Source organism: Ruegeria sp. CDSA020, from assembly GCF_059612345.1.
Window position 1 is genome coordinate 398,876 of record NZ_JBXWQK010000002.1, and the last position, 96,950, is coordinate 495,825.

Consider the following 96,950-nt stretch of genomic DNA (forward strand, 5'->3'; position numbering starts at 1 on the left):
ACAAATCAGGGTACAGACATCTACGTTGTGAGTAGCAGTTCGTTTTGACCATGCGACGTGCTGATGTCACGCAGCGAACGTAGCCCCACCGCGATCTTGGAGATCGTTAGGCTTCTTGGTCGCTTTGCCTGCAAATTCAGGCGATGTTCAATGTCCCGAATTGGTTTTCGCTACACTGCAAAGCAGATCAACATGTTGATCCAACCAATCTTCGTCCAGTGCCTCGTGACGTATGAGTTTGCGGAAATAAGGTGCAGCGACTGCTAGTTCTATGAGTTGGTCAACCGGGATGTCGGCGGTGATCTCACCGCGGCCTATTGCGGCTGCAAATACTGCTTCAACACTTGCGAACCTGTCTTTCATAAATTCAGTGATCACCAACCTCGCTTCTGCATCGTTGGACGCAGCAGCGACCACCTGAGGCGCGATTTGGCCCCATGGTGTGTCATTCAAGGCTCCCATCAGTACACCGAGTAGCCAGCGCAGGTCAGATCGTAGCGGGCCATCGGTTTTGGGCGGTATGTTCTGCGGTGTTGCGATGCGCCTGAACGCTGCATCACGCAGACTACGCGCATCTGGCCAGTGTCTGTAAAGTGTGCTGCGCGAAATGCCCGTTGCCTTCGATACTGAGCCATGAGTTACGTGCAGCACGCCCTCATCCATTAGTATCTTTTGCGCAGCATCAAGCGCGGTCTGTCGTGTGGCGATCAGCCTAGGATCTTCTTTCAATCACCCCTCCTATAGAACATTTTGTTGCATAGTAGAACATTTTGTCCTAAAAGTATGGCAAGCTAAAACTAAATCCCAAAATTCAATTTCGCAAACACGTCTTGTCAAAATGGGAGCGTATCAATGTTCAAAGTGGCAGCAACCCCGCTGGCGGTAATCTTATCGATGGGCGCGACAACCGCATTGTCCGAGAGTGGCACTTACGAGCTGGATCCTGGACACAGCCAGGTATTGTTTAGCTACGCCCACATCGGGTTCTCAGAAACATTTGGAATGTTCTCAGGTTTTAGCGGTGAGATAGAGTTCAACGAAGATGATCCGTCGGCCTCATCTGTCACAGTGTCTATGCCTGTAAAATCCATGATCACGGGCTGGGATGCCCGTTTGCAACACTTCATGTCCGATGACTTTTTTAGCGCGAGTGACAGTGACGTGGTCACATTCGCCTCAACCAGCATTGAAGTGACCGGGGACAACACCGCGAATATTTCTGGCGACCTTACCATGAATGGCGTCACCAAACCTGTTGTTCTGGAAACAACGCTTAACAAGTCAGCGCCATACCCGTTTGGCCCAAAAGAGGGCACGCCAACCTTGGGGCTGGCAGCCACGGCGACTATCGTGCGGTCAGAATTCGGACTTGGGGCGTTTGCACCTGCGGTGAGCGACGAAATAGAGCTCTTGATCAATATCGAAGCGTTAAAGGCTGAATGATGTGTGCAAGTGCGCTGAAACTGCTCGGAGCGCTCTTTCTTAACTTTTGACGGGGTCGCCAACAATATGGATATTTTCCCGAAAATATTTGCTGTTGTCGCAGTAGCGGCGGTCACGAGCCCTTTGGCATATGCGCAAGAGTACGCGTTCCCGGAGCGCACCTCGCCCCGTCCGGAAACAACAAGCGGCGTACCGCATACTCAGATTGGTGTCGAAATTGATGCCGATTTGTCCCAGATATTGCTGGAGCGAGTTGCGCAATTCCCAGGGGTCACACTTGGCCCCACACGCATATCACTACCTGGCGCGATTGGCTTTCAGCTTGATCCCGGCATGTTGTTGTCTCGACCGAGCTCTATCGTCGGTGGGTTTGAGTTTGCGCATATGCATCCTGATGGCAGCTTGCACGCTTCGCTCGACCCAGCATTGGCGCGAAAAGCAATTGAGGCTGGCTGGGCCGTAGCTCACCCTTGGGCTGATCAACGCCCCGGATGGAGCGGCTTTGTCATGATCTATACTCCAACCACACCAGAAGAGTTGGAATTCGTCATCGATCTGGTCGAAAGTTCGTACACCTTCATCACCGGCAACACCTTGGGTTAAACCTGTTTTGCCCGAAAGTGTGCGGTGGCGCCTGCTTCCTTAAAGAGTGCTGTTTCAGCTTGCTTGCTTTTCACGGTCAATTTCTTTCTTACATTCTTGCCGTGGCGAAGCGCTCGGAGCGTGCGTTCAAACCTTCAGCACCAATAGTAACTCCCGTCCCGCGCAGTTGAATTTGCAAAGCTCAGTGGCAAATGCCCGCTTTGGGCTGCGACCAACTAATTGAACTGATCGCAGAGAATGGCGTATCTGCGCCCAAAGCGACCATTCCGGTATCTAATTACAAAGTGGGTGTTCATGTCTTTGGGCTCACTTCACGGGTTTTTCGGTGAACCGGCGAACTGCGAGGACCGAAGCAGCATAATCCCCCAATGAAATCCCTCTGAAAGCAAAAGCCGCCGGTTTATTGCGTGCTCGGACGTCGACTTTGCCAGCGACCAATTCCGTCAAGTCGCCAGCAATTTGCTCGTATGGCAACATCGGCTTGTCGCTTTCCAGCTCCTGCAAACGGTCGTCGACAATTACCGTTTTGAAACCAATCATGTGCGCCGGCACCCACGGGATGCACGCATCAGTTATGGTGGCGAAGGCAGTCGGCTTCAGCCATCGGGCATCCAAGAAGGGTTCAATGGAGTAGTCCAACGTTATCGATGTCACTATCAGATCGGCATCACTCAAAGCGTCCTTGGCATCGGCGCATGTTTCAGCTTCGAGACCCATGCCCCTAGCATAACGACAAAGCTTGTCGGCATTCTCTTTACCTCGCCCGAACACGCGGATTCGTTTCAAGGGAAACAGTTCTGAAAACGCAGCTAGATGGGAGTGAGCCTGCACGCCCGCGCCCACAAAAGCCACTGTCTCGGCATGAGGGTCAGCAAGCCGACGCGCTGCCACCACTGACAGAGCCGCAGTTCTGTTTGCCGTAATCCAATTCGCTCCCAAGACCGCGCGAAGCAGTCCGGTTTGCGCATCCATAACCATGATGGCACCGTTTATCGCGGGATAACCCCTCGCCGGATTTTCCGGACACACTGTAACCTGCTTGGTCACGATGAATCCATCATCTCCCATTGCCAATGTAGACATTGCGTAGCGCCCATCGCCGGGCAAAATGACTGTCTTGGGAGAAGTGTGAAGCTTTCCGTCTGCCTTGGCTATTAAAGCAGCCTCGATGGCATCGGCAACTTCCGAAGGTTGGATGCCTAAACCCCCGAGGTCGTCGTCAGACAGATAAATTAAGGCGTTCTCAGAAGTCACAGAGTCCCTCACTTAAGCAATTTGGCTTTTTGACTGAATACATTGTCTTCGGCAGTTCTTCCTATCGGTTTACCTTCACAGAAGTATTTTGGCTGTAACTTTTGATCGCCCGATCCAATGCGCAAAAAAAATGCGCCTTCATTTTTCTGAAAATGTGAACCTAGCCGAACGCCTGATTTGTCCATTAGGCCGACTTTGTGCGGTCTGAACCAACCCGATGACCTACTGAGATCGTCAGACGACAGGTTCGGGCCCATTGGTAGTTAAAGTTGCGAATTGTTCAAACAACACTTTGCAGATCAGATTCCGGGCGACTTCAGGTCGGGATCACAATCCGACACACCAACCCACCCAGCGATTCAGAGCGGTCCAGATCTAGTCTGGCATCGTAGGCTTTCAGTAAGTCGACCGCGATCGCCAGCCCAAGCCCGCTTCCAACGACCGAGGTGTCCAGTCGTCCGCCGGATCGCAAGGCTTCGCGGTGGGCGTCTTCTGGAATTCCGGGACCGTCATCCTCGATACTGATTTCGATGCATTTCTGCTTACGTTTCGCGGTCAGCCGTACCGCGCTTCGACACCATTTGACCGCATTGTCCAGAAGGTTGCCCAAAATCTCTTCGATGTCCTGCGTATCCATGCGCACCCAAAGACCCGGATCGCCATCGATCTGCAGCGATTTGCCTTCGCGGTCCGCCATGGCCGAGAACAGCCGCGCCAGGCGCTCGATGGAGTTAGACAGATCGGTCCGCGAATGGGTCAGGTCCGCAGCGTTCAAAGCCCGCAGCCTGGCCAGAGATCGACCAAGTTGAGCATCGATCCTGTCCAGCGCCTCTTGTGCGGTATCTGTCACCGCTCCGGCGTCGGACAATGTCACAAGTTCATTGCGCAATATGGCTGTAGGAGTTTTCAATGCGTGTGCCAGATCTGCGGCCTGGCGGCGCGAACCCGAGACGATCTCGCGGTTCCGACGCAGCAGCTGGTTCAGGTCCTCGACCAATGGCGAGACCTCTTCGGGGTAATCTGTTGGCCTAAGGTCTTCGTCCTGATCCCAGCGATGGGCCACATCCGTACGCAGCTTTCGCAATGGTCCCAGAACAACTGAAATCAGAAACAACGAGCCGGCTAAACCGATCAGGCCAACTAGGCCAAACACCGGCAGCAGGCTTTTCTGCGCCGCGCGCCGCTCGGCCACGAGCTGAGCCTGACTTTCGGCGACGCTGACGCCCCATACCGTGCCATCTTCATAAGTGATCTTCTGAAAAGCGCTGCGCAGCACTTCATTCTCCGGACCGCTTGTGTCCCAGAGTGTGGGGATGTCAGGAATACCGGGGGGTTCCGCGATGACCTCATCAAACAGCGAGCGAGAGGTGAAGACCACACCGTCGGCGCTTCTGACCTGCCAGTATCGTCCGGAATATGGGGTGCCATAAGCCGGGTCAAATATCAGATCTCGCAGTGCCTCCGGGTTTTCGGTTGTGACATTCAGCCCGACAACCAGCTGTGTGTGACGATCCAGCAGCGCAGAGTCGAACCGGTTGGACACCCGTGCATCAATGTATGAGAAAACCGCCAGTGTGCCTACGCCCACAGACACTGCCCCAGATGCAATTCCCCCCAGCAATGCCCGTTGTCGCAGCGATAACATCAGGCCGAATCGATCATATATCCACGACCCCGAACCGTTGTGATCAGGTCAGTGCCAAGCTTCTTGCGCAGACGGGTAACAAATACGGCGATAGTGTTCGAATCCCGGTCTCCATCGTATTCATAGATATGCTCTGAAAGTTCTGATCGTGAAATCATCCGACCAGAATTATGCGCCAGATAAGTCAGCACCGCGATTTCTTGAGCAGTCAGGTCAACCGGCACGCCATCGGCTGTCACCCGGCCGTTACGGGTATCCAGAATGACGTTTCCCATTTCAATCACGGGATTCAGCTGTCCACTTTGCCGTCGCAGGATGGCGCGAACACGCGCGGCCAGTTCGGGCATGTGGAACGGTTTGGTCATATAGTCATCTGCGCCCGCATCCAGGCCGTCGACCCTTTCGCTCCAGCCATCGCGGGCAGTCAGGATCAGCACCGGTGTTTTGACACCCTCGTTGCGCCATTCGCGCAGAATCGAAATGCCATCGCGCTCTGGAAGGCCGAGGTCAAGGATGATCATGTCATATGGTTCGGTCGCACCCAGATGCAGGGCGTCGAGCCCACTATTGGCGACATCCACAACGCGGCCTTCTGCGTTCAGGAGTTTTTTGATCTGTTCGCAGAGGTGCGGTTCGTCTTCTGCCAGCAATACTCTCATACTAAGGGACTATAGGCGAGCAAATCGAAGTATAACCATTACTTTTTGCCCCCGCCGTTACCTCCGCCATTACCTCCGCCATTACCACCGGAGTTACCGCCGCCGTTACCACCGGAGTTACTGCCGCCGTTACCACCGGAATTACCGCCACCGTTACCACCGGAATTACCACCACCATTGCCACCGGAGTTACCGCCGCTGTTGCCTTTGTTTGCAGATTTTCCCTGCGAAGCGCCCTTGCTGGATTTACCCGGCGCAGCGCGGGCAGCTTCAGAAATCTGGCGGCCAACAACGGATCGGTTGGAGACAACAACACCCGTCTGAGCGTTGACGATGACACTGACGATTATACCATCCGGTTTCTTGACGAGAATACGGTAATATAGCCTGTCAGCCTGAAAGGCGCGCGCGTCAACTGGCGTTCCACCAAAAGCCTTTTCAACGCCTTTGATTACTTTTTTCAAACGAATGGCACTGCCTGAGGTTGTCGCCTTGCGCAACTCGGATTGCGTCAACTCACGTGCAGCAGCCTGTCCCTCTCCGGGGTGGAGAAAGGCAAGTAGACAGGCAATGGCAATAAGCTTTTTCATCCTTGTCACTCATTACTGCGAAAACGCCGGCTCAATCTACCGATTTCTATGTGAACCTACGGTGAACAGCCAGTTACGCGTGGGTTCAACGATGATGGGTTTAGATCAGGGGTGTCGGATTCTGTTTTCGGCACCCAGTTTTTGCGTCTGCTCGCCGCTGATTACCGTGACAGACGAGAATCGCACCTGATGAACGAGGACCATTATGAACACCAAACCGATCAACTTGCTAAAAGCCTCTGCTATTGCCATCGCCCTGCTGGGCTCGACCGCGATTGTCGGAGCTGTCGCGTTTCCTGATGCTGCTTATGCCAAAGGAGGCAACGGCGGCGGTAACGGAAACGGCGGCGGCAATGGCAATGGCAATGGCGGTGGAAACGGCAATGGTGGTGGAAACGGTAATGGCGGATCTGGTGCGTCCATTAGCGATAGTGATAAAGCGGCCGGAAAATCTAACCGGAAATCTTCCAACGCTGGTAAGTCAAAGTCATCGGGAAAAAACAAGTTTTCCTTGAAAGACCTGTTTGGGGGCAAAAAGGCCAAAGCCAAAACCGCAGCCGTAAAGACCGTACGCAAAAGTCAACCAGTGGATCAGGTGACCAAAGCAATTCGCCCCGCCCCGAAACCGAAAGGGTACAAGATGGCGGATCTGCTGGGCGTGCACCCATCTGAACTAGGCGCTCTGAACGCCGCCAACGCTAATGAGAATGCTCTCAAGAACGCCTCTCCTAATTCCCGTGTGGGCCGCATCGCCGCATTTCGTGACGCAGTTCTGGCCGGAGATGAATTGCGCGAGGAGCTTGCGGAAACACAGGCACAGCTGGATGGCATGACCCCGCCGGACCGCCCGGTCTCTGAGATCGAAGAGGACCTTGATGCGGCTCTGACAGATGTTCAGGAGAAGCAGGATCGCGTGAACGAGCTTGAGGACGCTCTTGCCGATGCCGGGGGCACAGATCCGGATATAGAAGCAGAGCTTAAGGACGCCAATGACGAACTTCAGGTAGCCCTCGATACGGCCGAAGACCTAGGCGCCGAACGGCAGGCTGCGGTCGACTACAACGATACGGTGGCAGAAGTCGATGCGCTGACTGAGGCTGTAGAAAATCAACCGCAGACCGAGCGTGAAGCGTTGGAGGCTGCCGCCAACAAGCCTGTGACGGATGAGGTCGAAGCTGCCGTAAAAACTCTGCTTGGTCTTGATAGCTGATTGCTGATTGTCCAATCAATCACCAGGTCAAATAGACCCGAGCCAGCAGGCATAACAACATCACAAATAAAAAAACCCGCTCCGATCCGGAGCGGGTTTCACTACATCCCAGACAACACCACGTGACTTGGGATATACGCAGACGTTCTGTTGAGAGATCAGACGCCTCGTTTCGCCTCTTTTAGCCGCTCTTTGTTGAATAGTTCAGACAGTGCATTTTCGATAGGAGGGAAGCGACCGTTGCTCGAATTCGTGATGCTTGACAATTCACCGCCTGAGACGGTGCGCGAGGATTGCATTGCTGTAGGAATGCTAGGCGCACCCTCATTGGCAGTATTGATCATGCTGTTCCCCTTCAGTGCATCCGGGCACGCATTGATCGGCCCTGAGTGAGGAAGTATGAACGATAACGGTTGAACACTCTGAGAATACATTGTTCACGTTCGGTTAATGTTGTTGCGTATGAGTGGACAAACTGGGGGGGGGGCATTGACCGCCATATAAGAAAATGCTGCCATTTTGGTTTTATTTCCCGATGGCAGCTTTGTCCGTATAGCCACTGTCCAAAGCTCCATAACACTGCATCTTGGATTAAGGGTCTGCTTCAAGTGCATTGCCGCCGTTTGTAGGGCTTGTTGATGCAAGCGCGGCGAAGGTCTGCCGTGTGGCCTTACTGCCAAGCAGCCTGTGGCACGGCGATTAGAGGCCATCGGTCTGGATGCACGTTGTCAACAAGATTGGGCGGCAACTTTATTGGGATTCGCGCGGCAATTCACTGGGAATACGCAGAGCAGGCAGAAAAAGGCCTGAAAAGGGCGTTGGATCGTGAAGAACACCACAAACGGAAGCAAAATAGCGAGTATCAATCTCATCTTAAATTACCTTCTGATAGTTAGACCGCTATGTTCTCACGAACACGGGCGTTGTTGCATATCTCTCGCAGCGAGGGATTCACAACGCGAATCCATAAGGTTAAACGGTGTGGATGAGTAAGCCATCTTCCGCCCGTAACGCGTCACGAATTGGTCCGACTACAATGCTGCGCTTAAGGAGCGCGGCTCACTTCTTGTCTGGCTGGACAAGGACATGACCTGGCTCGCGGCGCACGAAGGTCGGCCTGGTCACAGCCGGTCTTTTCGAATGCGGCGATCCAATTCTGCCTGTCGATCAAGGTGCTATTCAAGCTGCCACTGAGACAGACAGCGGGGGTGACCGTCGGCGTTGATCAGCTTCGTTTCGTAGCCGACTTCTCTGGCTACATCGTTGATAAATGTGCAATCTTAGTCGTTTGGCTTTCTACGGTACCGTAGGCAATCAGCACAGTCATTCCGATCCTCCTGCAAATCGGTTCGAAAAACGCACCAACTATGTCGAAACTGCTCGTTTCGGCCCTTGATCCCAATCAAAAGTGCCTGTCTTGCCAAGTTATTTGGGCGCGGGTGAGGCACCCATTGGCTGGCTTATGCGGTTTTGGAAAGCGCGAAAGCTACAGTTAACCAGAATGCACTGCGTATGGTCATTGCACCGACCGTTCGCCATTCAAACGGCGTTCCACTAAGTGCCACTAGTATCAGAACAACGAACACCAATAGTGTAGATAAGCCAAGCAACCAGGCAATTCGTTGTGCCCAGATTGTGGATTTATAGAGCGCGAAAGCGCCTAGCAAATAGATAAATCCAGCCAGAAAATTGTACCATAGCACGAATGTCACTGCATCTCCGACTGCAGCTCTGGCAGCAGCACCCCCAAACAGGGCTGTTCCTCCTGAGAAAATGGTCAGGAGACCAAAGAGTACTGCGGCTATCGTAACTGGGCGAACCCAAGGCGGAGAGGAAGGCATCGTTGTATTCCCCAGAAATAAGATTGAATCTCATGTCGTGGGCAATCTGCCAACCTTGCCAAACGAACTGAAACGCACGTCCCTAATAGCAATTCTTTTCGCCATTTCCCTTGATCTTTATCATTGGGCTTAACTTGATACCCTTTGAAAAAATGTAGCGTCTGCGCGAGGTTTTTCGCAATAATTATGCGCTGTTACCCTTTTGAGATGACCCGTTTGCAACTCCTAACATTTTTCAAAATTGGTTCAGTTACCGTATATCTTCTGGAAATAGACGGACGACTACGCTCGAACCTGCAGTGAAATGTGTTGATTTGAGTCAAAGTTAACTACTGCAAGCTCGCCCATACTAACCCCTCACTAAGGAGGGAGTGCAACATGTTCAAAAAGATCGTAGTTGGCTTGGATGGATCTGAGGCGTCAGAAGCAGCTCTGCGCGTTGCCTGTGATATTTCAAGCAAATATGGCTCCCAAATTCACCTTGTTCATACACCTCAACCCCAAACCGTGGCGTTCGCAATGGGCGCATTGGCTGGCTATCACGCCGTCACGACAATGCCTTCAGACGAAGAGGTGCAGCAGGCAGCAAACAAGATTATTTCCTCTGGTAGAGAGATCGCCGAAGAGTACAATCAGACGGTTTCGCAAACGTATACCCAACGCGGTGATCCCGTAGACCAGATCATCGCATGTGCCGAGCAATGCAAAGCTGACCTGATTGTGACGGGCCGCCGTGGATTGGGAAGCATTAGTAGCCTAATTCAAGGGAGCACCTCTCTAGGCATCAGTCGGAATGCCACTTGTGCTGTTTTAACCGTTGCCTGAATTTCAAACTTGGCCCCAATCGGCGCTAAACGATGAGGATCGAAAAGTTCTGCGTTGAGATCTCGCGAAAGCGGAAGCTGAAGTAGACCTCATGGGTACCTATGGCCATGACCGCGCGCCAAACTGTGTTAGGTGGAACTATCCGAACTCAGAGGGAACAGATAGGCTTCCGGTTTTATTTGCGCGTTAGTTCAAGGTCAGAAGACAGGCTTAAACTACCTGCTACGTAAACTCGTGCCAACTCTGGAGCGCCACATGAACCCCCCGGCCCTGTTCGATGCTCATAAACCCGCTGAAATTGCAACGTTAGTTGAGACTGCCGGGGTCGCAAAGGCAAAGCTGCCACTAGCACCCATGTTCGTTCTTGCGATGCTGGCTGGAGCATTCATAGGGTTTAGCGCAGCGGCCTATACGATGGCGGTCACGGGGGCAGACAGCGCTTCGGGGCCGATCCGCGTTCTGGGAGGAGCAGTGTTTTCTCTGGGCCTTATCCTGGTGATCGCAGGTGGTGCAGAACTGTTCACCGGCAATGTTCTGATGGTGATAGCAGCGGTCGATCGCAAGATACCGCTGCGGCTGCTGTTCCGAAGCTGGGGCATCGTCTACGTTGGTAACTTCGTGGGTGCCGTTGGGCTTGCATTGGCCTTCGCCCTGACCGGCTTGCTCGAGGGGCCGATGGGTAGCACTGCTATATGGGTAGCCAATGCCAAAGCGGGGTTGGAACCGATGGAGGCTTTCGCCCGCGGCGCATTGTGCAACGGGCTGGTCTGCCTTGCCGTATGGCTGTCCTTCGCCGCCCGGAGCGTCGCCGGAAAAATTTTAGCGGTCTTGTGGCCCGTCTCTGCATTTGTGCTGCTGGGGCTCGAGCATTCGATTGCGAACATGTATTTCTTCCCGCAGGGCTGGGCAGCGGGAGCAACAGTGCCGGTTTTCGCAGCGGCGGCCAATCTGCTATGGGTCACTCTGGGTAACATTGTCGGCGGGGCGGGAGGAGTTGCCTTGGCCTATTGGTTTGCTTATCTTGGCGGATCCAAACGGTAAGATCTGCTTCTTCGATTTAAGCACCCACCGGAGCGGAATGAACGGAAACAGATGGTTCTGAAGGCGTTGTCTAATAGCGCACTGGCTGAAGACGGCGCCGGGAATTGGACCGCTCATTTCCACTGTGCAAGTCGTCCTCTCGATCCTGATCTGAATCCTTCGCGAACATCTAATTTTATTGATCCCTGTCAAGATTGGCAAAGGTAAGATGTGATACAGTTGAGGCTGAAATTGGGGGGCTATTATGGAAGAATTAGTCGAGATTGGACGAACATTCGTTCAGGCAATGCGTGATCGCAGAGGTCTTGCAAACGTTGGTGAAATGTATGCAGAAAACGCTCAATCTATTGAGGCGGTTGTGCCTCCGGTTCGACAGTTTCGCATCACCAAGGGCCGGGATGCTATCAAAGGAAAAAGAGAGGATTGGCTGGCAGCTCATGAAATCGTCGAATTCGACGTGGATGGCCCCTATGTTCATCCCCCAAACCGCTTCGGTGTACGATATAAGGTCAACGTAACGCAGAAGGCTACAGGGCAACACATGACCTTGAGCGAGATCGCAGTTTATTCGGTAGCAGACGGGAAAATTGTACTTGAAGAGTTCTTCATGTTGCCGAAGTAGGAACGACAGCCAGCAACGCTGACGCAGTGTTGGTTTTATCTGCACGTTGGAAGCGTGACTCGTAAGAGCTTTGACACGACAGATGGACAACTGGGCATTTATTTCGACTACGGGATGCTTGCCCTTGCGCATCATTGCGACCAATTCGGCGCAGCCGTCATAGAGAGTTACACTCCGAAAGCCTCATTGGGCTGTGGATGTGGGCCAACAACCAGACCTGTGCCTCAATTTCGTACCCGATGAGCACTTGGACAATCATCAGATAGAACCTGTTTGATCCAACTCAAGGCATCAATTCGAGAGCGAGCTAAATTAAAATAGAAAATTAACTAATGTGCGCGGGGCCATGAAAAAGAACGTACGCGCAATTCTGATCGCCATAGCGCTCCTACTTGCAGGTGCAGCTGTCTACTTTTTCGTCGCAGAAGACAGTGATGAATTGCCAGCTGGGTTTGTACAGGGCAATGGGCGGATCGAGGCTGAACAAGTAGAAATCGCTCCAACCTTTGCCGGGCGCGTTGCTCGGGTCATGGCAGCAGAGGGCAGCCTGGTTGCTTCGGGTGAACTGCTGGTTGAAATGGATACAGATGAATTATCTGCAGCCCTTGACCGTGCCAGTGCCCAGGTTGCGCTGGCGCGCCAAACCAAGGCCGAAGCCGAAGCCGTGGTCATCCAGCGAGAAAGCCAGCAGCGTCGCGCTTCGCAGGAGCTTGACCGGGCCAAGGCGTTGCTGGCCGGTCAGAATATCTCGATGACTGTCTTTGAGGATCGTGAAACCGCGTTTCAGGTTGCGGATGCCGTGCTGGGCGCGGCCAAGGCCCGGGTTGCAACGGCGGATAGCCAGATTGCCGCCGCAGAGGCCGAGGTGCGCCGGATTGCGGCACAAATAGAGGATGGTTCCCTCATCGCTCCCATGCCGGGGCGTATTCTGTATCGACTGGCCGAGCCCGGCGAGGTCGTTGGAGCGGGCGAACCGATCTTGACGTTACTCAGTTTGGAAAACGTCTATATGGAGGTCTTCCTGCCTGCACGCGAAGCGGGGCTTTTGCCCATCGGTGCCGAGGCGCGCATCGTGCTTGATGCGTTGCCGGAATTTGCCATCCCGGCAACCGTAACCTTCGTCTCTCCCGAAGCTCAATTCACTCCCAAGCAGGTAGAAACTTTGAGCGAACGGGAGCAGCTGGTGTTTCGCGTTCGGGTTCGTATTCCCAGGGATTTGGTTACGGCGCGGATTGAGCATGTGAAGACCGGCCTTCGCGGTATTGCAGTGATCCGACTTACTTCCGATGGCGCGTGGCCAGACGATCTGGATAGACGAATTCCACCCGAGCTGTTCGAATGAGCGCCGAGGGGGGCTCATCGGGTTTCTGCATCAACGGTGTCACACACACGTACCGACAGAATGTTGCGTTGGATAACCTTTCGCTGGTTCTGCCAACTGGTCAGCTTATCGGATTGATCGGGCCGGACGGGGTTGGCAAGTCTACGCTGCTGGGATTGATTACCGGCGCAAAGCAACTTCAGTCCGGGGAAATTGATGTTCTCGGGGGATCGATAGGTGACCGCGCGCACCGTCACCGCGTGTGCCCGGCGATCGCATTTATGCCGCAGGGATTGGGCCGCAACTTATACGCGGAACTGTCTGTGCGTGAGAATCTCGAGTTCTTTTCACGTCTTTTCGGACAAGGGCAACAGGAACGTGAAATCAGGATCGCGGCCTTGCTGTCAGCGACCGGACTTGCGCCCTTTTCGGACCGGCTTATGGGCAAACTTTCGGGCGGAATGAAGCAGAAACTTGGACTGTGTTGTGCGCTGATCCACGACCCTAAGTTTCTGGTACTGGACGAACCGACGACCGGAATTGATCCCCTGTCGCGGCGCCAATTCTGGGCGCTGATAGACGCGGTCCGAGAAGAAACGCCCGGTCTCTCCATACTGGTTTCAACAGCCTATATGGAGGAAGCCGAACAATTCGATTTTATCGTAGCGATGGATGCCGGTCGGGCGATATTTCACGGCCCCCCTGCCAAGCTGAAGGGTAAAGCCCGGGATCTTGAAACATCTTACAGGCAGCTACAGGCGCGAGGAGAACCCCGGTTTGTGCCGAACAAGGTACCCATGCATCATCAAGGTGCAGACCCGGTGATCACGGCGCGTGGGTTGACCCGGCGCTTTGGCGATTTTACTGCCGTCGACAACGTCGAATTCTCGATCCACCGAGGCGAAATCTTTGGCTTCCTCGGATCAAACGGCTGCGGCAAGTCAACCACCATGAAAATGCTGACAGGTCTTCTGCCAGCAAGTGAGGGAGAGGCGCTGCTGTTCGGCAGACCGGTGGATGCGCGCGATCTAAGGATGCGCCGCGAGATCGGGTATATGAGCCAGGCATTCTCGCTTTATGGCGAGCTGACCGTTCAACAAAACCTCCAGTTGCACGCCCGCATCTTTGCGATCAAGGATCGTGTGGAACGCATTGATGAATTGGCCGAACGTTTCGGCCTGAAGGCACATATGGGCACGCTGGCGTCGGCGCTTCCGCTGGGTATCAAGCAGCGTCTTTCCCTTGCCGTCGCCGTGATCCACGGGCCTCGGGTGTTGATCCTGGATGAGCCAACCTCGGGCGTGGACCCCGAGGCGCGCGACTCCTTTTGGGCGCTGTTAATCGAGCTGTCGCGAGACGATGATGTAACGATTTTCGTCTCGACACATTTCATGACCGAAGCGGAGCGCTGTGATCGCGTTTCTTTCATGCATGCAGGCCGGGTATTAGCTGAAGGTACACCAGATGAGTTGATCGCAACGGCGCAGTCGGACAGTCTGGAAGGTGCGTTCATCGCTGTCCTGGAGGCCGTCGAGCCGCCCGCGCCGGTAGCAGCACCCAATGTTTCGGTTGATGCTGTCAACCCGGGCGCTGTCGGAAGTATCGGGCGCATACTGGCCTATGCACGGCGCGAAACAACCGAGGTTCTGCGCGATCGCGTCCGTTTGGCTTTTGCTTTCCTTGGCTCGGTGATCCTGATGTTGGTCTTTTGCTATGGGATCACTCTGGACATAGAAGACCTGGATTTCGCGGTGCTCGACCTGTCTCAATCGCCTGAGAGCCGTACCTATATCGCCGAGATTTCTGGTTCGCGCTATTTCAACCCCACGGTGCCACTGGCCAGTTTTGAAGACGGCCGCGAGCGGTTGGCCAAAGGAGACATCTCGCTGGTTGTCGAACTCCCACCCGATTTTGGTCGCAAGCTGCGCGCCGGCGAGCCAACTGAAGTCTTGGCAATTGTGGACGGTGCGATACCGTTCAAGGGTGAGACAATAGAGGGCTATGTGGCCGGGCTTCACAGTACGTTTCTGGAAGTACTGGCCCGCCAAAGTGGTGAGCAGTCGGTCGAAATCGCCCGCATCGAACCGCGCTTCCGATACAATCAAAGCTTTGAAAGTATCGCTGCAATGGCCCCTGCCATGCCTGCGATCCTGTTGATAATGCTGCCGGCCGTTTTGATGGCTGTTAGTGTCGCGCGGGAGAAAGAGTTGGGCACGATCACCAATTTCTACGCAACGCCAACGACGCGGCTCGAATTTCTGGTTGGCAAACAGATCCCCTACATTGTGATAGCGTTCGTCAATTTCCTACTTTTGGCGGCGATGACGATCTTCATTTTTGGCGTGCCCCTAAAAGGAAACCCGGTGCCCCTTGCAATTGGTGCTTTCCTATATGTTTGGGCAACCACATCTTATGGATTGCTTATTGCGACCATAACGTCGAGCCAGGTGGCCGCAACTTTTGCCACCGCTATCGCGTCGGTGGTGCCGACCATTCAATTCTCCGGGCTGCTACAACCGATCTCGACGTTGGAAGGCGGCGCCCAGACGATTGGATCGCTTTGGCCTTCATCCTATTTCCTGCATCTAAACGTCGGCGCGTTCACCAAAGGTCTTAGCTGGGATGCACTTGCCCCCGACCTTTTAGCCCTTGCCTGTTTCGGGCCCGCGCTAACCTTGATCGCTGCACTGTTACTCCGAGCGCAGGAGAAGTGAATGCAACGATTGTCCCGCATATTCTGGCTTGGTTTGAAAGAAATGATGAGCCTTCGGCGCGACTGGGTGATGATGGCGCTGCTTGTCTGGTCATTCACGCTGGCGCCCGTAATGGAGGCAACGGGCGTTTCAAACTCGGTCAACAATGCATCCATTGCATTTGCCGGCGAGGATGGCTCGCCTCTTTCACGCTCGCTTGCCTCAGCGTTTTTTCCGCCTGAATTCCAACCCGTTGTCCAGATCGCACCGGGTACCGGGGCCGAAAAGATGGATGCAGGGCATTTCCTGTTTGTAGTCGCAGTACCCCCAGGGTTCGAGAAAGATGTTCGAGCCGGGCGCGCGCCTGAAATTCAGGTTTTGATCGATGCGACAGCGATGGAGCAGGCCGGAATTGGAGCGAACTACATCATCAATATCTTGAGCGCCGAGATCCGGCGCTTTGCCATCGGAGCAGAATTGTTAGACCCGCCGCCCATCGATATCATTGTGCGCAGCGCATTTAATCCAAATCGCGACACTGTTCGTTTCGCAGGTATCGTCGCGTTGATCGGCCAGATTATGTGGCTGACCACAATCCTTACCGGTGCTGCCATGATCCGTGAGCGCGAGCATGGAACAATCGAACACCTGCTCGCGATGCCGCTTACCCCATTTGACATTGCGGTCGCCAAGATCTGGGCAAACGCTGCGGTGGTTCTGGTAGCGACCGCCCTATCGCTGACCTTTGTTATGCAAGACTTCCTGGGGATCAGCATCGCGGGATCGAAGGTGTTGTTTTTAATTGGCACAGCTCTCTTTCTCTTCACGGCGACGGCGCTTGGGGTGTTTCTTGCGACGATTGCGCGCTCAATGGCTCAATTCGCACTTTTGGTTATGCTGACTGTGCTTCCAATGTTGATGCTGTCAGGAGGAGAGACGCCAATCGAAGGGCAGCCCGGCTGGCTTCAGATCGGAACATCTATCCTCCCATCCCGCCACTACATGTCAGCCAGTCAGTCCATCATTTTCAAAGGTGCCGGGATCGAGACGGTCTGGGCAGAGTTCGTATGGATGGCGTGCTTGGGCGCGATCCTTCTGGCAACAAGTCTGCTGCTTTTTAGACGCTCGGTTGCGCAAGAGACCTAAATAAGTTTTTGCACCTGAGCAAAACTAGGCGGCTGACAGAACACCCGCTTGCGTAAGATCAATGGCCGCGCCCGTATTTTGGCATAATACTGCCTCGCCGGTATAGCACTAAAGGAGGAGGTTCAGATGCTTGAAGGCAAACAGACCCAGCAAAACATCCAAATCAAGGACCATCAATTGACACTACGTGGCCAGAAGAAGATCACGCACGTTCACCATGATCGGGTCAACATGTATAGAAGGCCGGTCGGTCATTGGACCTCTCCTGATAGCATCACCTATTTGCAATTAACTCGACGGTAACAATTAACCGCCGGAGAACCGCGCCCGGGCATACTCTGATTGTGTGCTTTATTGCCAAACGTGGAAGTTTCGAGGTTGCCCATGATAGAGTGGGTATAGCGCTATTAAACAGAGATGGGCCATGCGGACACCGGACCAAGGCGACACAGGAGTTGATACAGGTAATGTCCGTGCATTCCTGGAGAGCTTGACCGGCCCGTCTCGTGGGACTGTAGTCTGGCTTGCCGACAACGCTGTGTCAGCCTCGGTTAGTCCGGACCGTACCTTGAGGCTGAGACCGAAAGAAGATGTGCCAGCTTATGACGAAGACATTGCGACTCTTCAGTGGTCAAATGACGGTTACACGTTAAACGCGTTGTCTGATCGGAATATCTGGGTCAATGGTCACAAGGTCGCTTCGGTTGACCTCAGGCACGGCGACATGATCGAATTCGGCGAAAAAGGCCCGATGTCCCGCTACAGGGTGTGCGACCACTCATTCCCTGCACATCACACGGTCGAGGATATCCTAAGCGACGCGTACGCATATGCGAGAACAAGCCGTCGACCCTTTCCAAGAAAAATTTCCGGTGCACTGCGCGACAGTGGGCGTCGGCTAGCATCACAAACCACAATTCTCTTCAGGATCACCGTTATTGGCGCAATCCTTCTGATCGCCGTATTTGGGTATTTACTGTTTCAGAACGACAGGAAGCTGGCGGACAGCCTGGAACGAGAATCCCGTAAGATCGAAGCGGTTGCCGTTATGCTGGCACAGACCCGGGAAGACTCGTTGACGCCAAAGGATTTGGGTGCACTCAAAGATGCTTTCGAAAGTCAGGTGCTGTCCACTGAGCAGCGTCTTGGCACGCTGGAGGAACGCGCAGGCGCATCAACGCGGATTATCACAGCCTCTACGCGTTCCGTCGCGTTCGTCCAGGGCGCCTATGGATTGCGGCAGATCAAAAGCGGGAAATTGCTGAGGCATGTGGTTGGCCCCGATGGAGAGAATCTGCAAACGCCATTTGGACAACCGTGGCTCGAACCAGATGCGATGGGCGAGCCTGCTGAGTTTCAGTTTACCGGAACCGGGTTTCTTCTACAGGACCCGCCTCTGTTGGTGACCAACCGTCATGTTGCCTTGCCCTGGACCACTGGCGACCGTGCACAAGCCCTTCAGGCCGCAGCGCTGGAGGCCGAGATGCTGAGTTTGCTGGTCTATTTGCCTGATCAAACTGTGCCAATTAAGGCTGTCTTGCATAAAGCAAGCGAAACCGCAGATCTGGCGCTTCTCTCTATCGACGCCACACGCGTTCGGGGTCTTGGGCTGTTACTTGCAGATGAGCCACCGCGAGCGGGAGAGGAAGTTTTCCTGCTTGGATATCCAACCGGCCTGAAGGCTCTTATCGCGCAGGCCGGTCCGGGCTTTCTGAAAACGCTAGAGAATAAAGGCGCCGTGGGTTTCTGGACAATTGCGACCCATCTTTCGGAACAAAATAAAATCCGGCCCCTGGCCAGCCGGGGAATCGTAGCCCAGACCAGTCCCGGCGCCATTGTTTATGATGCAGAGACCACAACTGGAGGAAGCGGGGGACCTGCGTTGAACCGAAACGGTAAGGTGGTTGCGATCAACGCCGCGATCTTACCCGAGTTTGGTGGTTCAAATATTGGCGTTCCGGTGTCGCACCTCAAGACACTTCTCAATGAAAGCGATTGATCCGCGTATTCATTCGCCTGTCCGATATGGTGAATTTTGCACAAGAAAAACCATAATCAGTGGGACTATGACAGAGATCAGGCCCACGGTAATCAGCAAATTCCCCAAGTGGCTATAGTCAGCGATGGATGCAACTGAACCCGTTCTGGGTTCGGTCACGACACGAGTCACGACAAATACCTGGTTTAGGTATTTCGTGCCCAAGCTACTTGCCGACAATGCCATGTTGGTGAAAGACGCCATGACAGCAAAAAAGGTCGCCTTGAGATGTGTCGGGGCGTTGCGTGCGATCCAGGCCAGCATCGGGACCATCGCGATCTGACCCAGCGGTGACTCGACGGCTGTGTCGAGTATGGCGATGAACCTTGCATCCACAACCCCGCCTGTGTGCGCGGCCGTCCATTCATGCACTCCGTAGTACAAAGCAAGGTTAGGCAGGGCCAGCACTCCGGCGGCAATGGTGAGCAGTACCACCACCTGCGCGATGGAACGACTGGCCATAAACGGCCTGAGGATGATCAGGCCAAGCAGCGCTAGTAGTGAGGTCAGGAGCGCCAGAATTGCCAGAAACTGTTCGTCGAACCCAAGCTCGTCGATTTCGAACCAGGTCAATCCCGGACCAGGCAACGGGACCGCGCGAAAAACGAAAATGATTGTCGCCGTCCCGATCAGAACCTTGGCCTGTTTCGACTCCAGTTCCCTTAGCAGCCGTGACATGAGATAGAGAATGACCGTGAGCGAAACCGCAAAAACAGTTTCTTGCGCAAAGGCGAAATTTGCGGTTCCCAACACAACGCTGAGTACAACAAACGCGAGACCTCCCAGCAGTATTGGCCACCTTACTTCGGTGGCTTGATCCGGTTTGTGTGGAAGGTGCCCAAGACTAACGAGGCGACGCTGTATCAGAGCATGAAGCACCACTCCGCTGATCGACAGAAAGGGGACAACCAGAGCGACGAGATAGACCTGACCATAAAGAACCAAACGATCGCTTTTATCCAGATCCTCCGCGCCCGAAAAAATCCAGATGTTAACCGCTGCGACTCCCGCAAACCCGGATATGATCGCAATCCTGCCCAGGGTCTGCATGGTAGTGTGGCGGGCACGAACTTCTTCATGCGTAAACGCGTACCCGTCTTGGTTGGTTTGTGGTACCGCTTCGACCGTCATGGCATCTGCCACGACGTCCTGAATGGCATAACCAGAAGGTGCCAGGATCAAGGCAACGACATACCAATGCTCAGGCAGCATGGCCCCGGCCATCTGGGCAGGCGCGGTCACAAGTCCATACATGATAAGCAACGAGGCCGTGATAAGAGACGCGCCAACCAATATCAGCAGCGATTTCCAACGCCAGAACAGATCCACCAGATGCCCAAGCGGCATTTTCAAAATCCAGGGCAGCCCGGCCCAAAATGCCAACCCCGCCACGAAAGCAGCAGATAGATTCAGATAGTCCTTGAGGAAAAACGCGCCAACGACGGATGTCAGTCCCGAAACTCCGGCCGCGAAGTACACCATCAACGGTGGCATGTAGGACCACTGTAGTTGCGCGACCAGATCAACGAATGTCCGGTGCCACCATTCAGATAGCCGCCTTCCAAGTGTAGGTCGATCAGTGTTCATACGTCATTCGGATCCCGTTCTGGCGACCTAACGCCGTCGGATTTCCTCTCAAAGAAACCCGGCGCCGAAAAGCAGGGTGCTGGTCAGCACACCAAGGATTGGCACGACAAGAGGTACGTGGAAATGTTGTCGGGTTGAATCCGGTTTCAACTTCAAAAAGATCAGCGAGAAATTGACTAGCACAAACACCCCCAAGACGATCTGAGATGTGCGTTCTGCTAGGGTGCCGATCGGCAGTGTTTGGGTCAGTAGAAGGATTAGCGCCACAACCAGCAGGGTTGCGACGACTGGTGTCTGGGTTACCTGCGGGACACTCGCCAGTATTTTTGGCAGATGATCCCGGTCGGCAAGGCCGTAGATTACCCGCGACGCCATGATCATCTGGATCAGGACGCCATTGACTGTTGCAACGACTGCGACTGCGGCAAACCCCTGTTTGATTACTTCGGGTGCATTTGAAAAAACCAAAGCAAGCGGGGCAGTCGAAGTCGACAAGGTATCGATAGGAACAACAAGCAGGACCGTAATTGAGGTCGCCAGATACAGACCCGTCGCCAGAACGAGCGTCAGCAGAATTGCCTTAGGAATTGTGCGAACTGGGTCTTTTACTTCTTCGGCGACGTTTGCCATGTCCTCGAATCCAACAAAGGCAAAGAAAGCCAGAAGCGACGCCGCGAAAATGCCCCGCCAAGCGTTGATCTCAAAGCCTGGAATCGTCTCGCTGAACGCATAGCCTTGCGGATCCTGCACGGACATGCCCCAGCCAATCACAAACAGAAGCCCCGAAATCTCGATGATCGTGATCACTGCCGCCACAAATACTGATTGCGCAATGCCCCAGAGTGCAATCAGTCCCATAACCGACACGATGCCGATCGTAAGCAACGTGGTGCCAAGGTTGGTCAGGGTGTGAAGATAAGAGGCCGCTCCGATCGCAACAGCCGAAGCCGATATCACTCCCGAAGCAGCGACGGCGAGACCCACCAACACGGCAATCCAGTTTCTTTGAAACCCCGCTTCGACGTATGCCGCTTCTCCCGCGCTTACGGGATAACGTGTCGCGAGTTCGGCGTACGACAAAGCCGTCAACGAAACGACGAGCGCTGCAATGAGAAACGAAACAGCGGCGTAAGGACCAGCGACCTCGGCGGTAGCACCGACAAGCACATAGATTCCCGCACCAACGGTGACACCGAGCCCGTAAAGCGTAAGCAACGGGGCAGTAAGCGCGCGTCGGAGTTTAGGTGTCGGTGGATCAGCCGTATGCATTGGCTTCACTCCTCAATGAACAAACGCCTGTGTACCGAAGCTACAGCGCGGTTAAGTACACCAGTCACTAACGAGGGGCTCGCCACCATTCATTCCGAGCCCTTGCGGTGGAATTTCCACGCTTTTGCAATTCCGCTTATCACCATGTTTGATTTGGATGCAGGCGATGAACGGCAATCCCGCTGAAACATTCATGCTTTACTATGTAATGTACCTTTTTGAATTGATCTATGTCATTGGTCGCCAAGAACCGACCAGCCAAGCGGAACCGACTGCAGTGTACTTACTTTCGTCGCAGTTTTTCCCAGCTGGTACTCAAAGGCTGAATATGAGCGAGATCAATGAAGCGTTCGCTCAATACCGCGTAGTCTAAACGCGAAATGCTGACGTTCGAGGAGGAACAGATGCCAGTTTATTGCGGACTTCTTTTGTCAATATTTGCTGCAAGTGCTGCACTGGCGCAGGATATTGATCTTCAAAACGGGCACAATCTCTACAGAACCTATTGCTGGCAGTGCCATGGATTTGAGGCCACTGGCGATGGTCCAATGGCGGAGATGCTGGCAATAAGGACACCTGATCTGACCAGGCTTGCGGCCCAAAACGACGGCGTTTTTCCGATTGAGGCGGTGGCGCGTCAAATTGATGGTCGCGCACCATTGCTCGCGCATGGCGGAGAAATGCCCATTTTTGGACCAGCTTTGGATTCGGACCAAAAAGTTGCGCTGACCATGCCTGACGGCCAGCCGATGTTCGCAGGTGTGCCGTTGGCAAATGTGATCTATTATCTGGAGTCTATTCAAATCGAGTAGGTTGGTACAAATGCTGCCATTAGATTGTAGAGCACCACCGCCCACGTTTGTTGACGCCGGTTGATCTACATTAAGGTTATTTTCTACGGGAATTGGTAACATTCAGCATTGGGAAGATGAGGAGGAATCTCCGATGCCTGAAGAGAAGCCAAAATCAAGTTACTCCAACCCACTTGTTGATGTTTTCAAGCAGATGCAACCGACTACTACGGCCAATCCGTTTTTAGGCGCTCAGCTTGAGCAATTCTGGGACACGCAGGAGAAATCACTGAAAGAGGCAGAGGCCTTTGCTCAACATTGGTTTGAGAGGCGTCACGAGGCTGTTCGAACCGCGCTAGAAGCTGCGCGCTCGGCGTCTGCTGCAGACCCGACTGATCCGGCGAAAGCACTGCAATCGATAGCAGAGTGGCAAAAGCATTCAGCCGAACGCCTCGTGGCTGACGCTCAGGAATGGTTCGAAACAGTTGCCCGATGTGCAGCATTTGCAGCGGAAACCGAAGCCGAAGCTGTGGAAAAACAATAGATGATGTTGCAAGCACAGCAAAGAAAGCGGGTAAGTCTTCGAAATCCGAACCGGTTTAGAGTGCCGTATCACCGCGGAGGCCGGAATGATCGTAGCTGGAGCAATCGAAGGTCACTAACATGTATAAGAACATTCTGATTCCAGTCGCGCTGGACAAAGATCACGATACACAGGCCTCTTTTGAAGCTGCTCGTTTGCTAGCGAATGCCGATGCGGAATTCACAGTGCTCCATGTGCAGGAGCCGATCCCTGCATATGTGGCATCCCAGATACCCGAGGAAGTTCTGGCAAACACGCGAAAAGAGCTTCAGGAGGGCTTACATCGGAACGCTGCAGAGCTACCGGGTGCGAAACCGCGGCTTATCTCGGGGAGCGCTGGCCGAGCGATCGTTGATTTCGCAAATGAAAATGGCATCGATTGCATCGTGCTGGCCTCACACAAGCCGGGGATCGAGAACATTTTTATTGGGTCGACTGCGAACCGGGTCGTTCACCACGCCAATTGTTCTGTCCACGTGATCCGCTGAGTCGTTTTGTGGCAGGTGCTCCAAGTCGAATGCTGGATGCCCAGCATGGGACACAAAGACGACGGAATGAAATTGGCGTTGCGAGCACGCGCAGCATGAAAATCGTATTCACGCTATGGGCTCTTTCAAGACCTTGGGTGCAGCGCAGCATATCGGCTCAAGAACCACTCGCCATCGATTTGAACGGCCCTTAGCCGACATCCCTCAGCCCTTTGAAATATTGCGTTAGCAACCCGCATTTCAGACATTCGCTGCGATTGCGAAAGCTAGCCTAGGTGAATTCTCACTCCGCGGTCGAAAGTGGCATCGCTACCTCAGACTTGTCTCATTCATTGCTAGGTTTCGAAGGCTACAACAAACTCCAGCCAGCTATCGATGCCGGAGGTCAAGATCTGGGGCCAGGCACGAAAGCAAATCTGAGGGCACATGCGAATTTGATTCTCTAAACCTTTTTTCAATTGAATCGCGCCAATCAAACGACGTTCGTAACATCACAACCTTGTCTCGGGTTCGCCAACAAAGAATTTTAGAACCGATAAGTCGCGCCTAGCACAGGCCCCGACTGATCAAATGTAAAATCGTTGCCGTCGATTTCATGATCGAATGAGATATAGCGATAACCACCGCGGATCAGCCACCTGTCGTTGATTGCGTAATCTGCCGTCAGCAGAATCTGCCAGGTTTCACTGTCGCTGCGGAAGCCTCCGTAGTCGACAAAACCGGAGCCCGACCACTTATCCGAGAACTGTACCCGTGCTCTGGCGCCGATGACAGGGTCGGTCCAGCTATCGTCTGCCGTTGTTGTGCGCCCCGGTGCCGCGCCGGGTAGAAGGGTAAATTCCGTTTCGGTGCTGAACCACCGGAAACCCCCGGCGACGTCAACGGTGATAGTTGGCGCTTCATACACTCTGTAGCCAACATAGCCACTCAGGTATTGTGTGGTAAATGATGTCTCCAGACCCGAGCCGACAGGTCCAGGAGCGCTGTTACTGAAAGATAAGTCTGTGTAGTTGTAATCTGCAAGTATCAGCCAACGTCCGTTGGTGGCCGAGAACGCACTCATAAAGGCAAAATCGAGGTTTTCCAACGCATCCGAAAAGCTGAGCGTACCGTCCAGAGTGCCCAAAGGTGTGTCCAATGTAGTCTCTGTTTCCGGCATGAACAGGTAGATTGTGGCCTCATATGACCAATCTGATTGTTGTGCCGAAGCCGCTGTGGCCACAGACGCAAAAAAAGCTACTCCGCAAGCGTAGCTTTTCACCCAAATTGACGAAATCATTCTGTCCCTCCCGTCAAACAATCAAGTTTGAATAAATGGTCTTTGGTTTGTGGTTGTTTGGCTATGGGCCTCATTCTACAGCTCCTTCGGTTGCCATCGAACCGCTGCCGACACGATTAATATCTGTGTTCGGGAAGAACTCGGACCAGACATGCCAGAATGTGCCTGCGCGCAGGGTTTCGACACGTTTTAGCTGACCCTGATCTGAATGGCCCCAAAAATCGCATTGGCTCACAGGTTGACCAAAGTCGTTGTACCAAACGCCTAGGCTTTCATACTTTGGATCCAAGCTGACCACGACATCTCGTCCGCCGACATTGGCATTCACGATCCACTCGTTCTCGACGATGAAATCATCAGTCCAGCAAACCGCATCCTTACCGATCGTAATTCCCCAAACGTAGGTTTTATTTGGTAACCGATCGTCTGAACGATCCATGTTGTCCATCACGGGCGCGTCTTCCTGATGCTGGCGTCCGATGCCCCAGCCAAACGTGATCTCGGTCATCATATCCAGCAGGCGCAAAAATGGGTTCGGGGATGGCTTGTTCAGAAATACCTCACCGTCAGGATAGGCCTTCTGAAACCCGCGGAACGTCATTCGAAAGGTTGGCCAGGGCTCCATTTGCGCTTCGGGTCGAAGAGGGCAGGCAGGACCGTCGGAGTTAGGGTCGCGGTCCGCCTCGCGGAAACCATAGATGTGCTGGATCGGCTCGCCCGTGTCGTTATCGCGCAGGATTAGGTTATTGCCATGCTGGGCCAAAACCTCGAGATTCAACCGTCGTCCTTCTATTCGCGGAATGTAACCCTGACCCAGATTGGCCATAGCGCAATAGGTCATGACCACGTCTTCACCACCCAAGCCATCTACATTCCCGGCCAGATGAGGGCGCATAATCTGCGCATCCGGGTGCGCGCGGGCTTGGCCGTTGTTTTCGATGACTATGACGGGCGCAGTTGGTCCGACATATTTGCGGGCTTCTTCAATTGGAAAGTACTGTGCGTCATTGAGCTGGTTCCTTAGACCCAAATGCACCCAAACGTAGGGAAACCCATAAAGAAGAAGAGTAAGCACAGCCGCTATGAGCCAAAGCCAGAAAGGGCCACCGCCCAAAAGGAAATGCGCAAGTGTTGCCGCTGCAAACCCGCCAAGTCCGATACCGATCAGGCGATATTCATTGCGGATAAAGCGCACCATATTCTCGCGCTTTACCTTCAGCAGCATTTGAGAGACGTCGCCAAGGTCTCTGAAATAGACAAAGCCGATCCCAAGGGATGTGATCAAACCCAGTGCAAAGAAAAGTAGTCCAATCATGTGATGATCCTAAAGGCTTTGGTGCGTCGCTGCCGTTATCGGTGTTATTGCTGCGGGGCTTGGCGTTTGATCAGGAACGCCTCAACCGCTTGTCGCGATTCTGGGCGCGTGTTTTCAATCCCTTCATAGGGCACGCCATAGGCCGGCGGACTATCTGGATATTTCTCTTTACGGGCCATGTGTCGGCCCAGAATTCGCACAAACTCCTGTCCACCCCAAGCGCCAACCTCGGTTGAGACTGAAAATTCTTCACGAGTGTCGCGATATAGGTCAAAGAATTTGGCGGCGATGGGATTCTTGCCAGGTGGCGGCAAGATGAGTTTGAGTTGATCTTTGACGACGGCTTCGGGTTTCTTGTCTGAATAGATGATCACGTGGTCGCGGCGCGATTTTGCTTCGTCGTCGAAAAGCAATGCAGCAGATTGATCCACGCCGTCAATTAAGCGATCGCGTGGGACAAACTGATCTGCACCGGCGAAGCGAGCCATTGTTGTATAGAGATCGGAGATGTGGATGATGCTGTTGAGAAGGCCATCTGCTGTGATCATGCCGGGCCACCGGATAAATGCATCAACCCGCACACCGCCCTCGGTGGTGTCGGCTTTGCCGCCACGAAAGATCATCGGAGTGAACCCTGATTGCGGTGAGTATTTGGTGAAATGACCGTTGTCGCCCATTACTATAACGATTGTATTCTCAGCTAAGCCGAGTTCGTCAATTCTGGTGAACAGATCACCAAGCCATTGATCCAGCAACTGCATCTTGTCGACATAAAGTCCGCCGTTAGCGCTTTTGGGGCCCGTTCTGCCGGTTCGTGTGTTGTCCAGCGGGATCATGGGCCAGTATTGCAGGAAGAATGGTTCTTCATCGCCAGCCAAACGCTCCAATTCGTCCATGGTCTTGTCCTGGAAGGCTTGGTTCATCTCGTCATACTTTGCGGCGTTCCAGCGCTCGCCAGGTTCCATTCGGATTTCGCGGATCGGGCCGCCAGCTTCGCCTTCAATAACGGTCATCATGGCCGAGGCATCAGGACGGAACCACTGGTCGATGGTGTACTTATCATCGTAGTCCCGAATAGCCACCGAAACCTGTTCCTTGATCGCGTCATCATGGAAGATCGTTAGTTGCCCCTGTTGGTGGATTGCATGCTGGGCATAATCGAACCCCTGTTTCATCGCCCAGCTTTCTGAAATATCCCCCATGTGCCATTTGCCAACGTGGCTGGTAGAGTATCCAGCCTGTTTTAGTACTTCCGCCAGTGTAACCTCTTCCCCTGGAAGACCTTCCCCGGCGATATCAACCTGTGTGTTGCCCATTCCCATACGGACGGGTAGCCGCCCGGTCATTTGGGCAACGCGGGTCGGGGTGCAGGACGGTTCGGTATACATCCGAACCATACGCATCGCTTCATCAGAGAAATCATTGATGTTGGGCGTCTCATAGCCCCGGACGGCATTCAACTCGGGTATTCCCATATCTCCGAAGCCAAGATCATCGATCAAGACACTGACTATGTTTGGGGGTTGCCCCTTGTTCCTATCTCGAAAAGCCGCCAGAGCCTCATCAACAGCGATGTCATCTTGCACCCATTTATCCGCGTGTTGTGCCTGCAAAACATAAAACTCAGCATCGTGTTGGATTGGGCCTTCCTGCGCTTGCAAGGGTGGTGCCGTAACGCCTGCACAAAAAACCAGAAGCCATTGTAGTTTCATTCCGTCTCCCCCAGGTTTGAAGCCGAGCTTCGGTGTTTGATCTTAGATGCGTTAACCATTTGTAACATCGTTATATTCAAATATTTACTTAAATTTGCGACGTCACTGCCAGCTCATGAATACATCACGGGTCAGTTCAGTTTCCGGACGCAGGTTTTCGATGCCCTCATAAGGGGTACCTTTGCCGATCTCTGAATGTGGATATTTGGCGATCATTTTCTGGTGGCGCTTTATCATATCCTGAAAAGATGCACCGGCCCAAAGCGAGTAGCCAACCAACGGGTGTTCCTCACGAGGGTCCCGATAGATGTTATAGGTTGGAGCAGCCGCGCCGGGTTGACCAGGGGCAGGAAGGTGCATCTTGAATTCTTGTTTAACGACCGAGCGCAAGACAGGACCTTCGTAGACATAGACATAGTCGCGCCGACCGTTCCCCTCGCCGTTCAACAGTAACGCCGTCTGGTCAATGCCGTCTATCACACGGTCCCTTGGGATAAAGGCGGTGGCTCCGGCAATTCGCGCCATTGTGGTGAAGATATCTGAAACATGAACGATGTCGCCAGCTGCAGTGTTGGGTTCGATCACACCGGGCCAGCGAATGAACGCATCGGTTCTTACTCCGCCTTCAAGATGCTGAGTTTTGCCTCCGCGATAGATTAGTTGGTTCAGGCCGGATGAGCCTTCATAGTGATACATCAGACCATTATCTGCCATCAGAACAACAATTGTGTTGTCCGCCGTGCCGGTTTCTTCAAGCTTGGCCAAGAGATCTCCGATCCATCCATCAAGCAGTTGCAGCTTGTCCGCATGAAACCCGCCATTTCGTGAAATTGCCTGATCCGGATAGACGAAGTTCAACGGGTACAGCGGCCAGTATTGCAAGAAGAACGGCGCATCCTCGGAGGCTACACGTTCGAGTTGCTCCAGCGCCTGCCGTTGATATCGTTCGTTCATCTCTTCATATTTGGCCTGCGTCCAAACCTCACCGGCTGACATGTCTACTTCCAGGGCGGGCCCACCGGCTTCGGCCTCGACACCGGTGACAAGACCATATGGCTTGAAGCGCTCATCCAGCAGGAACTGATTGTTCTGCCCCTCGGGCACGTAGCCGAGCATGGCGTTGGACCTCATTGCCTCGGGGATCATGAGGCTCAGCTGCACTTGCTGGTGTAGTGGAAATGCGGCCCAGTCGAATCCCTGATTGTGTGGGTACGATTGCTCAATGTCACCTTGGTGCCATTTGCCGATATGCGCCGTATTGTAGCCGACTTGTTTCAGTATCTCCGGCAATGTCACTTCGCTGGTCGGAAGACCTTCTCCGACCAAAGCCACTTTGACCTCTTCGACACCGGCGCGTATTGGGTGGCGCCCTGTCAGCATGGCGGTACGTGTGGGAGTACAAGAGGGTTCGGTATACATGCGCATCAGCGACATGCCTTCGGTAGCCAACTGATTGATGCTGGGTGTCTCGATCCCCATGACGTAATTCATCTTGCGGTCACCCATCTGACCAAAGCTTACATCATCGATCAAGATGTAGAGGAAATTAGGAGGCTTGCCGCCATTGGCCGCACGAATTTCGGTCAGCTTGGCGTCGACTTCAACGTCTTGCGCATCCCATGCCTCACCAAACTGCGCGCGAAGGAATTCGAACTCGCCGTCATGAACAATCGGAGTTTCCTGAGCAAGCGCGGAGCCGGCACCAATCAACAACGCAGGCAAAATGTATCTAAGTCTCATGTCAAACCTCCAAATCTTTGTTCCGTACCGATTCCGAATCAAGGCCATGCGCCTGCAGCCGTCCGTCAATACTGCTGCGCAGGTCCGAAAGGCTTTCTGCCAGATCGGCGAGATAGCGCATCTGAAGAACAGACTGCGACCTTGGCGGCACCGCCAGTTCGGCGAAGACCTCTTTGTAGTCGCGGCAAATTCGATCAAACTCTTGGTCTTTTGCCCGCAGGTCCTGCAGCAGGCGACCCGCTTCGGGAAATTGGGATTCAAAGAACTCATCTTCCGTCATTGGCAGCGCCCTTCAGGCATTCGTTTGCCAAGCATGCATCCAACAGAATATGTATTGAACGTATAAAGCCGCATGCTACCGTAGCACCATGGCGACAAACCCTTATTGCGAAAGGATAGTTCTTTGACCGTCAGCATGGACGATCAGGAACAGAATGACACTCAACAGTTCTCGGCCGAGCAGGTGCGCGATGCGTTGGATAGGGTTCAGAAGTCAGATGAATTCAAAGGGTCCGCCCGCATGCGGTCTTTTCTGTCTTATGTTGTGATGGAATCGCTCGAGGGTCGTTCCAACGAGATACGCGCCAAAACCATTGCGATGGATGTTTATGGATACGACGCGGATGAGCTATTGAAACGCGAAGGCGTCGTACGCGTGGATGCGGGACGTGTTCGGCGAAAACTCCAAGCTTATTATGAAAGTAATGGGATCGCTGACGAATTGGTAATCTCATTGCCTGTCGGAAGTTACGCACCCGAGTTTTTGCCGGGCTCCAATCGAAGCAGACAACCATTACGCGGAAGGCGACAGGCTTACGCAGTCGTTATCTCGCTTTCACTTCTAGTAGCCGGTATTCTAGTCGGTGTTCTGATCGGCCGCGGTTCGAAATCTGTTGCTCCAATAACTGGCAAAACTGCGATCTACGACGTGTCGCCAGCCCGCGTCGAAGCAATGAACCTAAGCAACGCTGGCCGGGATCTGATTTTTCCGGTTACAGATTTGGCACGCCTTCAACCTGCGTTGTTGATATTCCAAACAGCAATTGAACGAGATCCGTTTTATTACGGGGGGTATGCTGGCGCATCTCAGGTCGAAACCATGTTCGCCATCATGAAATCTGGCGATCCCGGTTCTGATGAGTTTTTGCACGCGGCCGACAAGAATAGTGCTTATGCTTTGGAATTGGCTCCGGATGCAGCATGGCCGCTTTCAGCGCGAGCCTGGTTTGAATTTGGGGTGGGCAATTACGATAGCGCAGTTCGATTATCCCAACGGGCCGTAGGATTGGCACCCGATGATTCACATGTTGCTGAATTCGACGCCTTGATTTCCCTTTATACATCTGATTTTGAACGAGTTTTGTCTCAATCAGCGCGATATAGAGTCCTGGCCCCACAAGGAGGGGGACTTGTATTTGACAATGCATTGGGTGCGGCTCAGTTCCATACGGGAGACTATGCTGCCGCAATCAGGACGTTTGATGAAACAATATCGCGTGGTGGGCCGTTCGGACCAATTTCCGCAGCTTACCTTATGGCAGCCCACTGGAGGAACGGAGAACAAGCAGAGGCACAGCGGCTTGCAAAAGTATTTTCGGACACTTGGCCAAGCTTCCCTCTCGAAGCACTGAAGGCTCGAGTGTTTGTAGACCCACAGCCAGTTCAAGAGCTGATCAGTGCAATGAAGGCTGCGGGTTGGTCAGGAACCGTCAGGCCCTGATTCTCAAGCAGTAGGATGTGTCACAATCAATTTGCTCAGATTGGAATGACATAAAGACCAGCGTAAAAATGCCAGCGCCATGCCGCGAAGTGGAGTTTGTTTGCGCCGCCCTCGGACAGCGCAGGTGTATCGGTAATAGTCATTTAGTGGCCTCCAAGCACAATCGCGCCGCATCCAGCGGGATACGGGCATCTTTGATTTCAATAAAAGGTAATGAAATCAAGCGTGAGGCAGGGCGCGGGTCAAACGCGCGGGATCGAGATCATTGCGCTCGGCAACGCGTTTGGCGATAAATTCGAAAGTTCGCGTTGCTGTGGTCTGCACGAAGCGTGGACAACTGTCTTGAAGCAGAACGGACGTGTTGCTGATGCGGCAAGCTTCGCAATCAACGGTCACTGGTGCGCTATCGCCATCTATATTTCCGCAAATGCCGCTCAACTGCCCGCCTGCTGCGAGATAGGCGGTGAGTTCCGGCGTCGTAGACGTATGCGCAAAGCTCAGCATTCGTGACTTTGGGCTCAGAGCCGACCTCAGATGCGGAGCGGCATCTGCCAGTTTCGCAGAACTAGCCTCGTGGCAGAACGGCCCATAAGAGACATTCTACACCCGAGCGGATTACTGGAATACAGCGTTGCAAACGGGCCTTTTTTGCCCGTGCATACTCACTCTCAGAAAAATCTAGACTATCCGGGAAAGACCGGTATTGGTCACGACAGCGGTCGTTCTAACATTTTGGCTGCAGACAAGCTGTCAGGCGGTACAAAAATCTCGCAGTATCGAATTAAAGAGCCCCGGCTTCTCTAAATGCGTCGCGTGAGCACATCCAGGTATCACGGCGAGGTTGGCGTCGGGAATTGATTGCCACAATTGTTCGGTTTGGCTCCATGGATAGGTCCGATCCCGGTCACCCCAAATCACCAACGTACGGGTCATGATATCCGCCAAATGTTTGGCGCCGCTCCAACTTTCCATTGCGTCGAGCCCAATTAGCATGGTTTGCAGGCTGCATTGTTCTGCAATCATAGCACAGTCCTCATAGGCCACAGCTTTTCCCCGATCAAGAAACCAGGTTGCCGCAATACGTCTGGCCGTGGCTCTTGGTCCTTCTGTATTGGCCCGGCGCTTTGAAGTGTCGATCGTCTCAAACCGGCCGGGTAAAATGCCAATCGTTCCGGTGCCGTAAAGCACCAACCGGTCGATACGTTCGGGTGCACGGGTAACCATTTCCTGAACGATCATCCCACCCATTGAATGGCCGATCAGGATAAATCGCTCAATTCCCCGCCCGGTTAATTCGCACAGCGCCCACTCGGCAAAGCCAGCAATACTGGTGGGGGCCTCGAGATGCGCATTCTCACCAAATCCCGGTAAGTCCAGGGCTACGACGTTGAAACCGGCCAGGGCTTCGACTTGCCCTAACCATTGTCGACTGCCGCCCAAAAATCCATGGACGAATACGACAGGTGTCATTTGCGTCCACCCTGTACAATGCGATCAAGGATCATGGCGCAGAAAAGGATCGCAAACCCGGCGAGGATGCCTTGGCCCACATTGGCATATTGCAACGCTTCCAGCACGTCCTCACCCAGCCCCTTGGCGCCAATCAGCGAGGCCACGACGACCATCGCCAGCGACAACATAATCGTCTGGTTGATCCCCGCGCGGATCGATGGGCTTGCTAATGGAAGATCTACCTTAGTGAGCAAGTACCACTTATTGGCACCGAAACTAATAGCTGCTTCGCGCACGCTTTCTGGTACACCACGCAGACCAAGAACGGTCAATCGTACCACCGGTGTGCCGCCAAAAATCATCGTGACCACAACCGCCGCTGGCTTTCCAACGCCGAAGAACGCAATCACAGGCACCATGAACACGAAGGCTGGCATGGTTTGCATGAAATCCATGATCGGCTGGATAAACGCATAGAACCGTGGGCGACGGGCAGCAAACATGCCGAGCGGAATTCCGATAACAATCGACAGGCACGCCGCTGTCCCCAACAAGGCCAGCGTCGTCATGGCACCTTCCCAGAAACCCAGCAGGCCCATATAGGCCAGAAATGCGCCCGAATAGATCGCCGTGCTGATGCCCGCTGTCAGCCAGGTCAGCAAAATAATCAAGCTCGCAATCACGATCCATGGCGTCTGAACCAGTATGACCTCTAGCGCATCCAACAGAGTGCGGATGCCGAATGTCAGCCCATCAAAGAAGGTCTCGCTGTTGCGTACGCACCAGGCGATGAAATCTTCTACCCAAGTGATACTGGTCAGGCGGATGTTTGGGTCTGTCGGAAAATGGCTAAGCAGTGAAAAGCGCCCTGGGAAGCTGTAATGCAACATTGCCGCGGCGACGATCAACGCCATGAAGATTGCGCTGAACACGATCTGCGACACCGGCATGGCCGATCGGATCGAACGATCCGATAGCCACTCCGAGAAACGCGCCTCAAGCGCCCAGTTCGCCACCTGTGACTGTATGAATTTGACGATGATCAGTATGATCAGTCCGGTTAGAATGATGTAAGGACCTTCAGCTGCCATCGCCTCGGCCTCGGCACGGATACCTCCTATGTTTTCTTCAAGCGAGTCCACCGTTCGCTGATAGACATCGATCTTGTCCGAGTTGTTTTCGATAGCCGCCGCCAATTGCTGACGGCGCAGTTCAAGCGTCCCTTCAATCGATGCAATACGCTCCATTGCCTCGGCTGCCAGATCGCCGAACAACCCTCGCGCAATCTGCACAAAGGCTATTGTTTCGAGGATCAGAAATGGTAACGCCCATGACCACAGACCTCGCGCACCGAACCAGACCGGACCAAACAATCCGGCCATCAGATTGAAAGTTGGTGTAAAGCGGGACGATGCACCAATCTTGTCGAAATTACGAATGTAGTAGTCCGGGCTGGTGCGCACAAATGTGCGAATGTTTTCACGCCGCTCTTCGGCATAGGCAAGGGCCGCTTCGCTTTCGGTATCTTCCAGCGGGTTCACATCAGAAATGCTCATGACACTTCGGTCCCTTCGATCACGGTGCGCAACAGATCGGCACGGGTTATGACGCCAACATCCACGCCGCCGTCCTCCACAAGGATTGCGCTGCTGTTGTCGATCGCCAGATTGATCAGCGTGCTCAGATTTTCGTCTTCATTCACGCGCGGGGCATCCGCCGATAGCCGCCCATGGGCCGCAATATGTTCTGGAATTGGCCGCATGACCGCATGGGCGCGCACAACTTTGAGGCGTGAAATACCCGCAACGAAATCAGCCACATAGTCATCAGCGGGGTTCATCACGATGTCTTCGGCTGTCCCGATCTGCACCACCTTGCCGTCCCGCATGATGGCGATCCGATTGCCTATGCGGACGGCTTCATCAAGGTCATGGGTAATGAAGATTGTAGTCTTCTTGAGAATCTTGCTCAGCCGGATGAATTCATCCTGCAATTGTCGCCGGATCAGCGGATCAAGGGCCGAAAACGGTTCATCCATCAAAAGCACGTCGGGGTTGGCGGCCAAAGCGCGGGCCAGGCCCACACGTTGTTGCATGCCACCGGACAGCTCGTGTGCGAACTTTGACCCCCAAGCACCCAGTTCGACAATATCGAGAATAGCAGCAGCCTGACGCATGCGTTCATTCTTGCTGACCTGTCGGATTTCCAGTGGCATTGCCACGTTATCCAACACCGACCGATGCGGCATCAGCGCAAAGTTCTGAAACACCATACCGATTTTGTTGTTGCGAAACTGCTGAAGCTCTTTTGGCCCCAAAGCCATGACATCAGTGCCTTCGATTTCGATCTTACCAGCTGTCGGCTCCAGCAATCGGTTGAAATGGCGAACCAGGGTGGATTTACCGCTGCCTGACAGACCCATGATGCAAAAAATCTCACCCCGGTTTACCGACAGGCTGACATCAGCGACGCCGACAACACAGTTGTATTCGGCCAGCACTTGGGACTTGTTCAACCCACGGTCGCGGATCGCCTGCAGCGCCACTTCGGGCCTGCCTCCGAAAATTTTCCAGACATTCGAAATTTCGATAACGGTGTCGTCGCTCATAGGTCCTCCAGAGATCTGCTTTTGGGTGGCGCCAGCAGATGCCGCCACCCTGTTTCTGGAAGTGGGATCAGAGACCCAGCCAAGCGTCGACGCGATCCGGGTTCGCTTCGACCCATTCGCGGGCAACCTCTGCCGGATCGCGACCTTTGCCGCTGATCTCATAGGCGAATCCGCTGACATCATCCGCAGTCAATGCGAAATTCGCGAAGAAATCAGCAATCGCAGGTGAGCGGTCTGGCAACGTATTGGACCATGCGATCTGGACGTTCTTCAGGGCGTCTTTGGTGGCAACACTGGATTTGTTATACCAATCCGGATCGTCCGATGGCTGCACCATCACGTATTTTGCCGGGTCGAAAGTCGGCTCGCTCAGCATTTGAACGTCAAACATGTACCAGACCGCGTGTGGCTTGTAGCAATAGAAGGCATAGCCCTCGCCTTTGGCGATGCTGTCTTTGATACGCGCGGTCTTCACGCTTTCTTCCGCACGCACGGGCTCGATGAAATCAAGCAGACCGTAGTCGCGCGTTTTAACCTCATTCACATTGGCCGAAGCCCAACCCGGCGCTCCGATCCACATTTCACCCTTGCCATTGCCGTCGCTATCCATCAGGGCAGCGACGTCAGGGCGGCCCAGATCAGCTATGTCGGTGATATTGTTGGCCTCACCAAAGTCCTTGCTAACGCAAAAGCCCTGATTGCCTTCATAGGGGTTCGACGACAGGGTTACTGTGCCTGCTTCGTCTACATATTTCTTGGTAAAGCTTTCCTGATTGGGCAGCCACACATCAGGATGCACGTCTATGTCGCCTTTGCCCTGATCCATAGCCTGAAAGATGGTGGCATTATTTCCGGGCACATATTCAACCGTCCCTCCGATGCGTGTTTCGACAACTGCACCCAGAAGATGAGCGATTGCCTGCGCCCCGGTCCAAGACGGCACACCGATTTTAACCTCTTCCGCCGCGAATGCGGGCATCGCATAGATACCTACCGCCGCTGCCATACCAAATGCCTTTAGCTTTTTTCTCATGATAGTCTCCTCTGTTGAATTGCGCCGTATTTTGGCGTCGTTTTTTTAGTCAATCTCATTCCCATCGCTCGGCGGTGTCGTACAAAGTCGTCTCGGGCTGCGACTTCGGACGGAAGGGGAAAAGGGGGACAAACCGCCAGGCCCTAGCTTAAAGTCTAGAGCATGAGGTTTTCTGAGGGCCAATTCGAACATTTCATCAAACTATTCCCGCAATGCATAGTTTTGAGTATGCTCGACCAATGCTTCCTTGGAAATGCAGGTACACACATTGGATTTGAACTGGCTGCGCGACTTTGAATGCCTCGCCCGGACACTGAACTTCACCCGAGCCTCCGATGAACGCAACATCACACAATCCGCATTCAGTCGTAGAATCAAAGCGTTGGAGAGCTGGGTCGGGCTGCCTCTGGTCAATCGCGCCACCTATCCTGTTCAATTGACAGAAGCAGGTCAACAATTCTTGCCGGTCGCTTTAGCGGCGATCTCACAACTGTCAGAATCCCGTCAATCGCTGCGGGATGCCGATCGTGGGGATAGCCGTTTCATCCGGTTTTCGGTCCTCCACACGATCGCGGTTAATTTTTTGGCAAGTCGCATCGAAGAGTTGCAGATGCAAATTCCCGATCTGCGCACTCGAGTATTGTCCGATTCCCTAAGCACCTGCTGTGACCTGTTGGTCGAGGGCGCAGTGGACATTCTCTTGTGTTACAATCACCACTCGGTTTCACCGATGATTGATGAAACCGCATTTGAGCGAAAAGACCTGTTAAAGGATCGTCTGGTGCCAGTGGCTACAGCTAATTCAGCGCGTGCCATGGGTTGGAGTCTCGCAGAGCAGGATGGCCCACCCATCCCCTATCTGGCATATGATCGTTCTTCGTTTTTAGGCATGGTTGTAGAAAATACCATAGACCGCAAACCCCTGAACGCCGAGACGATTTATGTTGATAGTCTGGTTGAGACAATCAAGAGACGCCTGATTACCGGAAGCGGCTTTGCCTGGATGCCCGAAACTGCGATTTCGCCAGAGCTGGACGCAGGATTGCTGGTGCCAATCGGCGATGACGCGTGGTGTGCCACCTTGACGATTTCCGCATTTGCCAATCCGGCGACCTTTGATCACACAGCGCAACAGCTTTGGGACCAATTATGAACAAAGGTATCTGTTGACTTACAGATTGCCTCCGAACGCTGTGGCGCACTTATTCAATCGCCTAAACTTGCCCTGCGTGGGAAAATTCGACAATCGCCTGGACAAGCAGGTCAATCGTATCAATGGCATTGACCTCGGCCGCAACACTATCAGCGATAAGCGAGAATTCTGAGCAAGCCACAAGCTGCAGGTCTGCTCCTGCGGCAACAAGTTCTTTCGAGGCAACTCTTAGTGTTTCGCGCGCCTCTTCGCACGGACCGTCCGTCTTAATTTTCCGGATCGCTGCAAGCATCTTTTCATCACCTGCGGACCAAACCACCGACAGCCCGCGCCTGTGCAACGCTGTCTCGAATAGCTGCGTATGTCGTACGGCGGGCGAGGCAAGCATCCCGACACATCCCCCTGATCCGAGCGTCCCAGCCGCATGATCAGCCGTCAGTTCGACCACGTTCAGCAAGGGTATTTCCACGGAGTCCGTAATCGCCTTGGCATAGTGATGGGCGGTGTTGCACGGCATCGCCAGCGCTAAGGCTCCAGCATCTTCTAGCCGACGCGCCATAGCGGCAAGCGTCGGCCCCGGATCCTCGCCGACGCCCTCGAGCAGATGACGAACCCGCGACGGCACCTGCGGGTTCATGTCGATCAACAAAGGTATGTGGTCTTGGTCATCAGTTGCGGGTACGGCCGCCACCAGCTTGCGCTGGAGGAGGATCGTCGCTTCGGGGCCCATACCGCCAAGAATTCCAACCGGGCGCAATGTCATGGTTCAGACAGTCACCCAGCGGTTTTGATGATCAAAGGCAAAATCATACCCCCCAAGGGCTGCGGCACCCCCGGTGTGCAGGAACACAATCCGTTCGCCGTTGAACTCACCCTTGCGGGCAAGATCAATCAGACCGGCCGCGCCCTTGGCGGAATAGCACGGATCGAGAAGGATGCCTTCGAGCTCTGCAAACATCTGGATCGCCTCTATGCCGCTTTTCGTTGGCAGGCCATAGCCCTCGCCGACATAGTCAGTATTGGCCTTCACGTCTTCGCGCTTGACCACGCCTGCGCAGCCCAGTTTTTCAGCGGTTTTGCAGGCGAGGTCAAAAACCATCTGTTCTTGCTTGGGCTGAGGCGCCCTTGTGCCGATGCCCAGCACGGGCACCTGCGCATTCATGGCACACATGCCAGTCACCAACCCGGCCTGCGTTCCTGAAGAACCGGTTGCATGCACCAATCTGTCAATTTGCAAACCACTGTTATTTGCTTGTGCCAACAGTTCAAAGGCCGCGTTAACATAGCCAAGTGCGCCGGTCGGGTTCGATCCGCCGCCAGGGATGACATAGACATTGTGCCCTTCCGCGCGCTTCTTTTCGGCTGCTTTTTCCATCTCACCCGGCATGTCATGGCCGCCGGGAAACTTCTCGGTGGTTGCGCCATGCAAATGGTCTAGCAGGACGTTACCGTTCGTATTGTAGTTTCCATTTTGGTAACCGGTGCGATCCTCCAAAAGGATGTGACAGGCAAGCCCCAGCTTGGCGGCAAATGCAGCCGTCTGCCGACCGTGGTTGGTTTGCGTGGCCCCTTGGGTCATCACCATGTCGGCACCCTGCGCCTCGGCCTCAGCCATTAGAAATTCAAGCTTGCGGGTCTTGTTGCCACCGGTCGACATACCGGTGCAATCATCGCGTTTGATCCATATTTCGACCCCCAGCTCCTTTGACAATCGAGTCATGGGTTCAAGCGGTGTTGGAAGATGGGCAAGATGCAGGCGGGGAAAACGGGCAAGGTGCATGTCGTGGTTCCTAATATTTGCTTTTGTCAACTTACTGCGCGCTGAAGCACATTCCTAATTCGAACTTCGGTACATAAATTGCAGGAATTGCATGTTGTCACGAACTGCACTATCGATCCGCCATGCGTCTTGAGTGGATCGATGATATATTGGCCGTGCTTGATAGCGGCTCTCTCGCCCGCGCCGCTGAAAAGCGATTGCTGACGCAATCCGCCTTTACTCGGCGGGTGCGGCTTATCGAAGACAACATCGGCACAACCCTGTTTGATCGCCGCCGCAAGCCAGTCTCTTTGATGCCTGGTGTGCGGGATCTGGAATTTGAATTACGTGAGCTCAGCACCCGGCTGCATAGGCTTCGACACACCTTAAAGACAGCGAGTGATCAGACAGGCAAATCGCTGTCTTTTGTTTGCCAACACGCGCTCACCACGACAATTTCGCCCGAAATTGTTCGTGTTTTAACTGAAGGTGGCGAAATCTCGGTTCGCGTGCGTTCAGGAAATCAAGACGAGTGCCTGATGCATCTGATTTCAAAAGAAGTTGATTTTTCCATCATGTATGCGGTGCCCGATGACAGTATTCAAGAACCCGCTAACGCGTTTGAAACCAAAACGCTCGGGATGGATACTTTGATTCCGGTCTGTGCGCCCACTGTGCGCACGCAAGTGACGGAAGACGTAATTCCTACAATCAGCTACCCGCCCGAAGTCTTTCTCGGGCAGGTCTATTCCAGGATGATTGCGCCGCGATTACCTGAAGGTAAAACCGCAGTACCCAGGGCTGAAACCGCACTTACGTTGGCCATACTACAATACGCCTTGAATGAAATCGGCATCGCGTGGTTGCCCCGCTCTCTAGTGGCGACCCACCTTTCTGAGGGCGCGCTTGTGTGCATTGACGATGTGCTGCCCACACAGCTTCTGGCAATCAGGGTAGTCCGCTTGGCAGAATCTCAGCCAGATCATGCAGAGCAAATATGGAAACAACTTGAAGACATTTTCAGTTTCTAGTTTTCCCGCAGCACCCTCTATCCCAAATGGTATGCCGCCCCTGATCAGAAGGGCTTGGTTTCCCTTACACACCCTTCGCCAGACCGAAAAAAACGAAGCCCACACGCAAAACGCTTCGTTATCGCAAATACTGCTACATCCTAAGCACCTGATCCTGGCAGCAGTCGTCTCTCGAACATGCCCAGCTGCCAAAGAAGCGATACAAGCGAGTGGCCACTTTGACTGTTGTGGGTTTTGAAATTCGAATACGCGGCGAACGTCTGTTTCCCGCCCTGGCAGCTAGGTTTGCTGACTCTCCGTCGCTTGTGGCTGGATGAACAAAGTACGATTGCTTGCACTCAATTTCATGTGCGGCTCAGAGGAATTTGCCTCAATAACAGCACGCCTTAGTAGATCCGACACCTTTTAGAACCAATATCCATCCAAAGATCATCGAAACGGAATCCTTGCTTCTCCGATTGTCTCGATAAGCGGTGCTAAGTGAGATTCGTAGTTTCGCCATTTCTCCTTTGACGAGCTGTATAATGGCTGGCGCACTTGCTGAACACTTGCAGTGCGGACACGTCGTGCCCCTTTGTAAAACTCGAGACAACGATTATCCCACTCGAGGCCACAATATGCTATCAAGCGTCGCGCTTCGAACTCGATATCATCGATAAGGCTCTCATAGTGAATGGTGTGAAAGCTGCCGGCGGGGAGAACTTCCTTCCAATGCTGCATAACGCGCACATAGGCATTAAAGTATCGACCCAATTCGATCTGGTCGTAGCTGTGGAGCTGACTGCGCTGAAACACTCGGGTGAAGCAGGACAGACACGTATCTAGCGGATTGCGCGCGACATGCACGATCCGCGCATTGGGCATGATCGCATGAATTAGGCCAACCATCAGAAAGTTCGCAGGCATCTTATCAACGATATAAGGTTTACCAGGAGCGTGCGCATCGAGCCGCTGGACATATCGTTGGGCGCGTTTTGAAAGCTCCTGATCCGAGAGAGCCGCAATCAGACTTCCAGTTTTCTTGTTTCCACCGCGCAGTTGATCGGTGAAAAGTTTGTGCAAATAGTTAAGCTCTCCGGCTCCGAATACGTCTGGATGGCTGGCGAGGATCGACTCCGTCAACGTCGTTCCAGACCGCGGCATGCCAACAACAAAAATTGGCTGGCTGCTGTCCACCGAGCTCTGGTGAAGTTTTTCGAGCAGTTCCGGTGTAAAGGCCGTGATCAGGTCGTCTGCCGTTTCCTCGATTTGGTCGGCATCAAAATCGATAATGCTGCGCTTTATTGCAGCCCCTTTTGCAAAATGCTCAAAAGCGCTGTCGTAGCGCTTGAGGTCCTCATAACATTTTCCCAATGCGTAGTGATACGATACCGATTGTTCAGGAAGCATCTTGTCGGCTTCAGGCAACGCAGCCACAAGACCCTGAAAATCAAGGTTGTCTTCGGTAACTTTATCCAACTTAACCAACGCGATCTGCGCATTCAAACGCGCCTTGTCACTTTCTGCGGCCTTGTTGAACCAGCTGCGGGCAGCGTCAAAATTGCCCTGCTCCATCTCCAGATGGCCCAAGGCGATCATTGTGGCCGAGAAATCCGGTTTTAGCTCAAGGGTCTTCTCGTAGTTGGCAAAACCGGCCTCGAGGTCGCCAAGGTGCGATTTGCAAACGGCTATATAGTGATATGCAGGCGCGTGGCCGGGGTCTAGGTGCTGCGCTTTTTCTGCCTCGACAAGGGCAAGTTCATGCAGATTTTTCTCGATCAGGACCTGCGCAAGCCCGACATAAGCTTCGGGCTTTTTTTCATCTAGCGAAATCGCATTTCGAAAACAGCGTTCGGCTTCGTCCCATTCGCTCTGCAAAACGTGTAACCGTCCCCGATTGCGGTGCAACTCTGCGGAAATATGCCCCTTGCCAAGACAGTCATCTGCAAAATCTCTGGCTTCTTCTAGCTCCTCAGCTTCTATCATTACAGAAATGAGATTGTTGACACTCTCGAGATAGTCCGGGCGCAAATCTAGCACCCTACGATAGAACGAGATTGCCCCTTCCCTGTCCTCGTTGTCGCGCGCGATTGATCCAAGATTATTCAGCGCAGCAATCAGATCTGGATTAAGGGCCAGCGCTCTCTTCTGAGATGCCTCGGCTTCGGATAAATCACCTATATCGTAATAGGCAAGCCCAAGGTTTGAGTGCGCATTTGCAACCCCCGGGGCAAGCTGGACTGCACGTTTGCCAACCCTGATCGCTTCTTCAGGTTTTCCGTTCGTGCGTAACACCTCGGTGAAATTCGACAGGAACCCAGCATTGTCCGGCTGTAATCGGATCGCTTCGCGCATAGCATTTTCAGCTGGCCCGCTTTGACCGGTTTTAAACGCAATTACGCCAAGCAGTTGATGCGCTGGCGCGTATTCGGGCGCAGCCTTGAGCACTTGGTTCAGAACATTGACAGCTTTATTCAAATGCCCTGTATCGTAGGCCTGAACTCCTTGGTTGTAGGCCTCACCGATGGATAATGTCAGGTTTTTAGGCATTCAAGTAGCTCCGGGCTGGCGCATGACGACAGCCTGATCTCAAGCGCCGTCAAGTCGCCACATTGTGTTGCAGTTTTCCTACGAATTTCCAACAGCAATAGGTCATCCTGTGCAATGGAAAATTGGTAGATTGCATACATGTTAACGATTTATTAACGGTTCGTAAGCGGAGCCGATTGCAAAAACGCGACGAGTTTCGAGAAAAAACAAGATAATCTAACGGGATAGTAAATGACTAATAATGAGTCGAGGGCGAACGCCCCCAAGCTCCGTGGGGGGCGTATTTTCAAGTGGAAAGGCCAAATTGTCAGCGCGGCTCCAGCGGCGTTGCTGGCGCAAGTATCAATGGTTGCCCTGATGGCCGGGGACGTACATGCGGATACGATCTCGAATGTGGTGACGACACCTCAGGTTTTCTCGACCGATGCGGATCACAAAGTAACGGCAAGCGGCGCGATCGAGATAACTTCTTCCACCGCTGCAGCTTTGACGATCACGACCGATTACTCAAGCACGTTCACGAATAACGGGACAATCTCGGTCACGGCAACGGATACCGATATTGCGACGGCACTTTTGCTGGACGGAAATTTGCAGCAATCCGGTGCTTTGGTGAACAATGGCACCATTTCTGTAGATGTCACCGGGTCTGATCCTCAGGATATCTATGGCTTGCTGGTGAACGGTGACGCCGACGGGGTAATCCAAAACACCGGAACGATTGATGTCGACGTGTTGTCCACGGATGGCGATATCGAGGCCTGGGGTATCTACGTTGACGGTGACGTTTCTGAAACAGGTAAGATCGTCAACACCGGGACGATCAAGGTTGATGGGCTGATCACCGACGGAAGCACCGCATCAATCTACGGTATTGCGGTCGACCGCGACGTAGCGGGTGTGATCAGAAACAGCGGCACGATTGATGTCCGCGCCAGATCATTCGCCGATGATTATGCCTATGCCTGGGGCATTTACGTGCAAAGTGACCTGGAAGAAACCGGTCAGATCGTGAACTCGGGAACAATCAAATCGGTTGCCATATCGACCAGTGACAGTACCGCGTCTGCCTTTGGGATCGAAGTCAATGGCAATGCGGACGGTGTGATCCGCAATACCGGCACATTGGAGGTTCTGGCCTCTGCCCCGTCGACCTATGAGGCGATTGCCTATGGAATTTTGGTCGATCGTGACCTGTCCGGTCAGATCGATAACAGCGGTACCATCGAGGTAACCGCAATCGGTGTTGAATCCGACGCTTCTGCTTTCGGCATTTACGTCGATGATGACGTATTGTCCGGCGCGTCCGTACATAACAGCGGTACAATTGAGGCCTTTGCCAGCGCGGATACCGATGACGTAGCATATGCGGGCGGGCTTTACCTTGAGGACTTTGTTGACGGGATCGTGGTAAACTCGGGCACGATTACGGCCACTGCTTTGTCTCTCAACACCGCGGACGAGGCGACCGCGACGGGCATTTATGCCGGGGATGACGTTTCCGGTGCAATTCGTAACTCGGGCACTATGACGCTTTTCGCAGAAGCTGCCGAAGATTCTGCAGAAGCCTCGGGGTTTTATCTTACCGATGACCTAAGCGGCTCTCTGGCAAACTCGGGTGAGATTACAGCGACTGCGATTTCGCATGACACCTCTGCCGAGGCCTATGGGATTTATGTTGATGAAATCGTAACCGGTGACATCAAGAACACCGGAAGCATCACCGTCACCGCCAATGGTGCGCAACAGAATGGTGGGCCACCGCCAAACGCATCCGAGGCATTCGGCGTGTACGCCGGCGACATGCAGGGAACGTTCTCGAACACGGGCCCGATTACCGTGCACGCCACCGGCAGTTCCGGCACCCGTGCAGCCGGTATTCAGTTCGACAATTTCGACGGAACGATTCATGATCTGGGGACCATCAGGGTTTCGGGGAATGATGAGGTCTACGCCGTCTACCTTGGAACCGGCACGGGGACGCTGAATGTCGATACAATGGACGACGTTGAGGGTCTGATCCGCGTTCAGGACCATGACGTGAACCTAGAAGCCAAAGGCGGCAGTGGCGTGTTTGCGTTCGAAGATGCCGCGCCGGGTACGGGTACCTTCAAGACCACCGTGTCTGACGGGCAATCCGCTTGGTTCGTGCAGGACAAGGGCGGCGCGGCCCCGATCTATTCTGTGGTCGACGGCAATGACATTGCACCATCGGGCGATGTCGCGGCCTTCTACGGCAGCATTGTCGGCGGCAGTGGCAATGCGCTCAGCTATGGTCAGGGGCCGCAGGTCGCGCAGGGCGCAACTTTCGCTGGTTTCCGGCCCTTCGCAATGGTCGACGCCCAGTATCGAGAGTTCGAGAGCGGCTCGAACGATGACACGGACGTGACGATGTTCAGCGGAAGCGCCGGGTATACGGGGCAGATGGACAACGGAGTGTCTCTGGCTGTTGCCATGGGCGTGTTCACTTCGGATGGTGACAACAGCACCACTGATTTTGACACGAATGGCTTCTATCTTGATGCCGCAGTAGGCCGTCAGTTTGGTGCCTACACGCTGGATGCCGGATTCGGCATTGGTTGGCTCACGACTGATCGTAGCCGGTCGATCTCGGGCAGCTCTGACGCCAAGGCCGACTATAACAGCAGGCTGTTGACCGCGAACATCGGGGTCGAGCGTGCATTCGACGTCAGTGACGATTTCGGTTTGCTTGGTTTTGCCAGCGCCCGTTACACCAACCAAAAGGATGACGGCTATACCGAGACGGGGTCATCTGCGAATGCCACCGTCGGCGATATCACCACCGAAGTTGTCGAGGCCCGTTTGGGGGTTGAGGCATCAAAGGACCTTGAAAACGGCGGTGTTCTCAGCGGTCAGCTTGGCGGCGTGTTGCGGCGCGACCTAGGCAGTTCCGAGGGCGACGTAACCGTCTTCTCTCAGACTGAGTCTCTGGCCTTTGCGTCCACCGACTTTACCGGCGCCAGCGTCGTGGTCGGCTATGAGAAAGATCTCGTTCAGGACATGCGCCTTGAACTGACGGCTGAACAGGAAATCGGCAGCGACGCTCAGGGGCCATTCCTGCGCGCCGGACTTCGCTGGTCGTTCTAGATCTAAAGAGCACTGCGGCACCCAGAGCGGTGCCGCAGAAATCAGCTCCACGCTGAACTATGTCGGGCTATTTGGTGTATAGTGTTGACCCTTTCAAAAGCCTATTTGAGCTTTTCAAGTGGTCGACAATTATCCGAACATTTTTGCGGTTGCCTGAAACCTATTGTGTAACTGTTTCTTGAGCTTGTGTACCCGCCAATGCCTCAAGGAGGGCTGCGCCACAGCGAAGGGCCGGAATCCGCCCGATTCATTAGAGTAACAACGCGTTCCGGCGCAAAAAGTAACGGCGCAGCCAGCTCCGCCGCACTTGTTTTAGGGCCAGCGGGATTTGGGCAAGCCAAACGCCTCTGGCCATTAGGGGTAAGACGCTGCATTCCCCCTCGGGCAACCCTATTAGACAAAACCGTGTCCTCGGCTGCGCCTGCGGGCCGCACCACCCCTGTCGAATAGCATTGCCTCGCCCCCATCCGCGTTCGCCACGTGGCAGATCAGCAGGAACAGGCGGCTTCGGCGTCTGATCCGCAAATCAGCCCTGATTTTCCCAAAAGGAAGTCAGATCAAACCAAACTGTCTGCGGGAGTCTGAGATGGAGGCGGCGTGTTAGTTGATGACGCAAAGATCAAATTCAACTGATGTCCAACTTTGGGGGCGCCTTCTGATGTCGAACATTCACTGCTTTTCTGGTCCAACTGTGACGGTTGGGTCAGGTTCGTGTGACGTTCAACAGGAAACCAGTGGCGGACCGAGGAGGATTCGAACCCCCGACCCCTTGATTCGTAGTCAAGTACTCTATCCAGCTGAGCTATCGGTCCGCGTTGGTGAGGCGCTATGTAGACCCGGCATTCGGGACGTGCAAGTCGATTCTGTAAAAATAATTCAAAAAGCCCCATCGCCCCGCGGGAGGCGAATTTCAAAGGTGGTACCTGTTGACCCTGTCTCGGTCAGAACAAGGTCACCCCCATGGCCCCGCAACAGTTCCTGTGAGATCGCCAAGCCCAGACCCGACCCGCCTTTGCGGACGCCACCCTGAAAGGGTGTGAACAGATTTTCACGCGCTTTGGCCGGCAGGCCCGGCCCTGTGTCGCTGACCTGAATACACCAGTTGGCGTCCTGCTCTTGCCCGGACAGGGTGATCCGACCGGGCTTTCCTGATGCAACCAGCGCCTGACGGGCATTTCGAACGAGGTTCATCATGACACGGAAAATCTGTTCAGGATCAGCTCGTACGACCAACTCTTCCGACACATCATTGATGATCTCGACACAGGCATCGGCAACGGCAAGTTTCTCGCTAGCAACCACATCCTCGGCCACAGTGCGGAGCGGAACCAGTGTAAGCGACGGTGCAGGTTCTTCAGCGCGGCCAAATGCCAATGTGCTTTCGCACAGGGTTACCGCTCGGGTGATCGAGTTCACCAGCTTAGGGGCCATGCGACGCACCAACGGGTCTTCGCTGGATTCGATCCGGTCGGTAAACAGCTGGGCCGAGGTCAGGATGTTGCGCAGATCGTGGCTCACCTTGGCCACAGCCCCGCCCAGCTGCGCCAGACGCTCGCGCTGTTTCAGGGCCTGGGTCAGTTCGGTTTGCAACTGTTTCAGCGCCTCTTCGGCCTCGCGCAGCTCGGTCACTTTGGAATCCGGTGAGATGATTCCACGGGCATCTTCGGGGGCGCTGGCATAGCGCTGCATATATCCGACAACGCTTTTGATGGGCTTTACCAGAACCACCCGAACCGCAAGAAACAGGAAAAAAGCCGTGATGATCGAAATCACAAATGAAAGGCCCAGAATGCGTAACCCATAATCCGTCATCGCCATACGCAAAGGCATGCTGTCAGTCGTCACCTCAATCAGCAGACCTGCGCCTTTCACAGGCTCGCCAATAACACGGATGACTTCATTTTCCGGCGTGAACAACCGCACGACAGCATCCCGGATCAAAACCCATGGTCGCGCGTCACGCAGGTCATAGGTCTTGCTGATCTGCCCTGGAATAGGAGAGGACAGCATCAACTGGCGCATCTCGTCTCGCCGCAGAACCACGTTATAGACGCCCGCATTGGCCAGCAGTTCAGCCTCAAGGTCCTCGGCCAGCATATCATCGGCCAACAAAGCGAGCGAGGCGATCTGAGCGCGCTCCAGCCGGTTCAGCAGGAAATCTTCGCGGAATCGCGCAATCGAAGGGACAAAAATCAGAACCTCGGCCAACATCACGAAGACCGTCGTCAGGATCAGAAATCGGCCTGACAGCGAGTTCACATTGCTCTCCCTTCCAGGTCAGGGCATCCAGCGCTGGACGAACCTGACCACACGTTTAACCGTTTGATTCTCAAACAGCCTTGGTGAGAAATAAGCGCCCGCCACCCGTTTGTTAAGCTCTCCAATCGTCGGATAGGGCGAAACCATGGCGGCAACCTGCCCCATCTTCAGATTATTGGCCAGCGCCAGCGACCACAAGCTGATCAGCTCACCCGCCTGATGGCCAACAATTGTGGCACCTACAGGTCGGCCTTTGACGACCATGACCTTGATGAAACCATTCGTTTTACGCTCGGAAATGGCGCGGTCGTTGTGGTGATAGTCAAACCGCGCAATTTCCATCTTATCGCCATGCTCGGCGCGCGCCTGCACCTCGGTCAGGCCAACCTGCGCCAGCTCGGGGTCGGTGTAGGTCGCCCAGGGGATATGTGCGGTTTTCGCCTTGGAGGGCAGCCCAAACAGCGCCGAACGAATGATAATCCCCGCGTGATAGCCCGCCACATGAGTGAATTGCAGCCCACCCGCGACATCTCCGATCGCATAGACCCTGCGGTTTGTAGTGCGCAGAGAGGCATCCACCTTGATGCCGGATCGCGTTGGCTCAATTCCGGCGGCGGCAAGATCAAGACGTTCGATATTGGCTTTCCGCCCCGCACCCAGCAGCAGGTGCGTGCCCGAGAAGATTTCCCCATTCTCTGTCACGACCTCAACCGCGCCATTTGTACTGCGAATCTGTGCCGCCATCGCCCGTTCATGGATCTCGACGCCTTCAGCGCGCAGGCTGTCCAGCACGACCTCTGCCGCCTCGGGATCATCCTTGCCCAACGCCTTCTGCCCTTCGATGACTGTGACCTTGCAACCGAGCCGAATATGCGCCTGCGCCATCTCCATACCGATGGGGCCGCCGCCGATGATCAGCAGATGATCGGGCTTGTCGCGCAAGTCGAAGACGGTCTCGTTGGTATAATACGGCACTTTGTCCAAACCGGGTATCGGCGGGACCAAGGGGGATGAACCTGTTGCAATCACAACCCGCCGCGCGGTGATCAGGTGATCCCCCGCCTGAACCTGTGTCGGAGAGACGAAGCTGCCAAATTCCCGGATTACCTTGACACCAAAGCTTTCGAACCGCTCTTGGCTGTCCATCGGCTCGATCTGCGCAATCACATCATGCACGTGGTCCTTGGCGGCGGCGTAATCCACCTGTGGCACCACATCCGCCACACCCAGCGCCGAGGCATGCGCCTGCCCATAGGCGGCCTTGCCGCTGGCAATCAGGGCCTTGGACGGGACGCAGCCGAAATTCAGACAATCCCCGCCCATCTTGTGACCTTCCAGCAGGATCACATCCGCACCCATCTGGCTCGCCCCCGCGGCGACCGACAGCCCACCTGACCCGGCCCCGATCACCAGGATATCGGATTTCAGTTCTTGCATGATCAGCTGTCCTTTTGGCCGCGCAGCGTTTTGATCAGAATGGGCAGAGCCGCCAGCACGCACAAGCCAACAATCGGGCCGATAACGAAGGGCTCCCACAGCAGTGAGACGTCCGGCGTCTCACCCCGGTCGAACACTCCGCCCAGCCCGACGCCAATCCAAGTATAGACAATACCGCCGGGAATGATGCCCAGCGCCGTGGTGAACAGAAAGTTGCGGAACTTCACCCCCACCAGCGCCGGCACCAGATTGGCCACAAAGAACGGAACCACCGGGACAAGGCGCAGCAGGAACAGGACCGAGATCTCATTCTCGCGCAGGCCGTCCTTCAGCTTTTTGATCGTGCCTTCCGAGGCCTCAAGACGCGCCGTCAAGGACGCCCCCAACCCCCAGCGCGCCGCCAGAAAGATCACCGAGGCGCCGATAGTTGCTGCAAAAATGTTGAAGACCGTGCCTGCGAAAAGGCCAAACAGGAACCCTCCGGTCATCGAGGCCACCGCAGCACCGGGCAGCGAGAACGCAACGATGGCAATGTAAATCGCTATGAACGCACCTGCCATTGCCCAGTAATTGGCATCACGCCAACCCAAAAGGGCCTCTCGATTGTCGCGCAGGGTCTCAAAAGTCAGGTAATCACCCAGAGTAAAGAACCCCACAGCGGCGACGGAAAGAATCACCAGCAAAGGAATATGTTGCGCAAGCCCGCTGCGCGGGGCCTGAGTTGTATCGCTCATGGGGTTGTCCGGTTTTATACGTTTCATTCTGGCCCCAACATGCGACGTCGCGCCTCTGTGCAACAGGGGGTCTCACGTTGCCTTGATCTTCTCGACAGTGAATGTGAGGGTTTCGTGCCGCAAATCCGCGTTTTTGAAATCTTTCGCCCCGCCGGATTACAGAATTGTTGCAAAAGGCGGCAAAACCCCCACCAAGGGGTTTGACTTACCCCCCGCTTGGCAGTAGAGGACGGGCTTCGAACACCACGGGCAGGCGAATCCGCGCTGCACCCGACCGAATAGATTGGAGACGGAGCGATGAAACGCACCTATCAGCCTTCGAACCTGGTTCGCAAACGCCGCCACGGTTTCCGCGCGCGCATGGCCACCAAGGCCGGCCGCAAGATCCTGAACTCGCGCCGCGCACGTGGCCGCAAGTCGCTGAGCGCATAAACCGCTCACCGATCAGGTTATGAACATGACGCCGCCGGAGGCCCCTGAGGATGGTAAGAACCAACCTGGGGATACGCCCCCGGCGGCGTCCGTTTGCGCATCCGAAACTTTGACCATTCTCAGGAAACGATCCGAATTCCTGAACGCTGCGCGTGCGCGTCGGCAGGGCACATCATCAATGATGGTGCAGGCGCGCAAACGCGCCGAGGGCGAGGCGGACGGGATTCGCGTCGGCTTCACCTGTTCCAAAAAGGTCGGCAATGCCGTGGCTCGCAACCGGGCCAAGCGACGCCTGCGCGAAGCTGCGCGCGCGGTACTGCCTGAGAAGGGGCAGGACGGCTGGGATTACGTGCTGATCGGTCGCGCCGATGTCACAGCCGGACGCCCCTATGCGGCGCTGCTGGATGATTTGCGCTATGCTCTGCGTAAAGTCCATGCTGCGCGGAAATGACATTGCTCTCGCATATCCTTGCCTTACCCATTCGGGCGTACCGGTTGCTGTTCAGCCCTTGGGTCGGGTTCAACTGCCGCTATCAGCCTACATGCTCGGCCTATGCGTTGGAGGCGCTGGAAAAACACGGTGCCATCAAAGGCACATGGCTGGCCGCGCGACGGATTGGGCGCTGCCACCCTTTGGGTGGTGACGGGTATGATCCGGTTCCGGACCGTGAAGATCCCTCCTGACCCGTCGTCGGACTTGACCGGAGCGCACCTTCGCTGAACAGTTGTGCTGTTCAATTCGAGGGCCAGATGACATCTGACGCGCGCCATTCCCTACCCACGCATGACGTTCTGAACCAGCCGCCTGTGCGCGGAGATTTAGACCTTTGGGCCTCTGACCCAGTACTGCAAAATGTGGCAGGCGCGCGAAGCTCTATTCTTCCCAACTATGGTGCAGACCTTGGGCGTGCTGCAGTGAGAGACATGGCGCGCGAGGCCAATTTCCACTCCCCAGAACTTGTTCTGTTTGACCAAGGTGGACGCCGCCTGGATGAAGTGCGTTTCACTCATTCATACCATCACCTGATGCAACTCAGTCAATCATCCGGATACGCAGCCGTTGCCTGGTCTGACCTACCGAATGGTCACGCCACCCACGCCGCCATGGTCTACCTTGCCAGTCAGGTCGAACCCGGTCATTGCTGCCCGCTGACCATGACTTACGCAGCCGTTCCAGCACTTGCGGCGAATGAAGAGATTGCCTCGATCTGGGTTCCCCGATTGACGGAATGGAACCACGATTCCTCTATCGCTCCTATCGCCTCCAAAAAAAGCGCCACGCTGGGCATGGCGATGACTGAGAAACAGGGCGGCTCGGACATTCGCGCCACTACAACGACGGCCACACGCGACGGAGATCACTGGCGGTTGCGTGGGCATAAATGGTTCTGCTCGGCCCCGATGTCCGACGGTTTCCTGACACTTGCCCAGACCCCCGGCGGTCTGACCTGTTTCCTTGTGCCCCGCTGGCTGGGCGGCGAACGCAACGCAATCCACCTGATTCGGCTGAAGAACAAGCTGGGCAATCGGTCCAACGCTTCGGCCGAGATTGAATACCATGATGCGCTGGCCTATCAGCTTGGCGATGAGGGCGCGGGTGTGCGCACGATCCTGGAGATGGTGCATCACACACGGCTCGACACTGCGATGGCCCCGGCAGGTCTGATGCGGGCGGCCCTCAGCGAAGCGCATCACTGGGTCAGCCATCGCAGCGCCTTTCAGCGCCGGTTGATTGACCAACCCCTGATGCGCATCGTTCTGGCCGATCTCGTGCTGGACTGGGAGGGGGCGCTGACACTGGGAATGCGTGTGGCGCAGGCTTTTGACGGTCATACACCCGAGGATAAAGCCTTTTCCCGCATCGCTGTTGCACTCGCCAAATTCCTCAACAACAAACGCTGTCCAGCCGTCGTGGTCGAAGCCATGGAGGTGTTGGGCGGCATGGGCTATGTCGAGGACACCCCCCTGCCCCTGCTCTACCGTGAAGCCCCTTTGAACGGCATCTGGGAAGGTTCGGGCAATGTGATCTGTCTGGATATCCTGCGCACCCTGACCCGCGACCCCTTGGCCGCCCAGGTCCTGCAGGCCGAGCTTGAGGCGGCAACCGGAGTGAACCGCCACTATGATGCGGCGCTGAGGGACCACCGCGCCCGCTGGACCAATATCCCACCCGAAGCCGAGGCGCGCTGGTTTGCGGAGCGCACTGCTTTGCTGCTGACGGCCTCTCAACTGATACGCCAAGCGCCCGGGCCGGTCGCTGATGGATTTGTGGCGTCTCGGTTGACAGGTAACAATGGCCGCATCCCCGGTTCGGTGTCCGGGCTGGACACTGGTGCCCTGCTTGCGCGGTTGGGCTGACCCGCACACTTGCCCGGATACGCCATCTGCTGTAGGGGCAGCGCATGTTTGACGAAGCTGACGATATCCATCCGCTGTTTGCCGGCGCGCCTTCGACCACCGAGTTCAAGAAGCTGCGCAAACGCATCGTTCGCCACACCCGCGAAGCCATCGAACACTATGGCATGGTGGACCCGTCCGCGCATGAGAAAGACGGCAAGCCACCCCGCTGGTTGGTCTGCCTGTCAGGCGGTAAGGACAGCTATACCTTGCTAGCGGTTCTGTACGAGCTGAAATGGCGCGGCCTACTACCGGTCGATCTGCTGGCTTGCAATCTGGATCAGGGCCAACCGGGTTTTCCCGCTACCGTCCTACCCGAGTTTCTGGAACGCATGGGTGTACCGCACCGCATCGAATATCAGGACACTTACTCGGTCGTCATGGACAAGGTTCCCCAAGGCCGCACCTTTTGCGCGCTATGTTCGCGCCTGCGCCGGGGCAACCTGTACCGCATCGCGCGGGAAGAGGGCTGCTCGGCCGTGGTGCTGGGTCATCACCGTGACGACATCCTTGAGACGTTTTTCATGAACCTGTTCCACGGCGGCCGTCTAGCAACGATGCCGCCAAAGCTGGTGAACGAAGAAGGCGACCTGTTCGTCTTTCGCCCCCTTGCCCATGTCGCCGAGGCGGATTGCGAGAAATTCGCCAATGCGATGAACTACCCGATCATCCCTTGTGACCTGTGCGGCAGCCAGGACGGGTTACAACGCCAGCAGGTCAAACAGATTCTCGATCAGTGGGAAAAAAACAGTCCCGGACGGCGGCAAGTGATGTTCCGCGCCTTAACCAATGCGCGCCCTTCGCACCTTTTGGACCCGAAATTGTTTGATTTTGTTAATCTTTCCATCAATTCGAGCGAAAAAACTGAAAAAACGGATGATATTCCACAGCTGCGTTAACGAGTGACTCAGACTGATTTTCTACGGTTTGACCTGAGCGCAAGATGCTCAGGGTAAAGGCGAAGACGAACCGATGAGGAAATCTGTTTCCGTTGATCAATTTCTCGATACTCTCACCACGTATCTGAGTGGCCCGCCGGTGCTGGCCTTTGCTCCCGCCATTTCGCTTGCGGCTTTCTGGATCGGTGGCGAACGTGCGCTTGTCGTTGTGGCACTAAGCCTACCGTTGCTGATCGTCGCCTTCGCCTCAGTCAGACGCACGCAAACTGCACGCAACTCTCCACTGCACCAACACGGAAGACTCGCGCCAACGGATAAGTTTGCCGCCGAACTTGAAAACTTCTTTGACCGTACCGATCACAATAACATGGGATCGGCTTGTATGATTATAGCCTTAGACGGGTTCACTGAATTTGTTGACCTGCACGGAAATGCGGCCGCGACCCATCTGTCCAGCCAATTTTGTGACCGCATCTTCTCGGTCATTCGAACCGGCGATATTGCAACACGATTAGACGAGTGCAAAATAGCCATCGGCCTGCGCCCGTCACAGCATCTCGATCTCGAAGCCTGTATTCAAATGTCGGGCCGCATCCAATCCGCCGTTGAAGAGCCGATCACCCTAAACGGCACCACTGCCTATGTCTCGTGTTCAATCGGTTTTTGCCTGCAATCCGCAGTTCGCGGATCCGGGTTTGAAAATTGGATTGACGCCGCATCTGCTGCGCTATGCGAAGCTCAGCGTAATGGGCCCTCAACGATCCGCGCCTTTTCAAACGAAACCCGCCGTAGATCCAATATCAGGGCCAACCTTCGCAAAGAGTTCGAGGCTGCGCTGGACAACGGACAAATCCGCCCCTGGTTTCAGCCTCAGGTTTCCACAGATACAGGGCGGGTTACGGGGTTTGAAGCCCTGGCCCGCTGGGAGCACCCGGAAAAAGGCATCTTGAACCCACAGATATTTCTGCCTTTTGCCGAACAGGCCGAGCTGATGGAGAGGCTTGGCCAAACGATGCGGCATCATGCATTTTCCGCGATGTGCTGCTGGGACCGGAACGGGATTCACGTCCCACGAATCGGAATCAATTTTTCCTCGGACGAGCTACGAGACCCCGCTCTGCTGGACCGATTGAAATGGGAACTGGACCAAAACGACCTGACGCCCGACCGACTGGCTGTCGAAATTCTGGAAACCGTGTTTTCGCGACGTCCGAACGATGTGATTACCCGCAACGTGACCAGCCTTGCAGCACTTGGCTGTTGTATTGATCTGGATGATTTCGGCACTGGACATGCCTCGATCGCCTCGATCAAACGGTTTGATGTGACGCGGATCAAGATAGACCGAACTTTTGTGGCCAAGGCGGACAGTGATGCATCGCAACAACAATTGGTCAGCGCAATTCTGACTATGGCCGAAAGGTTGAATGTAGAAACACTCGCCGAGGGTGTTGAAACCACCGGTGAGCACGCGTTGATGGCACAGCTTGGTTGTGACCACGTTCAAGGCTTTGGCATTGGCAAGCCCATGCCGTTCGAAAAGACCATGGATTGGATCTCGGCCCATCAGAACAAAGTCAAAGGCATTCCCAAGATTGGACGGCAAGCGGGTTCCTGATCGCAGGTTTTCACCACAAAAGCCCAATCTGGAACCATAAGGCGGGCGAATCCGCTTGACCTTTGGGGCTGCACTCTGTTGAACCCACCGGGTGTGTTTCACTGCTTAAGGTGGCTGTCCCAGATGGACGATCAGAACAAGAATCTCATCCTCGCAACCGCGCTCAGCTTTGTCGTGATCCTGGTTTGGTTCGTGCTGTTTCCACCGCCCGAGCAAACCACCATTACTGATCAGGCTGAAATCAGCGCCATCGAAAGCGATGAGGTTCAGACCCCCAGCGCCTCTAGCGCGGGTACCGTAGGCGAAGCCACGGCGAGCGCAGAAGAAACGCTGCCCGGGTCCGAGGCCGCGCGGATCAAGATCGACACGCCCCGCCTTGAGGGCAGCCTGTCGTTGTCCGGTGGCCGCATCGATGAATTGTACCTAAAGGATTATAAAGTCTCGATCCAGGACGACGCACCGATTGTCGAACTGTTCTCTCCGGTTGGATCTGAGTCTGCATATTATGCGCTCTACGGATGGGCGCCTGGCGCTGGTGTCACCGGTACGGACGTACCCGGGCCGAACACGGTCTGGATCGTCGAAAATGGTGAAACACTTGGGGTGAACGCTCCAGTTACGTTGAAGTGGGAGAATGGCAACGGCTTGACCTTCCGCCGTACCATCTCGGTGGACGAGAACTATATGTTCGAAGTCACACAAGCGGTGGAGAACAACACACAAGCCGAGGTAGGCATGGCGCCATATGGCATCCTCGCCCGCCATGGTATCGGCGAAGATGGCGACCTGCCCGGACTGAAGAATTTCTTCATACTGCATGAAGGCGTGATGGTCATGGCCGACGGTGTTCTGGATGAAATCGACTACGGCGATGTGCGCGACTTTGACATTGATCCGAACGAACGGGCGCAAGCCGAGGTCTTTCAGGTCAAAGATGGTGGCTGGGTCGGCTTTACTGATCACTATTGGATGACCACCCTGATCCCGGCTGAGGGCACGACCTTCAAGGCAGCAGCCAAGTACGATGCCCGTCGCAAGATCTATCAGACGGAAACTGTACTGCCGACATTGCTTGTCGCACCTGGGGCTACTGAAGAGGTAACAACCCAGCTGTTTGCCGGTGCCAAGGAATGGGAAACCATTCGTGAATATCAGGCCGAAGGCGTTCAAAAGTTCATCGACAGCATCGACTGGGGCTGGTTCTATTTCCTGACCAAGCCGATCTTCTGGCTGCTGCACAACATTAACGCCCAGATCGGCAACATGGGCTGGTCGATCATCGGCCTGACCCTGATCATCAAGGCGATCTTGTTCCCGCTCGCGTTCAAGTCCTATGTCTCGATGGCGAAGATGAAGGAACTGCAGCCGCAGATGGAGGCCCTGAAAGAGGCCGCAGGCGACGATCGTCAGAAAATGCAGCAAGGTATGATGGAACTGTACAAGAAGGAAAAGGTTAACCCCGCCGCGGGCTGTTTGCCGATCCTGATGCAGATCCCTATCTTCTTCTCGCTGTATAAGGTGATCTTTGTCACCATCGAACTGCGTCAAGCACCGTGGTTTGGCCCGTTTCAGGATCTCAGCGCACCGGATCCCACGTCAATCATGAACTTCTTCGGCTGGCTGCCTTGGGCCGGGCCGCAACCTGACACCCTTATGGCGCTGATCTTCATCGGCATCCTGCCACTGTTGCTGGGGATTTCGATGTGGCTGCAGCAAAAGCTGAACCCGGCACCAACAGACGCGACACAGGCAATGATCTTTGCCTGGATGCCTTGGGTCTTCATGTTCATGCTCGGTGGGTTTGCCAGCGGCCTTGTGGTGTACTGGATCGCGAACAACACGATCACCTTTACCCAACAGTATCTGATCATGCGCAGCCAGGGTTATAAACCGGATGTATTTGGCAACATCAAATCCGGTTTCAAGCGCGCCGCTAAGACGGATGACAAATGACGGCTGAAGTCACCCATATTTGGCGGCATCCTATGAAAAGCCACGGCCACGAAGCCGTGCAGACCGTGTCAGTGACCCCCGGGCAGACAATGCCCGGGGATCGCGTTTGGGCAGTTGCGCACGAAGCGTCAAAAGCCGATGGCACGAAATGGGTACCCTGCGTCAATTTCAGCCGAGGGTCAAAAGCCCCAAACCTGATGGCCATTTCCGCCAATCTGGACGCGAATCTGCTGACCCTGACCCATCCCGATCGCCCCGATCTAACCTTTGACCCGGATCGGGAACAGGACGTTTTTCTGGATTGGGTGCGCCCGCTGATGCCCTCGGACAGGGCGGCATCTGCCCGGATCGTTCGGATACCAGGGCGTGGGATGACAGACAGCGATTTCCCGTCAATCAGTCTGTGCAACATGGCCTCTCACCGGGCGGTTGAACAAAAACTGGGGCAAGACCTGTCAATCAAACGCTGGCGTGGTAACATCTGGTTCGATGGCCTGCCCCTGTGGGAAGAATTCGACTGGCTCGACCGCGAATTGCAAATCGGTGAGGCCGTATTCCGCGTCCGCGAGCGGATTGTGCGCTGTTTGGCGACCACTGCGAACCCCGATACCGGCGACCGCGATGCCGACACTTTGGGCGCGCTGAACAGCTGGGGCCATCAGGATTTCGGCATCTATACCGAAGTGGTTCGCGGCGGGGTAATCTCGGTCGGTGACAAGGTGATACCGTTATGAGCACCCTACCCTTCCCTCTGGCCCAAGATCCCGATGAATTCTCGTTGGAGCGCGGACGCAAGCTGTTTGCGGGCCCGTCCGAGTTTGTCAAAGGTGTCGTCGCCATGACTGGGCTGCCCGACCCCGACCGTCTTGAGGTCTGTTTCGCAGGCCGTTCAAATGTTGGCAAGTCCAGTTTGATCAATGCGCTGACCGGAACCAAGGGGCTGGCGCGCGCGTCGAACACGCCGGGTCGGACGCAGGAAATCAACTTTTTCACCCAGGGCCCAGAGCTATATCTGGTCGACCTTCCCGGCTATGGCTATGCCAATGCGCCGGTTAAGGTGGTGGAAAAGTGGCAGCGGTTGCTGAAACAATATCTCAGTGGCCGACAGACCCTGCGCCGGGCCTTTGTCCTGGTTGACGCGCGCCATGGGGTAAAGCCTGTTGATGCCGAGATTATGAAGCTGCTGGACACCAGTGCCGTAACCTTTCAATGCGTGCTGACCAAGGCAGACAAGGTCAAGGCCAATGAACGCGAAAAGGTTCTGAATCAGGTGCGCTCGGCCCTGTCAAAACACCCCGCCGCTTTCCCCGAAATCGTGCTGACGTCGTCCGAAAAAGGGGATGGTATCCCAACGTTGCGCTCGATCATCACGCATCTGGAATAGCTTGGCCCTTGGCAGCACCTTTCAAAGGCCCTAACACGGTGGGCCAGAGGGACCTTAGCCATGAAGACAAGAGATATGAACCGGGATTGGATCGCCACCGCCGCCACATTGAACAGCGCACTGCCCTATCTGCAGCGCTATGACGGGGCCATTGTCGTCATCAAGCTGGGCGGACACGCCATGGGCAGCGATGAAGCGATGGAAAGCTTTGCCCGTGACGTGGTTCTGATGCGCCAGGTGGGCATCAACCCGGTTGTAGTACATGGCGGCGGTCCCATGATCAACGCGATGTTGGACAAGCTCGATATCCAATCCGATTTCGTGAACGGTAAGCGTGTGACGGACAAGGCAACTGTCGAAGTGGTCGAGATGGTCCTGTCCGGCCTCGTGAACAAACGCATTGTTCAGGCCATCAACGGACAGGGAGGGACTGCGGTTGGCCTGTCGGGCAAGGACGCCAACCTGATGATCTGTGATCAAACCGATGCCTCGCTGGGGTTTGTTGGCTCTCCTTCCGAGATGAAACCCGAAATCCTGCACGATCTGTTTACGCATGACGTGATCCCGGTAATTGCGCCTCTGGGCGCCGGGCGCGAGGGTGAGACGTTCAACGTCAACGGTGACACCGCCGCCGGTGCCATCGCCTCGGCCTTGAAGGCAGACCGTCTGCTGTTGCTGACCGACGTATCAGGCGTCAAGAACGCTGCCGGAGAGGTCGTGACCGAGCTAAAAGCCGGTCAGATCCGCGAGATGACCCTGGACGGGACCATCGCAGGCGGAATGATCCCCAAGACCGAAACGGCGCTGGACGCACTACATAGTGGGGTGCGGGCCGTAGTCATTCTGGATGGGCGCGCGCCCAATGCGGTGCTACTGGAACTGTTCACCGAACACGGGGCTGGGTCGCTGATCCGACCCGATTGATCGACCGTGACGGAGGTGACATGACAGAACAAACCGCACCTTCTCCGAACATTTATCAACGTGTCGACAGCGCGGCAGCTGAGGTTGGGCTTATCGTGATGGGTGCGTTGCATCCTGGGCGCGCTAATGCCAAGCAATTGGACAGCGGCACCCTGATCCTGCTAGGTGCAGGGCCCACGTTCTGGCCTGTTTTGAAATCAGCCCTTGAATGGCAAGGTCCCGACCCTGTTGACCGGTGGTCGTACCGCGTCGTCAATCAGATGGCGCAGGATTTGGGGGCGCAAGCCTATTTCCCATTCGGTGGCCCACCCTATGTGCCGTTTGTCGACTGGGCGCTGAAATCGGGGCGTACATTCAGCAGCCCGGTTGGCGCCTTGGTGCATGACACGGTCGGTATGATGATCTCGTATCGCGGCGCGCTGCATTTTGATCAGGAATTCGAGATTGCCGGTGCCCATAATTCATCGCCCTGTGTTACATGCGATGCCCCTTGCGCTCAGACCTGCCCAGTCGGGGCCCTGAACACCCACAGCTTCTATGACGTTGAGGCCTGCCACGGGCATCTGAGCACAGAGCAGGGCCAAACCTGCATGACCGGTGGCTGCCTTGCGCGCCTGGCCTGCCCTCTCAGCCCCGGGGCCGGGCGGGACCCAGAACAATCCGCCCACCACATGAGGTCTTTTCACCCGTCATGACTCGCACCCTGATCCTGACCCGCCATGCCAAATCCAGTTGGGATGAGCCGACGCTCAGCGATCATGATCGGCCACTGAACAAACGTGGACGCTGCTCCGCACCTGCTGTGTCCGGCTGGCTACTCAGGAATGGCTGGCTACCGAATGAGGTGCTCAGCTCTACCGCCCTCAGAACCCGCGAGACGTGGGATCGAATGGGGCTGCAGGCTGATCTGATCCAGTTCGAACGCTCGCTGTATCTGGCCGGTCCCGATCTCATGATGCGGGCCCTATCACAGGCTTCTGGCCAAACCGTGCTGATGCTGGGCCACAACCCCGGGATCGCTGAATTCGCCAGACAGCTTGTGCGGCAGGCGCCAGATCACGGCCGTTTCGATGACTACCCGACCTGCGCAACAACAGTCATACAGTTCGAGATCAACTCCTGGGCCGCGCTTCGGTGGCACAGTGGGGATGTCTTGGGGTTCGTCATTCCACGCGAGTTGCCGGAATAAAAAAGGCGGGGCAAAAACCCCGCCTTTCAAGGTTCTTCCGATCGGGATCAATGGCCCAAAATCTGGCTCAGGAACAGCTTGGTCCGCTCGCTTTGCGGATTGTTGAAGAACTCTTCTGGTTCGTTCTGTTCCACAATCTGACCGGCATCCATAAAGATCACGCGGTTGGCGACCTGACGGGCAAAACCCATCTCGTGGGTCACACAAAGCATGGTCATGCCTTCTTCGGCCAGCTCGATCATAGTGTCGAGCACCTCTTTGATCATCTCAGGGTCCAGCGCCGATGTAGGTTCGTCGAACAACATGATCCGCGGCATCATGCAGAGCGAACGGGCAATCGCAACACGCTGCTGCTGACCACCCGAAAGCTGGCCAGGATACTTGTCGGCCTGTTCTGGGATTTTCACCTTCTCTAGGAAGTGCATCGCACGCTCTTCAGCCTCTTTCCTGGGCGTCTTGCGCACCCAGATCGGGGCCAGCGTACAGTTTTCCAGAATGGTCAGATGCGGGAACAGGTTGAAGTGCTGGAACACCATCCCGACCTCGGACCGGATCTTGTCGATGTTTTTCAGGTCATTCGACAGTTCCGTCCCATCCACCATGATCGTGCCTTGCTGGTGTTCCTCCAGCGCGTTCAGACAGCGGATCAGGGTGGACTTACCCGACCCTGACGGCCCCGCGATAACAATCCTCTCGCCCTGATTGACGGTCAAATTGATGTCGCGCAGCACATGGAAAGACCCATACCACTTGTTCATGTTGTTGATTTCGATGGCGACCTCGTCGCTCACCTGCATCTTGGATCGGTCGATTTCGCGGTCTATTGCAAGTTCAGACATGTGTTGAACTCCTTAACGATGGCCAGTCTGAAGCTTGCGCTCCAGATACATGGAATAACGGGACATGGAGAAGCAGACGACGAAGAACAGCGCGCCGATAAAAGCGAACAGTTCCCAGTAGATGCCGTTCCAAGCGGTATCAGCGCGGATCGCGTTGGCTAGGCCAAGCACGTCGAACAGTCCGATGATCGACACCAGAACCGTATCCTTGAAGATCCCGATGAATGTGCTCACGATGCCCGGAATTGAGATTTTCAGGGCTTGTGGCATGATGATCAGTCGCTGTGCCTGCCAGTAGTTCAGGCCCAAACTGTCGGCGCCCTCGTACTGACCGCGTGGCAATGCAGCCAGGCCACCCCGGATCACTTCGGCCATATAGGCGGCTGAGAACAGGGTCATCATGATCATCACCCGCAGGATGATGTCAAAATTGGTGCCTGGTGGCAGGAACAGGTTCAACAGCAGCGAGGCCACGAACAGTAGCGTGATCAGCGGTACGCCGCGAATGAACTCGATAAAGCCCACACACATGTATTTGACGATAAGAAGGTCCGACTGACGGCCCAGCGCCAACACGATACCGATCGGCAGCGAGACACCGATGGCCACAACACCCAGCAGGATCGCCAGCATGAAACCACCGAACTGACGACTTTGCACGGCTTCGATACCGATCGGCAGGATCGAATCCAGGGCACCAACGAAGTAGCTCGATAGAAACAGCCACCAGATCAACGCAGCCACTGCACCACCGATCATCCCGAGCAATTCGCTTTGTTGCTTGCTGACGACGGTGTAGACGGCCCAGCCGGCAACAAATCCAAGTGCCGCCGACAATGGCCCCCAGATGGTACCACCCCACATCAACCAAGGCATCAGGAAGGGGTAGATCGCGCTAAAGATCAGCAACTTGCTCGGAACACGGTCCGAATACAGCACTGGCGCCAGCGCAACCAGCAACAGAACAAGCGCCAGAATCGGCCGCCAGTACAGATGGCTCGGGTAGAATCCGAACAACAGCTGCAGCCAGCGATCATTGATGACAGCCCAGCAAGCATGACCATGGGTGTCTCCCCAGGTTGCCATCATGATCTCACGGCACTCAGTCAGTGAATTGGCATTCCAGACGGATTGGAACGTCCATGGCAGAACGCCCGACAACACATAGTAGATCGCATAGAGCGAAACCAAAGTCAGGATCGAATTGAACCAACCAGAAAACAGATTGTGCTTAACCCAACCTACTATTCCCACTTCGGACGCTGGTGGCGCTTTCTCCGGCAACATTTCCGCGCGGACAAATGAAACATCACTCATATTACCGCTCCACCAATTTGACACTATTGTTGTACCAGTTCATCACTGCCGAGATGCTCAGCGAGATGCACAGATAGACCAGCATCAGCAGTAGAACGCATTCCAGCTCGCGGCCGGTTTGGTTCATGGTGATGCCACCTAGGGTACCTGTGATATCCATATATCCCACCGCAATCGCCAGAGACGAGTTCTTGGTCAGGTTCAGGTAGTTCGAGATCATTGGCGGGATGATCACGCGCAACGCTTGCGGCAGGATCACCAGACGCATAATCCGGCTCGGGCGTATACCCAGCGCGGCGGCGGCCTCGGTCTGCCCCTTGGAAATGGCGAGAATTCCGGCCCGCACGATCTCAGCGATGAAAGCTGCAGTGTAAAGGGACAGGGCCAACCACAATGCGATAAGCGAGTTCCGCAAATGGGTGCCGCCTTTGAAGTTGAACCCTTTCAGTTCCGGGTATCCCAAATGGAATCCCAACGCAGTCAGCAGGATCAGCATCGGCACAAACAGAATACCCAACTGAATGTGCCAGATGGTTGGGCGATCACCAGTTGCTTCCTGTTTTGCAGCGGCATTAGCGGATACTTTGCGCATCACAAAAATGCTGCCCGCCAAAACGACCAGAAAGGCGACCAGATCCAATGAAATGTCGAAGCGTAAGCTGGACGCACCAAACAAGTGGATATCGCCAAGACTGCGTGAAAACAGGAGCTCTGGGATATAGACACCGCGATTGGTGACGGCGACAGAGTTGAAAAAATCCATCGTGGCCGTCGGGGTTTCGCCTCGGAATGCATTGGGTGCCGGTAAACCTTCGATCAGAATGGCCATAGCCAGAACGATCCAAAGCAGCACAGGCACGTTACGGAACATCTCGACATAAACAGTCATGATCCGCGCGATCAACCAGTTGTTTGAAAGCCGTAATACACCAACGAAAACACCGATAATCGTCGCCGTGATACAGCCGAGAACTGCAACAACAAGTGTGTTTAGCAATCCGATAAGCCCAGCACGCAAGTGGCTGTCTCGAGAATCGTATTCCAGCAGTCGTTGGTTGATATCGTAACTTGCAGGTTCGCCGAAGAACCCGAATTCTACGGGTTTACCAAGTGCTTCGAGGTTCTGAATGGTGTTGGAAATGATCCAGGCTGCCAAAAGCATGAAACCGATCATTGCAATGACCTGGATGGTCGCAGATCGGTACCGCGTATCGTAAAGGAGCATGGACAGCCGGAACTGCTCCTTTGGCGGGTCAGTGAGAGTCGACATGACCTATGTATATCCCCGTGTCATCCCGTTATTCGCAGACAGAGTTGATCTCTGTTCAATCTAACCGGGACTGTTTCTTATGGATTGAAAAAGGGCGCAGGATGAACTGCGCCCTCTTCAATGGATATTAGCGGAACGGCGGCGAGTACAGCAGGCCGCCATCGGTCCACTGACCGTTCAGGCCGCGTGCCAGACCGATTGGGGTTTCTTCACCGATGTTCTTGGCAAAGACCTCACCATAGTTACCACCCGCCTTGATAGCGCGCATTGCCCACTGTGCGTCCAGACCCAGCATCTCACCCAGAGTGCCTTCGCTGCCCAGCAGACGGTTCACTTCGGGATTGTCGGTGCCAGCAGACATCTCGTCGATGTTCGCCGAGGTCACACCCAGCTCTTCAGCCGAAACCAGTGCGTTCAGTGTCCAGCGAACAACGTCGCCCCACTCGTGGTCGCCATGACGGACCAGCGGGCCCAGCGGCTCTTTCGAGATGATTTCGGGCAGCAGGATGTGATCACCGGGGTTTTCGAACGTGGCGCGAGTTGCGGCCAGGCCCGATGCGTCGGTAGTGTAGACGTCACATGCGCCAGCCAGATACTGCTGCTGCGCTTCTGCGTTGGTTTCGATCGGAACCGGCTCGTAGCTGATGTTGTTCGAGCGGAAGAAATCCGCCAGGTTCAGCTCGGTGGTGGTGCCGGTCTGGATGCAGACAGTCGCGCCGTCCAGTTCCTTGGCCGAGCTTACGCCCAGCGCTTTGGGAACCATAAAGCCCTGACCGTCGTAATAGTTTACACCGACGAATTCGAACTTCAGGTCTACGTCGCGGCTGAAGGTCCAGGTGGTGTTCCGGGCCAGCATGTCGATTTCGCCCGAAGCCAGTGCGGTAAAGCGTGTCTTACCTGTGGTCGGAACGAATTCAACGGCGCTTGCGTCACCCAGAACCGCAGCGGCAACGGCGCGGCACAACGAAACGTCAAAGCCCTGCCATTCACCATTTGCGTCGGGCGCGGCAAAGCCGACCAGACCGGTGGTCACACCGCAGTTCAGCTTACCGCGCGCCTTGACGTCGTCCACGGTTCCCGCCATGGCTGCGCCTGCGGCCAGACCGGCAACTGTGGCCGCGCCCAAGATTACGGATTTTTTCATTTTTACCTCTTCCTGATTGTCCATCCCGTTCAGGGACGGTTCTATCCGGCACCTCAGGTACCAGAAAGGTTTCCCCAAAGGTGTCTCCCCTTTAGTGCGCACGAGTTTGGTCGCATTCATAAACAAACGTCAAGGGTCGGATCAGGGAAAACGATGGATCAACTCACAGATGTCCATCAGAGCGGTAAAAATTCAGAAATCTAAGATCAATCAGAGACGTCGTAGAAGCGTTTAGCGTGTAAAAATGCAGAACGTTTGACTTCGGCTGCTTCATGCGCCTCGTCGTCATGGCCCCATTGTTCGATTTGCCACAGCTCGTCCAACCGCGAAATCCGCCAGATCTCTTGCGCATCACACCAATCGGAAGTGGCCGCAAACCCAAGGATCAACGAGCCCGAAAGGCTGACCAGATCGTGAAAGGCAGCCAGTTGGAAGTTGTTGAAATCATGCACTCGTCGGCGCAACTGTTCCAGCGCCGCCACGTCTTGCGGCTGATGCAGGATACCTGTGACGGGCTGCAGGCGAACCGACATGGCTTCCGCGGCCCAGTCCAACACCGGGTCCCACTGCTCAGCTTGCCGCTGCTGCAACTCTTGCGGGTGGGCGGCGCGATAGCACAGCAAATCCGAATCGCCATAATCGGCCAGCATGTCTGCAACTTCGGCGTGCTGAATCTGTACCTTGTCGATGGCTGCATTGGCCGAACGCGTGTAGGGCATCGTCCCTGGGTCAACCTGTTCTTCCTGCGCGTCCCATTCGGCCGCAACGGCCTGAGCCATCGGCAAGGTCGGCAGGATCAGTCCGGCCCGCGCAGGTGTTTTGACCCGACGACCGTCCAGTTCGACCGTAAATCCGCCATCGGCCTCGACCACCTGACATGCAGTCCAAAATCGTTTCGGTTTCCAGTCACTCATGTCTTCAGGTCCAGATATCGTCCAGTGCGCCCGGCAACTGGTCAAACGTTTCGATAATACGAGAGGCAGCGGCCAGGGCAGGCCGTTCGTGATACCCCCAGGTGACGCCAATTCCCGTGACACCGGCGGCGGCGGCCATATCCATGTCGAATCGGGTATCCCCGATCATGACAGTATCAACCGCATCGACGCCGGTTTCGGCCCGTGCCGTGTCGATCATCGAAGGATGCGGTTTTGACGGGTGGTGATCTGCGACCTGCCGGGTCACGAAATAGCCTTGCAGACCGTGACCTTCGATCAAAGCATCCAGACCACGTTGCGATTTGCCTGTCGCCACGCCCAGCAACATCTCGGGGATTGCATGCAGTGCCTCGATAACCTCACGGGCTCCGGGGTAGAGCGGCGAACTGGCCATTCCCTGTTCCAGCCGATGTGCGTGATAGGCCTGTTTATAGCCCTCTACCAACCGCGCCTGATCCACAGCAGAACACTCGGGCACCAACTGCGCCATGGCTTGTGGCAGAGATAATCCGACTATGGACAAGATCCCCGCCCTATCCGGTACCGGAAGAGACAAGGCATCAAAGCTGGCGGTCATGGCCGCGATAATGCTGCCTTGGCTATCGACCAGGGTACCGTCCACATCAAATAGAACCAGACGCAAGGGTCTGCTCATTGCAGAGACTCGAACGGATCATCCGCGGCCAGGTCTTCGGCCCATCCGAATGTGTCCCAGCTGTGTTTCATGTGATCAGGCAAGGGTGCGGTAACAGTGATCTTCTTACGCGTCACCGGGTGCTGAAACGAAGCCTGCCGTGCATGCAGGTGCAGCTTTTTGCTGATCACACCGCCCAACTGCGCACCCCAGCCATCGCCAAGGTTCTCTTGACCCGAACCGCCGTATTTTCCATCCCCGATGATTGGGTGCCCAATCGCTGCCATATGCGCACGCAACTGATGGGTGCGGCCGGTGATCGGCTCCATCGCGACCCAGGCGGCGCGTCCGGCCACGCGGTATAGCGTAGCGTAAAGTGTATGGGCCCGCTTCGCTCCTGGCGTGTCGTTGATTTCGTTCAGATGAACGGGGATCATCTTTTCGCCCTCGCCCTGGCTGCCATGGCCCGGGGCCTTGACCAAACCGGTCTTGATCTCGCCCAGATAAGGGGTCGGCACCCCAGCGACCAGGGCCCAATATATCTTGCGCGTGTCCCGGTGACGGAAAGCGGCGGTCAGTGCTTTGGCGGCCTCGCGTGTGCGGGCCAGCAACAGCACGCCCGAGGTATCCTTGTCCAGTCGGTGCACCAATCGGGGGTTTTCGTCATATCCAAAGCGCAGCGCCTCGGACAGGCCGTCCACATGCCGGGTCTGGCCGCTGCCGCCTTGCACCGGCAAGCCTTGCGGTTTGTTCAGCGCGATCACGTGATCATCACGATAAATCACGCAAGCCTGCATCATCTTGGCATCCGCATCTGTGATCCGCGGTTTCACCTCGACCGGTTTGTGGTCCGCATCCGGCAGAGGTGGCACGCGTACAACCTGGCCGACCTCAAGCCGGGTCGAGGCCTTGGCCCGTCCGCCATCCACACGCAGTTCGCCCTTGCGGCACATTTTCTCGATGCGCCCCTGGCTGACATGCGGAAACAGACGCCGCAGCCAGCGGTCCACCCGCTGATCGCCATCCCCATCCGCAACCGTAATCATCTGCACGCCACTCATGCCATTGCCCCTTGCGCCGCGCGGCAGACCCGCCCGGACCACGCTGTAAACATTGTCCCAGAAAACATGCGCGTCTGTCGCGCGCATCGGCCAAAGAGTCAAGCCGGTGCTAGTCTGGTTTCCGTTGCGAGCGCAGCTTGGCAAAGTAGTCCAGCCGTTTCTTCAGCTCACGTTCAAACCCACGCTCGACAGGTTGATACAGAACAGAGCGCGATATGGACTCGGGAAAGTAGTTCTGCCCAGAAAACCCATCCTCGGCATCGTGATCATAAGCATAGCCCGCACCATAGCCCTGATCTTTCATCAAAGAGGTCGGTGCATTCAGAATATGTTTGGGCGGCGGCTCACTACCTGATTGCTTGGCCAGACGCATCGCGGCCTTGTAGCCCACATAGGCTCCGTTCGATTTCGGAGCCAGAGCCAGATAGACCAGCGCCTGCGCCAAAGCCAACTCGCCTTCGGGACTGCCCAGCCGCTCATAGGTTTCCCATGACTGCAGACAGATCGCCTGAGCCTGCGGATCAGCCAGACCAATGTCCTCGACCGCCATTCGCGTGATCCGGCGTGCCAGATACCTTGGGTCCTCGCCTCCCGTCAGCATTCGCGCGAACCAGTACAGGGCGGCATCGGGGTCGGACCCCCGCACCGATTTATGCAGGGCCGAGATCAGGTTGTAATGCTCATCCCCCGACTTGTCGTATTTCGCAGCACGGCGCATGAGCCGGGTCGACAAAGCGTCAGTGTCTAGCGGGCCATCCACTTTCCACGCGGCCACCTGTTCGATCAGGTTCAACAGCGCTCGTCCGTCACCATCGGCCATTTCCTGCAGCGCATCACGGGCCGCAGGGGCCAACGGCAACCCGCGGTCCAATTCCTGTTCAGCGCGCTGCGTCAGACGCTCAAGATCAGCCAGGCTGAGCCGTTCCAGCACCAGCACTTGTGCCCGACTGAGCACAGCGGCGTTCAACTCGAACGATGGATTTTCCGTGGTCGCACCGACCAGGAGGATCGTGCCATCCTCCATATGCGGCAGAAACCCGTCCTGCTGCGCCTTGTTGAAGCGATGGATTTCGTCAACGAACAGCAACGTCCCCTGCCCGTTCTGACGCCGGATCTTCGCAGCTTCGAACACTTTCTTCAGGTCGGGTACACCAGTAAAGATGGCACTGATCTGCACAAAATGCAGGTCCGTCTCTTGCGCCAAAAGCCGCGCGATCGTGGTCTTGCCGACACCGGGCGGCCCCCAGAATATCAGGCTCGACAGACTGCCCGAGGCCAGCATCACGCCCAAAGGCGCATCCGGGCCCAACACCTGTTCCTGCCCGATCACCTCGGCCAGCGTTTGCGGGCGCAATCTGTCGGCCAGCGGGCGATGTACAGGTGGCGCAGGGTCAGGTGACCCGGTATCGAAAAGGTCACTCATCCGGTCACAGCCTGAACCGCAAGGAAACCGGCCGCCCGCCCCTGAGGATATCCAGATTGATCCGACGCCCCGGATCGGTCAGCGCCTTCACGACATCAGCAGGTCGCTCGACCCGCGCGCCGTTTATCCCATCGACCACATCGCCCGGACGCAGCCCGGACCGACCGCCATAGCGGCCGGCGTCGACCACAACCACCCCCGTCTGCGACAGCAAAAGCCCCAGCCGCGCGATAACAGCAGGGTTGATCCGCGACACGGTCAGGCCTGGCATCACGGTTTCATCGTTCAGCGTCGTCACTTCCGCTGCCGGAACCTCGGGCGCTTTGACCAAAGCGACCTCAAGTTCAGCTCGGTCCTCGCCGCGCAGTCGCGTCACCACCGACGTGCCGCCCACACCGGCCACTGACATGCGGAATTTCATCTCTGCCGGCGAGTTCACCTCATCCCCGTCGACATGGGTCACGACGTCCCCAACCTGCAACCCTGCCTCGGCCAACGGGCTGAGCGCATGGAGATCCGAAATCACCACACCCTGCGGGATGACCAAGCCCAGAGACTCAGCGATATCCGCACTCATGTGCTGCCCTGCCATTCCGGCCCAGGGGCTGACAAAACTGTCATTGCCGGCCTGCGCTTGCCGCAGGAATTCGGCAACCAGATTGGCAGGGATGGCAAAGCCGATCCCGTTCGATCCGCCAGAACGTGTCAGGATCGAGGTGTTGATGCCAATCAGATCACCGTTTACATCGATCAGCGCCCCGCCCGAATTGCCGGGATTGATCGCCGCGTCCGTCTGAATGAAATAGCCCCGCGCATTGCCCGTCGCCGTACCGGTCCGCGCCAGCCCCGAGATAATGCCCGATGAAACCGTCTGCCCGACGCCGAACGGGTTGCCGATGGCCAGAGCCAATTCACCCACCTCAACCAAATCGGAATCCCGCATGTCGATCGAAGGCAACGCCTCGGCATCTTTCAGACGCAGAATGGCGATGTCGCTTTCCTGATCGCCCAGAACCACCTCGGCCGAAAACTCGCGCCGGTCCGTCGTGACGACCCGTATTTCTGTCGCTGAACCAACAACATGATAGTTAGAGACCACATAACCGTCATCCGTCAGGATCACACCCGACCCCAGCGAATTCTGAACGCGCGGTCGCGGTTCGCCAAAGCCGCCGCCAAAGAAATCCTGAAAGAACGGGTCAGAGAACAGTGAATTCGAGCGCCCTTCGCGTACGATCTTGGCGTAGATATTCACCACAGCCGGCGCGGCCTGTTTCACCACCGGCGCAAACCCTAGGCTGATTTCGGCCTGAGAACGTGGCACCCTGGTTTCCGCCGCGGCAGAGGCAGACAAAAGCGATAAAGCGAAGGCCGTGGCGCGAAGCATCATAGTTCCCGAAAATTTTTGGACTGTTTTGGATATGCGGCGCGATGTCTGGGTTTGCAAGCGCGGTATTGGAGTTTCTGCCAGACTTCAGTCATCACCACCCTTACAAGATAAAGCCAGTCCAGCCACATTTGACATGTCCGACCGCCTGACTACGACGTTCATAGTCAGACGGTTAGGTATTAGCTGAGCTGTCTCGGTTTCAAGCGAACCGATCTGTATGCCAAAACGACAAGCGTAAGTATGGCCCCCTGCCCTACGAGTACTGCGGGCCAGATCAGGGGAAACTGCGCGTCTGCGTACTTTTGCGGTCCGAAGGAAACCGAAGCAAGAAGTGCTGCTAAAAGTGTCAGGCATATACCGGCCTTTGTTTCCGTGGCGCCAAGGAGGATCGCAGCGCAGGCTGCGCTGAGTGCGGCTCCAATAAAAGGCGCGATCCCAAACAGTGGTGTAGCTGTGGGCGGATGTGGCGGTACTCCGGCATAGAGAGCACTCAGCATAACGATCTGCAAAACGATAAGTGTCAACAAAGCAGCATTGGCCGCCCGATCTTTCTCATAAATCAAATTCGCCTCCTTTTTCCGTAACAAAGTGTACGGTTGCGTTAAGCCGTAACCCAATGTACGGCTTAGTGTCAACACCATTCAGGAGGCCAGATTGAAAGATCACCTACGCACTGCCCGGCAGGAACAGATCGAAACAGCGGCTTATGAACTGCTCGCAGAAAAAGGTTTCGCGGGAACTTCGATGCTGAGCATCGCCAAACGTGCCCGCTGCTCAAACGAAACGCTCTACAACTGGTATGGCGATAAGCTTGGCTTGTTCCGCACCATGGTGTCACGAAACGCTGCGGAAGCAAAAACGTTGCTTGAAAACGCGCTTGCACAGCGTGAAGCCTCGATCGAAACACTCGACGCCTTTGGGCCGGTATTGCTGGATATCATATTGGGCGAGAAGGCAGTTTCTCTGAATCGCGCGGCCGCAGCTGACGCAACCGGCCAACTAGGTAAAGCCTTGTCAGAGGCGGGTCGGGAAACGATTTCCCCTCTCCTGGCACAGCTGTTTGAAGCTGCCAGAACCAATGGAGAGCTAATCAGCAGCGACGATATTTCGGACGTGGTTGATTTGTATTTGGGATTGTTGATTGGTGATCTTCAGATCCAGCGCGCGATCGGGCGCACAGAAAAGCCCGATCCGGGAACATTGGCAAGGCGCGCCGAAGCAGCAACCAGACATTTGCAAACGCTTCTCGGGCCCTGACTAAAGCTGACACATACCATGAGCAGAGCGGACTTGCGACTGGCTCCATAAGAAAAACCCCCGCGTCCGAGACACGGGGGTTTTCACATGAAAGCCAGGCTTTCTTATTCTTCGTCTGCGGCCTCTTCGGCGGCGGTACGCGCTTTGTCTGCAGCGCCTTTGGCGTCCAGATCGCGGTCAACGAATTCGATTATCGCCATCGGGGCCATGTCGCCATAGCGGAAGCCTGCTTTCAGGATCCGGACATAACCGCCCTGACGCTCGGCGTAACGGGGGCCCAGGATTTCAAACAGCTTTGCGACGTCTTTGTCTTCTTTCAGCTGCGATGCGGCCTGACGACGGGCGTGCAGGTCGCCGCGCTTGCCCAGAGTGATCAGTTTTTCAACGATCGGGCGCAGTTCTTTTGCCTTGGGCAGAGTTGTTTTGATCTGCTCATGTTCGATGAGCGAGCCAGCCATGTTCGCAAACAGAGCCTTGCGGTGCTCATGAGTACGGTTCAGGCGGCGGTAACCACGTGCGTGACGCATTTTCTAGTTCCTTCTTTAGCGTTTTGCTTTGTCTGGCCGGCGATGCGTGTCACCGACTCTCCTTGGGGCAAGATCGCCCTTGATTCCCCGGCAGCCCGGGCATTGGGGAAGACGCGCTTAAAACGCGTCTTCGAATTTCTTCGCCAGATCTTCGATGTTGTCGGGCGGCCAATCCTCGACATCCATGCCAAGGTGCAGACCCATGCCGGACAGCACTTCTTTGATCTCGTTCAGCGACTTGCGGCCAAAGTTCGGGGTGCGCAGCATCTCGGCTTCGGTCTTCTGGATCAGGTCGCCAATGTAGACGATGTTGTCGTTCTTCAGACAGTTTGCCGAACGGACCGACAGTTCCAACTCATCTACCTTCTTCAGCAGCAGCGGGTTGAACTCCAGACCATCATCCTCGTCCTGACGACCAGCCGCTTCCGGCTCATCGAAGTTGACGAAGATCGACAGCTGATCCTGCAGGATGCGTGCGGCATAGGCCAACGCGTCCTCGGGGGTGATCGAACCGTCAGTCTCAATCTTCAGGGTCAGCTTGTCATAGTCTAGAACCTGACCTTCACGCGTCGGCTGAACATCATAGGCGACCTTTTTAACCGGCGAATAGATCGCGTCGATCGGGATCAGGCCGATAGGTGCATCTTCTGGCTTGTTCTTTTCAGCCGAGACATAGCCCTTACCGGTGTTGACGGTCAGTTCCATGAACAGGTCGGCACCATCATCCAGGTGACAGATGACGTGATCGCGGTTCAGAACCTCGATGCCAGCGCTTTCGCTGATGTCCCCTGCGGTGACGATTGCCGGACCTTTTGCATTGATCGACAGACGCTTGGGGCCTTCGACCTCCATGCGCAGAGCGACCTGCTTGAGGTTCAGGATGATGTCGGTGACGTCTTCACGCACGCCCGCGACCGAGCTGAACTCGTGCAGGACGTTGTCGATCTGAACGCTGGTGATGGCCGCACCTTGCAGCGAGCTCATCAGAACGCGGCGCAGCGCGTTGCCCAGTGTCAGACCAAAGCCACGCTCCAGCGGTTCTGCAACCAGCGTTGCCTGGCGCGCAGGGTCGTTGCCCGGCTTGCTTTCCAGCTGGGTCGGCTTGATCAATTCTGCCCAATTCTTGTGGATCATGTAATCCCTCCATTCCTGTCCGCGCCCCATGACCAACAAGGTGCAGACGCCCGAGGTTCAAAATGACGTGCTGGGGCCGTGCGAAAATGCGGGCCCCAGCTCAATTCTAATTCGCTTAGACGCGGCGGCGTTTCGGCGGGCGACAGCCATTGTGAGCGATCGGCGTCACGTCGCGGATCGACGTGATGTTGAAGCCCACTGCAGCCAGTGCGCGCAGAGCCGATTCACGACCCGAACCGGGGCCCTGAACTTCGACTTCCAGCGTCTTGACGCCGTGATCCTGCGCCTTTTTACCTGCGTCTTCCGCAGCCATCTGAGCAGCATACGGTGTAGATTTACGCGACCCTTTGAACCCCATGGTCCCGGCCGACGACCATGCAATGGCGTTGCCTTGCACGTCCGAGATCAGGATCTTGGTATTGTTGAAGGTCGAATTCACATGGGCCACGCCCGATGCGATATTCTTGCGCTCTTTTTTCTTGGTACGAGTCTTTTCGCGTGCCATCGGTCAGACCCTCCTTATTTCTTCTTGCCAGCAATGGCCTTTGCGGGGCCTTTGCGGGTACGAGCGTTGGTATGGGTACGCTGACCGCGAACGGGCAGGTTACGACGATGACGCAGACCGCGGTAGCAACCCAAATCCATCAGGCGCTTGACGTTCATCTGAACTTCGCGACGCAGGTCACCTTCGACGGTGAAGTTTGCGTCGATATGTTCGCGGATGGCCAGAACTTCGGAATCCGACAGCTCATTGACGCGACGGTGCGCTTCAATGCCTACGGCTTCGCAGATGGCCTGCGCCGAGGTGTTGCCGATACCGGTGATATATGTGAGGGCGATAGGTACCCGCTTTGCAGTCGGGATGTTTACGCCGGCAATACGTGCCACGTGTCACTTTCCTTTTTGTTGCGGTTCCGTAGCTCCGGAACCTTTTTTCACAACACTTGACCGTGGCAGTGACGCCAGAGGGCCCAGTATTATTCGAGGTGGTCGGGGCAGTTAGGACGAATCCCGCCTGCGATCTTGATTCCCTTTAGGGATGGGGGTCGATATGGGCTTTTGCGCTTGGCGTCAAGGCCATATTGGAGCTAGCCGAGTACGGCCTCGATCGACGCAGTCACTTCCTTGATATCGGCCAACCCATTGACCGGGCGAAGATCGCCTTTGGCGTAGTAATAACCAATCAGCGGCGACGTCTTTTTGTAGTACTCCATCAACCGCGTGCGCAGGCTGTCTTCGTTGTCGTCGGCGCGACGCGTGAACTCTTTTTGCTCACCACAGTTGGTGCAGCGACCATCTGCCGGAATCGGCTTGGTCTTGTCATTGTAGACCTCGCCACAGCCCGAACAGGTCGAACGTGCGGTGATCCGATCCACCAGGGCATCGTCATCCACCCGCATCTCGATCACAGTGTGCAGTGACTGGCCCAACTTGGTCAGCAGAGCCGCCAATGCGTCGGCTTGTGCCAATGTGCGGGGGAAACCGTCAAAGATGAAACCGGCACCAGTTTCGGTGGTCAGCTTCTCTTCGATCAGGCCGATGACAATCTCATCGGTGACCAGCTTGCCGGCATCCATGATGGCTGCAACCTTCAGGCCCATCTCGGTGCCCGAGGTTTTGGCTTCGCGCAGCATGTCTCCGGTGCTCAGCTGCACCATGCCGCGTGTTTCAACAAGATGACGCGCTTGCGTTCCTTTACCCGCCCCCGGGGGGCCCAGAAGAATGATGTTCATCGACGAGCGGGTCCCTTCCTGCCGCGTTTCTTACCCTTCCCGCGCAGTTGGGACTTTTCGATAAGCCCTTCGTATTGATGCGCCAGCAGGTGGCTCTGAACCTGTTGGATCGTATCCATGGTCACAGAGACGATAATCAGAACCGAAGTACCACCGAAATAGAACGGAATAGCAAACTGGCCCCGCAGGATTTCAGGCAGCAAACAAACCGCCGCCAGATAAGCCGAACCCAGAACCAGAACGCGGTTGACCACGTATTCCAGATACTCGGCGGTTTTCTTACCCGGACGGATACCCGGCACAAAACCGTTCTGCTTTTTCAGGTTATCCGCCACGTCATCCGGTTTGAACGACACGTTGAACGTGTAGAAATAGGCAAAGAACACGATCATCGACGCAAAGAACAGCAGGTACAAAGGCTGACCGGGTCCAAAATTGGCCAGCAGCCAGGACATGATCGGCCCGTTGGTCGCACCCGATGAGAAGGTCGAGATCGTCACCGGCAGCAACAGCAAAGAGCTGGCGAAGATCGCCGGGATAACGCCAGCCGGGTTCACTTTGACCGGCAAGTGGCTCGAGCCGCCTTCATAGATCTTCATACCGGCCTGACGGCGCGGGTATTGAATATGGATCTTGCGCAAAGCGCGCTCCATGAACACCACAAAGGTGATCACGGCGATGACCATGACGATCACTCCGATGATCACTGCGGGGCTGATTGCGCCACTGCGGCCACTTGCGAAGAACTGAGCCAACGCTGCCGGAACCTCGGCGATGATGCCGACGAAAATAATCAGAGAGATACCGTTGCCGATGCCGCGCGCGGTGATCTGCTCACCCAGCCACATCAGGAACATGGTGCCGCCAACCAGTGTAATCATAGTCGACAGACGGAAATAAAGGCCCGGATCGGTCGCCAAATCGCCAGACTCCAGCGAAACGGCCAAGCCATAGGCCTGAACCGTGGCCAGCGCCACGGTGCCGAAACGGGTATATTGGTTGATCTTCTTACGACCCTGCTCGCCTTCTTTCTTGAGCTGTTCGAGCGCGGGAACCATCGAGGTCAGCAGCTGAATGATGATCGACGCCGAAATGTAGGGCATGATACCGAGGGCAAAGATACCCATCCGCCCCAGCGCCCCGCCGGTGAACATCGAAACCATGCCGCCGATGCCCTGCCCCGCTTGCTCCATGAACTCACGCAGGGCCTGTCCGTCAATGCCCGGCACCGGGATAAAGGTGCCCAGACGATAGACGATCAACAAACCCAGCGTGAACAGGATGCGGTTGCGCAGATCGGTGGCTTTGCCCAAAGCAGCCCAGCTAGTGTTGGCTGCCATTTGTTCTGCTGCTGATACCATAAATCGGTCTCTCTTATGAAAACACCGCCCGGAACCGTTTTCCGGCTCGGGCGGCGTCTTGGAAAACTCTGAGGTCTATGTAAGCGGGTCTTGGCCCGCTCACAAGCGCTTACTCTGCCGCAGCGGCTTTTGTGACCGTCAGTGAACCGCCCGCTTTTTCGACTGCCTCAACGGCAGCTTTCGAAGCACCAGTTACTTCTAGGGTCACCTTGGCGCTGATTTCGCCTTTGGCCAGAACGCGGATACCGTCCAGTTTACGGCGAACCAGACCGGATGCAACCAGTGCGTCCTCGGTGATCGCGGCTTTGGCGTCCAGCTTACCGGCGTCGACGAATTTCTGGATCAGGCCCAGGTTAATAACGGCAAACTCCTTGCGGTTCGGCTTGTTAAAGCCACGCTTGGGCAGGCGCTGGTACAGCGGCATCTGGCCGCCTTCGTAGCCATTGATGGCCACACCCGAACGGGATTTCTGACCTTTGATACCACGGCCACCCATTTTACCTTTGCCGGAACCGGGACCACGGCCGACGCGGGTCCGTTTCGGTGTGGCGCCTGGGTTGTCGCGCAATTCATTCAGTTTCATTTCGCTTCTCCTTCGCCGGAAATGACCCCGAAGCGTGATGGGTCAAACACGGCATTTCTTGGTTTTGATTCTTGCGGCGCAGTACGCCACCGGAGCCCGATACAGCTTTGTGGCTGAGGATGCAAGTTTTGAAGTGAACAACGCCCAAACTGTCTAGCCTTCAGCATTTTGGATTGGCGCGTCCAGTGGACTAATCCGGTGTTTGGGCAGCCATGGAGGAATCCGATATGGGTCCGTTGTATATTCGATGAGCAGATCCAGCGCCGGGCAGTCTGACGGAATACCCAATACGCCAATCTGATAGTCTCGCACTGTGTCAGCCTCGTGATCGCGTTATTGGGACATAGCCCCCTCTAATAATTCTCATGGAAAATTTCCAAACGATCCACAATGCAGAGCGACCAATTTCACCGTGCCTGTGCCTTTCAAGCACGCAGAATCAAAAGAGGCGCCAAATGGCGCCTCGGTGTTGTTCAGCCTGCCAGGTTCTCAGCAGTAGACGTGCTTATGCGCAATATCACTTATATCGCACCGGCGGATACCAATGTCGTTCAGTTCACGATCAGTCAGGTTCTGAAGCTCTGAATAGGTGCGGCCGAATTCGGCGCGCAGGGCATAGGCCTCTTTCACGCGTGCGATCAGAGTTGCGATGCGGGCGGTCAGACCAAAGCCTTCGCGGGAAAAAGTTGCTGTGTTTGCCATTTCTATATTCCTTTCTAAACCGGAGCGTATTCTCCAGATTTCGTTTGCGTTCCTATTTGGGACAAAGCTCAAATAAGAACGCCAGATAACGCTAACAACAGAAGATTCGGTCTGGCCGGTATGCATTGGGGGAATGGCAATGAAAACACTGTTTAGACATCCCACTACAGGCTTTCGTTGAAATAGACCTGTGGATTTCTCGGCTAAAGATAAGATCTATCAAATTTATATATTTTAATATCTTTTTTCTTTTACGGACCCATATTTTCACTATTCTATCACATATCCGTGAACTATCGGGCTATTTCGGCCTGTTTTACCATTTTCGCCTCGCACGTTTAGGGCGTCCTCGACTTCATGAATGAGGATACTCCATGCCTTTGGTTTCAAGCGTTATTAGAAGGTTGCGCTGGATTCAGCGCCGTCCTTCCTTGAAGCAATCGGCAAACCTGTTGCGCAACGTTCGGGGCTATCTTCTTCACTCTCAACAAGCCGCCCCGCTGCCGTCACTGGTGAAAATTGATATTTCGCCGCTGTGCTCACTAGCCTGTCCACATTGCGTCCATGCGAACCCGTCCCGACGCAACCGGCCATTACTCAGCGATCAGAATTTCGGAAAGCAGGACAAACTCAGCCTTCAGCAGTACCGGCATATCATTGGCCAGATCAAAGATCGCGCGCTTGGTGTAAGCCTGTTCTACTATGGCGATCCTCTGGCACACCCGGACCTCAACGACATGATCCGGGCCACGACCGCAGCCGGTTTGGAAAGCCATATCACCACCCATTTCAGCTATCGGCTAAAAGCCGAGAGGATTCATGACCTGGTCGATGCCGGGCTTAGCCATATCACAATCTCAGTTGATGGCGCGACGCAGGAAAGCTTTCAGGTTACCCGTGTTCGCGGACGCCTGGATTTCGTTCTGAACAACCTGCGACTACTGGCTGGCTATAAAAAGAGGAAGGGTCTGAAATCTCCGTTCGTAGAAATACAGCATATCTCTTTCCCCCATCACGCCGAGGATGAACTGGATCAGGTCAAGGCCATCGTAGACGAGATTGGTATCGACGCCTTTACCACGTTTGAAGGGCTACGGTTCGATGCAAATGGAGATCTGTACAACGTCGTAGACGACGATCCCGATCGGATTGAAAATGGCCCGCCCCTGTCATCATCCCTCACCCCAAGGTGCCATTGGCCCCACAGCAGCACGGTCATTCGCTTTGATGGCGATGTGATTCCCTGCTGTCTCTGGCGATCCGGCCGCCAATATGTTTCCGACAAGAACCGTGATCCGCATGTGTTGGGAAATGTTTTCGACCAACCACTTGAAACCATCTGGAACAACGAAAAATACAAAGCTCTGCGCCGGCAGGTCTGGAACCCGCGTGCTCATTCCAAACGCGAAGCAGCAGCCAGTTTTTGCGATGGATGCCCCAGGCTGTACGAAAAACCAGGCAGAGAACCCCCGTTGCGCCATGAAGTCGACATTGAGTTTGCAGAATAAAAGACGCTCGGGTCATAGCCGAGTTTGCGCCGAGGCACTGAACAACACCATATGATGAGCCGGAAAAAAGACGACCGGCCAAACAAGAAAACGCCCCCGATCAGATCGGAGGCGTTTTTAAGTCTTCAAAGAACTCGCGATTAGCCGCGTTCTTCGATGATCTCTACCAGATGCGGGATCTTGTTGACCATGCCGCGGACCGAAGGAGTATCCTCCAGCTCACGGGTTTTGTGCATCTTGTTCAAGCCCAGACCGATCAGGGTCGCGCGCTGTTCGGCGGGGCGGCGGATCGGGGAACCGATCTGCTTGACGACGATGGTTTTTGCCATGGGTCGCTCTCCTTATGCTTCTGCTTCAGCAGCAACAGGCGCTTCGTCCCGCTTGGGCAGGATGTCAGCAACTTTCTTGCCGCGACGCTGTGCAACCGAACGCGGGCTCTGCTCTTTTTGCAGGCCGTTGATGGTGGCGCGGATCATGTTGTACGGGTTCTGCGAGCCCAACGACTTGGACACAACGTCCTTGACGCCCAGCATTTCGAACACAGCACGCATCGGACCACCGGCGATGATACCAGTACCTTCAGGTGCCGAGCGCATAACCACTTTACCGGCGCCGTGACGGCCTTCGATATCGTGGTGCAGGGTCCGACCTTCGCGGAGCTGCACGCGGATCATCTGACGCTTGGCTTGTTCAGTTGCCTTACGGATGGCCTCGGGTACTTCTTTTGCTTTACCCTTGCCAAAGCCGACGCGGCCTTTCTGATCGCCGACAACCACCAGAGCGGCGAAGCCAAAGCGCTTACCACCTTTTACGGTTTTCGACACGCGGTTGATCGCGACCAGACGGTCTGCGAATTCCGGAGTTTCGTCGCGGTCGCGGCCACGGCCCCGACGGTTTTCACGTTCTGCCATTTGGCATCCCTTTTCTCATGTGGCGCATTGCGGCGCCGTTGTTTCAATCCAAGTGAGCCTCGACTATTGCCGAGGCCCCCGGATCATCGGGGCAGCTGAGGCGCTGCCCGCAAGTCTTAGATCTTCAGACCACCTTCACGCGCAGCGTCGGCGACAGCCTTCACTTTGCCGTGGAACAGGAAGCCGCCACGATCGAAATAAGCCTCTTCGACGCCTGCCTTCTTGGCACGCTCGGCGATGGCTGCGCCCACTTTCGTAGCCGCTTCGACGTTGTTTGTGCCAACTACACCCAGATCTTTTTCCAGGGTCGAGGCCGAGGCCAGGGTCACACCACGAACGTCGTCGATCAGCTGAGCGCTGATGTTCTTGTTCGAACGGTGAACCGACAGGCGTACACGACCTGCATTGACCTTGCGAAGTTTGTTCCGAACGCGCAGGCGGCGCTTCAGAAACAGGGTTCTTTTGCTGTTTGCCATTGTTTGCGTCCTTACTTCTTCTTGCCTTCTTTGCGGAAGATGAATTCGCCCTTATAGCGGATACCCTTGCCTTTATACGGCTCGGGACGGCGCCATTCGCGGATTTTCGCCGCGACTTCGCCCACCTGCTGTTGGTCGTTACCTTCCACAATGATCACGGTCTGCTTCGGTGCGGTGATGGTGACACCTTCCGGAGCAACGAAATCAACGTCGTGGCTGTAGCCCAGGTTCAGCTTCAGGGTGTTACCCTGCATCTGAGCCCGGTAACCAACACCCTGAATCTCCAGCTCTTTTTTGAAGCCTTCGGTCACACCGGTTACCAGATTGGCAACCATGGTGCGGCTCATGCCCCATTGCTGACGGGCACGCTTGGACATGCCACGCGGGTTGATTTGAACCACATTGTCTTCGACCGACAGCGTAACGTCATCAGTCGCGGTGAAGCTGCGGGCACCTTTCGGGCCTTTGACTTCGATGGTCTGGCCGGAAACCGAGGCGGTTACACCGCTGGGCAGTTCGACCGGACGTTTACCAATACGAGACATTGACAGACCTCCTTAGAAGACGGTGCAGAGCACTTCGCCGCCAACATTGTTGGAGCGTGCATTCTGGTCCGACATCACACCTTTCGGAGTGCTGACAATCGACACACCCAGACCCTGACGGACCTGCGGGATGTCATTGACGCCCATGTATACGCGACGACCGGGCTTGGAGACCCGCTTGAGTTCGCGAATGACAGGGGTGCCTTCGTAGTATTTCAGGCTGATTTCGATGGCCGGATGACCGTTTTCACCAGTCATCTTTTCGTAGCCACGGATGTAACCTTCGTCCGCCAGCACGTCCAGAACCCAGGCGCGCAGTTTCGACGCCGGAGTGTTTACAGTGGACTTGCCGCGCATTTGCGCGTTGCGGATACGGGTGAGCATATCGCCGATAGGATCGTTCATATCTATGTCTCCCTTACCAGCTCGATTTCACCATGCCGGGGATCTGACCTGCAGAACCCAGCTCGCGCAGCATGATACGGCTGACCTTCAGCTTACGATAGTAAGCATGAGGACGACCTGTCAGCTGACAGCGGTTGTGAAGACGAGTTGCCGAGCTGTTGCGCGGCAGTTTCGCCAGTTTCAGACGCGCTTTGAAACGCTCTTCCATCGGCTTGCTCTCGTCATTCGCGATTTCTTTCAGCTCGGCACGCTTTGCGGCATATTTGGCCACCAGGCGTTCGCGCTTCTTCTCGCGTTCGATCATTGCTTTTTTAGCCATGTCTCAATCCTCCCGGCGCTTAAGCGTTGAACGGCATGTTGAACGCTTTCAACAGGCTTTTCGCTTCAGCGTCGGTTTTCGCTGTGGTGGCAATTACGATATCCAGGCCCCAGACCTCGTCGACCTTGTCGAAGTCGATTTCCGGGAACACGATGTGCTCTTTCATGCCCATGGCAAAGTTGCCACGACCATCGAAAGAAGGCTTAACACCGCGGAAGTCACGAACGCGCGGCAGCGCGATGGTGATCAGACGATCCAGGAATTCATACATCCGGTCACCGCGCAGGGTAACTTTCGCACCCAGCGGCATGTCTTCACGGACGCGGAAACCCGCGATCGACTTCTTCGCCAGTGTTGCAACAGCCTTTTGGCCTGCAATCGCGGTCAGATCTTCAACAGCGGCTTTCGCCTTCTTCGAGTCTCTGACGGCCTCTGCACCACAACCGATGTTCAGAACGATCTTTTCCAGCTTGGGCAGCTGCATATCGCTCTTGTAACCGAACTCTTCTTTCAAAGCGGCACGGATGGTTTCAGCGTACTGAGCTTTCAGACGCGGGGTGTAGGTTGCGGTATCAAGCATCGATCACGTCCCCCGTGGTCTTGGCAAAACGAACCTTCTTGTCACCTTCCATGCGGAAGCCAACGCGGGTTGCTTTACCGTTTTTGTCCAGCAGAGCCAGGTTCGACAGCTCAATCGGGTTTGCCTGAGGCAGGCGACCACCTTGCGAGGTCTGCGACTGGCGGGTGTGGCGAATGGCGATGTTCACGCCATCAACAACGGCTTTACCGGCTTTCGGGTCGACCGAGGTGATAGTTCCCTCTTTGCCCTTGTCCTTGCCAGCCAGCACGACGACCTTGTCGCCTTTGCGGAGTTTAGCAGCCATGATTACAGCACCTCCGGAGCAAGCGAGATGATTTTCATGAAGTTCTTCGCGCGCAGTTCACGAACAACAGGGCCAAAGATACGAGTACCTACAGGCTCGTTGTTGTTGTTCAGAATGACGGCGGCGTTGCGATCGAAACGGATCGCGGTGCCGTCTTCACGACGGACTTCTTTGGCGGTGCGTACGACGACGGCCTTACGGACGTCACCTTTCTTTACGCGGCCGCGTGGGATGGCTTCCTTCACCGAGACGACAATGATGTCGCCTACAGAGGCGTATTTACGCTTGGAACCACCCAGGACCTTGATGCACTGAACTCGGCGTGCGCCGGAGTTGTCAGCGACATCCAGATTGGTCTGCATCTGGATCATGTGGTTTCTCCCGACCTGTGGGGGCTGGTCTTGTTAGATCCCCCAGGGTTTCGACAAATGGGAAAATCCCAGAGGCTTACGCTTCCAGAACTTCCCAACGTTTCGTCTTCGATTTCGGCGCGCATTCGATGATGCGAACTGTATCGCCGACCTTGAAGGCGTTCTTTTCATCGTGAGCCCGGTATTTCTTGGACTTACGGATGGTTTTCTTCAGAACCGGATGCGTAAAGCGGCGCTCGACGGATACGGTTACAGTCTGTGCGTTGGCATCGCTCGTTACGGTGCCGGAAAGGATACGCTTAGGCATAGGATTACTCCTCCGATGCCGCAGCAGCGGCCTTTTCGTTCAGGATGGTTTTAACGCGGGCGGCGTTGCGGCGGGCCGCTTTGATGCCAGCGGTGCTTTCCATCTGACCGGTTGCCTGTTGAAAGCGCAGGTTAAAGCTTTCTTTCTTCAGGTTGGCCAGTTCCTCGCGGAGCTGGTCAGGGGTCTTGTCACGCAGTTCTTGGGCGTTCATCGCCTTTTCCTTTGCTCAAAACACCAGAAGGCCCCTATGCAGGGTCACCTTTGACCTGGTGGATGAATGATAGACATACGAATCCCCCGACTCGGCCGGGGGAACGCAAGATGCCGCTCTATAGGGGGTTCTGGGGTGGGTGGCAAGGGAAAGTATGGAGGATTGATCGAGAGGCCGTTTTTAGCGCTCTGCTCACTTGAGCAACCAGCGACGGGCACGAGATGTTTGAACCGAATTTGGAAGCCTATTCGCTCTTGGAGCGAATTCCATCGAAACCTCTTCCCCAAACCAATCCAGAGTTCGGCAGCATATGCGCCTGCTTCAAAACTATCTTTAGCTCTGGAGAATACAGCACCTTTACCGTTCGTTCGTCATCCCCTGATACATGCTCACGCACCAGAACTTCCCAAACTTTGTATTTACACGTTCCAACCCGTTCAATTCGATTTTTCTGGAACTCAACCGTTACAGTGCCGAGTAAGGCTTCTTTATCGCCATCTTGTATCGTGAAGCCTGACTGCCACTCTTTTTGCTGCTCTAGGTCATCTAAGGAACTAACTGATTGCTCGTATGAACGCTTTGAGGCGGTGAACTTCATAAAGGTCTCGCCGAACAGCAAAGGATGCGCGTAGTGGCTAGCGAAACCTATGCGCCTAGAGTCTTCGGTTCTCAACTCAACGACAAACCCCGTCTCAACAACGGTTTGAACTCGTAAAAGCCATGTTCCGCCATAGTCCAACCAGACGCCTTTACCGACATCTACACGGGTTGGGCACGTCGCAAGTGCAGGTGCGACGGCCAACGCCAAAAAAAGTGAAACCGCTAGTACAACCTTTGCTGGTTTTGGCGCGCCCATGGTTTACTCCCACAAAATAGAAAAGCTGGCATTAATCCCGCCACCCTAGGCCTCGTTGACAGGTGCGTTGAATGCACCAGCCATTACAGCATGTAGACATCCCACTCACAAACGCAAAACGCGGCCTCGTTTGCACGAGACCGCGTCTTCAACTGTCTAAGTCTGAGTGACTTACGCCAGAGCGATGTTCACAGCCGACTCACGACCGTCACGGCCGGGTTCGATGTCGAACGTTACTTTCTGGTCGTCGGCCAGGCCGGTCAGACCCGAGCGCTCGACAGCAGAGATGTGTACAAACACGTCTTTGCCACCGGTCTCCGGTGCGATGAAGCCAAAACCTTTAGTTGTGTTGAACCATTTTACGGTGCCGTTGGCCATATCCGTAGTCTCCTAGTAAATTGCTGTCCGCGGAATTGCGACAGCGCGGCGTTGTCGGTCTGGATCGAAAGACTGAACGCCGATATTCGGGAGACAGTGGTCGAAAAAGAAAAACGTAAGCGCCCTCCACATCGTTTATCTGACGACACAATGCAAGAACTTTTCACACATTCCTTTGAATCAGAGTCCCTTAAACGACCGTGCTAGTCCCATTTATAGTTAAAGCTGACGGAAATCCGCTCATCCTCGGCCATGTTCATCGGCACCTCGTGGCGCAACCAGCTCTCCCATAGCAAAACATCTCCAACCAGAGGCTTCACATAAATGAAAGGCTGCAGGTCCCGACGGCCCCCTTTCATACGCGTGGGCGCTGCCATCATCCGGCCCGAGCGCGGGTCTTCAAGCTTCAGCGCGCTAGCACCTTCGGGCATCGAAACATAAGTCGTGCCCGAGATCACGCTATGTGGGTGCAGGTGGCTGGAGTGCATTCCGCCCTCGGGCAAAATGTTGATCCAAAGGTCTTCAAGCTTTAGTTCACCCTCACCCAGATCAAACTCCAGATCCTTAGCAAAAGCTGCAACGTGCTGGTCCAGCACCTTAACCAGATCGGCAAAGATCGGGAACCGCCAGGGCAGATCGGTCAGCGAGGCATAGCTGGTGTAGCCGGGATAGCCGTTTTCTTCGCACCATTCCTGCCCGGCCTCATCATCCTCGGCGATGACAAGACAGGAGCTTTCCAGCTCCTCCGGGTCGATCTTGGGATCAAACTCGGACAAAGCTGCGCGATAAAGACGGGTGACAAAAAGTGATTCAATCTGTGCCATGGGCCTGTCTTAAACCAGCCTCTCGATGAAGGCGATGGGTGTTTTGCGAGGCTGTGGCGGAGCAACGCCCTCAAACCAAAAACCCCCGCCGGTTTCCCGACGGGGGTCAATCTTGTCACGAGCGGGGTCGCCCCCGGGTCGCTTACCAGTCTTCGCGAACCACGACGCGAGTCTTGATCGGCAGCTTCATCGCAGCCAGGCGCAGGGCCTCGCGGGCGATGTCGTCATTGACGCCGTCGATTTCGAACATCACGCGGCCAGGCTTGACTTTGCATGCCCAGCGGTCGACCGAACCTTTACCTTTACCCATACGAACTTCGATCGGCTTAGCCGTAACCGGAGTGTCGGGGAAGATGCGGATCCAGACACGGCCCTGACGCTTCATGTGACGCGTCATGGCACGACGTGCAGCTTCGATCTGGCGTGCAGTTACACGCTCAGGCTCAAGAGCTTTCAGTCCATAGGTGCCAAAGTTTAGATCAGAGCCGCCCTTGGCTTCACCCTTGATCCGGCCTTTGTGCATCTTGCGGAATTTAGTACGCTTTGGTTGAAGCATATCTTTCCCTCCTTAGCGACGACCGCCACCAGCACCACGAGGTGCAGGGCCGTCCTGGAGTTCCTGTGCTTTACGGTCACGTGCCTGCGGATCGTGCTCCATGATCTCACCTTTGAAGATCCAGACCTTGATCCCGATGATCCCATAAGGAGTCATCGCTTCGGCTTGTGCGTAATCGATGTCGGCGCGCAGCGTGTGCAGAGGCACACGGCCTTCGCGGTACCACTCGGTCCGTGCGATTTCGGCGCCACCCAGACGGCCAGCGACGTTCACCCGGATACCCAGAGAGCCCATACGCATGGCGTTCTGAACAGACCGCTTCATCGCGCGACGGAACGAAACCCGGCGCTCCAGCTGCTGAGCGATAGACTCGGCAACCAGCTGTGCGTCAAGCTCGGGCTTGCGCACTTCGACGATGTTCAGGTGCAATTCGCTGTCTGTCATCAGGGCGATTTTCTTGCGCAGAACTTCAATGTCCGCGCCTTTCTTGCCGATGATGACACCCGGACGTGCAGTGTGGATCGTAACGCGGCACTTCTTGTGCGGACGTTCGATGATCACACGGGCGATGCCGGCTTGCTTGCACTCTTTGTTGATGAACTCACGGATCTTCAGATCTTCCAGCAGAAGATCACCGTAGTCCTTGGTGTCGGCGTACCAGCGGCTGTCCCAGGTGCGGTTCACCTGAAGGCGCATGCCGATCGGATTTACTTTATGACCCATTAGGCTTGCTCCTCAACTTGACGCACCTTGATGGTGATCTCCGAGAACGGCTTCATGATCTTGCCGAAACGGCCACGGGCCCGGGGGCGACCGCGTTTCATGACTAGGTTCTTACCAACCCATGCTTCGGCAACGATCAGCTCGTCGACGTCCAGGTTGTGGTTGTTCTCAGCGTTGGCGATTGCGGACTGCAGGCACTTTTTGACGTCCTGCGCGACACGCTTGTTCGAGAAAGTCAGGTCGGTCAGAGCCTTCTCAACTTTCTTGCCGCGGATCATCTGCGCAACCAGGTTCAGTTTCTGCGGGCTGGTACGGAGCATGCGCGTTTTCGCCATTGCTTCGTTTTCAGCCACGCGGCGGGGGTTCTTTTCCTTGCCCATGACTTACTTCCGCTTCGCTTTTTTGTCAGCGGCGTGACCGTAATAGGTGCGAGTCGGCGAATACTCACCGAACTTCTGACCGATCATGTCTTCCGAGACGTTGACGGGGATATGCTTCTGGCCGTTGTACACACCAAAGGTCAGACCCACGAACTGGGGCAGAATGGTGGAACGACGCGACCAGATCTTGATGACTTCGTTGCGGCCCGACTCGCGCGCTGCTTCGGCTTTTTTCAGCACGTAAGCATCGACGAAAGGACCCTTCCAAACAGAGCGAGACATGGATTAACGTCCCTTCTTCTTGGCGTGCCGCGAGCGGATGATCAGCTTCTGGGACGCTTTGTTTTTGTTGCGAGTACGCTTACCCTTGGTGTCCTTACCCCAAGGCGTAACCGGTGTACGGCCACCCGAGGTACGGCCTTCACCACCACCGTGCGGGTGATCGATCGGGTTCATTGCGACACCACGAACCGACGGACGCACGCCTTTGTGGCGCATACGACCGGCTTTACCGAGGTTCTGGTTGCTGTTGTCGGGGTTGGACACGGCACCAACGGTGGCCATGCATTCCTGACGAACCATGCGCAGCTCGCCCGAGCTCAGACGGATCTGAGCATAACCGCCATCGCGGCCTACGAATTGCGCGTAAGTACCGGCCGCACGTGCGATCTGACCGCCTTTACCAGGCTTCATCTCGATGTTGTGGACAATGGTACCAATAGGCATACCCGAGAACGGCATAGCGTTGCCCGGCTTGATGTCGGCCTTGGCCGAAGCCACAACCTTGTCACCAATAGCCAGACGCTGCGGAGCCAGGATATATGCCTGCTCGCCGTCTTCGTATTTTACCAGTGCGATGAACGCGGTCCGGTTCGGGTCATATTCGATCCGCTCGACGGTTGCCGCGACATCAAATTTATTCCGTTTGAAGTCAACGATCCGGTAGAGACGCTTTGCGCCACCGCCGCGGCGGCGTGAAGTGATCCGTCCGGTGTTGTTCCGGCCGCCCGATTTGGTCAAACCCTCAGTGAGAGACTTGACCGGACGTCCTTTCCAAAGCTCCGAACGGTCGATCAGCACCAGCCCGCGCTGGCCCGGCGTCGTCGGCTTGTACGACTTGAGTGCCATGCTTTCTGTCTTCCGTTTAGCAAGTGCGAGGCATTGCCCCGCTATGTGATAGGCCCCCGTAGGTGCCAAGGGTATAGGGCCCCGAAGGTCCCCGGTTACAAATATCAGAAGCCCCGGAACGAATCCGAGGCCGCAAGATTGGGTGCATATAGCCGTGTTGGGGGTGGGTGTCTATAGGGCAGTCTAAATTCGTTTCATCCAAAACTCCTGACCAAGAATAAGCTTCAAGGTATCAATCAGGTTTCTACATCTAGCAGTACTCTTCTACGTATTTGTTTCGTTTTTCCGGATAACCGCCGGGTGAGCTTGTGGAAGCGCACGCAATAGGTCACGCGCATTCCCATGCTGCCCCAAGGCTCTTCGCAACGCGTTCGGGCTATGTAAGCGAAACTCTTCCAAAGATAACATCACTCTCCAAACCTCCCTAGGTATTTTGAAACTTATAGTTCCATTGCGATTAGGAACGACGAGCGAAGGTCGATTAATTAAACGCTTGCCTAGCAAGCTGATGGCAATTTCTGAGTCGGGTATGATATTTACTGCCCTGTCTTCCTTTGCACGAGCTGCGCTAAGTTTCTCCACCTCACTTAGCTCTAGGTCCAACAGCTTTTTTTTGATCATTCGCCTTCGAAATGGAGCAGCAACAAATGTTGAGGCACTTCGGAGAAGCTTGAAGGTCCAACCACCAAACAAGAGCAGGCCCTTAATTACAGAGGTCAAAGCCAGACACCCAAAGAAAATGAATACCAACCACCCCAGCGGCAGTGCCCACGGCGGGAGCCCAGCAAATCGCTCAGGCCAATAATAATCAACTAGGAGTATTGTGCAGCTAACAGCTAGTACAGTCCATACGACCTTCGCTGGCGCCTCAACTACTGCTTTTACCCATTCAAAGTAGTTCAAATTAAGCGCCTCTGAATTCTTCGCCATTTATTAAATACGTAACATCGGTCTAAACGAGATAAACTAAAGTCACTTACAGGCACAACCGCACTGCCCATCTCGCCTCAACATCAGGGATGCTTCCAATTTCGCAACACGAATCCAGCGCGGAATCAAGGCCGAAGGCCGCCGCGCCAGTGACTGCCCGTCCCGGCGGGCTGGCGCTTGGGGACGTTTGCGCCTCGCTCTGAGGTTGGATGTATTTGGCACTATAAAGCGCGCAGATCAGTCGCTGCGGCGCCATCCCACGGGCAGTCACTGGCGCGGCTTGCGGATAGAGACAACAAAAAACCCGCTTTCGCGAGGGCCCAATATCTCTCTCCAAAGACGAGGCCGACCAGAGGCTGGCGAACACATCAATGGATGCCATTTTCCAGTGTTACACCAGAAGCCTCAACGCTCACCCATAGCCCCGCACGATCACTTCTTGTCGCGCGCGGCCTTCTCTTCTTTGGTCAGCTTGGCGTTCCAAACATTCTTGCTCAAACCCAGCTCAGCGGGCGCGGGTTTGGTTTTGCCGATGCTGACTTTGCCTCCTTTATCCAGGAACTCCTGAATAAGGGCCTCATCTGTTGTTTCTTTGGGGACATGTTTCATAAGAGCGACCGTATCCGCATCACACGCCGGGGGCAACGACCGGATTTCCGGCTATCGTTCACACCCTCTGAGCGATCCCGTTACCCATACAGCGCGCGCGCTTCGGCAAAGGACAGCAGGCGGCGGTTTTTCTCATCCCACAGGTGTAGCCGTGCGTTGGCGAGGCTCTCGCGGATGGTCATCCGGTTGCTGTTGGCCAACTCGTCATGATCCCGCAGCACCTCGGTCAGGCGATAGAACGGGATGCGGCTGTACAGATGGTGTACGTGGTGGATGCCGATGTTGGCCGTGAACCACTGCAATACGGATGGCAGGATGTAATGCGAGCTGCCGTGCAGGGCGGCCTCGTGCAGTTGCCAGTCCTGATCAGGGTCCCATTGCGTCTCTTCGAATTGGTGCTGGACGTAGAACAGCCAGACGCCAGCCGTTGCAGCGATCAGGGTCGAGGGCAGGAAAATCAGCAGCACCGGCATCAGGCCACCAAAATAGTAGATGGCCCCCAGTGCGGTCAGAATGGCCAGGTTCGTCGCCATCGCGCTGACCCAGAATTTCGGAATACCGGTCAAGCCAAGCGGGAGGCGGTTTTGAAACAGGAACAGATAGCCGGGCCCAAAGCCAAACAGGGTGATCGGGTGGCGATAGAGCCGGTAAAACAACCGGTTCAAGGGCGTCAGCGCCCGGTATTCGGCCACCGTCAGCGTATGGATGTCCCCCATCCCGCGCTTATCCAGATTGCCAGATGAGTTGTGATGCGAGGAATGTGTGCGCCGCCAAACATCGTAAGGCGTCAACGTCAGCACCCCGAGCCCCCGACCGACCCAGTCACTGACCGTCCGGTTCGTAAAAAATGCCCCGTGACCGCAATCATGCTGAATGGCAAACAGGCGCAGCAGAAAGGCCGCGTTCAGAACCGAGATCGCAAGCGCCAGCCAATAGCTCACCGACAAAGACATCCAGGCCAAGGCCCAAAGCGCTATGAAGGGGACACAGGTAACCCCCAGCTCGAACCAGCTACGCGGTTGGCTTGGCTCCCGATATTTGGCCAGCGTCGACACCCAGTCCCGCGCGACAGTCACATCCGGGTTGTCCCGGGTCGAGAGAGTGGATTGGGTCATGCGCCTGCCATATCGTTTGTTTGTTCCATACCGGATAGACGACCCCACCGGCATAGCAATCATTTTCTGTTCGAGACGCTGGGAATGGCGCTCAACTTTTGGTGTCACTACCTAAAGAAAAACCCCCGCTTTCGCGGGGGTCTTAATGGTTTGTCCAAAGACAGGCCCGATCAAAGACCGGTGGAAATGTCGATGGTGTTACCCTCTTCAAGGGTCACATATGCTTTTTTGACGTCTTTCCGCTTGCCCAACTGGCCGCGGAACCGCTTGACCTTGCCTTTGGTCACAGAGGTGTTCACCGCTTTGACCTTCACACCAAACAGTGCCTCAACGGCCTCTTTGATCTGTGGCTTGTTGCTGTCAATCGCAACCTCAAAGACAACCGCGCCGTTTTCGGACGCCATGGTCGACTTTTCGGTGATGATCGGCTTGCGGATCACGTCGTAGTGTTCTGCCTTCGCGCTCATTTCAGTCGAGCCTCCAGTGCTTCGACAGCCGCTTTGGTGAGCACCAGAGTGTCACGCTTGAGGATGTCATAAACGTTTGCACCCATCGACGGCAGGATATCCAGACCTTCGATGTTGCGCGACGCCTTCAGGAACCCTTCGTTCACGGTCGCCCCGTCGATGACCAGAGCGCGTTTCCAACCCAGGTTTGCAACCTGCTTGGCCAGAGCAGCGGTCTTGCCTTCGGCTTCGGCGTTCTCGATCACGACCAGTTCACCAGCTGCCATTTTGGCAGACAGCGCGTGGCGCAGACCAAGTTTACGGAACTTTTTCGGCAGGTCATGACCATGCGAACGCACGACCGGACCTTTGTAAACGCCACCACCCCGGAAGATCGGTGCCGAACGGGCGCCGTGGCGTGCGCCACCGGTGCCTTTTTGGCGATAGATCTTCTTGGTCGAGTAGGACACTTCCGAGCGGGTCTTGACCTTGTGGGTGCCAGCCTGCGCGTTGTTACGCTGCCAACGGACCACACGGTGCAGGATGTCCGCGCGCGGCTCCAGGCCGAACAGGTCTGCATCCAGCTCGATGTTGCCGGCTTTGCCGCCGTCCAGTTTGATTACATCAAGTTTCATGCTTCACCACCTTCCGCGGGAACTTCTTCCGCAGGTGCTTCGGTTGCAGCCGATTTCACAGCAGCCGGGAAAGGCAGGCCTTCCGGTGCTTTCTTCTTGACGGCGTCCTTGACGGTAACCCAACCGGATTTCGGTCCGGGAACGGCGCCTTTGATGAAGACCAGACCACGGTCGGCGTCGGTTTTGACGACTTCCAGGTTCTGGGTGGTTACACGGGCAGCACCCATGTGACCGGCCATCTTTTTGCCTTTGAAAACCTTGCCCGGATCCTGACACTGGCCAGTTGAACCGTGCGAACGGTGGCTGATCGAAACACCGTGTGAGGCGCGAAGACCACCGAAGTTCCAGCGCTTCATTGCACCGGCAAAGCCTTTACCGATCGAAGTACCCGAAACGTCAACTTTCTGACCTTCCAGGAAATGCTCTGCCGAAATCTCGGCACCTACTTCGATCAGGCCATCTTCGGAGACGCGGAACTCGACCAGCTTACGCTTGGGTTCAACCTTGGCAGCGGCATAGTGACCGCGCATGGCTTTCGAGGTGCGTTTTGCCTTGGCAGCACCGGCACCCAGCTGAACAGCAGTATAGCCGTCCTTCTCGTCCGTGCGCTGTGCAACAACCTGCAGGTTGTCCAGGTGAAGAACGGTTACAGGGATCTGCTTGCCGTCTTCCATGAACAGGCGGGTCATGCCGACTTTTTTTGCGATAATACCAGAGCGCATAATCTATACCCTCCGATCTTACGACTGCAGCTTGATCTCGACGTCCACACCAGCAGCGAGGTCGAGCTTCATCAGCGCGTCAACGGTCTGGGGGGTCGGATCAACGATGTCGAGCAGACGCTTGTGCGTACGGATCTCGAACTGGTCGCGGGATTTCTTGTCGACGTGAGGACCACGGAGAACCGTGAACTTCTCGATCTTGTTCGGCAGCGGGATCGGGCCGCGCACGTTCGCGCCGGTCCGCTTGGCAGTGTTGACAATCTCTTGCGTGCTGGCATCCAGAACGCGATAGTCAAATGCCTTCAGCCGAATACGGATATTTTGGCTTTGCATAATAACAGCCTTTTATCAGGCGTTGAGGTTGAGAGGAGGACAAGCGCGCATCGCCAACCCTCATCGAACCCAAAAGGCGGGAATCACCCCGCCTTGATGTTCTTACAGAGAACTCGCGCGACCTACAGGGGTTGGTGGGGTTTGGCAAGGGGGTTTAATGTATTTCGACACGTGTAATCGATGCCGCTCCAGCTACTCACACCATTTTATCAGATTGGTATCAATTGAATGCTCAAAACACTCAGTATACGGGAGCCAAAGAAAAGCATTGCCGTCCACAATGTAAAGGCCAGTAGGTTTGTCATCAACGACAACTCCAAACCTTAGAGAGGCGGCTTCCAATTCCATCTCGCAAATGGACTTCGGCTCTAGGACAACTGAACCCGGGCCATTATACGAAGGGTACTCGACTTTGCTGGCGTCAACGCGCGAATTGATCTCAGCGTTTTCGCATTTCCGATAGAACTCTTCAGTCGCAGCGGCAATTTCTGCATACATGCTTTTTCCTATGTGTTCTTTCAGCGGAAATCCACCGTTCGCAAGAACAAACTTTTCATTGGCTTCAATCAATAGCGAACAGTTCTCTTCACTATCGAATACTGCAAGCGCTTTACCGTCAGGTTTAAGCGCTCCCTGATACCGGTTTCTAATGAAATCAACTTCGAAAACGCCAGGCAAACTGATACGTTTGAAGCTCGGATCTGAAAAGCCTGCGCCGCAATGCCAATCGGCATCCAAAGCAACGTCCCCCAGGATGGTCAGCTTTTTTCTTGAAGAAACTTGTGTCGTTTCAAGCGTGGTGCAAGCGCACAATACGAGGCAAGAGAGGATCAAAAACGTTGTTTTGTTCAAAATTTTCTCGTCAGTGTTTGTTCGTATATACGGTCCAAAAGCAGAATGCTGAGTGAGCTTAAGTCAAAACGCCAACTAAATATCAAGTTGAAAACGGAAACAGGAAAGGGCGCCCCGAGGGACGCCCTTTCCGTTTGATCATTCGCTTGCGCGACTTACTCAACAATCTTCGACACAACACCGGCGCCGACGGTGCGGCCGCCTTCGTGGATCGCAATGCGCAGGCCATCTTCCATCGCGATTGGCTCAACGCCTTCGCGGACAACACAACTCGCGTTGCATGCGGAAAGATGCCCTTAGACTATGTCTTGGCTACGCGTGCCGCCATACGTGACAGTCTGGTATCCTGATAGTCGAACACTGAGCTTTCGAAAGGGGCAAAGATGGCATCGCAATCGGTCGCTTCCGCAGACGGTGGCCTGACGAATTCGTGCAGCTCAAACCCGTGATCTGCCATCGCGGCGACAAAATCGCTGAACCTATAACCGCCATGATACCGACGCCGTACAGAGACTTCAGCCAATACAAAGGTGCATTTTTTTAGCATCTCCGATGCACCTTTAATAACCTCGATTTCAAAACCTTCCGTGTCGATTTTCAATCCGAAAGGTTCCTTGTAGGAAGACGCAATCTCATCCAGTGTTTTTACCGGGACTTGTCGCTCTTCAACTTGCGAGGTGTGCTGGATTGCCGCTTCGTCAAACTCCTGCATCGTTGCCCGTGTGCCGAGCCAACGATCGCCGACCGTTGGAATTCGAAGAGTCGTCTGTCCGCTTTCGGCACCAACTCCGCAAGCATGGAAATCAAAATCGATCTTGTCGCCCCAGTTTTTCCGTACCTTGGTTTCGTAATCCGAAATGGGCTCAACCAACACAAACTTGGCTGCGGGGAAAGCTTCGTACAAATGCTCGGTTCCCGAGGCCACCCCGACATCGAATACTGTCTCGACCTCAAAACCCAGATTACCGATATAGGCACCCGTCTCCTTCATTGGCGAAACCTGATATCCTCGCCGCTTCAGGCGTTTGGACAGTCGTTCTACGGTTTCGTCCATGTCGAAGTATCCTTCTTGCGGTTTCGCCCGATGCAATCCACTGAAACCAACTAGAGAGCACTTCAACGGCAAAAGCGCAATCTGGTATACTGTGTCGCTGGCAAGCTAGCCTAGGCGCGGCAAAATGCTATCGACCCGCCCCGTCCCCGACCAGTTCAACTTTTCTGAAAGTTACTCAAGCGGTTTCCGTTTGCCATGCGGGGCATCTTATGACCATGAACGCGTGCATCAAACAGGAAACAGCGAGATCACTCCAATGATAGAACGCATCGAAACCGGCGAGAGATCGTCCAAAATCGTTAAACATAATGGTGTGGCCTATTTGACCGGGCAAGTCGCCGAAGGTGATACCATTCAGGAACAGGTGCGTATTTGCCTTGGGAAAATTGACGACCTGCTAGAGCGCGCAGGTTCATCACGGGAAAAAATGCTGCGTGTGACCATCTGGCTAGCCGATATGAAGGACTTTGCTGGTTTGAACGAGGTCTGGAATGCTTGGGTTCCTACAGGATACGCACCTGCGAGGGCGTGTGGCGAAGCAAAATTGGCGCGGCCCGAACTTAAGGTGGAATTCATAGTGGACGCTGCATACGACTAAAGCATGCTGCTTCTTTAGGTATTCCCCGTCTTGAATTACCAAATTCAAACAGAAAAAGCCCGCCCCGGTTTGGGGCGGGCTTTTTTGTTTCGACGGTTAGGTCTGAGACTATTCGGCGAACGATCTCATCACCGCCTCCGATCACTCAACACTCTTTAGTGTACGATATGGGCGCGTCGCGGGCTTGTCGAGATCAAACGAGAAAGGGCGCCGGATGGGCGCCCTTTCCATTTGATCATTCGCTTGCGCG

101 protein-coding genes, 1 tRNA gene and 2 pseudogenes are annotated in these 96,950 nt (G+C 55.2%); 36 read left to right on the plus strand and 68 right to left on the minus strand.

From position 1 onward, the window contains the following. Positions 1-147: 147 nt before the first annotated feature. Positions 148-729 carry a TetR-like C-terminal domain-containing protein gene (locus tag AC2FJW_RS04910; protein WP_496691975.1) on the minus strand — a complete coding sequence of 194 codons (582 nt, stop codon included), beginning with the start codon at positions 727-729 and terminating at the stop codon, positions 148-150. A gap of 123 nt (positions 730-852) precedes the next feature. Here AC2FJW_RS04910 and AC2FJW_RS04915 point away from each other — a divergent pair, with 123 nt between their 5' ends. Together AC2FJW_RS04915 and AC2FJW_RS04920 are read left to right on the plus strand one after the other, a co-directional pair. Beyond that, entirely contained in the window at positions 853-1,443 is a 591-nt protein-coding gene (locus AC2FJW_RS04915) for a YceI family protein (protein ID WP_496702440.1), read from the plus strand. A 66-nt stretch (positions 1,444-1,509) separates the two neighbouring features. Further along, the gene (locus AC2FJW_RS04920; RefSeq protein WP_496749386.1) at positions 1,510-2,046 is read left to right on the plus strand and encodes a luciferase domain-containing protein; all 537 of its coding nucleotides are present in this window, start codon (positions 1,510-1,512) and stop codon (positions 2,044-2,046) included. Positions 2,047-2,352: 306 nt separating this feature from the next. Here AC2FJW_RS04920 and AC2FJW_RS04925 read toward each other — a convergent pair whose 3' ends face one another. From AC2FJW_RS04925 to AC2FJW_RS04940, 4 genes are all read right to left on the minus strand, one after another. Continuing rightward, on the minus strand, positions 2,353-3,300 hold the full coding sequence (locus tag AC2FJW_RS04925) for an ornithine cyclodeaminase family protein (RefSeq protein ID WP_496705697.1): 948 nt from the start codon (positions 3,298-3,300) through the stop codon (positions 2,353-2,355). A 316-nt stretch (positions 3,301-3,616) separates the two neighbouring features. Further along, positions 3,617-4,888, minus strand: a complete 1,272-nt coding sequence (locus tag AC2FJW_RS04930; protein WP_496749387.1) for a sensor histidine kinase — start codon at positions 4,886-4,888, stop codon at positions 3,617-3,619. A 56-nt stretch (positions 4,889-4,944) separates the two neighbouring features. Continuing rightward, positions 4,945-5,604 (minus strand): response regulator transcription factor, encoded by a 660-nt coding sequence (locus tag AC2FJW_RS04935; protein WP_142636050.1) that lies wholly within the window; start codon positions 5,602-5,604, stop codon positions 4,945-4,947. A 38-nt stretch (positions 5,605-5,642) separates the two neighbouring features. Beyond that, positions 5,643-6,194, minus strand: coding sequence for a PepSY domain-containing protein (locus AC2FJW_RS04940; RefSeq protein ID WP_496749388.1), 552 nt, complete (start codon positions 6,192-6,194; stop codon positions 5,643-5,645). Positions 6,195-6,399: 205 nt separating this feature from the next. On the opposite strand from AC2FJW_RS04940, the gene AC2FJW_RS04945 reads away from it, so the two are divergent. From AC2FJW_RS04945 to AC2FJW_RS04990, 10 genes and pseudogenes are all read left to right on the plus strand, one after another. Continuing rightward, on the plus strand, positions 6,400-7,404 hold the full coding sequence (locus tag AC2FJW_RS04945) for a hypothetical protein (protein WP_496749389.1): 1,005 nt from the start codon (positions 6,400-6,402) through the stop codon (positions 7,402-7,404). A gap of 255 nt (positions 7,405-7,659) precedes the next feature. Continuing rightward, on the plus strand, positions 7,660-7,797 hold the full coding sequence (locus AC2FJW_RS04950; RefSeq protein WP_496691982.1) for a hypothetical protein: 138 nt from the start codon (positions 7,660-7,662) through the stop codon (positions 7,795-7,797). 592 nt (positions 7,798-8,389) lie between these two features. After that, positions 8,390-8,627: pseudogene (locus tag AC2FJW_RS04955) on the plus strand (transposase); the annotation flags it as partial. Positions 8,628-9,623: 996 nt separating this feature from the next. Then, positions 9,624-10,070 carry a universal stress protein gene (locus AC2FJW_RS04960; RefSeq protein ID WP_496691984.1) on the plus strand — a complete coding sequence of 149 codons (447 nt, stop codon included), beginning with the start codon at positions 9,624-9,626 and terminating at the stop codon, positions 10,068-10,070. A gap of 255 nt (positions 10,071-10,325) precedes the next feature. After that, positions 10,326-11,111: a formate/nitrite transporter family protein gene (locus AC2FJW_RS04965; protein WP_496749390.1), complete on the plus strand. Its 786-nt coding sequence runs from the start codon at positions 10,326-10,328 to the stop codon at positions 11,109-11,111. A 244-nt stretch (positions 11,112-11,355) separates the two neighbouring features. Continuing rightward, the gene (locus AC2FJW_RS04970) at positions 11,356-11,733 is read left to right on the plus strand and encodes a nuclear transport factor 2 family protein (RefSeq protein WP_142636034.1); all 378 of its coding nucleotides are present in this window, start codon (positions 11,356-11,358) and stop codon (positions 11,731-11,733) included. 346 nt (positions 11,734-12,079) lie between these two features. Then, complete coding sequence (locus AC2FJW_RS04975) at positions 12,080-13,075, plus strand: HlyD family secretion protein (RefSeq protein ID WP_496714446.1); 996 nt, start codon at positions 12,080-12,082, stop codon at positions 13,073-13,075. Further along, positions 13,072-15,768 carry a ribosome-associated ATPase/putative transporter RbbA gene (gene rbbA / locus AC2FJW_RS04980; protein ID WP_496749391.1) on the plus strand — a complete coding sequence of 899 codons (2,697 nt, stop codon included), beginning with the start codon at positions 13,072-13,074 and terminating at the stop codon, positions 15,766-15,768. The genes AC2FJW_RS04975 and rbbA overlap by 4 nt, the downstream gene beginning before the upstream one ends. Beyond that, the gene (locus tag AC2FJW_RS04985; RefSeq protein ID WP_496749392.1) at positions 15,769-16,893 is read left to right on the plus strand and encodes an ABC transporter permease; all 1,125 of its coding nucleotides are present in this window, start codon (positions 15,769-15,771) and stop codon (positions 16,891-16,893) included. A 424-nt stretch (positions 16,894-17,317) separates the two neighbouring features. Beyond that, on the plus strand, positions 17,318-18,892 hold the full coding sequence (locus AC2FJW_RS04990; RefSeq protein WP_496749393.1) for a trypsin-like peptidase domain-containing protein: 1,575 nt from the start codon (positions 17,318-17,320) through the stop codon (positions 18,890-18,892). A gap of 9 nt (positions 18,893-18,901) precedes the next feature. Here AC2FJW_RS04990 and AC2FJW_RS04995 read toward each other — a convergent pair whose 3' ends face one another. Together AC2FJW_RS04995 and AC2FJW_RS05000 are read right to left on the minus strand one after the other, a co-directional pair. Continuing rightward, entirely contained in the window at positions 18,902-20,518 is a 1,617-nt protein-coding gene (locus AC2FJW_RS04995) for an MFS transporter (RefSeq protein WP_496749394.1), read from the minus strand. Positions 20,519-20,566: 48 nt separating this feature from the next. Continuing rightward, the gene (locus AC2FJW_RS05000; RefSeq protein WP_281973017.1) at positions 20,567-21,787 is read right to left on the minus strand and encodes an APC family permease; all 1,221 of its coding nucleotides are present in this window, start codon (positions 21,785-21,787) and stop codon (positions 20,567-20,569) included. A 157-nt stretch (positions 21,788-21,944) separates the two neighbouring features. Between AC2FJW_RS05000 and AC2FJW_RS05005 the strand changes: the two genes are divergently transcribed. From AC2FJW_RS05005 to AC2FJW_RS05020, 4 genes are all read left to right on the plus strand, one after another. Then, positions 21,945-22,160, plus strand: coding sequence for a hypothetical protein (locus tag AC2FJW_RS05005; RefSeq protein ID WP_142636020.1), 216 nt, complete (start codon positions 21,945-21,947; stop codon positions 22,158-22,160). Positions 22,161-22,167: 7 nt separating this feature from the next. Next, positions 22,168-22,599: a c-type cytochrome gene (locus tag AC2FJW_RS05010; RefSeq protein ID WP_496749395.1), complete on the plus strand. Its 432-nt coding sequence runs from the start codon at positions 22,168-22,170 to the stop codon at positions 22,597-22,599. 133 nt (positions 22,600-22,732) lie between these two features. Then, positions 22,733-23,122 (plus strand): phasin family protein, encoded by a 390-nt coding sequence (locus tag AC2FJW_RS05015; RefSeq protein WP_496749396.1) that lies wholly within the window; start codon positions 22,733-22,735, stop codon positions 23,120-23,122. A gap of 119 nt (positions 23,123-23,241) precedes the next feature. Beyond that, entirely contained in the window at positions 23,242-23,649 is a 408-nt protein-coding gene (locus tag AC2FJW_RS05020; protein ID WP_496749397.1) for a universal stress protein, read from the plus strand. 526 nt (positions 23,650-24,175) lie between these two features. On the opposite strand, the gene AC2FJW_RS05025 is transcribed toward AC2FJW_RS05020, so the two are convergent. The 5 genes from AC2FJW_RS05025 to AC2FJW_RS05045 all read right to left on the minus strand — a co-directional run bounded on the left by AC2FJW_RS05025 (position 24,176) and on the right by AC2FJW_RS05045 (position 29,975). Beyond that, the gene (locus tag AC2FJW_RS05025; protein ID WP_496698882.1) at positions 24,176-24,928 is read right to left on the minus strand and encodes an outer membrane protein; all 753 of its coding nucleotides are present in this window, start codon (positions 24,926-24,928) and stop codon (positions 24,176-24,178) included. Between the two features lie 70 nt (positions 24,929-24,998). Further along, positions 24,999-26,243, minus strand: a complete 1,245-nt coding sequence (locus AC2FJW_RS05030; RefSeq protein ID WP_496698881.1) for a DUF3179 domain-containing (seleno)protein — start codon at positions 26,241-26,243, stop codon at positions 24,999-25,001. A 44-nt stretch (positions 26,244-26,287) separates the two neighbouring features. After that, positions 26,288-27,955, minus strand: coding sequence for a sulfatase-like hydrolase/transferase (locus AC2FJW_RS05035; RefSeq protein WP_496749398.1), 1,668 nt, complete (start codon positions 27,953-27,955; stop codon positions 26,288-26,290). Positions 27,956-28,057: 102 nt separating this feature from the next. Further along, positions 28,058-29,695 carry a sulfatase-like hydrolase/transferase gene (locus AC2FJW_RS05040; protein WP_142639693.1) on the minus strand — a complete coding sequence of 546 codons (1,638 nt, stop codon included), beginning with the start codon at positions 29,693-29,695 and terminating at the stop codon, positions 28,058-28,060. A gap of 1 nt (position 29,696) precedes the next feature. Beyond that, on the minus strand, positions 29,697-29,975 hold the full coding sequence (locus AC2FJW_RS05045) for a hypothetical protein (RefSeq protein ID WP_496749399.1): 279 nt from the start codon (positions 29,973-29,975) through the stop codon (positions 29,697-29,699). A 135-nt stretch (positions 29,976-30,110) separates the two neighbouring features. Between AC2FJW_RS05045 and AC2FJW_RS05050 the strand changes: the two genes are divergently transcribed. Both AC2FJW_RS05050 and AC2FJW_RS05055 read left to right on the plus strand, forming a co-directional pair. Next, positions 30,111-31,415 (plus strand): tetratricopeptide repeat protein, encoded by a 1,305-nt coding sequence (locus AC2FJW_RS05050; protein ID WP_496708315.1) that lies wholly within the window; start codon positions 30,111-30,113, stop codon positions 31,413-31,415. Positions 31,416-31,628: 213 nt separating this feature from the next. After that, complete coding sequence (locus tag AC2FJW_RS05055) at positions 31,629-31,925, plus strand: hypothetical protein (protein WP_496749400.1); 297 nt, start codon at positions 31,629-31,631, stop codon at positions 31,923-31,925. Between the two features lie 240 nt (positions 31,926-32,165). On the opposite strand, the gene AC2FJW_RS05060 is transcribed toward AC2FJW_RS05055, so the two are convergent. From AC2FJW_RS05060 to AC2FJW_RS05075, 4 genes are all read right to left on the minus strand, one after another. Then, a complete protein-coding gene (locus AC2FJW_RS05060; RefSeq protein ID WP_496749401.1) occupies positions 32,166-32,885 on the minus strand; it encodes an alpha/beta fold hydrolase in 720 nt (239 codons plus the stop codon). Beyond that, positions 32,882-34,423 carry an ABC transporter permease gene (locus tag AC2FJW_RS05065; protein WP_282022304.1) on the minus strand — a complete coding sequence of 514 codons (1,542 nt, stop codon included), beginning with the start codon at positions 34,421-34,423 and terminating at the stop codon, positions 32,882-32,884. The genes AC2FJW_RS05060 and AC2FJW_RS05065 overlap by 4 nt, the downstream gene beginning before the upstream one ends. Continuing rightward, positions 34,420-35,475 carry a quaternary amine ABC transporter ATP-binding protein gene (locus tag AC2FJW_RS05070; RefSeq protein ID WP_496749402.1) on the minus strand — a complete coding sequence of 352 codons (1,056 nt, stop codon included), beginning with the start codon at positions 35,473-35,475 and terminating at the stop codon, positions 34,420-34,422. The genes AC2FJW_RS05065 and AC2FJW_RS05070 overlap by 4 nt, the downstream gene beginning before the upstream one ends. 67 nt (positions 35,476-35,542) lie before the next feature. Further along, entirely contained in the window at positions 35,543-36,508 is a 966-nt protein-coding gene (locus AC2FJW_RS05075; protein WP_496749403.1) for an ABC transporter substrate-binding protein, read from the minus strand. A 274-nt stretch (positions 36,509-36,782) separates the two neighbouring features. On the opposite strand from AC2FJW_RS05075, the gene AC2FJW_RS05080 reads away from it, so the two are divergent. Next, the gene (locus tag AC2FJW_RS05080) at positions 36,783-37,661 is read left to right on the plus strand and encodes a LysR family transcriptional regulator (RefSeq protein WP_496749404.1); all 879 of its coding nucleotides are present in this window, start codon (positions 36,783-36,785) and stop codon (positions 37,659-37,661) included. A 61-nt stretch (positions 37,662-37,722) separates the two neighbouring features. Here the strand turns inward: AC2FJW_RS05080 and cuyB are convergent, their stop codons facing one another. Both cuyB and cuyA read right to left on the minus strand, forming a co-directional pair. Then, the gene (cuyB, locus tag AC2FJW_RS05085; protein ID WP_496749405.1) at positions 37,723-38,424 is read right to left on the minus strand and encodes a cysteate racemase; all 702 of its coding nucleotides are present in this window, start codon (positions 38,422-38,424) and stop codon (positions 37,723-37,725) included. A 3-nt stretch (positions 38,425-38,427) separates the two neighbouring features. Beyond that, positions 38,428-39,441, minus strand: coding sequence for a D-cysteate sulfo-lyase (cuyA, locus tag AC2FJW_RS05090; RefSeq protein WP_496749406.1), 1,014 nt, complete (start codon positions 39,439-39,441; stop codon positions 38,428-38,430). Between the two features lie 122 nt (positions 39,442-39,563). Between cuyA and AC2FJW_RS05095 the strand changes: the two genes are divergently transcribed. After that, positions 39,564-40,451, plus strand: coding sequence for a LysR family transcriptional regulator (locus AC2FJW_RS05095; RefSeq protein ID WP_496749407.1), 888 nt, complete (start codon positions 39,564-39,566; stop codon positions 40,449-40,451). Between the two features lie 429 nt (positions 40,452-40,880). Here AC2FJW_RS05095 and AC2FJW_RS05100 read toward each other — a convergent pair whose 3' ends face one another. Then, the gene (locus tag AC2FJW_RS05100; protein WP_496749408.1) at positions 40,881-42,980 is read right to left on the minus strand and encodes a tetratricopeptide repeat-containing sulfotransferase family protein; all 2,100 of its coding nucleotides are present in this window, start codon (positions 42,978-42,980) and stop codon (positions 40,881-40,883) included. 231 nt (positions 42,981-43,211) lie between these two features. Here AC2FJW_RS05100 and AC2FJW_RS05105 point away from each other — a divergent pair, with 231 nt between their 5' ends. Next, positions 43,212-46,088, plus strand: a complete 2,877-nt coding sequence (locus tag AC2FJW_RS05105; protein ID WP_496749409.1) for an autotransporter family protein — start codon at positions 43,212-43,214, stop codon at positions 46,086-46,088. 735 nt (positions 46,089-46,823) lie between these two features. Here AC2FJW_RS05105 and AC2FJW_RS05110 read toward each other — a convergent pair. The 4 genes from AC2FJW_RS05110 to AC2FJW_RS05125 form a co-directional block, all read right to left on the minus strand. Beyond that, a tRNA-Arg gene (locus tag AC2FJW_RS05110) sits at positions 46,824-46,900 on the minus strand. Positions 46,901-46,964: 64 nt separating this feature from the next. Next, positions 46,965-48,347, minus strand: coding sequence for an ATP-binding protein (locus AC2FJW_RS05115; protein ID WP_496749410.1), 1,383 nt, complete (start codon positions 48,345-48,347; stop codon positions 46,965-46,967). An 18-nt stretch (positions 48,348-48,365) separates the two neighbouring features. After that, positions 48,366-49,784, minus strand: coding sequence for a dihydrolipoyl dehydrogenase family protein (locus tag AC2FJW_RS05120; RefSeq protein ID WP_496699225.1), 1,419 nt, complete (start codon positions 49,782-49,784; stop codon positions 48,366-48,368). Between the two features lie 2 nt (positions 49,785-49,786). Further along, entirely contained in the window at positions 49,787-50,518 is a 732-nt protein-coding gene (locus tag AC2FJW_RS05125) for a TVP38/TMEM64 family protein (protein ID WP_496749425.1), read from the minus strand. Positions 50,519-50,815: 297 nt separating this feature from the next. On the opposite strand from AC2FJW_RS05125, the gene rpmH reads away from it, so the two are divergent. From rpmH to AC2FJW_RS05185, 12 genes are all read left to right on the plus strand, one after another. Next, positions 50,816-50,950: a 50S ribosomal protein L34 gene (rpmH, locus tag AC2FJW_RS05130; RefSeq protein ID WP_005632162.1), complete on the plus strand. Its 135-nt coding sequence runs from the start codon at positions 50,816-50,818 to the stop codon at positions 50,948-50,950. Between the two features lie 25 nt (positions 50,951-50,975). Beyond that, positions 50,976-51,401, plus strand: a complete 426-nt coding sequence (gene rnpA, locus AC2FJW_RS05135) for a ribonuclease P protein component (RefSeq protein ID WP_142639721.1) — start codon at positions 50,976-50,978, stop codon at positions 51,399-51,401. Beyond that, the gene (gene yidD, locus AC2FJW_RS05140) at positions 51,398-51,634 is read left to right on the plus strand and encodes a membrane protein insertion efficiency factor YidD (RefSeq protein WP_281973741.1); all 237 of its coding nucleotides are present in this window, start codon (positions 51,398-51,400) and stop codon (positions 51,632-51,634) included. Before rnpA ends, yidD begins: the two co-directional genes overlap by 4 nt. 66 nt (positions 51,635-51,700) lie before the next feature. Continuing rightward, complete coding sequence (locus AC2FJW_RS05145) at positions 51,701-53,308, plus strand: acyl-CoA dehydrogenase family protein (RefSeq protein WP_496749411.1); 1,608 nt, start codon at positions 51,701-51,703, stop codon at positions 53,306-53,308. 44 nt (positions 53,309-53,352) lie between these two features. Next, entirely contained in the window at positions 53,353-54,246 is an 894-nt protein-coding gene (ttcA, locus tag AC2FJW_RS05150) for a tRNA 2-thiocytidine(32) synthetase TtcA (RefSeq protein ID WP_142639727.1), read from the plus strand. A 73-nt stretch (positions 54,247-54,319) separates the two neighbouring features. Then, entirely contained in the window at positions 54,320-55,864 is a 1,545-nt protein-coding gene (locus AC2FJW_RS05155; RefSeq protein WP_496749412.1) for a putative bifunctional diguanylate cyclase/phosphodiesterase, read from the plus strand. A gap of 123 nt (positions 55,865-55,987) precedes the next feature. Continuing rightward, positions 55,988-57,817 carry a membrane protein insertase YidC gene (yidC, locus tag AC2FJW_RS05160; RefSeq protein ID WP_496703465.1) on the plus strand — a complete coding sequence of 610 codons (1,830 nt, stop codon included), beginning with the start codon at positions 55,988-55,990 and terminating at the stop codon, positions 57,815-57,817. Continuing rightward, positions 57,814-58,551, plus strand: coding sequence for an MOSC domain-containing protein (locus AC2FJW_RS05165; RefSeq protein ID WP_496749413.1), 738 nt, complete (start codon positions 57,814-57,816; stop codon positions 58,549-58,551). The genes yidC and AC2FJW_RS05165 overlap by 4 nt, the downstream gene beginning before the upstream one ends. After that, positions 58,548-59,201, plus strand: coding sequence for a ribosome biogenesis GTP-binding protein YihA/YsxC (yihA, locus tag AC2FJW_RS05170; RefSeq protein WP_496749414.1), 654 nt, complete (start codon positions 58,548-58,550; stop codon positions 59,199-59,201). Before AC2FJW_RS05165 ends, yihA begins: the two co-directional genes overlap by 4 nt. 60 nt (positions 59,202-59,261) lie before the next feature. Then, a complete protein-coding gene (gene argB, locus AC2FJW_RS05175; protein ID WP_142639737.1) occupies positions 59,262-60,125 on the plus strand; it encodes an acetylglutamate kinase in 864 nt (287 codons plus the stop codon). A 20-nt stretch (positions 60,126-60,145) separates the two neighbouring features. Continuing rightward, positions 60,146-60,820, plus strand: coding sequence for a ferredoxin (locus tag AC2FJW_RS05180; protein ID WP_496749415.1), 675 nt, complete (start codon positions 60,146-60,148; stop codon positions 60,818-60,820). Beyond that, the gene (locus AC2FJW_RS05185; protein WP_271951999.1) at positions 60,817-61,314 is read left to right on the plus strand and encodes a SixA phosphatase family protein; all 498 of its coding nucleotides are present in this window, start codon (positions 60,817-60,819) and stop codon (positions 61,312-61,314) included. The genes AC2FJW_RS05180 and AC2FJW_RS05185 overlap by 4 nt, the downstream gene beginning before the upstream one ends. 47 nt (positions 61,315-61,361) lie before the next feature. On the opposite strand, the gene AC2FJW_RS05190 is transcribed toward AC2FJW_RS05185, so the two are convergent. From AC2FJW_RS05190 to AC2FJW_RS05230, 9 genes are all read right to left on the minus strand, one after another. After that, positions 61,362-62,153, minus strand: coding sequence for an amino acid ABC transporter ATP-binding protein (locus tag AC2FJW_RS05190; protein ID WP_142639743.1), 792 nt, complete (start codon positions 62,151-62,153; stop codon positions 61,362-61,364). A 12-nt stretch (positions 62,154-62,165) separates the two neighbouring features. Further along, entirely contained in the window at positions 62,166-63,470 is a 1,305-nt protein-coding gene (locus AC2FJW_RS05195; protein WP_496749416.1) for an amino acid ABC transporter permease, read from the minus strand. 1 nt (position 63,471) lies between these two features. Then, positions 63,472-64,740, minus strand: coding sequence for an amino acid ABC transporter permease (locus AC2FJW_RS05200; RefSeq protein ID WP_496691910.1), 1,269 nt, complete (start codon positions 64,738-64,740; stop codon positions 63,472-63,474). A gap of 127 nt (positions 64,741-64,867) precedes the next feature. Then, positions 64,868-65,884 carry an amino acid ABC transporter substrate-binding protein gene (locus AC2FJW_RS05205; protein ID WP_142639749.1) on the minus strand — a complete coding sequence of 339 codons (1,017 nt, stop codon included), beginning with the start codon at positions 65,882-65,884 and terminating at the stop codon, positions 64,868-64,870. A 206-nt stretch (positions 65,885-66,090) separates the two neighbouring features. Further along, positions 66,091-66,798, minus strand: a complete 708-nt coding sequence (locus tag AC2FJW_RS05210) for an ATP12 family chaperone protein (RefSeq protein ID WP_496749417.1) — start codon at positions 66,796-66,798, stop codon at positions 66,091-66,093. Positions 66,799-66,802: 4 nt separating this feature from the next. Continuing rightward, on the minus strand, positions 66,803-67,474 hold the full coding sequence (locus AC2FJW_RS05215; protein ID WP_496749418.1) for an HAD-IA family hydrolase: 672 nt from the start codon (positions 67,472-67,474) through the stop codon (positions 66,803-66,805). Continuing rightward, positions 67,471-68,514 (minus strand): RluA family pseudouridine synthase, encoded by a 1,044-nt coding sequence (locus tag AC2FJW_RS05220; protein WP_142639807.1) that lies wholly within the window; start codon positions 68,512-68,514, stop codon positions 67,471-67,473. Before AC2FJW_RS05220 ends, AC2FJW_RS05215 begins: the two co-directional genes overlap by 4 nt. A gap of 109 nt (positions 68,515-68,623) precedes the next feature. Further along, positions 68,624-69,937, minus strand: coding sequence for a replication-associated recombination protein A (locus AC2FJW_RS05225; protein WP_496749419.1), 1,314 nt, complete (start codon positions 69,935-69,937; stop codon positions 68,624-68,626). A 4-nt stretch (positions 69,938-69,941) separates the two neighbouring features. Continuing rightward, entirely contained in the window at positions 69,942-71,324 is a 1,383-nt protein-coding gene (locus AC2FJW_RS05230; protein ID WP_281973751.1) for a trypsin-like peptidase domain-containing protein, read from the minus strand. 657 nt (positions 71,325-71,981) lie between these two features. Between AC2FJW_RS05230 and AC2FJW_RS05235 the strand changes: the two genes are divergently transcribed. After that, the gene (locus AC2FJW_RS05235; protein WP_496694392.1) at positions 71,982-72,584 is read left to right on the plus strand and encodes a TetR/AcrR family transcriptional regulator; all 603 of its coding nucleotides are present in this window, start codon (positions 71,982-71,984) and stop codon (positions 72,582-72,584) included. A 104-nt stretch (positions 72,585-72,688) separates the two neighbouring features. On the opposite strand, the gene rplQ is transcribed toward AC2FJW_RS05235, so the two are convergent. The 8 genes from rplQ to AC2FJW_RS05275 all read right to left on the minus strand — a co-directional run bounded on the left by rplQ (position 72,689) and on the right by AC2FJW_RS05275 (position 78,624). After that, positions 72,689-73,111 carry a 50S ribosomal protein L17 gene (rplQ, locus tag AC2FJW_RS05240; protein ID WP_142639761.1) on the minus strand — a complete coding sequence of 141 codons (423 nt, stop codon included), beginning with the start codon at positions 73,109-73,111 and terminating at the stop codon, positions 72,689-72,691. Positions 73,112-73,228: 117 nt separating this feature from the next. Beyond that, a complete protein-coding gene (locus tag AC2FJW_RS05245; RefSeq protein WP_281995981.1) occupies positions 73,229-74,245 on the minus strand; it encodes a DNA-directed RNA polymerase subunit alpha in 1,017 nt (338 codons plus the stop codon). 115 nt (positions 74,246-74,360) lie between these two features. Next, positions 74,361-74,750, minus strand: coding sequence for a 30S ribosomal protein S11 (rpsK, locus tag AC2FJW_RS05250; protein WP_037311698.1), 390 nt, complete (start codon positions 74,748-74,750; stop codon positions 74,361-74,363). Positions 74,751-74,764: 14 nt separating this feature from the next. Continuing rightward, entirely contained in the window at positions 74,765-75,133 is a 369-nt protein-coding gene (gene rpsM / locus AC2FJW_RS05255) for a 30S ribosomal protein S13 (protein ID WP_142639766.1), read from the minus strand. Positions 75,134-75,333: 200 nt separating this feature from the next. Next, entirely contained in the window at positions 75,334-75,978 is a 645-nt protein-coding gene (locus AC2FJW_RS05260; protein ID WP_142639768.1) for an adenylate kinase, read from the minus strand. Beyond that, complete coding sequence (secY, locus tag AC2FJW_RS05265) at positions 75,975-77,339, minus strand: preprotein translocase subunit SecY (RefSeq protein WP_271951986.1); 1,365 nt, start codon at positions 77,337-77,339, stop codon at positions 75,975-75,977. Before secY ends, AC2FJW_RS05260 begins: the two co-directional genes overlap by 4 nt. Positions 77,340-77,448: 109 nt before the next feature. Further along, positions 77,449-77,922 (minus strand): 50S ribosomal protein L15, encoded by a 474-nt coding sequence (gene rplO / locus AC2FJW_RS05270; RefSeq protein ID WP_496749420.1) that lies wholly within the window; start codon positions 77,920-77,922, stop codon positions 77,449-77,451. A gap of 489 nt (positions 77,923-78,411) precedes the next feature. After that, positions 78,412-78,624 (minus strand): DUF1127 domain-containing protein, encoded by a 213-nt coding sequence (locus tag AC2FJW_RS05275; protein WP_496691902.1) that lies wholly within the window; start codon positions 78,622-78,624, stop codon positions 78,412-78,414. 512 nt (positions 78,625-79,136) lie between these two features. On the opposite strand from AC2FJW_RS05275, the gene AC2FJW_RS05280 reads away from it, so the two are divergent. Then, positions 79,137-80,132: a radical SAM/SPASM domain-containing protein gene (locus tag AC2FJW_RS05280; RefSeq protein WP_496749421.1), complete on the plus strand. Its 996-nt coding sequence runs from the start codon at positions 79,137-79,139 to the stop codon at positions 80,130-80,132. Positions 80,133-80,272: 140 nt separating this feature from the next. Here AC2FJW_RS05280 and rpmD read toward each other — a convergent pair whose 3' ends face one another. The 28 genes and pseudogenes from rpmD to AC2FJW_RS05420 form a co-directional block, all read right to left on the minus strand. Then, positions 80,273-80,461: a 50S ribosomal protein L30 gene (gene rpmD, locus AC2FJW_RS05285; protein WP_008757946.1), complete on the minus strand. Its 189-nt coding sequence runs from the start codon at positions 80,459-80,461 to the stop codon at positions 80,273-80,275. Between the two features lie 12 nt (positions 80,462-80,473). Then, positions 80,474-81,043: a 30S ribosomal protein S5 gene (gene rpsE, locus AC2FJW_RS05290; protein WP_142639778.1), complete on the minus strand. Its 570-nt coding sequence runs from the start codon at positions 81,041-81,043 to the stop codon at positions 80,474-80,476. A gap of 116 nt (positions 81,044-81,159) precedes the next feature. Then, positions 81,160-81,519, minus strand: coding sequence for a 50S ribosomal protein L18 (gene rplR, locus AC2FJW_RS05295; RefSeq protein WP_142639780.1), 360 nt, complete (start codon positions 81,517-81,519; stop codon positions 81,160-81,162). Between the two features lie 11 nt (positions 81,520-81,530). Continuing rightward, positions 81,531-82,064 (minus strand): 50S ribosomal protein L6, encoded by a 534-nt coding sequence (gene rplF / locus AC2FJW_RS05300; RefSeq protein ID WP_058272374.1) that lies wholly within the window; start codon positions 82,062-82,064, stop codon positions 81,531-81,533. A gap of 12 nt (positions 82,065-82,076) precedes the next feature. Further along, positions 82,077-82,469, minus strand: a complete 393-nt coding sequence (gene rpsH, locus AC2FJW_RS05305) for a 30S ribosomal protein S8 (RefSeq protein ID WP_142639782.1) — start codon at positions 82,467-82,469, stop codon at positions 82,077-82,079. Between the two features lie 13 nt (positions 82,470-82,482). Further along, on the minus strand, positions 82,483-82,788 hold the full coding sequence (rpsN, locus tag AC2FJW_RS05310; RefSeq protein ID WP_142639784.1) for a 30S ribosomal protein S14: 306 nt from the start codon (positions 82,786-82,788) through the stop codon (positions 82,483-82,485). 19 nt (positions 82,789-82,807) lie between these two features. Then, positions 82,808-83,368: a 50S ribosomal protein L5 gene (rplE, locus tag AC2FJW_RS05315; RefSeq protein WP_142639786.1), complete on the minus strand. Its 561-nt coding sequence runs from the start codon at positions 83,366-83,368 to the stop codon at positions 82,808-82,810. Beyond that, positions 83,361-83,672: a 50S ribosomal protein L24 gene (gene rplX, locus AC2FJW_RS05320; protein ID WP_142639787.1), complete on the minus strand. Its 312-nt coding sequence runs from the start codon at positions 83,670-83,672 to the stop codon at positions 83,361-83,363. The genes rplE and rplX overlap by 8 nt, the downstream gene beginning before the upstream one ends. Positions 83,673-83,674: 2 nt before the next feature. Then, the gene (gene rplN, locus AC2FJW_RS05325) at positions 83,675-84,043 is read right to left on the minus strand and encodes a 50S ribosomal protein L14 (protein WP_005621870.1); all 369 of its coding nucleotides are present in this window, start codon (positions 84,041-84,043) and stop codon (positions 83,675-83,677) included. 76 nt (positions 84,044-84,119) lie between these two features. Continuing rightward, positions 84,120-84,350: a 30S ribosomal protein S17 gene (rpsQ, locus tag AC2FJW_RS05330; RefSeq protein ID WP_037311742.1), complete on the minus strand. Its 231-nt coding sequence runs from the start codon at positions 84,348-84,350 to the stop codon at positions 84,120-84,122. Positions 84,351-84,354: 4 nt separating this feature from the next. Further along, entirely contained in the window at positions 84,355-84,561 is a 207-nt protein-coding gene (rpmC, locus tag AC2FJW_RS05335) for a 50S ribosomal protein L29 (protein WP_074736205.1), read from the minus strand. A 244-nt stretch (positions 84,562-84,805) separates the two neighbouring features. Further along, positions 84,806-85,417 (minus strand): hypothetical protein, encoded by a 612-nt coding sequence (locus AC2FJW_RS05340; RefSeq protein WP_142639789.1) that lies wholly within the window; start codon positions 85,415-85,417, stop codon positions 84,806-84,808. Positions 85,418-85,588: 171 nt separating this feature from the next. Beyond that, positions 85,589-85,795, minus strand: coding sequence for a cold-shock protein (locus tag AC2FJW_RS05345; protein WP_010437077.1), 207 nt, complete (start codon positions 85,793-85,795; stop codon positions 85,589-85,591). 203 nt (positions 85,796-85,998) lie between these two features. Then, on the minus strand, positions 85,999-86,619 hold the full coding sequence (locus AC2FJW_RS05350) for a 2OG-Fe(II) oxygenase family protein (protein WP_496749422.1): 621 nt from the start codon (positions 86,617-86,619) through the stop codon (positions 85,999-86,001). 142 nt (positions 86,620-86,761) lie between these two features. Then, positions 86,762-87,175, minus strand: a complete 414-nt coding sequence (gene rplP, locus AC2FJW_RS05355) for a 50S ribosomal protein L16 (protein WP_085823145.1) — start codon at positions 87,173-87,175, stop codon at positions 86,762-86,764. Between the two features lie 12 nt (positions 87,176-87,187). Further along, positions 87,188-87,898, minus strand: a complete 711-nt coding sequence (gene rpsC, locus AC2FJW_RS05360) for a 30S ribosomal protein S3 (protein ID WP_037311761.1) — start codon at positions 87,896-87,898, stop codon at positions 87,188-87,190. Continuing rightward, positions 87,898-88,278 (minus strand): 50S ribosomal protein L22, encoded by a 381-nt coding sequence (gene rplV / locus AC2FJW_RS05365; protein WP_039538267.1) that lies wholly within the window; start codon positions 88,276-88,278, stop codon positions 87,898-87,900. The genes rpsC and rplV overlap by 1 nt, the downstream gene beginning before the upstream one ends. 3 nt (positions 88,279-88,281) lie before the next feature. Continuing rightward, positions 88,282-88,560 carry a 30S ribosomal protein S19 gene (rpsS, locus tag AC2FJW_RS05370; RefSeq protein ID WP_005980699.1) on the minus strand — a complete coding sequence of 93 codons (279 nt, stop codon included), beginning with the start codon at positions 88,558-88,560 and terminating at the stop codon, positions 88,282-88,284. A 3-nt stretch (positions 88,561-88,563) separates the two neighbouring features. Next, on the minus strand, positions 88,564-89,406 hold the full coding sequence (gene rplB, locus AC2FJW_RS05375; protein WP_271951974.1) for a 50S ribosomal protein L2: 843 nt from the start codon (positions 89,404-89,406) through the stop codon (positions 88,564-88,566). Positions 89,407-90,768: 1,362 nt separating this feature from the next. Then, positions 90,769-90,945, minus strand: a complete 177-nt coding sequence (locus AC2FJW_RS05380; RefSeq protein ID WP_176797675.1) for a hypothetical protein — start codon at positions 90,943-90,945, stop codon at positions 90,769-90,771. A gap of 80 nt (positions 90,946-91,025) precedes the next feature. Next, positions 91,026-92,060 carry a fatty acid desaturase gene (locus AC2FJW_RS05385; RefSeq protein WP_496749423.1) on the minus strand — a complete coding sequence of 345 codons (1,035 nt, stop codon included), beginning with the start codon at positions 92,058-92,060 and terminating at the stop codon, positions 91,026-91,028. A 170-nt stretch (positions 92,061-92,230) separates the two neighbouring features. After that, a complete protein-coding gene (locus tag AC2FJW_RS05390) occupies positions 92,231-92,527 on the minus strand; it encodes a 50S ribosomal protein L23 (protein WP_142639794.1) in 297 nt (98 codons plus the stop codon). After that, positions 92,524-93,141 carry a 50S ribosomal protein L4 gene (gene rplD, locus AC2FJW_RS05395; protein ID WP_050605826.1) on the minus strand — a complete coding sequence of 206 codons (618 nt, stop codon included), beginning with the start codon at positions 93,139-93,141 and terminating at the stop codon, positions 92,524-92,526. Before rplD ends, AC2FJW_RS05390 begins: the two co-directional genes overlap by 4 nt. Then, positions 93,138-93,863, minus strand: a complete 726-nt coding sequence (gene rplC / locus AC2FJW_RS05400) for a 50S ribosomal protein L3 (protein ID WP_271951966.1) — start codon at positions 93,861-93,863, stop codon at positions 93,138-93,140. The genes rplD and rplC overlap by 4 nt, the downstream gene beginning before the upstream one ends. A gap of 18 nt (positions 93,864-93,881) precedes the next feature. After that, positions 93,882-94,196, minus strand: coding sequence for a 30S ribosomal protein S10 (gene rpsJ / locus AC2FJW_RS05405; protein WP_008756422.1), 315 nt, complete (start codon positions 94,194-94,196; stop codon positions 93,882-93,884). Positions 94,197-94,388: 192 nt separating this feature from the next. Continuing rightward, complete coding sequence (locus AC2FJW_RS05410) at positions 94,389-95,048, minus strand: hypothetical protein (RefSeq protein ID WP_142639798.1); 660 nt, start codon at positions 95,046-95,048, stop codon at positions 94,389-94,391. 155 nt (positions 95,049-95,203) lie between these two features. Continuing rightward, a pseudogene (locus AC2FJW_RS05415) lies at positions 95,204-95,305 on the minus strand (EF-Tu C-terminal domain-related protein); the annotation flags it as partial. Between the two features lie 44 nt (positions 95,306-95,349). Beyond that, positions 95,350-96,102 carry an FkbM family methyltransferase gene (locus tag AC2FJW_RS05420; protein WP_271951961.1) on the minus strand — a complete coding sequence of 251 codons (753 nt, stop codon included), beginning with the start codon at positions 96,100-96,102 and terminating at the stop codon, positions 95,350-95,352. A gap of 256 nt (positions 96,103-96,358) precedes the next feature. Between AC2FJW_RS05420 and AC2FJW_RS05425 the strand changes: the two genes are divergently transcribed. Beyond that, positions 96,359-96,700 carry a RidA family protein gene (locus tag AC2FJW_RS05425; RefSeq protein WP_496699245.1) on the plus strand — a complete coding sequence of 114 codons (342 nt, stop codon included), beginning with the start codon at positions 96,359-96,361 and terminating at the stop codon, positions 96,698-96,700. The last annotated feature ends 250 nt before the right edge of the window (positions 96,701-96,950 follow it).

What these genes read in the sequence shown, in the direction of transcription:
- AC2FJW_RS04915 (WP_496702440.1), top strand. Translation starts at nt 853, where the DNA reads ATGTTCAAAGTGGCAGCAACCCCGCTGGCGGTAATCTTATCGATGGGC.
- AC2FJW_RS04920 (WP_496749386.1), top strand. Translation starts at nt 1,510, where the DNA reads ATGGATATTTTCCCGAAAATATTTGCTGTTGTCGCAGTAGCGGCGGTC.
- AC2FJW_RS04935 (WP_142636050.1), bottom strand. Translation starts at nt 5,604, where the DNA reads ATGAGAGTATTGCTGGCAGAAGACGAACCGCACCTCTGCGAACAGATC.
- AC2FJW_RS04940 (WP_496749388.1), bottom strand. Translation starts at nt 6,194, where the DNA reads ATGAAAAAGCTTATTGCCATTGCCTGTCTACTTGCCTTTCTCCACCCC.
- AC2FJW_RS04945 (WP_496749389.1), top strand. Translation starts at nt 6,400, where the DNA reads ATGAACACCAAACCGATCAACTTGCTAAAAGCCTCTGCTATTGCCATC.
- AC2FJW_RS04950 (WP_496691982.1), top strand. Translation starts at nt 7,660, where the DNA reads ATGCTTGACAATTCACCGCCTGAGACGGTGCGCGAGGATTGCATTGCT.
- AC2FJW_RS04960 (WP_496691984.1), top strand. Translation starts at nt 9,624, where the DNA reads ATGTTCAAAAAGATCGTAGTTGGCTTGGATGGATCTGAGGCGTCAGAA.
- AC2FJW_RS04965 (WP_496749390.1), top strand. Translation starts at nt 10,326, where the DNA reads ATGAACCCCCCGGCCCTGTTCGATGCTCATAAACCCGCTGAAATTGCA.
- AC2FJW_RS04970 (WP_142636034.1), top strand. Translation starts at nt 11,356, where the DNA reads ATGGAAGAATTAGTCGAGATTGGACGAACATTCGTTCAGGCAATGCGT.
- AC2FJW_RS04975 (WP_496714446.1), top strand. Translation starts at nt 12,080, where the DNA reads ATGAAAAAGAACGTACGCGCAATTCTGATCGCCATAGCGCTCCTACTT.
- rbbA (WP_496749391.1), top strand. Translation starts at nt 13,072, where the DNA reads ATGAGCGCCGAGGGGGGCTCATCGGGTTTCTGCATCAACGGTGTCACA.
- AC2FJW_RS04985 (WP_496749392.1), top strand. Translation starts at nt 15,769, where the DNA reads ATGCAACGATTGTCCCGCATATTCTGGCTTGGTTTGAAAGAAATGATG.
- AC2FJW_RS04990 (WP_496749393.1), top strand. Translation starts at nt 17,318, where the DNA reads ATGCGGACACCGGACCAAGGCGACACAGGAGTTGATACAGGTAATGTC.
- AC2FJW_RS04995 (WP_496749394.1), bottom strand. Translation starts at nt 20,518, where the DNA reads ATGAACACTGATCGACCTACACTTGGAAGGCGGCTATCTGAATGGTGG.
- AC2FJW_RS05000 (WP_281973017.1), bottom strand. Translation starts at nt 21,787, where the DNA reads ATGCATACGGCTGATCCACCGACACCTAAACTCCGACGCGCGCTTACT.
- AC2FJW_RS05005 (WP_142636020.1), top strand. Translation starts at nt 21,945, where the DNA reads ATGCAGGCGATGAACGGCAATCCCGCTGAAACATTCATGCTTTACTAT.
- AC2FJW_RS05010 (WP_496749395.1), top strand. Translation starts at nt 22,168, where the DNA reads ATGCTGACGTTCGAGGAGGAACAGATGCCAGTTTATTGCGGACTTCTT.
- AC2FJW_RS05015 (WP_496749396.1), top strand. Translation starts at nt 22,733, where the DNA reads ATGCCTGAAGAGAAGCCAAAATCAAGTTACTCCAACCCACTTGTTGAT.
- AC2FJW_RS05020 (WP_496749397.1), top strand. Translation starts at nt 23,242, where the DNA reads ATGTATAAGAACATTCTGATTCCAGTCGCGCTGGACAAAGATCACGAT.
- AC2FJW_RS05025 (WP_496698882.1), bottom strand. Translation starts at nt 24,928, where the DNA reads ATGATTTCGTCAATTTGGGTGAAAAGCTACGCTTGCGGAGTAGCTTTT.
- AC2FJW_RS05030 (WP_496698881.1), bottom strand. Translation starts at nt 26,243, where the DNA reads ATGATTGGACTACTTTTCTTTGCACTGGGTTTGATCACATCCCTTGGG.
- AC2FJW_RS05035 (WP_496749398.1), bottom strand. Translation starts at nt 27,955, where the DNA reads ATGAAACTACAATGGCTTCTGGTTTTTTGTGCAGGCGTTACGGCACCA.
- AC2FJW_RS05040 (WP_142639693.1), bottom strand. Translation starts at nt 29,695, where the DNA reads ATGAGACTTAGATACATTTTGCCTGCGTTGTTGATTGGTGCCGGCTCC.
- AC2FJW_RS05045 (WP_496749399.1), bottom strand. Translation starts at nt 29,975, where the DNA reads ATGACGGAAGATGAGTTCTTTGAATCCCAATTTCCCGAAGCGGGTCGC.
- AC2FJW_RS05050 (WP_496708315.1), top strand. Translation starts at nt 30,111, where the DNA reads ATGGACGATCAGGAACAGAATGACACTCAACAGTTCTCGGCCGAGCAG.
- AC2FJW_RS05055 (WP_496749400.1), top strand. Translation starts at nt 31,629, where the DNA reads ATGAAATCAAGCGTGAGGCAGGGCGCGGGTCAAACGCGCGGGATCGAG.
- AC2FJW_RS05060 (WP_496749401.1), bottom strand. Translation starts at nt 32,885, where the DNA reads ATGACACCTGTCGTATTCGTCCATGGATTTTTGGGCGGCAGTCGACAA.
- AC2FJW_RS05065 (WP_282022304.1), bottom strand. Translation starts at nt 34,423, where the DNA reads ATGAGCATTTCTGATGTGAACCCGCTGGAAGATACCGAAAGCGAAGCG.
- AC2FJW_RS05070 (WP_496749402.1), bottom strand. Translation starts at nt 35,475, where the DNA reads ATGAGCGACGACACCGTTATCGAAATTTCGAATGTCTGGAAAATTTTC.
- AC2FJW_RS05075 (WP_496749403.1), bottom strand. Translation starts at nt 36,508, where the DNA reads ATGAGAAAAAAGCTAAAGGCATTTGGTATGGCAGCGGCGGTAGGTATC.
- cuyB (WP_496749405.1), bottom strand. Translation starts at nt 38,424, where the DNA reads ATGACATTGCGCCCGGTTGGAATTCTTGGCGGTATGGGCCCCGAAGCG.
- cuyA (WP_496749406.1), bottom strand. Translation starts at nt 39,441, where the DNA reads ATGCACCTTGCCCGTTTTCCCCGCCTGCATCTTGCCCATCTTCCAACA.
- AC2FJW_RS05095 (WP_496749407.1), top strand. Translation starts at nt 39,564, where the DNA reads ATGCGTCTTGAGTGGATCGATGATATATTGGCCGTGCTTGATAGCGGC.
- AC2FJW_RS05100 (WP_496749408.1), bottom strand. Translation starts at nt 42,980, where the DNA reads ATGCCTAAAAACCTGACATTATCCATCGGTGAGGCCTACAACCAAGGA.
- AC2FJW_RS05105 (WP_496749409.1), top strand. Translation starts at nt 43,212, where the DNA reads ATGACTAATAATGAGTCGAGGGCGAACGCCCCCAAGCTCCGTGGGGGG.
- AC2FJW_RS05120 (WP_496699225.1), bottom strand. Translation starts at nt 49,784, where the DNA reads ATGCAAGAACTGAAATCCGATATCCTGGTGATCGGGGCCGGGTCAGGT.
- AC2FJW_RS05125 (WP_496749425.1), bottom strand. Translation starts at nt 50,518, where the DNA reads ATGAGCGATACAACTCAGGCCCCGCGCAGCGGGCTTGCGCAACATATT.
- rpmH (WP_005632162.1), top strand. Translation starts at nt 50,816, where the DNA reads ATGAAACGCACCTATCAGCCTTCGAACCTGGTTCGCAAACGCCGCCAC.
- rnpA (WP_142639721.1), top strand. Translation starts at nt 50,976, where the DNA reads ATGACGCCGCCGGAGGCCCCTGAGGATGGTAAGAACCAACCTGGGGAT.
- yidD (WP_281973741.1), top strand. Translation starts at nt 51,398, where the DNA reads ATGACATTGCTCTCGCATATCCTTGCCTTACCCATTCGGGCGTACCGG.
- AC2FJW_RS05145 (WP_496749411.1), top strand. Translation starts at nt 51,701, where the DNA reads ATGACATCTGACGCGCGCCATTCCCTACCCACGCATGACGTTCTGAAC.
- ttcA (WP_142639727.1), top strand. Translation starts at nt 53,353, where the DNA reads ATGTTTGACGAAGCTGACGATATCCATCCGCTGTTTGCCGGCGCGCCT.
- AC2FJW_RS05155 (WP_496749412.1), top strand. Translation starts at nt 54,320, where the DNA reads ATGAGGAAATCTGTTTCCGTTGATCAATTTCTCGATACTCTCACCACG.
- yidC (WP_496703465.1), top strand. Translation starts at nt 55,988, where the DNA reads ATGGACGATCAGAACAAGAATCTCATCCTCGCAACCGCGCTCAGCTTT.
- AC2FJW_RS05165 (WP_496749413.1), top strand. Translation starts at nt 57,814, where the DNA reads ATGACGGCTGAAGTCACCCATATTTGGCGGCATCCTATGAAAAGCCAC.
- yihA (WP_496749414.1), top strand. Translation starts at nt 58,548, where the DNA reads ATGAGCACCCTACCCTTCCCTCTGGCCCAAGATCCCGATGAATTCTCG.
- argB (WP_142639737.1), top strand. Translation starts at nt 59,262, where the DNA reads ATGAAGACAAGAGATATGAACCGGGATTGGATCGCCACCGCCGCCACA.
- AC2FJW_RS05180 (WP_496749415.1), top strand. Translation starts at nt 60,146, where the DNA reads ATGACAGAACAAACCGCACCTTCTCCGAACATTTATCAACGTGTCGAC.
- AC2FJW_RS05185 (WP_271951999.1), top strand. Translation starts at nt 60,817, where the DNA reads ATGACTCGCACCCTGATCCTGACCCGCCATGCCAAATCCAGTTGGGAT.
- AC2FJW_RS05190 (WP_142639743.1), bottom strand. Translation starts at nt 62,153, where the DNA reads ATGTCTGAACTTGCAATAGACCGCGAAATCGACCGATCCAAGATGCAG.
- AC2FJW_RS05195 (WP_496749416.1), bottom strand. Translation starts at nt 63,470, where the DNA reads ATGAGTGATGTTTCATTTGTCCGCGCGGAAATGTTGCCGGAGAAAGCG.
- AC2FJW_RS05200 (WP_496691910.1), bottom strand. Translation starts at nt 64,740, where the DNA reads ATGTCGACTCTCACTGACCCGCCAAAGGAGCAGTTCCGGCTGTCCATG.
- AC2FJW_RS05205 (WP_142639749.1), bottom strand. Translation starts at nt 65,884, where the DNA reads ATGAAAAAATCCGTAATCTTGGGCGCGGCCACAGTTGCCGGTCTGGCC.
- AC2FJW_RS05210 (WP_496749417.1), bottom strand. Translation starts at nt 66,798, where the DNA reads ATGAGTGACTGGAAACCGAAACGATTTTGGACTGCATGTCAGGTGGTC.
- AC2FJW_RS05215 (WP_496749418.1), bottom strand. Translation starts at nt 67,474, where the DNA reads ATGAGCAGACCCTTGCGTCTGGTTCTATTTGATGTGGACGGTACCCTG.
- AC2FJW_RS05220 (WP_142639807.1), bottom strand. Translation starts at nt 68,514, where the DNA reads ATGAGTGGCGTGCAGATGATTACGGTTGCGGATGGGGATGGCGATCAG.
- AC2FJW_RS05225 (WP_496749419.1), bottom strand. Translation starts at nt 69,937, where the DNA reads ATGAGTGACCTTTTCGATACCGGGTCACCTGACCCTGCGCCACCTGTA.
- AC2FJW_RS05230 (WP_281973751.1), bottom strand. Translation starts at nt 71,324, where the DNA reads ATGCTTCGCGCCACGGCCTTCGCTTTATCGCTTTTGTCTGCCTCTGCC.
- rplQ (WP_142639761.1), bottom strand. Translation starts at nt 73,111, where the DNA reads ATGCGTCACGCACGTGGTTACCGCCGCCTGAACCGTACTCATGAGCAC.
- AC2FJW_RS05245 (WP_281995981.1), bottom strand. Translation starts at nt 74,245, where the DNA reads ATGATCCACAAGAATTGGGCAGAATTGATCAAGCCGACCCAGCTGGAA.
- rpsK (WP_037311698.1), bottom strand. Translation starts at nt 74,750, where the DNA reads ATGGCACGCGAAAAGACTCGTACCAAGAAAAAAGAGCGCAAGAATATC.
- AC2FJW_RS05260 (WP_142639768.1), bottom strand. Translation starts at nt 75,978, where the DNA reads ATGAACATCATTCTTCTGGGCCCCCCGGGGGCGGGTAAAGGAACGCAA.
- secY (WP_271951986.1), bottom strand. Translation starts at nt 77,339, where the DNA reads ATGGTATCAGCAGCAGAACAAATGGCAGCCAACACTAGCTGGGCTGCT.
- rplO (WP_496749420.1), bottom strand. Translation starts at nt 77,922, where the DNA reads ATGAAACTGAATGAATTGCGCGACAACCCAGGCGCCACACCGAAACGG.
- AC2FJW_RS05275 (WP_496691902.1), bottom strand. Translation starts at nt 78,624, where the DNA reads ATGGCAAACACAGCAACTTTTTCCCGCGAAGGCTTTGGTCTGACCGCC.
- rpmD (WP_008757946.1), bottom strand. Translation starts at nt 80,461, where the DNA reads ATGGCAAAAACCATCGTCGTCAAGCAGATCGGTTCCCCGATCCGCCGC.
- rpsE (WP_142639778.1), bottom strand. Translation starts at nt 81,043, where the DNA reads ATGGCAGAACGTGAAAACCGTCGGGGCCGTGGCCGCGACCGCGACGAA.
- rplR (WP_142639780.1), bottom strand. Translation starts at nt 81,519, where the DNA reads ATGGCAAACAGCAAAAGAACCCTGTTTCTGAAGCGCCGCCTGCGCGTT.
- rplF (WP_058272374.1), bottom strand. Translation starts at nt 82,064, where the DNA reads ATGTCTCGTATTGGTAAACGTCCGGTCGAACTGCCCAGCGGTGTAACC.
- rpsH (WP_142639782.1), bottom strand. Translation starts at nt 82,469, where the DNA reads ATGAACGATCCTATCGGCGATATGCTCACCCGTATCCGCAACGCGCAA.
- rpsN (WP_142639784.1), bottom strand. Translation starts at nt 82,788, where the DNA reads ATGGCTAAAAAAGCAATGATCGAACGCGAGAAGAAGCGCGAACGCCTG.
- rplE (WP_142639786.1), bottom strand. Translation starts at nt 83,368, where the DNA reads ATGCTTGATACCGCAACCTACACCCCGCGTCTGAAAGCTCAGTACGCT.
- rplX (WP_142639787.1), bottom strand. Translation starts at nt 83,672, where the DNA reads ATGGCTGCTAAACTCCGCAAAGGCGACAAGGTCGTCGTGCTGGCTGGC.
- rplN (WP_005621870.1), bottom strand. Translation starts at nt 84,043, where the DNA reads ATGATCCAGATGCAGACCAATCTGGATGTCGCTGACAACTCCGGCGCA.
- rpsQ (WP_037311742.1), bottom strand. Translation starts at nt 84,350, where the DNA reads ATGCCTAAGCGTATCCTTTCCGGCACCGTAACGAGCGATGCCAACGCA.
- rpmC (WP_074736205.1), bottom strand. Translation starts at nt 84,561, where the DNA reads ATGAACGCCCAAGAACTGCGTGACAAGACCCCTGACCAGCTCCGCGAG.
- AC2FJW_RS05340 (WP_142639789.1), bottom strand. Translation starts at nt 85,417, where the DNA reads ATGGGCGCGCCAAAACCAGCAAAGGTTGTACTAGCGGTTTCACTTTTT.
- AC2FJW_RS05345 (WP_010437077.1), bottom strand. Translation starts at nt 85,795, where the DNA reads ATGGCCAACGGCACCGTAAAATGGTTCAACACAACTAAAGGTTTTGGC.
- AC2FJW_RS05350 (WP_496749422.1), bottom strand. Translation starts at nt 86,619, where the DNA reads ATGGCACAGATTGAATCACTTTTTGTCACCCGTCTTTATCGCGCAGCT.
- rplP (WP_085823145.1), bottom strand. Translation starts at nt 87,175, where the DNA reads ATGCTTCAACCAAAGCGTACTAAATTCCGCAAGATGCACAAAGGCCGG.
- rpsC (WP_037311761.1), bottom strand. Translation starts at nt 87,898, where the DNA reads ATGGGTCATAAAGTAAATCCGATCGGCATGCGCCTTCAGGTGAACCGC.
- rplV (WP_039538267.1), bottom strand. Translation starts at nt 88,278, where the DNA reads ATGGGCAAGGAAAAGAACCCCCGCCGCGTGGCTGAAAACGAAGCAATG.
- rpsS (WP_005980699.1), bottom strand. Translation starts at nt 88,560, where the DNA reads ATGTCTCGCTCTGTTTGGAAGGGTCCTTTCGTCGATGCTTACGTGCTG.
- rplB (WP_271951974.1), bottom strand. Translation starts at nt 89,406, where the DNA reads ATGGCACTCAAGTCGTACAAGCCGACGACGCCGGGCCAGCGCGGGCTG.
- AC2FJW_RS05380 (WP_176797675.1), bottom strand. Translation starts at nt 90,945, where the DNA reads ATGAAACATGTCCCCAAAGAAACAACAGATGAGGCCCTTATTCAGGAG.
- AC2FJW_RS05385 (WP_496749423.1), bottom strand. Translation starts at nt 92,060, where the DNA reads ATGACCCAATCCACTCTCTCGACCCGGGACAACCCGGATGTGACTGTC.
- AC2FJW_RS05390 (WP_142639794.1), bottom strand. Translation starts at nt 92,527, where the DNA reads ATGAGCGCGAAGGCAGAACACTACGACGTGATCCGCAAGCCGATCATC.
- rplD (WP_050605826.1), bottom strand. Translation starts at nt 93,141, where the DNA reads ATGAAACTTGATGTAATCAAACTGGACGGCGGCAAAGCCGGCAACATC.
- rplC (WP_271951966.1), bottom strand. Translation starts at nt 93,863, where the DNA reads ATGCGCTCTGGTATTATCGCAAAAAAAGTCGGCATGACCCGCCTGTTC.
- rpsJ (WP_008756422.1), bottom strand. Translation starts at nt 94,196, where the DNA reads ATGCAAAGCCAAAATATCCGTATTCGGCTGAAGGCATTTGACTATCGC.
- AC2FJW_RS05420 (WP_271951961.1), bottom strand. Translation starts at nt 96,102, where the DNA reads ATGGACGAAACCGTAGAACGACTGTCCAAACGCCTGAAGCGGCGAGGA.
- AC2FJW_RS05425 (WP_496699245.1), top strand. Translation starts at nt 96,359, where the DNA reads ATGATAGAACGCATCGAAACCGGCGAGAGATCGTCCAAAATCGTTAAA.